The sequence below is a fragment of the Bradyrhizobium sp. Kon58 genome, assembly GCF_055807455.1.
Genome location: NZ_JBVVOT010000033.1, coordinates 1 through 85,786, shown reverse-complemented (window position 1 = coordinate 85,786; position 85,786 = coordinate 1). Strand labels below are relative to the sequence as shown.

At 59.6% G+C, this 85,786-nt stretch carries 61 protein-coding genes, 11 pseudogenes and 1 other annotated feature; of the genes and pseudogenes, 46 read left to right on the top strand and 26 right to left on the bottom strand.

Features of this window, described 5'->3' with window-relative positions; genetic code table 11:
• The 10 genes and pseudogenes from AC0L20_RS33955 to AC0L20_RS33910 form a co-directional block, all read left to right on the top strand.
• Window positions 1–248, top strand: a pseudogene (locus tag AC0L20_RS33955) (chitooligosaccharide synthase NodC); the annotation flags it as partial.
• Between the two features lie 22 nt (window positions 249–270).
• Window positions 271–900: a nodulation methyltransferase NodS gene (gene nodS / locus AC0L20_RS33950; RefSeq protein WP_473294831.1), complete on the top strand. Its 630-nt coding sequence runs from the start codon at window positions 271–273 to the stop codon at window positions 898–900.
• A gap of 11 nt (window positions 901–911) precedes the next feature.
• Window positions 912–2,624, top strand: a complete 1,713-nt coding sequence (gene nodU / locus AC0L20_RS33945) for a nodulation protein NodU (protein WP_473294830.1) — start codon at window positions 912–914, stop codon at window positions 2,622–2,624.
• Window positions 2,625–2,628: 4 nt separating this feature from the next.
• Window positions 2,629–3,543: a nodulation factor ABC transporter ATP-binding protein NodI gene (nodI, locus tag AC0L20_RS33940; RefSeq protein ID WP_231189077.1), complete on the top strand. Its 915-nt coding sequence runs from the start codon at window positions 2,629–2,631 to the stop codon at window positions 3,541–3,543.
• A 3-nt stretch (window positions 3,544–3,546) separates the two neighbouring features.
• Complete coding sequence (locus tag AC0L20_RS33935) at window positions 3,547–4,335, top strand: ABC transporter permease (RefSeq protein ID WP_231189075.1); 789 nt, start codon at window positions 3,547–3,549, stop codon at window positions 4,333–4,335.
• 197 nt (window positions 4,336–4,532) lie between these two features.
• Window positions 4,533–6,545, top strand: a complete 2,013-nt coding sequence (locus tag AC0L20_RS33930; protein ID WP_473294829.1) for a carbamoyltransferase family protein — start codon at window positions 4,533–4,535, stop codon at window positions 6,543–6,545.
• A gap of 120 nt (window positions 6,546–6,665) precedes the next feature.
• On the top strand, window positions 6,666–7,685 hold the full coding sequence (locus AC0L20_RS33925) for a nodulation protein NodZ (protein WP_473294834.1): 1,020 nt from the start codon (window positions 6,666–6,668) through the stop codon (window positions 7,683–7,685).
• An 819-nt stretch (window positions 7,686–8,504) separates the two neighbouring features.
• Window positions 8,505–9,340 (top strand): annotated as a pseudogene (locus tag AC0L20_RS33920) (SDR family NAD(P)-dependent oxidoreductase).
• Window positions 9,341–9,586: 246 nt separating this feature from the next.
• Entirely contained in the window at window positions 9,587–11,341 is a 1,755-nt protein-coding gene (gene nifA, locus AC0L20_RS33915) for a nif-specific transcriptional activator NifA (RefSeq protein ID WP_473294828.1), read from the top strand.
• A gap of 448 nt (window positions 11,342–11,789) precedes the next feature.
• Window positions 11,790–12,647, top strand: coding sequence for an electron transfer flavoprotein subunit beta/FixA family protein (locus tag AC0L20_RS33910; protein ID WP_007605808.1), 858 nt, complete (start codon window positions 11,790–11,792; stop codon window positions 12,645–12,647).
• A 620-nt stretch (window positions 12,648–13,267) separates the two neighbouring features.
• Here AC0L20_RS33910 and tcuC read toward each other — a convergent pair.
• From tcuC to AC0L20_RS33885, 5 genes are all read right to left on the bottom strand, one after another.
• Entirely contained in the window at window positions 13,268–14,584 is a 1,317-nt protein-coding gene (gene tcuC, locus AC0L20_RS33905) for an MFS transporter (protein ID WP_085348758.1), read from the bottom strand.
• 746 nt (window positions 14,585–15,330) lie between these two features.
• Window positions 15,331–17,157, bottom strand: a complete 1,827-nt coding sequence (gene glmS, locus AC0L20_RS33900) for a glutamine--fructose-6-phosphate transaminase (isomerizing) (protein ID WP_473294827.1) — start codon at window positions 17,155–17,157, stop codon at window positions 15,331–15,333.
• A 209-nt stretch (window positions 17,158–17,366) separates the two neighbouring features.
• The gene (gene fcl, locus AC0L20_RS33895) at window positions 17,367–18,350 is read right to left on the bottom strand and encodes a GDP-L-fucose synthase (RefSeq protein ID WP_473265646.1); all 984 of its coding nucleotides are present in this window, start codon (window positions 18,348–18,350) and stop codon (window positions 17,367–17,369) included.
• On the bottom strand, window positions 18,331–19,416 hold the full coding sequence (gmd, locus tag AC0L20_RS33890) for a GDP-mannose 4,6-dehydratase (protein ID WP_473294826.1): 1,086 nt from the start codon (window positions 19,414–19,416) through the stop codon (window positions 18,331–18,333). Before gmd ends, fcl begins: the two co-directional genes overlap by 20 nt.
• A 3,147-nt stretch (window positions 19,417–22,563) precedes the next feature.
• Complete coding sequence (locus tag AC0L20_RS33885) at window positions 22,564–24,450, bottom strand: hypothetical protein (protein WP_473294825.1); 1,887 nt, start codon at window positions 24,448–24,450, stop codon at window positions 22,564–22,566.
• A 1,562-nt stretch (window positions 24,451–26,012) separates the two neighbouring features.
• Between AC0L20_RS33885 and AC0L20_RS33880 the strand changes: the two genes are divergently transcribed.
• From AC0L20_RS33880 to AC0L20_RS33850, 7 genes and pseudogenes are all read left to right on the top strand, one after another.
• Window positions 26,013–26,432: a DUF7694 domain-containing protein gene (locus AC0L20_RS33880; RefSeq protein WP_094183635.1), complete on the top strand. Its 420-nt coding sequence runs from the start codon at window positions 26,013–26,015 to the stop codon at window positions 26,430–26,432.
• 490 nt (window positions 26,433–26,922) lie between these two features.
• Window positions 26,923–27,735, top strand: coding sequence for a biotin synthase BioB (gene bioB, locus AC0L20_RS33875; RefSeq protein ID WP_473294824.1), 813 nt, complete (start codon window positions 26,923–26,925; stop codon window positions 27,733–27,735).
• A 24-nt stretch (window positions 27,736–27,759) separates the two neighbouring features.
• Window positions 27,760–27,921, top strand: coding sequence for an aspartate 1-decarboxylase (locus tag AC0L20_RS33870; protein ID WP_473294823.1), 162 nt, complete (start codon window positions 27,760–27,762; stop codon window positions 27,919–27,921).
• Window positions 27,918–28,097 carry an aspartate 1-decarboxylase gene (locus tag AC0L20_RS33865; protein ID WP_473294822.1) on the top strand — a complete coding sequence of 60 codons (180 nt, stop codon included), beginning with the start codon at window positions 27,918–27,920 and terminating at the stop codon, window positions 28,095–28,097. Before AC0L20_RS33870 ends, AC0L20_RS33865 begins: the two co-directional genes overlap by 4 nt.
• A 170-nt stretch (window positions 28,098–28,267) precedes the next feature.
• On the top strand, window positions 28,268–28,849 hold the full coding sequence (locus AC0L20_RS33860) for an aminotransferase class I/II-fold pyridoxal phosphate-dependent enzyme (RefSeq protein ID WP_473265641.1): 582 nt from the start codon (window positions 28,268–28,270) through the stop codon (window positions 28,847–28,849).
• Window positions 28,848–29,363 (top strand): annotated as a pseudogene (bioD, locus tag AC0L20_RS33855) (ATP-dependent dethiobiotin synthetase BioD); the annotation flags it as partial. The gene AC0L20_RS33860 and the pseudogene bioD, both read left to right, overlap by 2 nt.
• Window positions 29,360–30,600: pseudogene (locus tag AC0L20_RS33850) on the top strand (aminotransferase class III-fold pyridoxal phosphate-dependent enzyme). The pseudogenes bioD and AC0L20_RS33850, both read left to right, overlap by 4 nt.
• Before the next feature lie 247 nt (window positions 30,601–30,847).
• Here AC0L20_RS33850 and nolL read toward each other — a convergent pair.
• The 6 genes from nolL to AC0L20_RS33820 all read right to left on the bottom strand — a co-directional run bounded on the left by nolL (window position 30,848) and on the right by AC0L20_RS33820 (window position 36,727).
• Window positions 30,848–31,969: a nodulation factor fucose acetyltransferase NolL gene (gene nolL / locus AC0L20_RS33845; RefSeq protein WP_473294821.1), complete on the bottom strand. Its 1,122-nt coding sequence runs from the start codon at window positions 31,967–31,969 to the stop codon at window positions 30,848–30,850.
• Window positions 31,970–33,279: 1,310 nt separating this feature from the next.
• The gene (ectB, locus tag AC0L20_RS33840; RefSeq protein ID WP_473294820.1) at window positions 33,280–34,542 is read right to left on the bottom strand and encodes a diaminobutyrate--2-oxoglutarate transaminase; all 1,263 of its coding nucleotides are present in this window, start codon (window positions 34,540–34,542) and stop codon (window positions 33,280–33,282) included.
• Window positions 34,543–34,908: 366 nt separating this feature from the next.
• On the bottom strand, window positions 34,909–35,049 hold the full coding sequence (locus AC0L20_RS33835) for a hypothetical protein (RefSeq protein ID WP_473294819.1): 141 nt from the start codon (window positions 35,047–35,049) through the stop codon (window positions 34,909–34,911).
• A 61-nt stretch (window positions 35,050–35,110) separates the two neighbouring features.
• Window positions 35,111–35,314 (bottom strand): hypothetical protein, encoded by a 204-nt coding sequence (locus tag AC0L20_RS33830; protein WP_231189051.1) that lies wholly within the window; start codon window positions 35,312–35,314, stop codon window positions 35,111–35,113.
• Between the two features lie 258 nt (window positions 35,315–35,572).
• Window positions 35,573–35,962, bottom strand: a complete 390-nt coding sequence (locus tag AC0L20_RS33825; RefSeq protein WP_473294818.1) for a response regulator transcription factor — start codon at window positions 35,960–35,962, stop codon at window positions 35,573–35,575.
• Between the two features lie 84 nt (window positions 35,963–36,046).
• A complete protein-coding gene (locus AC0L20_RS33820; protein WP_438744205.1) occupies window positions 36,047–36,727 on the bottom strand; it encodes a response regulator transcription factor in 681 nt (226 codons plus the stop codon).
• A 1,338-nt stretch (window positions 36,728–38,065) separates the two neighbouring features.
• On the opposite strand from AC0L20_RS33820, the gene AC0L20_RS33815 reads away from it, so the two are divergent.
• From AC0L20_RS33815 to AC0L20_RS33795, 5 genes are all read left to right on the top strand, one after another.
• Window positions 38,066–38,236 carry a hypothetical protein gene (locus AC0L20_RS33815; protein ID WP_473294817.1) on the top strand — a complete coding sequence of 57 codons (171 nt, stop codon included), beginning with the start codon at window positions 38,066–38,068 and terminating at the stop codon, window positions 38,234–38,236.
• Window positions 38,237–38,282: 46 nt separating this feature from the next.
• A complete protein-coding gene (locus AC0L20_RS33810; RefSeq protein ID WP_473294816.1) occupies window positions 38,283–38,672 on the top strand; it encodes a HipA N-terminal domain-containing protein in 390 nt (129 codons plus the stop codon).
• A gap of 126 nt (window positions 38,673–38,798) precedes the next feature.
• Window positions 38,799–39,098, top strand: a complete 300-nt coding sequence (locus AC0L20_RS33805) for a HipA domain-containing protein (RefSeq protein ID WP_246648954.1) — start codon at window positions 38,799–38,801, stop codon at window positions 39,096–39,098.
• Window positions 39,099–39,196: 98 nt separating this feature from the next.
• Window positions 39,197–39,418 carry a hypothetical protein gene (locus AC0L20_RS33800; protein WP_473294815.1) on the top strand — a complete coding sequence of 74 codons (222 nt, stop codon included), beginning with the start codon at window positions 39,197–39,199 and terminating at the stop codon, window positions 39,416–39,418.
• Window positions 39,419–39,568: 150 nt separating this feature from the next.
• Window positions 39,569–45,133 (top strand): trifunctional serine/threonine-protein kinase/ATP-binding protein/sensor histidine kinase, encoded by a 5,565-nt coding sequence (locus AC0L20_RS33795; protein ID WP_473294814.1) that lies wholly within the window; start codon window positions 39,569–39,571, stop codon window positions 45,131–45,133.
• Between the two features lie 419 nt (window positions 45,134–45,552).
• On the opposite strand, the gene AC0L20_RS33790 is transcribed toward AC0L20_RS33795, so the two are convergent.
• A complete protein-coding gene (locus tag AC0L20_RS33790) occupies window positions 45,553–46,179 on the bottom strand; it encodes an FMN-binding negative transcriptional regulator (protein WP_473294813.1) in 627 nt (208 codons plus the stop codon).
• Window positions 46,180–46,680: 501 nt separating this feature from the next.
• On the opposite strand from AC0L20_RS33790, the gene AC0L20_RS33785 reads away from it, so the two are divergent.
• Complete coding sequence (locus tag AC0L20_RS33785; protein WP_473294812.1) at window positions 46,681–46,845, top strand: hypothetical protein; 165 nt, start codon at window positions 46,681–46,683, stop codon at window positions 46,843–46,845.
• Between the two features lie 326 nt (window positions 46,846–47,171).
• Here the strand turns inward: AC0L20_RS33785 and AC0L20_RS33780 are convergent, their stop codons facing one another.
• Window positions 47,172–47,540: a hypothetical protein gene (locus tag AC0L20_RS33780; RefSeq protein ID WP_473294811.1), complete on the bottom strand. Its 369-nt coding sequence runs from the start codon at window positions 47,538–47,540 to the stop codon at window positions 47,172–47,174.
• Between the two features lie 816 nt (window positions 47,541–48,356).
• Here AC0L20_RS33780 and AC0L20_RS33775 point away from each other — a divergent pair.
• Window positions 48,357–49,286: a TauD/TfdA dioxygenase family protein gene (locus AC0L20_RS33775; protein WP_007600153.1), complete on the top strand. Its 930-nt coding sequence runs from the start codon at window positions 48,357–48,359 to the stop codon at window positions 49,284–49,286.
• A 732-nt stretch (window positions 49,287–50,018) separates the two neighbouring features.
• On the opposite strand, the gene AC0L20_RS33770 is transcribed toward AC0L20_RS33775, so the two are convergent.
• From AC0L20_RS33770 to AC0L20_RS33760, 3 genes are all read right to left on the bottom strand, one after another.
• Window positions 50,019–51,278 (bottom strand): carbohydrate porin, encoded by a 1,260-nt coding sequence (locus tag AC0L20_RS33770; protein ID WP_473294810.1) that lies wholly within the window; start codon window positions 51,276–51,278, stop codon window positions 50,019–50,021.
• A gap of 1,706 nt (window positions 51,279–52,984) precedes the next feature.
• Window positions 52,985–54,349, bottom strand: a complete 1,365-nt coding sequence (gene hemN, locus AC0L20_RS33765; protein ID WP_473294809.1) for an oxygen-independent coproporphyrinogen III oxidase — start codon at window positions 54,347–54,349, stop codon at window positions 52,985–52,987.
• Between the two features lie 979 nt (window positions 54,350–55,328).
• The gene (locus AC0L20_RS33760) at window positions 55,329–55,577 is read right to left on the bottom strand and encodes a GcrA family cell cycle regulator (RefSeq protein ID WP_473266386.1); all 249 of its coding nucleotides are present in this window, start codon (window positions 55,575–55,577) and stop codon (window positions 55,329–55,331) included.
• A gap of 408 nt (window positions 55,578–55,985) precedes the next feature.
• Between AC0L20_RS33760 and AC0L20_RS33755 the strand changes: the two genes are divergently transcribed.
• The 4 genes and pseudogenes from AC0L20_RS33755 (at window position 55,986) to AC0L20_RS33740 (ending at window position 59,117) form a co-directional block, all read left to right on the top strand.
• Window positions 55,986–57,224 carry a cytochrome P450 gene (locus tag AC0L20_RS33755; RefSeq protein WP_473254495.1) on the top strand — a complete coding sequence of 413 codons (1,239 nt, stop codon included), beginning with the start codon at window positions 55,986–55,988 and terminating at the stop codon, window positions 57,222–57,224.
• A 724-nt stretch (window positions 57,225–57,948) separates the two neighbouring features.
• Window positions 57,949–58,367 (top strand): annotated as a pseudogene (locus AC0L20_RS33750) (IS3 family transposase); the annotation flags it as partial.
• Window positions 58,246–58,358: a sequence feature (AL1L pseudoknot), on the top strand. (Overlaps the previous pseudogene by 113 nt.)
• A gap of 3 nt (window positions 58,368–58,370) precedes the next feature.
• Window positions 58,371–58,583 (top strand): annotated as a pseudogene (locus tag AC0L20_RS33745) (helix-turn-helix domain-containing protein); the annotation flags it as partial.
• A gap of 318 nt (window positions 58,584–58,901) precedes the next feature.
• Window positions 58,902–59,117 carry a hypothetical protein gene (locus AC0L20_RS33740; protein ID WP_473294808.1) on the top strand — a complete coding sequence of 72 codons (216 nt, stop codon included), beginning with the start codon at window positions 58,902–58,904 and terminating at the stop codon, window positions 59,115–59,117.
• A 523-nt stretch (window positions 59,118–59,640) separates the two neighbouring features.
• Here AC0L20_RS33740 and AC0L20_RS33735 read toward each other — a convergent pair.
• Both AC0L20_RS33735 and AC0L20_RS33730 read right to left on the bottom strand, forming a co-directional pair.
• A pseudogene (locus AC0L20_RS33735) lies at window positions 59,641–60,806 on the bottom strand (diaminopropionate ammonia-lyase).
• 689 nt (window positions 60,807–61,495) lie between these two features.
• Window positions 61,496–61,975, bottom strand: coding sequence for a LysE family translocator (locus AC0L20_RS33730; RefSeq protein ID WP_473294807.1), 480 nt, complete (start codon window positions 61,973–61,975; stop codon window positions 61,496–61,498).
• Window positions 61,976–62,467: 492 nt separating this feature from the next.
• On the opposite strand from AC0L20_RS33730, the gene AC0L20_RS33725 reads away from it, so the two are divergent.
• The gene (locus AC0L20_RS33725; protein WP_473294806.1) at window positions 62,468–62,686 is read left to right on the top strand and encodes a rubredoxin; all 219 of its coding nucleotides are present in this window, start codon (window positions 62,468–62,470) and stop codon (window positions 62,684–62,686) included.
• A 62-nt stretch (window positions 62,687–62,748) separates the two neighbouring features.
• Window positions 62,749–63,393, top strand: a complete 645-nt coding sequence (locus tag AC0L20_RS33720) for an FMN-binding negative transcriptional regulator (protein ID WP_473294805.1) — start codon at window positions 62,749–62,751, stop codon at window positions 63,391–63,393.
• A gap of 281 nt (window positions 63,394–63,674) precedes the next feature.
• On the opposite strand, the gene pdxR is transcribed toward AC0L20_RS33720, so the two are convergent.
• Entirely contained in the window at window positions 63,675–65,207 is a 1,533-nt protein-coding gene (pdxR, locus tag AC0L20_RS33715) for a MocR-like pyridoxine biosynthesis transcription factor PdxR (RefSeq protein WP_473294804.1), read from the bottom strand.
• Between the two features lie 808 nt (window positions 65,208–66,015).
• Window positions 66,016–66,912 carry a LysR substrate-binding domain-containing protein gene (locus AC0L20_RS33710; RefSeq protein ID WP_473294803.1) on the bottom strand — a complete coding sequence of 299 codons (897 nt, stop codon included), beginning with the start codon at window positions 66,910–66,912 and terminating at the stop codon, window positions 66,016–66,018.
• Between the two features lie 110 nt (window positions 66,913–67,022).
• Here AC0L20_RS33710 and AC0L20_RS33705 point away from each other — a divergent pair, with 110 nt between their 5' ends.
• The 4 genes and pseudogenes from AC0L20_RS33705 to AC0L20_RS33690 all read left to right on the top strand — a co-directional run.
• Window positions 67,023–67,772 carry an SDR family NAD(P)-dependent oxidoreductase gene (locus AC0L20_RS33705; protein WP_473251151.1) on the top strand — a complete coding sequence of 250 codons (750 nt, stop codon included), beginning with the start codon at window positions 67,023–67,025 and terminating at the stop codon, window positions 67,770–67,772.
• Window positions 67,773–67,796: 24 nt separating this feature from the next.
• A complete protein-coding gene (locus AC0L20_RS33700) occupies window positions 67,797–68,648 on the top strand; it encodes a transketolase (RefSeq protein WP_317245102.1) in 852 nt (283 codons plus the stop codon).
• Complete coding sequence (locus AC0L20_RS33695) at window positions 68,645–69,691, top strand: transketolase family protein (RefSeq protein ID WP_473294802.1); 1,047 nt, start codon at window positions 68,645–68,647, stop codon at window positions 69,689–69,691. The genes AC0L20_RS33700 and AC0L20_RS33695 overlap by 4 nt, the downstream gene beginning before the upstream one ends.
• A 151-nt stretch (window positions 69,692–69,842) precedes the next feature.
• A pseudogene (locus AC0L20_RS33690) lies at window positions 69,843–70,235 on the top strand (TRAP transporter substrate-binding protein); the annotation flags it as partial.
• Window positions 70,236–70,461: 226 nt separating this feature from the next.
• Here the strand turns inward: AC0L20_RS33690 and AC0L20_RS33685 are convergent.
• The 3 genes from AC0L20_RS33685 to AC0L20_RS33675 form a co-directional block, all read right to left on the bottom strand.
• On the bottom strand, window positions 70,462–70,890 hold the full coding sequence (locus tag AC0L20_RS33685) for a hypothetical protein (RefSeq protein ID WP_007600175.1): 429 nt from the start codon (window positions 70,888–70,890) through the stop codon (window positions 70,462–70,464).
• A 16-nt stretch (window positions 70,891–70,906) separates the two neighbouring features.
• Window positions 70,907–71,107 (bottom strand): hypothetical protein, encoded by a 201-nt coding sequence (locus AC0L20_RS33680; protein ID WP_317245100.1) that lies wholly within the window; start codon window positions 71,105–71,107, stop codon window positions 70,907–70,909.
• Window positions 71,108–71,246: 139 nt separating this feature from the next.
• Window positions 71,247–71,429 (bottom strand): hypothetical protein, encoded by a 183-nt coding sequence (locus AC0L20_RS33675; protein ID WP_473294833.1) that lies wholly within the window; start codon window positions 71,427–71,429, stop codon window positions 71,247–71,249.
• Between the two features lie 479 nt (window positions 71,430–71,908).
• Between AC0L20_RS33675 and AC0L20_RS33670 the strand changes: the two genes are divergently transcribed.
• Both AC0L20_RS33670 and AC0L20_RS33665 read left to right on the top strand, forming a co-directional pair.
• Entirely contained in the window at window positions 71,909–72,130 is a 222-nt protein-coding gene (locus AC0L20_RS33670; protein ID WP_473294832.1) for a GntR family transcriptional regulator, read from the top strand.
• A gap of 22 nt (window positions 72,131–72,152) precedes the next feature.
• Entirely contained in the window at window positions 72,153–72,509 is a 357-nt protein-coding gene (locus AC0L20_RS33665) for an aminotransferase class I/II-fold pyridoxal phosphate-dependent enzyme (RefSeq protein WP_245285983.1), read from the top strand.
• A gap of 810 nt (window positions 72,510–73,319) precedes the next feature.
• Here AC0L20_RS33665 and AC0L20_RS33660 read toward each other — a convergent pair.
• The gene (locus tag AC0L20_RS33660) at window positions 73,320–74,048 is read right to left on the bottom strand and encodes a TetR/AcrR family transcriptional regulator (RefSeq protein ID WP_007600176.1); all 729 of its coding nucleotides are present in this window, start codon (window positions 74,046–74,048) and stop codon (window positions 73,320–73,322) included.
• A 147-nt stretch (window positions 74,049–74,195) separates the two neighbouring features.
• Here AC0L20_RS33660 and AC0L20_RS33655 point away from each other — a divergent pair, with 147 nt between their 5' ends.
• Window positions 74,196–75,395, top strand: coding sequence for a cytochrome P450 (locus AC0L20_RS33655; RefSeq protein ID WP_473294801.1), 1,200 nt, complete (start codon window positions 74,196–74,198; stop codon window positions 75,393–75,395).
• A 249-nt stretch (window positions 75,396–75,644) separates the two neighbouring features.
• On the opposite strand, the gene AC0L20_RS33650 is transcribed toward AC0L20_RS33655, so the two are convergent.
• Window positions 75,645–75,785: a hypothetical protein gene (locus AC0L20_RS33650; protein WP_231189001.1), complete on the bottom strand. Its 141-nt coding sequence runs from the start codon at window positions 75,783–75,785 to the stop codon at window positions 75,645–75,647.
• Between the two features lie 288 nt (window positions 75,786–76,073).
• Here AC0L20_RS33650 and AC0L20_RS33645 point away from each other — a divergent pair, with 288 nt between their 5' ends.
• The 9 genes and pseudogenes from AC0L20_RS33645 to AC0L20_RS33605 form a co-directional block, all read left to right on the top strand.
• Window positions 76,074–77,276 (top strand): cytochrome P450, encoded by a 1,203-nt coding sequence (locus tag AC0L20_RS33645; protein WP_473294800.1) that lies wholly within the window; start codon window positions 76,074–76,076, stop codon window positions 77,274–77,276.
• Between the two features lie 94 nt (window positions 77,277–77,370).
• Complete coding sequence (locus tag AC0L20_RS33640) at window positions 77,371–78,660, top strand: cytochrome P450 (protein ID WP_473294799.1); 1,290 nt, start codon at window positions 77,371–77,373, stop codon at window positions 78,658–78,660.
• A gap of 1 nt (window position 78,661) precedes the next feature.
• Window positions 78,662–78,969 (top strand): annotated as a pseudogene (locus tag AC0L20_RS33635) (ferredoxin).
• On the top strand, window positions 78,956–79,801 hold the full coding sequence (locus AC0L20_RS33630) for an SDR family oxidoreductase (protein WP_035995472.1): 846 nt from the start codon (window positions 78,956–78,958) through the stop codon (window positions 79,799–79,801). The pseudogene AC0L20_RS33635 and the gene AC0L20_RS33630 overlap by 14 nt, the downstream one beginning before the upstream one ends.
• Entirely contained in the window at window positions 79,801–81,144 is a 1,344-nt protein-coding gene (locus AC0L20_RS33625) for a cytochrome P450 (RefSeq protein ID WP_473294798.1), read from the top strand. Before AC0L20_RS33630 ends, AC0L20_RS33625 begins: the two co-directional genes overlap by 1 nt.
• Before the next feature lie 99 nt (window positions 81,145–81,243).
• Complete coding sequence (locus AC0L20_RS33620) at window positions 81,244–82,242, top strand: polyprenyl synthetase family protein (RefSeq protein ID WP_317245092.1); 999 nt, start codon at window positions 81,244–81,246, stop codon at window positions 82,240–82,242.
• Window positions 82,243–82,541: 299 nt separating this feature from the next.
• The gene (locus AC0L20_RS33615; RefSeq protein ID WP_473294797.1) at window positions 82,542–84,092 is read left to right on the top strand and encodes a hypothetical protein; all 1,551 of its coding nucleotides are present in this window, start codon (window positions 82,542–82,544) and stop codon (window positions 84,090–84,092) included.
• A complete protein-coding gene (locus tag AC0L20_RS33610; RefSeq protein WP_473294796.1) occupies window positions 84,089–84,991 on the top strand; it encodes a terpene synthase family protein in 903 nt (300 codons plus the stop codon). Before AC0L20_RS33615 ends, AC0L20_RS33610 begins: the two co-directional genes overlap by 4 nt.
• Window positions 84,978–85,244, top strand: a pseudogene (locus tag AC0L20_RS33605) (type 2 isopentenyl-diphosphate Delta-isomerase); the annotation flags it as partial. The gene AC0L20_RS33610 and the pseudogene AC0L20_RS33605, both read left to right, overlap by 14 nt.
• Before the next feature lie 4 nt (window positions 85,245–85,248).
• Here the strand turns inward: AC0L20_RS33605 and AC0L20_RS33600 are convergent.
• Window positions 85,249–85,486: pseudogene (locus tag AC0L20_RS33600) on the bottom strand (MFS transporter); the annotation flags it as partial.
• Window positions 85,487–85,786: the final 300 nt, after the last annotated feature.

Below are 85,786 nucleotides of genomic sequence, written 5' to 3'. Positions count from 1 at the left end.
TCAACATCTTCCTCCTGCTCCCGATGAAAGCCTATGCGCTCTGTACCTTGAGCAACAGCGATTGGCTCTCGCGCAAAATAGCGAAATCACCAGACGTTGACGAATCGAAGGCCTCGACCGAAGACGCGACAACTGGACCAAGCCTTAACCCCGGATTGGAAATGCCTGGCGCAATTCGCAGGGCAGGTCTTTCGCGCGCTCCATCGCAGCTGATCGCGCCGGATGGCATTGCGGCCGAGACTGAGTGAGCAGCTTGTAGGAGATTAGGTCGTGAACGCGCATCAGACATATCAATCGTTGGAACGGGAGCTGTCTAATGAGGATCCGTGGCGGCTCGACGATAATCCGTTCGAACGTGAGCGTCACACCCAATTGCTGCGGCTGTCGCTGTCGAACAGCGCCGTCTCAAATGGCCTCGAAATCGGGTGCGCGGCCGGTGCGTTTACAGAGAAGCTTGCTCCTCACTGCAAACGGCTCACGGTCATCGATGTTATGCCGCGAGCGATCGGTCGAGCGGTCCAGCGGACCAAGAGGTGGTCGCATATCAGCTGGGCGGCGACTGACATTCTGCAGTTCTCGGCCGCAGAGCGGTTCGATCTGATCGTGGTCGCCGAAGTTCTCTATTATCTCGAAGACATGACACAAATGCGTACTGCAGTCGACAACATGGTCAAGATGCTTGCTCCGGGTGGGCATCTGGTCTTCGGATCTGCACGTGATGCGACCTGCAAGCGGTGGGGGCATGTCGCTGGCGCCGAGACGGTCATCACGATTTTGACTGAAGCGCTCATTGAGGTCGAACGCGTGCAGTGCCAGGGGCAGTCGGCTGACGAAGACTGCCTTTTGGTCCGCTTTCGGAATCCGGAGCCATCTTCGATCCCACCCAACGGCCGAGGCTGAGAGGAGCCACTATGCGTATCTGCGGTATCAAGTTGACGCATGACGGGGCCGTCGCTCTGATTGAAGATGGGCGAGTGGTGTTCTGCGTCGAGCAGGAGAAGCTGAACAATAATCCTCGTTATCAAACCATCGACAACCTGGATTCCGTTGTTAGCGCCCTGGCGGAGCACGGGCTTGATCCGAGCGATGTCGATCAGTTCGTCATTGATGGCTGGGATGGAGAGTTCGAATCCCAGTTTGAAGTCCTTAGTGGGACGACGACCGTCAAGCTCAAGGGCGCACCGTATATCGAACGCCAAGGCGATAGCCCCCTCGCGTCCCGCGATCGCATCGGCCTTATGCTTGATGGGAAACTATATCCCTATCAAAGTTATCCGCATGTCACCGGGCACGTAGCATCCGCATACTGCACCAGCTCGTTTGCCAAATCCGCACAATCTGCTTTCTGCTTGGTGTGGGACGGCTGCATGTTTCCGCGCATCTACTATGTCGAGCCGCACGGCATCCGGTTCATCGAGTGCCTGTTTCCGATGATAGGCCACGCCTATGCGACCGCAGGACATCACTTCGGACCTTACAGGCGGGCAGACCGGACCAGCTGGGATCTCGGCATCGCCGGCAAGCTGATGGCCTATATCGCAATGGGAGCTCCCGACGAGGAGATTATTGCGACGTTTCAGGAGCTTTACCAGGCGCACTTTGCCACGGATGCTGAGGGCGCTTGTCATGAGCTTGCACAGATCAATAGCTCACTATCACCACTTGAAGCTCTGCACGACTTCTTCGATGCGTGCGCACTGCGATTGAAGGCCAAGCAGGCCGAAGACATCCTTGCGTCATTTCACGTCTTTCTAGAGCGCCTGCTGGTTCGCACAATTGCTGATGTTGTGCAGCGACATTCGGATCTTGCGGGGGTGCGTAACCTCTGCATAGCCGGCGGCTGTGGCCTGAATATCAAGTGGAATAGTGCATTTCGTGCGACCGGTCTGTTCGACCACGTGTGGGTGCCGCCCTTTCCGAACGACAGCGGCTCAGCGATCGGTGCTGCTTGCTCTGCACTGGCGGCACAGCAAGGCTTTAGAGCTCTGGAATGGACGGTCTACAGTGGACCGGCCGTTCGTCCCAGCGAAGTCCCGCCCGGATGGGACGGCGCGCCCTGCACTATGGGCGAACTTGCGGCAATCCTCGCGAGTGACAAGCCCGTGATCTTCCTTGCCGGGCGTGCCGAGCTCGGACCACGTGCGTTGGGTGGCAGAAGCATTCTCGCGGCTGCGAGCTGGGAGGGAATGAAAGATCATCTCAACGACGTCAAGCTTCGTGAGCATTTCAGGCCGGTAGCGCCGATATGCCTGGAGGATCGTGCGGCGGAGATTTTTAGCCCCGGAATAGCCGATCCGTACATGCTGTTCGATCACCAGACGCGACTGGAATGGCGGGACAAAATTCCCGCCGTCGTGCATCTCGATGGATCTGCTCGCCTACAGACGGTTTCCAGAACATCTCAGCATAAAGTAGTCGAGCTTCTCATCGCGTACGAGAAGCTCACAGCCATTCCGCTGCTTTGCAATACCAGCGCCAATCTGCATGGACGCGGCTTTTTCCCGGATGCTGCCGCCGCGTGCCAGTGGGGACGCGTCGATCACGTGTGGTGTGACGGCCTGCTTTGGACGAAAAAGCACGCGACCAAGGACGCGGTGCGAACAACGTCCGTCGCGATCGCGTAAGCAAATGTCAAGCCCGGCAATCGACCTTTTCGAGGTGAGTAAGTCCTACAAGGACCGGACGGTCGTGGACGCTCTTTCGTTTACGGTCTCGCCAGGAGAGTGCTTCGGTCTGCTGGGACCAAACGGCGCGGGTAAAAGCACGCTTGCGCGTTTGATCCTCGGTGTTGCATCGCCCGACGCAGGTAAGATCTACGTGCTTGGCGAGCCGGTGCCGGCACGTGCGCCGTTGGCGCGTCGGGGCATCGGGGTTGTCCCACAGTTCGATAACCTCGATCTTCAGCTCACCGTGCGCGAAAACTTGCTCGTATTCGGTCGCTACTTCGGCATGAGCGCGACCGAGGTCAAAGCGGTGACGCCGTCACTGCTCGAATTCGCTCGCTTGGAGAACAAGGCGGACGCGCGCGTCGCCGAACTGTCCGGCGGCATGAAGCGGCGACTGACGCTGGCACGTGCCCTCATTAACGACCCGCAGCTCTTGGTGCTTGACGAGCCGACGACTGGCCTCGATCCGCACGGCCGGCACCTCATCTGGGAACGCTTGCGCTGGCTATTAGCGCGCGGCAAAACGATTCTTCTCACCACCCATTTCATGGAAGAGGCGGAGCGATTGTGCGACCGCCTGTGCGTGCTTGAGCACGGCGGCAAGATCGCCGAAGGGCAGCCTCATGCTCTGATCGAGCAGCAGATCGGGTGTCAGGTGATCGAGATTTACGGTGGTAACCCGCATGAGTTGCTGCCGCTGGTCAGAACCCAAGTGCAGCACGCTGAGGTGAGCGGGGAGACGCTGTTTTGCTATGCCGCGGATCCCGAGCAGGTGCGTCGCCGGCTTGCCAACCGTCCGGATCTCCGTCTTCTGCAGCGACCTCCAAATCTGGAGGATGTCTTCTTGCGGCTAACCGGGCGAGAGATGAAGGACTGAACGATGTGGCAACGTTTTGCGCCCGCGCTCCCTGCTAATCCATGGAACTGGATCGCGGTATGGCGCCGCAACTTTCTGGTCTGGCGGAAAGTCGCTCTGGCCTCGATTCTTGGGAATCTGGCCGAGCCGATGAGCTCTCTGTTCGGTCTTGGCTTTGGCCTCGGAATGATCGTAGGTGGCGTTGAGGGAACTTCATACATTGCGTTTCTGGCGGCTGGCATGGTCGCCACAAGCGCAATGGTCTCCTCAACCTTTGAAACCATCTATGGGGCTTACGCTCGCATGCAGACAGGTTGCACGTGGGAGGCGGTGCTCTGTACGCCTCTCACGCTCGGCGACATTGTTCTAGGTGAAGTGGCATGGGCAGCAAGCAAGGCCTTGCTCGCCGGGACCGCGATCACGATTGTTGCCGTCGCGCTGGGGTATGCAGAGTGGTCGTCCATTCCCTATGCGTTACCAGCCATCGCCCTAACTGGCGTTGCTTTCGCGAGCCTCGCAATGGTCGTTTCCGCTCTTGCACCGAGCCACGACTACTTCATCTTCTACCAATCCCTTATCCTCACGCCCATGATGTATTTGAGCGGGGCGATCTTCCCAATCAGCCAGCTGCCAGGTTCATTTCAACGCATCGCGGCCTTGTTGCCCCTGACACATTCGGTCGATCTCATTCGTCCAGCAATGCTCGGTCGGCCGGTCGACAGCGTCGGTTTGCATGTGGGCACACTGTGCATCTACGCAGCCATTCCCTTCATCGTCTCAGCTGCGCTGCTTCGGCAACGCCTGATGCGGTGAGAGGAACAAGACCTAAAGCGAAGCGTCGCGCGTGCGAGATCAGACACGGACGTAACGAACTTTCGGTTCGCGGCCGACGCTTATACGAGCCTCGTTTCGTTGGCGATGCCTGCGGCCCCGCGGCGACGTGCAGCCTACTCGCCAAGCAAGCGATATGAAATAGGCCAACAGGCCTCTCAAAATGAACGGAGAACAAGATGCTGTGTCTAGGATTGAGTGGCGGGCTTGACAGGGTCTATGAAAACCCGCTGCAACTACCGAACACGTTTCTGCACGACGGCGCCGCGGTGCTCGTCAAGGACGGTCGCGTGATCGCCGCCGTTGAAGAGGAGCGCCTCAACCGCATCAAACATTCGAACAAGCTCCCGAGCAGTGCGATTGAATACTGTCTAGCAGCCGCGGGTGTGGAGCTTCGCGACGTCGATCGTATTGCGTTCTACGCGACTGAAGCCTACTGCAATTCGATGCTCGAACGGTTGTTCATCTCACAACCTGAGATCTCAATTCCGCTGGATGCGAATCTCCTGTTGCGGCACCTTCTCGCGGCAGAGTTCGGTACCCAAGTTGACCCTTCGCGGGTGTCATTCGTAGGCCATCATCAGGCCCATGCCGTAAGCGCTTTGGCAATGTCCGGTTTTGAAGAAAGCCTGGTTCTCGCGATCGACGGCTGTGGCGACTTCCTCTCGGGTCTGTTGGCGGTGGGGTCGGGCACCGAAATGACCGAGCTCATGACGTTTCCAGAGACCAACTCTCTCGGACTGTTCTATCTGGAAACGATCCGATACCTCGGCTACGGCCTGTTCGACGAATATAAGGTCATGGGATTGGCTCCTTATGGAGATCCCGCTCGCTATCGCGAGCTTTTCTCCCAATTTTATGAGCTCTCCCCCAACGGTGCCTACCGCGTTCACATCGACCGCATTGGCCCGGCATTGCTGCGCAATATCGAGGTCCGGCGAAAGGGAATGCCGTTCACGCAACAGCACCGAGATGTGAGCGCTTCATTGCAGGAGGCGCTGGAGCGGATCGTGTTTCACATTCTTCGGCATTATCGTGAGCAGACCGGAATGAAACGGTTGTGCCTGGCTGGCGGGGTGGCCCACAACTGCACGCTAAACGGAAAACTGCTGTACTCAGGCCTGTTCGAAGAAATTTTTGTGCAGCCGGCCTCGCATGATGCCGGATGCGCATTGGGTGCGGCGCTGATGGTGTCGAACGAGGCCGGGCAGGCTCCGCCCCGCGAACGACTACAGGCGGTTTATTGGGGGCCCGATGTCGGCAGCGACGACAGCATTGAACAGCAACTGAAGGGATGGGCCGGACACCTCGAGATTGAACGGACCGCTGACGTCGCAGCCAGAGCAGCCGAGTGGATCGCTGATGGTGCTGTGATCGGGTGGGTACAGGGGCGGTCCGAGTTCGGCCCTCGTGCGCTCGGCAACCGCAGCATTCTTGCGGACCCGAGGCCCGCGGCAAACAAGGACCGGATCAATGCGATGGTCAAGAAGCGCGAGAGTTATCGACCGTTTGCGCCATCGGTTCTCGAGGAGGATGCGGGCGCGTTCTTTGAGTTGCCGGATGGTCGCGCAGAATATCCCTTCATGAATTTCGTCGTTCGCGTGCGCGAATCCATGCGTGCGTTGCTGGGCGCGATCACGCATATCGATGGTACGGCTCGGCTGCAAACGGTGTCCCGCACGAGCAATGCCGCCTATTGGGAACTTATCAATGCGTTCAAAGCTCGGACGGGCGTCCCGATTCTGCTTAATACGTCGTTCAACAACAATGCCGAACCGATCGTAGATTCCGTTGCCGATGCGATTACGGCGTTCTTGTCGACCGAGCTGGATGGCCTTGTGGTCGGGTCATTCCTCATCAAAAAGCGGGCAACAACGCTCGAAAATTGGACCGCGCTTGCTGTATCACTGCCGCCCCATGTATCTCTTTACCGGGTTCGCGCTCATGCGGGCCGAGACCGCCAGGAGACAATCTGCGAGATCCGCATGGGTCACTCCAGCCATGACAGCGTACGCGTCTCGCATGACCTATTCGACATGCTGATGCAAATCGAGAAGGAAGCTGTTCTGGCCGATCTTCTCGCCAGGGTCACCTCTGACAGGACCAGGCGCGAAGCTCTCCTGAACGAGCTGCGCGGGCTGTGGGATCAGCGTCGTATTCGGCTGCATCCGTCACAGACTGGGCCGTCGTAAAAGGTGCGCAATGTGACACCTCTAGCATGACCTGCCAATCGCAGTGCCGTGCAGGATGAGTTTGCGGGTTGGGTGACTTGCGTCCAGGTGACCAGCGCCCGGCGTGGATCGGCATCGCAGATGAGTTGGTGCGCCACACTCGCGCAACGAGAAGGGTTTCATAACGTGACGAAGGAACGCTTTGTTGTTTCTCGGAGGCGCACCGGCTTTGGTGATTGCCTCTGGTCCTTGGCATCAGCTTGGTCGTACGCGCAGCGGACCGGGCGAACGCTCGTTATTGACTGGCGCGGTTCCTGTTATGTCGACCAACCGTTCAGCAATGCCTTTCCGGTGTTCTTCGAGCCGGCTGAGGAGATCGCTGGCGTGCCGGTGATTTGCGATGACAGGGTCAACCAGCTCTCGTTTCCCGGCCCGTTCTTCCCGCCGTGGTGGAATAGGCCATCGATCGACTGTATCAATCGTCCGGACGAGCAGATCTTCCGAGAACGTGACGAACTGACTGAGCTGTTCCAAGCAGGAGACGATAACGAGGCCAACACCATTGTCTGTGACGCTTGCCTGATGTGGCGTTGTGGTGAGGAAGCCGAACGACTGATCTTCCGAAACATCAAACTCAGGTCTGAGATTCGAGCGCGGATTGAGGACTTGTATGAGCAACACTTTAGCGGCCATAGTGTCATCGGCGTTCATGTTCGGCACGGCAATGGCGAAGATATCATGGGGCATGCGCCGTACTGGGCCGATTCGGAGCTCGCTCTTCGTCAGGTCTGCATGGCAATCCGTAAAGCCATGGCTTTGCCATATCCAAAGCCTGTTAAGATCTTCCTGTGCACGGATAGCGCACGGGTGCTCGATCACATATCGGGTCTGTTTCCCGATATCTTCGCCGTACCAAAACGGTTCCAGGCCGATCTGGCAGGGCCGTTGCATAGTGCGGAAATGGGAATTGAAGGTGGAGCTTCCGCGCTCATCGACATGTATCTTCTTGCGCGATGCGCCACCGTGATCCGCTTTCCCCCCACCAGCGCCTTTACGCGCTATGCCCGTCTGCTCGTGCCACGCATTATTGAATTCGATCTGAGCAATCCCGAGCAGTTGACCCTGGTCGATAATCCATACGAGCATTTCGCGGCTTCATGAGGTGCCGCGAATCTGAACCTGAGCAATCGTCGCCTAGATCGTCGGCCTGATACTGCTGGCTTCCACAGCATCGGGTTTCGCAACGTCCGCAGCTGAGGGCTGACCGACGCACTGCCGGGATGCAGTGGTACAGCGAATGCCCGGCGAAGCGTAGGCCAATGCCGGCGAGCTTGGCGGCCTTGTCCCGGGATACGTCGGACCGCGACGTGTAAGTCGACTGGCCGGAGAAAAGGTTAGGGTCCCGGCATCGCCGGGCCGAAACCGCCATCGGTGGCCACGCGGTGAAGAGCACGGTAATGGTGGCCGGGCCGCCGAGGAATCTGACGTAGCAGACGGTCACGTCAGAATGTCCCAGCAGCAAGGACGCGCGTCAGGTAGACGTATCGCCCTTTCTGCGTTAATCCCTTCGCGGTCAGCTCGTCTTCTGGACGACGGCCTTGTTCATGCGCTGGTTGCGAAATACTTTCGACCGCAGCTGATCAACGGCACGAGCCCCAGCCCATCGATGTCGAACCAGAGCCGCATCTGCGGCGGCGCGTCCAACCGAGGAAATTGAACGAACTGGCCATCGATCCTGATCTCCGCACAAGGCAGCTAAACTATCTCCGCCAATTCGAATGAGCCACAGACCACCCCTGGAGTGCGACCCAGTCAACGCGCCCCGGGGGCTTGACGCGGCGTTGCTGTTGTCGAACAGCAAACAGGCCAGATGTTCAGAACCTGCCATTTGTCGCAAAAGTGCGCCCCTTATGCCCTGCGTCGCTTTGGCCCGGATCCTGCACCAGGTGCACAGCCGATGGGAGCGGAAGGGAGCCGCGTGTGAATCTAGATCTACCAGATGACAAAGCGGTCGTACCTCAATCGTCGGAAACGGACCCTAGCGGTCCAATTCACGCCGATCGAGCGGGCCGTCCGCTGCGTGAGCGAAAGACGCTGGTACTGACCGGGGCATCGCGCGGTATCGGTCGCGCCACCGGAAAATTGTTTTCGAAAGCCGGTTGGCGCATCATTTCTTGCGCGCGCCAACCATTGGACGCGGCGCGTCGCCCATCAGACTCAGAGGGCGACAGCTATATCGAAGTCGACCTGGGCGATCATCGGATGCTGCCGCGCGTGATTGCCGAGATCAAGGAGCGCCTTGCTGGCGCACCGTTGCACGGACTGGTAAACAATGCCGGCAACTCACCAAAAGCGGCAAACGGTACCAGGCTGACATCGCTGGCGACCTCAGTCGACACCTGGATGAGCGTGTTCCACCTCAATCTGGTGGCACCGATCCTACTCGCTCAAGGCCTGTTCGACGAATTGAAAAGGGCGTCAGGCTCGATCGTCAACGTGACGTCGATCGCCGGCTCGCGGGTGCATGCATTTGCTGGCTCGGCATATGCGACTTCGAAAATGCGCTCGCTTGTCTCACGCGCGAAATGGCCCACGATTACGCCGCGCATGGCATTCGCGTCAATGCGATCGCGCCCGGCGAAATCAAGACGGACATTTTGTCGCCTGACACGGAAGCGCATCTTGTGCCAAAGATCCCACTCCGCCGAGTGGGTACACCCGAAGAGGTAGCCAAGGTCATTTTCTTCCTATGTTCAGATGCGGCAAGTTATGTCACCGGCGCCGAAGTGCCGATCAATGGCGGGCAACACTTATAATTCAATCAGCCCCTAAAGAGCCCCGGCTGTTCTGAGCGTCATCGATGGAAGTCATGTTGGCCGGGGTGAATCCGCGCAGCGAGTTGGAAAACAAAGCGGCAAAGCGAGTTACTCTAAGTGCTGCCGACGTGCCATGAAGAGGGGTAATCTCTCGTCCCGCCCTGAGAACTGGATGTCAGATCGGGCATGCAACACGAATCCAACAAGTCCGATGGGGAGGATCGAGAAAGGAACGGAGAAGTCGTCATGCTAGACAGCATTTCCCTGCGCGAAAACCCAAACTCAACCTCCGACGCGGACGCTTCCGCTTGTATTGTGCGGTCCCAAGAGAAATCGCTAAGCACGATTGTTCAAATAGCGCACACGCTCACTGGCCTATGTCGGCTCGAGGCTAAGCTGACGAGCGTCATCGAGCGCCTGGGATCGCTCGTGCAGATGCGGCGCGGCATCGTATGTCTGTTCGAGCATGACGGCGGGCCGGAGATCATCGTAGAGGACGGCAGGAGCGAAGACCGCGACGCGCGCTGCCGGGTGCGCTTGCCGCAAGGAGCAATCGATCAAATCGTCGCGTCGGGGCAGCCGCTCATCGTGGAGAATCTAGCGCTGCATTCGGCCTTCAGTTCTTCGGAGGTCGATATGCTAAATGCCGGCGGTCATACGCGTGTTGCGTTCATCGGCGTTCCCATAGACGTTGACGGCAAAGTTGTGGGTACGCTGAGCATTGACCGCATCGCGGACAATGGGACGCGTGCGCAGCTCGAGGACGACCTCCGCCTTCTGACGATGGTCGCCAGCCTGCTAGGCCAGACGACGAAACTGCATTGCTCGTTTGTGCGCGATCGCGGGCGCCTTATGGACGAGGAGTTCCGGCTGCAGACGCAACTCTCCGAGCTCAAGCCTCATGGGCGGGACCGTAAGAAGGTCCAAGTCGAGGGAATGATCGGCGACAGCCCGGCGCTGCGCGCGCTACTTGACAAGATCGAGGTGATCTCAAAATCAAATAGCACGGTTTTGTTGCGTGGCGAATCGGGTACCGGCAAAGAGCTGGTCGCGAAGGCTATTCACGAGCGTTCAGCGCGCGCCAAACGCCCCTTTATCAAGCTGAATTGCGCAGCCCTCACCGAGACCGTGCTGGAATCCGAATTGTTCGGACACGAGAAGGGGGCGTTTACGGGCGCATTCAACGCGCGCAAGGGGCGCTTCGAGATCGCCGACAAGGGAACACTGTTTCTGGATGAGATTGGAGAGATCTCGGGCTCGTTCCAGGCGAAGCTTCTGCGCGTGCTTCAGGAGCAGGAATTCGAGCGGGTGGGCGGCAATCAGACGATCAAAGTCGACGTCCGCGTGATTGCGGCCACGAACAAAAATCTTGAAGAGGCGGTGGCAAGGAACGAGTTCCGTGCCGATCTCTATTACCGCATCAGCGTTGTTCCTCTGCTATTGCCGCCGCTGCGGGAAAGACGCACTGATATTCCGCTTCTCGCCGCTCGTTTTTTGAAGAACTTTAACAATGAGAACGGCCGCACTCTGGTATTCGATTCAAGTGCGATTGAGGTCCTCATGAATTGCGGATTTCCCGGCAATGTCCGTGAGCTCGAAAACTGCGTGCAGCGGACCGCGACGCTAGCGCGAGGATCGTCGATCGTAAGAGATGACTTTGCGTGCTGCCACGGGCAATGCCTGTCGGCGTTGCTATGGAAGTGTGGACCGGCGGAAATGGCCCGACAGCCGAGCCCGACAATCTCACTGCCCGCGAGGCTGAGCATGCCGCCAACACAAGCCGTCACACCCGTTCAGCCGGTGAGCAGCGAGCTGACACCGCTGGGGCCACCCGGGCGCCCCGTGGTGGGTGCCGCGAAAGTCACCGATCGCGAGCGCGTCATCGCAGCCATGGAAAGATCCGGGTGGGTACAGGCGAAGGCGGCGCGCCTGCTTGGACTGACCCCGCGCCAGATTGGCTACGCCTTGCGAAGACACGGCATCGAGATCAAACGCTTCTGAGCCAAGCGTCGAGCTCGCTCCTCTCTCTCTCTCTCTCTCTCTCTCTCTCTCTCTCTCTCTCTCTCTCGCTCGGCCGACTGGCATAGGAGAGCGTGGAAAAGAGGCGGTCGCCAGCTCGGATGCATGACGGGGATGCTAGCGTTGTGCCTTGGGTTGGGATTTACTCGCCGGCGACGCGTAGGGCGTCTTCGCTTCGGCCAGTCTTGTCATCGTCTGTTTGCAACGTACGCGACCTGAAAATGGCTTTGGCGTCGAAGCGGCGCGTGATCGCTGCGGCTCCGTTGCCGCCCCTGACTCCGATCAGCTTGAGATCACGCCGGTGCGTAAACCATCGCAGTTGCGACAACCGGCTCGTCGTCAGCCTGCATTCATTCCTCGTTGGCGAAATGCCTTGGATGGTATGACATTTGCTGCGTCGGGAGTCGGCTCGGCATCTTAGGAGAAGTACATGCACAGCATCGTCTGCATCAAACAAGTCCCCGACTCCGCGCAAATCCGCGTGCACCCTGTTACGAACACGATCATGCGCCAGGGCGTGCCGACAATCATCAACCCCTATGATCTCTTCGCATTGGAAGCTGCGCTCGAGCTAAGAGATCAATTCGGCGGCGAAGTCACCGTCCTGACAATGGGACCGCCGTCCGCCGAAGAATCTCTCCGAAAGGCACTGACATTTGGTGCCGATCGCGCTGTCCTGCTCACCGACCGTAGCTTCGCGGGCTCGGATACGCTGGCGACGAGTTACGCGTTGGCGAGCGCGATTCGCAACATCGGCAAGGAATATGGCCCACCGGACGTCATATTCACCGGCAAGCAGACGATCGACGGCGATACGGCGCAGGTGGGACCTGGCATTGCAAGGCGGCTCGGGGTCCAGCAGCTCACTTATGTTTCCACGATCAAAGCGTTGGACCTCAAGCTACGGACCATCGAGGCCGAACGGCGCTGCGAAGGGGGCGTCCAGGTGTTGGGTTCCAAGCTGCCGTGTCTCGTCAGCATGTTAGAGGCAACAAATCAAATTCGCCGCGGCGCAATGATAGATGCGTTGCGTGCCGCCCGCACCACAATCGTAAAATGGAGCGCCCAAAGTGCTGGCGTGGATGACATGGCCAATTGCGGTCTGAGGGGATCGCCGACCGTGGTCAAGCGTGTGTTCGCGCCCTCCGCGCGAGCGGAGAAGGCGACGTGGGTGGAGGCGGCCGAGCAGCCGGCCCAAGCATTGATCGACGCTATGTTCAAGCGCAACCCTATGCTCGAAACGGAGCTCGCACAGCTCGCCTCATCTGCGCAAGCTCGCGGTGCGTGAAGTCACGGCTGATCGAGCGCAGCGAGCAACAGCCTGGGTCTGGTTACGCATTGGCCCATCGCTCGTTGTACAGGCACGACCAAACTTCTCGACCACTCCCCGCCAGATGCGACAAGAAGGTGAGCCTTCAACCTGCCTACCCGAGCGCCGAGAGGTCGGTATCGGACCAGGATACAAGACGGCCCGCTACGCTAACGTTTGTCGCTACCTGCGAGACGACCAGTCCGCTGGGGAATTCACGCAGCCCGAGGATGTGCGCCTTCGAGTTTTGTGGCGGCCGCACAGAATATCAGAGCGTGGAGCTCGCGCGAGGGATCCCAGTCCTCGCGCGAAATCCGCCGTGTTTCACGCAACTGCAAGTGCGGGCAGCGCACCGTCCGACCACCGGACGGAATCGAGGTTGGCTGATAAGCTAAGCCTTTCCCGGTCAACATCTCCGCCAGCTCCTCCCTATACTGCCCCAGATCACATAGGAAGAACCGTGATCGGCAGAACGGCCGCGCAGCATCGTGAAAATCACCGCAGGGATAGTCGCGCACCAACTTCAGTTCAGCCTTCGGCCCCCAACGTCCCGCGGGCGCGCGTGCTAACGCGTGGTAAATTGCGCGCTTACCGCCAAGTTAGGCAGCTCGGGTCGCAACGGCTTTCGCAACTCTCTTGGTGTTTCCTGGATAAATCGTGAGCGCGGCGATAATGCCGAGCAAAGCCGCAAACATCAACCAGAAACCGGGCGACGCCTTGTCATCTGTCCGGTCGATCAGCCAAGTCGATGCAAGCGGCGTAAAGGTGCCAAAGAGAGCCGCGGCGAGTGCGAACGCCAAAGAAAAGCAAGTTGTGCGAATGTGCTTCGGCACGATTTCGACCAGAGCGCCCAACATGGCGCCGCTATAGGTGCCAAAGTAAAACGAGAACATCATCTCCACGATCAGCATCTTGCCAAAGCTTGGGTCCGTTACAAGCCAAGACAACGCTGGATATGCAGTCACCAAGGCTAGGCCGGCAATGGTCAGCAGGACCGGTTTCCGGCCGATTCTGTCGGAAATCGCGCCGCCAATTGGGTTCCACATGAAGTTCGTCACCGCGACCAAAAGCGTCACCAAGAGCGTGTTCTGCGTGGACAACTGCAATACGTGCCTGCCGAACGTAGGCGTGTACACCGTCACGAAATAGAATGTCGTGGTCGTCAGCATCGCGATCATCATGCCGAGAATGACGATGCGCCAGTTCGCAAGTGTGGAGGCAAAGACCTCGCGGGCCGTTGGGTGGTTCTTCATGACCAGAAACTCCGGAGTTTCCTCCAGCGTCCGGCGCAGGAAGAAGATAAGCGGTACGATCAAGCAGCCAAGGAAGAACGGGATCCGCCAGCCCCAAGCGGCAACCATTTCGGCCGGAAGTGCTTCGCTCAAAAAATATCCTATAAGAGCCGCGACAAAGATCGCAACCTGCTGGCTCGAGGACTGGAAAGATGTGTAAAAGCCGCGGTTGCCCGGAGTGGCAATCTCGGAGAGGTAAACGGAAACACCACCAACCTCAACGCCGGCAGAAAAGCCCTGCAACAGCCGTCCGAACAGCACGATCGCAGGTGCGGCAATGCCGATCGTCGCGTAGCCCGGACAAAAGGCGATGATGATGGTGCCAATGGCCATGATCGAAAGCGTGATGATCAGGCCTTGCCGACGGCCAATCTGGTCAATATAGGCTCCAAGCACGATCGCACCAACAGGTCGCATCAAGGCACCCAGCCAGAACACACCGAAGGTGTTAAGCAGTGAAGCGGTTTCGCTTCCTGATGGAAAGAACGCGTTTCCGATCGCACTGGCGTAGAACCCGAACAAGAAGAAATCGAACTGCTCGAGGAAGTTGCCGCTCGTGGCACGTAAGATGGCGCCAATGCGCGATTTGGCATTTGAGGCGTGCGCAATGGGCGCTGGTGACATGGCGAGTTTCCTCTCGATTTTGAAATGGCCGCTTCCGGAGAAAATCTCACCGCAGCCGCGTGCAGTTTCATGGCCGCGAATCGGCCATCAGGGCACTATCGACCAAGCCGTAAGCGCCTGACGTTTCCGGCATATTTTCGGCAATTGCCGCAACCCTCACAATTTTCGCTCGTCATTCCGCTCGTGCAGCAGGAGTGGCTCTCAAGCTACTGAACCCTGGGGCAATTCTCGGCGCCAAGGTTGGCGACAAGGCTGTTGTCTGTGGGGTGGCCGAAGTTCTCATCAAGCGTACCGATATGCAGTGAAAGGGGAAGGACGAGATCGGTGGCATACGAGCCGCAGCGAGGAGCTCCGTGAGATGTCGTGCTAGAACAGCTCGCGAGCCTGCGATTGGGGCCGAACCGCGCTATTATCTCACCCGATCTCCAGCGATGTCGATATGCTCAAAGTTAACCGGTGGTTCGCCGGAAAGGATTTTGTGAGCGCGCTGGCGATCAAGCGCGGCGCCGACGGCCATGCTTGGAAACAGCCACGTTGTCCTTCGAGCGAGGCGCGCCTCGTACTTCGAGGGGCGCTCCGGTTCCTATGTGGTCCAAACCCGGCGTCTCCGTAAACAGGGCCAAGAACAGGCACAAGCCTCGCGGTGGCATCGGGGCCTGGAGCTGGGCGGCACATCGTGATACGATCTGACCGCGGCTCGCGCATTCGGAATCTGACCACGACAACTGAGGTCGCATCACTTTGCCTTATTCGACGGTTACCGATTTCGCGAGATTTCGGGGTTGGTCGACGTCCGTGCCTATGAGGAGGGCCGTGTGGTAGGCCAGGAGCTGCACCGGAATCGCATAGACAATCGAGTTGAATGTCGCACCCATCTCCGGCAGCACAATGGTCGCGAGTGAATCCATGGACACGTCTGCGGCTCCCCTAGCGTCGGTTATCAAGATAATCTTGCCACCGCGTGCAGCGACCTCCTGCATGTTCGAGATGGTCTTTTCGAACACCCGGTCGGAAGGAGCGATGACGATTACGGGAACACTCTCGTCGACCAAGGCGATCGGGCCGTGCTTGAGCTCCCCGGCCGCATAGCCCTCGGCGTGAATATAGGATATCTCCTTCAGCTTCAGTGCCCCTTCCATGGCCAGTGGAAACGAGGTGCCGCGACCAAGATATAGCACGTCACGCGATTTGGTGATGTCGCGTGCGAGCTTCTCGATCTGCGGCTCGTTGGCCAGCGCCGCTGAAACGAGCCGAGGAATTTCGATCAGCTCGCGTACCAGATCGATGCTGTCGCCCTCCGACAATTCACCGCGCGCATTGCCCGCGGCGACCGCAAGCGCCGCCAGGACGACGAGCTGGCATGTGAACGCCTTGGTCGAGGCAACGCCGATTTCGGGCCCCGCGAATGTCGGCAACACTGTCCCGCTTTCGCGCGCAATGGTCGAACTCAGTACGTTCACGATCGAGAGGGTATGCAGACCTTGCGATTTGGCGTAGCGGAGCGCGGCCAGCGTATCGGCGGTCTCGCCGGACTGCGAGATGAAGATCGCAAGATCTCCTTGGCGCATCGGTGCCTCACGATACCGAAATTCGGAGGCGACATCGAGCTCGACCGGAATACGAGCCAGCCGCTCGAACCAGTATTTGGCGATGTGGCCGGCGTAGCCGGCCGTACCGCAAGCCGTGACCGAGATATGTCCGATCTCATTGAAGTCGAACGGAAGCTCCTGCGGCAGTGCCACGCTCTCGCTGGCAATATCGACGTAATGCGCAAGCGTATGCCCGATCACCTCCGGCTGTTCGTGGATTTCCTTCGCCATGAAGTGGCGGTAGTTCGCTTTCTCGACGAGAGCCGACGACGCGCCAGAGTTCACCAGATCCCGGCGGACGACTGTGCCTTGTGCGTCGTAGACCACGCTGAAGTTGCGGTTGAGCACAGCCCAATCGCCATCCTCAAGGTAGGTGATCAAGTCGGTAAGGGGCGCGAGCGCGATAGCATCCGATCCGAGATACATTTCGCCTTCGCCATGCCCGATCGCCAGTGGTGAGCCCTTGCGCGCACCGATCATGAGGTCGTGTTGGCCCTTGAACAGGATTGCAAGCGCAAACGCGCCCACTAGCCGCGGCAGCGACGCTTTTACTGCCTCCTGCGGCGAGCAGCCATTCTTCAGATAAGATTCGATGAGATGTGCCACCACCTCCGTGTCTGTTTCAGAGGCGAAACAGGCGCCATGCTGTTTCAGCTCCGCGCGCAGCTCCCGGAAATTCTCGATTATGCCGTTATGGACGACCGCAACATTGTCCGTTGCATGCGGATGAGCGTTGTGTTCGGTTGGCTTGCCATGAGTAGCCCAGCGCGTGTGCCCAATCCCGACATGGCCTGAAAGCGGATGGCAGCGAACACGTGTCTCAAGGTTTTTCAGCTTTCCCTCGGCGCGTCGAAGCTCGATGTGATTTCCTTTGAGCGTTCCGATGCCAGCTGAGTCGTAGCCGCGATATTCCAGTCGTTTAAGTGAATCGATGAGGCGATCCGCGACCGGACCGCGCCCCAAGATGCCTACAATTCCGCACATGGTAACCAGTTTACCTCAACTTCAAAACAGAGCGTCTCGCAAGACGCGCCTGACCAATTCGCTCGCTATTTATCAACCGGTGTAGTCGTGCCGGCCTTCCATCGCGCACGCGTCACTCGGCGTGCGCGAGCTCAAAGCAACACCGGAAACCCAATCGAAGTCGCCAGACGATCCGAAGCAACTTTCTGGGAATCGGACAATGAGCGCCGTCAGCAATTAACAGCTGCATGATTCTCTCCTTTGTCCGATTTGGCCGATACCGCTAAGAAGTCCTGATAGGTCTGCCGCATTCCATCTGTAAGCCATGTCCTCGCGCGCCAGCCGAGCTTTGCGAGGCGGCTGACGTCGAGCAGCTTGCGCGGCGTACCGTCGGGGCGCGAGGTGTCGAAGGCGATCTCGCCGCTGTAGCCGACGATCTCTGCGACGACGCGCGCGAACTCGGCGATGGTGACGTCCTCGCCCGTGCCGATGTTGATCAGCTCTGCTCCCGAATAGGTCTTCATCAGGTACACGCAGGCGTCTGCCATGTCGTCGACATAGAGGAATTCGCGCCGTGGCGTGCCGGTGCCCCACACGGCAACGCTCTTGGCACCCGCGACCTTCGCCTCGTGGAAGCGCCGGATCAGCGCCGCGACGACATGGCTCAGTTCGGGATGATAATTGTCGCCGGGGCCGTAGAGATTGGTCGGCATTACGCTGATGAAGTCGCTGCCATACTGGCTGCGATAGGCCTCCACCATCTTGATCCCGGCGATTTTTGCAATTGCATAGGGCTCGTTGGTTGGTTCCAGCGGGCCCGTCAGGACCGCATCTTCTCGCAACGGCTGCGGCGCCAGTTTCGGATAGATGCAGGACGAGCCCAGAAACATTAGCTTCTCGGCGCCGTTCTGGTGCGCGGCCTGGATCACGTTAGCCGCGATCGCAATGTTCTCGTAGATGAATTCTGCACGCAGTGTGTTGTTGGCGGCGATGCCGCCGACCTTTGCCGCGGCGAGGAAGATCACCTGCGGCCGCGTTCTTGCGAACCAGTCGAACACCGCCGCCTGGTTGCACAGATCAACCTCGCGCCGGTCCACGGTGACGAGCTTGACGTCCTCCCGCGCCAGCCGGCGCGCAAGCGCGCTGCCGACCATGCCGCGATGGCCGGCTACGTAGACACTCTTGCCTGTCAGCTCAAACGGAGCGTTTGCCACTCGTCGCGTCCCGTTTTGCTAGCGCCAGATCGCTCGCCATCATCTCCGCGACGAGCTCTGCAAAGCTCCGCTTCGGCCTCCAGCCGAGCACCTCGTGCGCCTTGCTGGCGTCGCCGACGAGGAGATCGACCTCGGTGGGCCGGAAATAGGTCGGATCGATCTTCACCACCGTCTTGCCGCTCATCTCGTCCACGCCGGTCTCCTCGACGCCTGTCCCGCGCCATGCGATGCGGCGACCGAGCTGGGCGAACGATAGCTCGACCATCTCGCGCACCGAGTGCATCTCGCCGGTGGCGAGCACGAAATCGTCGGGCTTGTCGGCTTGCAGGATCTTGTGCATGCCCTCGACGTAGTCGCGCGCATGGCCCCAGTCGCGCTTGGCTTCGAGATTGCCGAGATAGAGCGTCTCCTCCAGCCCGACCTCGATACGGGCAACAGCGCGCGTGATCTTGCGGGTCACAAACGTCTCGCCGCGGATCGGGCTCTCGTGATTGAACAGGATACCGTTGCTCGCGAACATGCCATAGGCTTCGCGGTAATTCACCGTGATCCAGTAGCCGTAGAGCTTTGCGACGCCGTAAGGCGAGCGCGGATAGAACGGCGTGGTCTCCTTCTGCGGGATCTCCTGGACGAGGCCGTAGAGCTCCGAAGTCGACGCCTGGTAGAACCGCGTCTCCTTCTCTATGCCGAGGATGCGGATCGCTTCCAGCAGGCGGAGTACGCCGATGCCGTCGGCATTGGCCGTGTATTCCGGGCTCTCGAAGCTGACGGCGACGTGGCTCTGGGCGGCGAGATTGTAGATCTCGGTCGGCCGGACCTGCTGCACCAGGCGGATCAGATTGCTCGAATCCGTCATATCGCCGTAGTGCATCAGGAACGGCACGTCGCCGACATGCGGATCCTGGTAGAGATGATCAACGCGCGCGGTGTTGAACGAGGACGAGCGCCGCTTGATGCCGTGCACGACATAGCCGAGCGACAGCAGATGTTCGGAAAGATAGGCGCCGTCCTGGCCGGTCACGCCGGTGATTAGAGCGACCCGCCGTTTGCTCTCTTGGCTTAACAAATGATTCCTCTGCGCAGGCTAATGTCGTCCCCGATCGACGACGTCAATCGCGGCTGGCTCTTCGAAATGCGGAAGCGTCACGCTCTCGAACTGCCGAAGTGTGGACCTCTACAGGTATTGCGTCGATTGCTCAACTGTACGGAGGTAAACCTCCCACCTCGAAAGAGTTTTGAAGGACTATACGAAAGTTTGTAGTCCGGCAGATTTCGTTCGGCCTTCGTCAGGCGCTTCTCTATTGCTTGAGTGCGCTCAATGAATTGCGGCGCAGTCAAAAGGTAAGCAGGCCGTTCGGCCGAGAAGCGTTCTGCAGTCTCTCCATGCTCAGCTCGCGCGTCGAGCCAAGGAGTGTCCCTCATTTCTTGTCCTTGCCTAGAAATTTCGAGTCTTGCTGTTCATCCAGTGCAACTGCGAGCAAGCCCGGCAAACAAAGCCTTGAAAGTTGTTCTCTGTCGCGCAGTCCGTATCATCGATCAATCTCGGGACGATCGTGTTGGTGGTCGGATAAGCATAGGTGAAGGCGCGCATATTGCAGTCCCACGGCAGAAACACGCGGGATGAGCTGATCGTGGAGGGAGCCGACTCGGGCTGTTTAAGCACGCGCCGCCTGCTCGAATGCGCCAAAAGGGGCGTGAGCTTAGAGGCGCGCCATCGAAATGGATCGCTGCCTTATCGGGTTTGAACGCCGCCGAGATCAATCTTCGATCGCTCGCGTGTCTAAACTTCCACATCATTTCCGTTCCAAGGCGATCACATGAGGCTTCCAATGCTCGTTCGTCGGGTGTTGAGGGGCTCGTTGCCTGCATCGGCGTTCGGCCCTGGGGCAATCGTTAGGCCTGCATCTCGAGCAGGCCCAGCTCGCGGAGCTAGCGGCAGCTCTCTTGCTGCCGCAATCAGCCGCTTACCATGCCGCGCGCTCGTCCCGGACTACTCGTTGTCATCTAGTCTGCTTTTCGTTTAAGGGCGGGCGCGTCCGTCCGACCATGGCATGACGTGCATTCGGACATGGTGATAAGCGCACCATGATGACGGCTTTTGGCGCAGTCCCGTCAGAATTGGTTCCCCGCACATATACGCTCTTCCAGGATCGCCATTCTTGAAGCCAACAATTGCCCGACATTGGCCCTCACAATGGTCGACGAGCAACACCGTGTTGGATCCATCGGGTCTTCTCACATCACCGCTCCAGGATAGCGCATCAGTCTCGCGGCGGCTCGTTGGCACTTGGCGCTCGCAACCGTATTTCGAAGTCTCCAATGCTGGATTGGTCCTTCTTACATCTGGGCAATCGTGACCTCATGCGACTTGGCGATTTGCGTAGACAGAAGAGGAACAGCGTCCTTCGCACTCAGCGCGATCCTCAGCCGCTTTGGCAGAACACCTCTCATGACACGCGATCGGCTTGCTCCGCTTTTGTCCACAGGAATTCTAGGGCGACTGAAGATTGGAGCCAACTAGCAGGGGCACTCTACAATCTGACGCTACGTACGATTCAATCCCCTGCGGGGGTTATCGCGGGAATATGTCACGCCAGGAGCCAGCCGCGACGGGAGGAGGGCGGGAGGCGCTGCGCCAAAGCGGCTGGCCTTCGCTATTCGTCCTCCGCGGAATTGCGCAGCCAGGGTCTGCTCAAGTGTGCCGGCATAGCCACGCCGCGGCAGTGAGGCTGCTGGTCGTGGCAATGAGCGATCACGCGTGTCAATGAAGTTCTTGTGAGGTCCATGGAATAGGAGCGCGCTCGCCGGCCGAATCAAGCGTCCATGGCGAGGATGCTCTGTGGCATCTGTGCGAATTGGCGCCTCGTCTATCCGGCCGAGCTCTCCCGCTACGCTGTCTGGATGGGGCTGCTTCCCGGGATTTCTAGAGGCTGGCGTCGCTAGGCAGAATGGGAAACGAGGTCCATCGGCAGCGGTTATTCCGGTCAATGAGTGCAATTCCCGTCAAGGCACTGAGCAGTGACTTTGCCGTTCCAGACAACTTGGACGATGGACCTCGAAAGGCGCCGTCAGGTGCAGGCCGCGTCAGGTCAGCGATGATTGCGGGTTCGATCCATGTGGGGGCCGTCATGCGTTGGAAGACGGCGCCCAAGCGGTGCTCAGCCCTGGTCCCGTTCAGGGCATCGCGGTTTAAGTCCGGATTGGTGCGTTTGCTACAATCGTGGCTGGTCTCCAACAGTTGCTATGGGCGCGTGCAACTCCAGAGCGGCCACGGAAAAGGCGGAAAGTCTGACGGCAATCAAACGGCTGTTGGAACGAGCGGCGCAGCCCATGCTCTCGGATCGCCAAGCAGGGCCTCGTACGCGCCGATCGGCGCTCCTCCCCATTCATCTTGAGGCGCGAGCGACTGTTAAGCCGGCATTCTCCAGTGCATCCAAGATCCTATCAGCAACCACCCGGGGATCGCGCTGGTCCTCTATGCTCACGCTACAGGCCAAGGTAGCTGCCATGATCGCGTGAGCCGTTTTGCGCTGGAGGCTGTCGTACTCGGCATACTCGCCGCAAATGTTGCAGGTGATCACTGGTCGGCCGGCCCAGGGGTCGTGCATTGCGATCTCGCACCAGTTATCTCCGTGACATTTCTGGCAGAGCATAATTAGAGAGTTCCTTGTGGTTTGAGCTCGCGCTACGTGGTCGTCTGTTGAACGACTGCTTGGCATCCAAAGCTGCAGAAGCCACTGCACTCTGGAGGCGCTGTTGCCGTCCTGAAAAACACGATGTACGCGGGCTCCGGAGCAATCCGCCCGAAAGGGCTGCGGCGTGAGCGAACACTTGATGCATCTCTGCCGAGAGCGGCGGCGATGACGCGCCTCCGTGCTCTTCTGGAAAATCCGTTGAACGCAGAGCGCCGAGCACCTGCAGAGATCTGCCGCGGCCGTTCAATGCACCATTCGACATAGTGCCGCCCGTCAAAACCTCGCTACTCACTACGCGTGGATCATTGCCTTTGATGGCTGAAAGTACGACCAGAAATCCGCTCCGCTGAACGAGCTTGCGAGCCCATCTCGTCGCCTATCTCGATCACCTCGCGCCTAAAAGTGTGGTGCCGTTGGTCGCGCCGCTTGCTCGCGTCATCCTGCATTGAGTTATCGTCCTTTGGAGCAGCGTTGCCCTTCGTGCCTTACGAGCGGTGTGCAGCCGTGTTCCGTTTGCTTCAAAACGCCGCATGACATGGTGTTCGTCGTCGGTCACCTAGCGCTGTCCAATTGCCGATAGCCGCAGCGGCTCGAAGACAGATCGCCACTTCGGGCCACTTGGCTAACCCATTCGCCAAGTATGCGAGCTCTTGCTCGGTGAAACGCGCAGTCCCGGTGAGGCGGCGCAGGACCTCCTGTGAGATTACGACGGCGACTTCGCGACAGGTGACCTCTTTCGGCCAGTGACTGAACGCACGCATGAGCTGAGCAAGCTCCTGCTCGCTAAAATCACAAACCTGGAAAGTGCGGCGAAGAATCTCCTGCGCGATGGCTACCGTCGCATGGCGAGAGATCTCCTCTTGTCGCCATTTGCTGAAGCCGTTGGCGAGGATCGCCAGTGCTCGACGCGTAAAATGAGAAAGCCGGTCGGAACGGCAGGCCCGAGAAAGGACCTCGTGCGCGATCGCAGTCTTAGCTTCGCGCAGCGGAACTTCCGTTGGCCATTTGCTGAAGCCGTTCAACAGAATAGCCAGTCCTTGCTGCGTAAAATCACAGAGCTGACCGGCCCGTCGGGCGCGGTAAACGACCTCCCGGGCGAGCGCAGCCGTCGCGGCGCGAAGAGACAGCTGTTGTGGCCACTTGCTGAACCCATTTACGAGGTTCGCCAGTGCCTGTTCAGTAATGCAGGAGACGCCGTCGGCGCGGTCACAGCGGGCGAGCACTTCACCGGCAATTTCAATTGTGGCTTGGCGGCAGCTCGGGTCCTGCCGCCATTTGCTGAAACCGTTTACCAGCACCCCGAGTTCCTGGTAACGAAAATAAGAGAGGCGCTCGGCACCGCGAGCGTGACGGATGACTTGATCCGCGATCGCGACGCTCGCCGCGAGACAGGCAACCTCCGCCGTCCATTTGCTGAAGCCGTTTACCAGACTCGCCAACTCATGGTGATCGACGGAAAGCCCGCGACGAACGAGTTCTCCTGCAATCTTGGCGGTGGCTTGCCGAGGCGCGAGCTCGCCCGGCCACCTGCTGAATCCGTTTACGAGCTTAGCCAGGCGCTGCTGACTGACATCGGAGAGCTGATCGGAGCGGCGGAGAAGTTCGTTGCTGATCGCGATCGCTGCCTTGCGACAACTCGAATCTTCCGGCCGCTTGCTAAAGACGCTGATCAGATTGGCCAGCTGTTCCTGGGTAAAATCGGAGAGTCGATCGCTTCGGCGCACAAGCTCATCTGCGACGATCACAACTGCCGTGTGAAAGCGTTCCTCTCCTAGCCATTTTCCGGCGCCGTTCACGAGCAATGATAGATGCCGCGGGGTGAGCGCTGCGAGGCGATCATCCGAACGCGTACGGCAAGAAATCTCAGTCGCGATCCTGAGAGCGGCTTCACGAACCGCCGGTTGATCCGGCCACTTGCTAAAGCCGCTTATCAGCAATGATAGGTGCTGGCCGGTTAGGTCCTGGAGCGGCTCGCTCTTGTCGCGGCAAACTTCAGCAATTCTGATCATGCCATCGCGGCAGTCGGAAGACGCAGGATGGCGGCCAAATGAACACGCAAAGAGCGAAAGTGATGTGAAGTCGACTTGTTCCATCAGTGCATCACTAAGGCGGGAGAGCTGAGCCGCCAGAGCTTTGGAAAGATCGGTACCTGCCTGACCGCCAGACTGCCGGCTGAGCGCATCACATACTGTGGCGTATTTCGATGCTAGCTTGAGGCGGATGTCTTCCTCAAATCGTGGAACAAATGCGATCCTGAACGCAGTCGCGGCCTTTCGCAGGAAGCGTGCGCGATTTGATCTCGTGAGTTGCTTGGAATCGTCGAATAGTGAACCTGAGAATGCGCGCACGTCCTGACAACGGCAAGCGTGCCTGATTGTTGCGAGAAGCTCATCGAGTGTGGCCATCGTTCGATTTGGTGGCTCTGAGTGCTCCGCGCGAACGTGCTGCTCGAAGCGGAGCCGGTCGAGTGAGACTGCTTGTCCAGGGCGCGTCATCTGTCGACCCTTCCCTGGCCAGGATCTCGAACTGAAATCGGATCGCGACATTGCTCACGCAAGCTGACTCGAGTTCGGACAGGTAGCGCTGGCGCCCTCACCCCGTAATGTCTGCTGCACAGGCCAAGTGCGTTCCGTCTGCAAGCCGTCGCTCCCAAGCCATCGGCAGGCGATCGTGGACGCTCGCCCGCAAGAAGACCCTACAATCTGACGCTGCGTCCGATTCAAGCCATTTATGTCGAGAGCCGCGCATTTCGCGCAGAATTCTGCGTGAACGGCCGGTGAAGCCAAATCTCGTCCATCATGCCGCGTGGCCCTTCCAATCGGCCTTCTCAACCGAGGGATTGCAGTGAAGCTTACTCGCCGCGCTTACGTTTCGCCCAGCGGCTTGTCGCATGTCGGACATTAACAAGCGAGTGACAGCGCTAACGGCAAATGAGGTGCTTTAGTGAAAGCCAGCCTACGGGATCTTACGTAGGGCCCGTGTCGCATTTTCTTGATCTAAACATTGCATCCTCTTTTGCATGAAGCAGAAAAATCTATTCTCAGACGCCAAACATTGGCGAGGCCGTGCGGAAGCGACCCGACTAAAAGCGGAGTCGATCGAGGACGACACATCTAGATGCAGGCTCCTCAAGGTCGCTGAGGAATATGACAAGCTGGCTCGCCTCGCGGAGGGGCGGCAAAGAAGCGAGCTTGACGGGCAGTTCTGATCGCTACCGGAGCGAACTGTGACTGCGGCCACCGAAGTCTCGCCGTGTTGGAGCTCGAGGCCCTCTAGGGCTGAACTGCGAAACTTCGTCACGCGTTCCCTGGCCGTGGATCCATTGTGACCGGCCACATAGATGACGCATTGGCGGTGTCTCAGGCGGTAACCGGCTAACCGCTCGACATGAAAAGGACTGAGATGAAAGCCCACCGTCAGATCGTCGCAAGAGCAAAGCCTCTCGTTGACGAGCTGGCGATACATTGGCGTCGCTTTGCATCATGTGCTGAAGCCGATGACGTCTGTTTGGTGCCAAACTAGCCGGTTCGCCGGATCATGCCGCGCCAAATGGCCTCCGCCGCCATTGTTGATCTAAGGCATTTCAGTCGGTTCTGGCATCAAGCACCAACGCCATACCTTGCGGACTTGTTTAGGCGAAGGGGCGGCAGCAGCTCCTGCAGGCCCGGCTTGCCGCGACAACCATCGTAGATGTCTGTGCCGATTGTCTGCATGAGGCAAGTTCGCAACGAAGGCACGAATGACGCGAAAATCCAAGGAAAGATTCAGATGTCGAAAGATAAACTGCAGGAGAAACTCTCCGCTGGACGATCCGGACAAAGCCGATGTTCGTCTTCCAACTAAGTTTGGTGCAGATGGTCCGCAGTAGTTGGGATCGCCCATGCCGGCGCGGCGGCCGGTCAATGTATGAGTCGGACAACACGAGTGGTGCCGGATTCGACCCTATCGGTCAAAAGAGGGAGGAGGTGTGAGGAAGCAAATTGTAGAAAGGCTCGAAGCGGGACGCGTGCGCGATGGCCGGTTCGCCACCGCACCCGGATCTGGTCCTTCCGGTCTCTTCTTCGTGCAGGGGCCTTGTGGCTGCCAGCTCAAGATCATCGGCTTCGTTCGTCCGGGATGGGAGCATGTCTCTGTGTCGACGCCTCGGCGATCTCCAAATTGGGAGGAGATGTGTCTCGCCAAAGATCTGTTTTGGCATCAGGAGGAATGCGTGATGCAGCTGCATCCTCCTCAGTCACAGTATGTGAACAACAGTCGCTATTGCCTGCATCTCTGGAGGCCGACCCGTCAGGTCATTCCGATGCCTCCGTCAGCCTTCGTGGGCATCGTCGGGCTGGGGCCGTCTGAAGCGGCAATTCTGTTTGCGCAGATGAGTGCCATGTCTTAACGGACCCGGCCGCATCGATGCCAAGTCGAGCGGCGGCACGTAATCGAGAGCGCAGTGGCGCTGGAGCCTAGGCGGCCACAGGCCCGCCAAGGGCCCGCGGGCACCACTCTGCGCACCAAAGGCCGCTGCGCTTCTCAAAGCGGCAAGGCACGCCGCAGAATCGGCTCGTCTATTGTGCGCAATATGACGCGCATAACAACGCCAGCGAGGAATCGGCCAGGTGACGAATTAGAGCGGATCGGTCGATCCGGTACACATTGCGGGCGGCCAAATCCTCGCATCGGTAAAAGACCTACGGGGCGCAACTACGTACGCATCGGCTAGTGACCTGGGTGAGGCGCGTCGGGCAGCGTTGTTGCGCGTGCCTCGATGCTGCGATCAAATACTGGAAGGCGGGCCGGCTATTAGCCTGATATGCGCGCGATGGCCCGCGCAACTCGGCGATATTTCTCCTTCATTACCGGGCAAGAGTGCGTTTCCGGAGCTGCGCATGTGGGTGTTGCTTGTATCCAGTGGACTGAAGGCGGCTCGCTTGATGGATCGGTCTGACGTGGTCTCCGCCGCGCAACGGGCCAAGGCCGCCGGGGCGACCCGCTTCTGCGTGGCCGCGGCCTGGCGCAATCCAAAGGACCGCGACCTCGATCAGGTCTGCGATATGATTGCCGCCGTTAAAGATTTTGGCATGGAGACGTGCGTAATGCTCGGCATGCTCACGCCAAAGCACGCCGCACGGCTCGCCGACGCCGGCCTCGATTTCTACAATCACAACGTGGACACCTCGCCTGAGTTCTACCGCAGCATCATCACGACCCGGACCTTGCAAGAGCCAATCGACACTCTTACGCCCGCGCGCCAGGCGGGCATCAAAATCTGCTGCGGCGGAATTTTTGGCATCGGTGACGACGCCGAGGACCGTCTCGGCATGCTGCTACTGCTCGCCAATCTTCCGAACCATCCGGAAAGCATCCGGATCAAGCTCTGGAACAAGGTGAATGGCGTGCCGGTGAGGTTCACGGCGGAGCGTCCCGATCCGATTGCACTGGTGCGCCTGGTGGCGACCGCGCGGATCATGATGCCCAACAGCGTCATACGGTTGGCCGCCGGGCGTGAGTACATGACTGATGAACTCCAGGCCCTATGCTTCTTGGCTGGTGCGAATTCCATCTTTGTCGGCGATGTGTTGCTGACGACCAAAAATCCGCAAGTTGACCGGGATGCAAGTGTGCTAGCCCGGCTCGGTATTATGTCTGACCGCTTAAGTCATCCAGAACAATGGGCGTGGCGCGCGCAAGCCTCAGCGTAGGTAAAGAAATGCAGATTGTCCTGATTGAAGGAAACGATTCATTGCACCTGGGTCACTGAATCCGACCTGCACTATGAAGGCTCGATCTCGATTGATCGTGCGCTGCTGGACGCGGCCGGTATCCGATTAACGTTCGCGTCGAACTGTACAACCTCGAGACGGGAACACTCTTTGCAACGTTTGTGACAGAAGCGCCACAAGGGTCCGGCACCGTAGACGTAAACGGTGCGGCGGCGCGACTGGCGATGCCCGCAGATAAGATAAGTATTGTTGCATACGCGTCACTTGACGAGGAGGATGCGAGCATCTTCAGGCCGCGCATTGTGCCGGCTGATCGAGAAAATCCCATCCTGCAAGTTTGAACCCACAAGCCAACGCGGGAAGACCCTGTCCGGCCAGTTGGGAGTTTTGCGGCGTCCATCGTTGCTCAGCGAGTGATGAATGAATTCCGTCATTGCGGGTATGTTGCTGTGCTGACAAGGCTGTCGCAACAAGACGACCTGCTCGAATTCGCCGGTTCACTCCAGTATTCATGAAGGAGCGCGAACGGGCCGAGCAACGTTTCGAATCAGTGCCCATAACAATCCGCAGGCTATCGAAAGCGGCAATTTGCGACTGGCGCCCGGCCGCAGGAGCCGGGCGGGTCTGGATCGTAGTCGAGAGCCTCTACAGCATGGATGGCGAAGTCGCACCGCTTGGAGACCTGCTCGGGATCGCGCACCTGCACGACGCGTTCATGGTTGTCGACGAAGCTCATGCAACGGGCGTTTACGGCGAGCAAGGGCGAGGGCTCACGGCGGCCTATGAAGGACGCGAGAATCTCCTCGTTGTTCATACCTGCGGTAAGGCGCTGGGAGCTTCCGGCGCGCTTGTCACTGCCACAGGCGTGCTGCGCACGATCAATCGCTGTCGCCCGCTCATCTTCGCGACCGCTCGGTCGCTGTTGATGGCGGTGGCCGTGCGGGAGTCTCTCTTGATCCTGCAGGAGGAGCCGGAGCGAAGAATGGTTGACGAAGCTGGTCGCGTTCTTGCATCGGGAGATGGCTGTGCGAAGCGAGAGAAGTCCTTCGAATTCGCAGATCCTGCCCTATATCGTTGGCGAGAATCGTTTTGAAGGGGAGACCGATAGCCAGCTGGTTGCACGGCTGAGGGGTCTTCCGGCCGATCGGATCGTTCCGGAGCGTTACCGCCTTAAAATACCCGCTTCCCCGCATCATTCGGCCGAGATAGACGGAATTCGCATCGACCCCGGATTCGCTCATCGGGCCGCAGGCCGGGGAGCGACCGCTCGTCATCGAAGGCGCCGGCGGGCTGATGGTGCCGCTGAACCGTAGCCCACTCTACATCGACATCTTCGAGCGGTGGCGGCTTCCCGTCGTGCTCCGCGCCCGCACGCTACTCGGGACCATCAATCACTCCCTGCTGCGGATTGAGGCCTTGCGAAAGCGCCAGATCGACATTCTTGGGATCGCATTATCGGGGGAAAGAAATGCTGAAACTGAAAGCGCAATTTGTGACATCGCGCGGGTGCGTTGGTTAGGCCGGCTGCCCTGGATTTCTCCTCTGACGGCAGACAGCCTACGGTCGTCTTCAAAGACTCGTTCATTTCCAGCGACTTCCAGCCATGAAGCCAAACAACAGGTGGCCCATCTGGCATCCATTCGCGCAGCATGCGCTTCACAAGAGATGACCAAGGTTGTGCGTAGCGACGGTGCTTATCTCCACACTGCGGATGATCATCGAATCATAGATGCAGTCGCATCCTGGTGGGGTCGTCACTCACGGCCATTGCCATCCGCAGATCGTGAGCGCGATTCACGAATAGGCCGGCAAATTGAAGCGAGTCATTTTCGCCGGCTACGCGCATGATCCGGCCGAGGAGGTCGCTCGGCTCCTTTTGAAACTCATAACCCAAGGCTTGGACCATGTGTTCTACTCGGACAGTGGCTCAGCCGCTTGAAGTCGCCCTTGAACATGGCACTCGGCTATTGGCACAATAGAGGCAAACAGGGAACACGCATCGTTGTCAAGCACTCCTATCGCGGCGACACGTTCGGCGCGATGTCGATTGGTGCCCGCGGTGTCTTCAACGCGGCGTACGGACCGCTCCTGTTCGACCTGACCTCAATGCCATTCCCTGCGAGCGGTCGTGAGCAGGCAACGCTTGATGCGCTTGAATCAGCATGTCGGCACGAAAATCGCGCAGCCCTTATTGTCGAGCCTGGTGTTGAGGCAGGCGGAATGCTGAGGTACCCAACTTGGGTGCTAAGTGAGATGAAGCGGATCTGCGAGGCGTCGGACGTCCTGTTCATTGCCGATGAGGTCATGACGGGCTGGAGCCGCACCGGAACAATCTCGCCTGTGAGCAGGCCAATGTTGTGCCAGATCGAGCGTGCTATTCAAGGGCCTCACGGGAGGGGCGCTGCCGCTCGCTGTGACACTGTGCTGGCCAGGGATTTTCGATGCTCATTACTCGAAAGACCGTACGCACAATCCTTCACTCGAGTTCGTCCACGGCAAATCCGCTGGCCTGTGCCGCCGCCAAGGCTAACCTGGAACTGTGGAAAGACAGGTCAGACGCATTGCTGCGCTCGCAACCATGCAAGAGCAGGCAATTGAACCATTCCGCGGCGATCGGCGCTTTGCAAACGTTCGCCGTAGCGGCGCCGTCACAGTGCACTCGATCTGAAGACGAAGGATACCGGCCATTGGCAGGCGTCGGCCCGAAGCTTCACGCCTTCTTTAAAGTGCGCAATCTCTTGCTGCAGTAATACGATCTATGTGATGCCGCCATATTGTGTAACACCAGGAGACCTGCACGAAATATATGCGGGCGTCTATGACGCTGCCGATGCGCTGGCCTGAAGACGCGCGCGGCTCCGCAAGACTAGGGAGTCTGAGTTGTCGTCGGCTTCCGGAACGAGTTGAGAGTGCCTTGCCATAAGGTGCCGAAATGGACGATGGTTACTCGCATCTTACGTTACTCTATGCCGACCGGCTCGGCCGGTGGACGCCGACGCCGCCCGATCGGGCTTCGAACGCTATTCCGGCGGCAGCACAAGGCGATGCCATCGCAACATCCTGCCGTACTCGGACGATCAAATGCATACAGCTAGTTCATTGCGGGTTTGGCTCGCGGGAGACCTGACCGCGGTGGCATTCCAAGGACGAGCTGAGACAGATATGGAACGCCGCGAACAGTCGAGCGGACCACTAGCGCGATCGCAACAATTGCCGCCCCGAGCAGACCCGCCATGATCAACTGGGTCGTGAGATCCCAACGTTCTCCGAGCTGTATGAAATCCATTAGACGGAACACGGTACCCTGGACAAGGTAGAGCAGCAGCGTGGTCTGGCCCAACTCCATAGCTATAAAGCGGGCGATTCGGGTTGAGTGGCTAAAGCGCCAGCATTGCAGCAAGAGTCCGATGGCGATTGCTGAGGCAGCTGCAGCGCCAACAAACATCAGAAGCACGTCTTTGGCCGACCGAAAATCGTGAATTAGTCCAAGATTATTGTAGACATAAGTGTCCTTGCCCCAGGCTACAAAACATACGCAAGTCAAGACCGAGAGAAATAAAATCAAGAGCGGCTTGTGAGATCGCGATGTAGTCGTCCATCGTTCGTTCGATTGAGCAAACAAGAATCCCAAGCAGAAGAACGGGTAAGTGAACCTGATCAAGGGTGATATGGAGAACGTCAGAGGAACGAGTGCAATCAGTATCGCTGAGCCAGATATGACCAACGATCGGTGGCTCAGCCTGGTGAGTATCTTGATGAGAAGGTAAGAAACAAACGTGGCCCAGATGAACCAGTATGTGCCGGCAAGATCGTCTACAAATTCCAAAAGTCCGGTAGTTAGGCTGGTCGCGCGCCACAATGCCGCTGACTTAGCTGTCTCCATGAGCCCCCACCAAAACAGCATGGGCAGTAAGAGCTGCGTCGCACGGGCGATGGCGGCCTGAGTGAACGACTTCTGCAGCAACGATCGAGAAGAAAGATAGCCGCTTATCGCCATAAAGAGTGGCATGTGAAACATATAGATTGCTTTGTAGTACGGCGAATACCAAAAGCCGCCGTCTCGATAGATGACATACTGGATCAGGTGCCCAACGATTACCAAGACAATGAGCGCACCTTTCGCGAAATCTAAACTCAGATCTCGATCGCTTGCCCCGGTCGTGCGCGAGCTCGGGGCCATTATTCCAGTCACGCGTTGCAATCTATCAAACATCTAGATATCTGTTGTTGATGAGCCGGCGGCCCGTTGTCCGCTTCTTCTGCCTCATTTTTGGTTGAGACGAAAGGTGATGGTGGGAGTTTTTGGAAGGGCAACAAGCTCAACTGGTTAGGCCTTGAGGAACTAGCCGTGGGCCGAGCATCTCTGTACGCCTCAGCAAACTGTGCGGTAGAGAGCCGATATTTGGTTTGAGACGCTGGGCTAGCAGTGCGGGCACGGCATGCTAGTTGCAGACGCGGCTCTGGGAGGAAGACTGTCGCACTCAGTCTCCCGCTCAGCCCGACGCATCTCGGACCCGGCAGATGCGTCGGGCTTCTTCGGTTCGCGCAGCATAGTCGACATTTGGTCCCGTCGACGCCGGGGTGATCAAGCTAACGGGGCGTCTGATAGCTGAACTCGATCACGCCAACTTGGGGCTATGGCATCGGGCTGGGGGGCACACGGATATCGGTGCTCCGAGTTGTGGAGCAAAAGCCGAGGACCAACGCTTTTGAATTGAGCTGCTCGTTCGGCTTCGTGCAACTCACGCCTGAACCGCGCTTGCCGTGACGACTTTTGTCGTAAAGCCGCCGCCGCAGTGATTGCTGCCGCATTTATGGTGTAAACGGCTCGGCTGGATCGCAGCTGCGGAATGTCTACGGTCCTGACAAAGTCCGCACCCGTGTGATGGACCCGTGCTCATGAAGGCCAGGCGTGAAACGGGCTGCGCGTGTGGAGTACCATCTCTAGCTGAAGCTCGTCGCTTATGTGCATCCGGGGGAGGCCTGGTTGATCGTACTTGGGCGGATGACCAACTGCGTTCGAGCAACATGACCTAATGCTCCAAGGAGCCCAGATCTAACGCAGGAGTGCGTGAAAGAGCACGGTCAGATGCGCGTGCGCGACGTCGCCGAGGCAGGCTTCTCGATCAACATCAGCTGAGCTTGGCGTGGGGATGAGGCGGTAGATCGCAGCGGCGGGCGGACTCTCCTCACTTGTGGACTGGCTTAGATGCGATCGTCATTCAATAACTCGTCGCGCAGCACTTTGAAGGCCTACTACACCATTCGACTCCGCTCCGCCAACGAGGTCGCCTTCGGCGGACCTAGGGGGCTCCACACTCACGTGTTGCGGACCAAGCAGGGAGCAAGGCGTTCTTCGCGCACCAGCGACTCAGCGGATCACAAACAGCGCTGGCGTTCAGGCGTTAGCTCCACATTATTGCCTCACAACCCCTGACCGTTTCGGCGCGAAGCAAGGGCCGACGCCAGTGTCGTTGGCGGCGATGCTGTCGCTAGGACCAGTGTCTCTCGTGTGCCGGCAGGTTAGCTTGGTCGGGTCAACTTCAAGGTTTCAGTCAATGACTCCTCGAATATATCGAGCCCCTGTTCCAACGTTTCTTCGGCGATCGTAAGTGCAGGCAGGAACTTGACAACCTGATCCGTCGGTCCGCATCGCTCGATAATCAATCCCTTCACAAATGCTCTCCGTGACGTCGCCTCTGCGATCTCGCTCGTTTTGCAATCGAAGCCGCATACCATGCCGCGTCCACGAACGGCAAACTCGTTTCCGTGCTGATGCGCGATAGCATCGAGTCGACGCCGCATAAATGCACCCAAGCGTTGGATCTGTTGCGAGAACGTCTGGTTGCGCCAATACACATCCAATGCCGCCTTGCCAGAAACGAGTGCAAGGTTGTTTCCGCGAAATGTTCCCGTATGCTCGCCTGGTTCCCATGCGTCGATCGCTTCCTTGATCAAGAGCATCGACAATGGCAAGCCGTAACCACTCAGCGATTTCGACATCACGACAATGTCTGGCGACAACGCAGCGAACTCGAAGCTGAAGAACTCACCTGTGCGACCACAGCCCATTTGGATATCGTCAACTATGAAAATAGCTCCGACTTCTTTTGCCAAAGCCTGCATTGACTGCAGCCATTCCTTGCCGGCGACGTTAATGCCTCCCTCTCCTTGCACGGTTTCGACGAGAATGGCGGCTGGAAGATCAGTACCACTGCTCTCGTCCATTAACACCTTTCGAACGTAATCCGCCGGACTGTACGAGGAGCCAAGATACCCATCATAGGGCATGAAAGTTGTGCCGGATAAGGGAATCCCGCTGGCTTTACGGTAAAAGCGGTTACCGCTCGCGGCTGTGGCTCCCAAGCTTTGGCCGTGATATCCGTTCGTGAAAGAAATGACGTTGTGACGCCCTGTGATTTTACGCGAGAGCTTTAGAGCTGCTTCAACGGCGTTAGCTCCTGTAGGCCCGGTGAATTGAAAGCGGTAGGAAAGATTCCGTTCCCGAAGAATAACAGAGCTAAAGGTCTCCATGAATTCGACTTTTGCTGGAGTGGCCATGTCCAAGCCGTGGACGACCCCGTCCGACTCCAGATAGTCGCTGATTGCTGCTTTGATCTGCTGATTGTTGTGGCCATAGTTTAGCGTTCCAGCGCCAGACAGAAAGTCTATGACCTTTCGGCCGCCCTCTGTGAACATAATTGAACCGCGCGCCCCATTGAAGACAGCAGGAAAGGAACGTGAGTACGCACGCACATTGGACTCTAGCGTTTCAATTGTCTTCATTCGGCTCCCCTGTGTACTCCAACCATGCGGTCGTCGCGTCGACCAGACAATCTGCCCGATGAAACAACGCGGGCCAACATCGTGCAGGACTGGCAGGCCGTGACCGCGGGTTCCGCGCCTCTCGGCATCGTTTGGGTTGCGCGTAGCGCATCTAAAAATCAGCTCCAACGGGTTACCTGAGAACCAGGCGGAACAAAGCTACCATCTCTAGTAGCTTCGTCCCCATCCAGCGACGGCCCCCGTGTTAAGTCATCTTTCGCGAACAGGTTTACCTAGCCGCGCGGGAAGACGTTGCGCATGCGTGCGGTACCTTGCGTCAGGATACCGCGAGCCGGAAGCGACATGCTCAGGCCACGGTCTCAGGGACTAGAAGGACGCGCCCGCCGCCCGACCGGTTTTGGCCTTGCGCTTGGTCGACACAATCGCCGGGCAGTCGTCGGCATGGATGGATTCGGCAGCAAAGGCATGGCTTGAGATCGAATCTGCCAGCGGCACTTGTGTTGCCATTCCAACGGATGCGTAGGCTTCCGGTGCTTCAGTCCGAAGAGTTGCTGGGATCGAACCGAATTTAGCGGATCTGGCGGTGCAAACCGTTCGATCCGCCAACATTCGATCTGCCAACATACGTCTTTGCGGCTTCTCGGAATTCCGCAGCGAACGTCTTGACAAACTCCGTGATGTTGGCCGCGATCGCCGCCTCCTCTTCCCCCAAACTCGGCGGCCGGATCCGTGGCACTTTCGCGCCGAACTCAGCAATGGTTGTCGCACTCAAGATCGCGCGCTCCTGCGTTAACGCGACGAGCGCTTCGGCCTCGTCGGATTACGCGATCATACGGGAGGCATGTTGTCAGGGGCCCGGACTAGCAAGTGCTTCAACCAGACGTCGAAAGTGCGACAACAGCGACAGGAGTGCGGCTACATCAAAAGGTGATGGTCGCCACTGGCGCGGGGTAAGCACGAGCAATCGCGCGTTGATCGACATCGTGAGCGCCGCGCGGGCGCGGCTTGGTCCAGATTGCTTGCCCCGCTTTCAGGCGTTTGTTCCGGGACGGTGCTCGCGGAGTACTTCATCGACGCAGGCCATCAACTCCAGAGCGGGAAACGGTTTAGCGAAAAAGCCGGTCACGCCGGCGCTCAAAGCGCGGGCTCGCGTGCGATCATCCGCGAAGGCAGTAATCAAAATGAATGGCGCAGCGTGGCCTTGGGCCCGCATCTGTTCTAAAAGTTCAAAGCCGCTCATCGTGGGCATCTGCACGTCTGCAATTACACAGGACGTGCTGTTCAATTGAGACGACTCCAGGAATTCCTCGGCCGAAGCAAACTTATGAACGATGTGGCCCTGTGATTTCAAGAGGTTGTTCAGCGCGACACGAATTGAAGGATCATCGTCGACAACGGAAATAGTGTTAGACAAGACCACCCGTCCTGGTTGGGCGAAGGCACTGGCCGAAGCATGGCGGCCAGCCGAAGGGTGCGCGTGTACGAAGAAATTGTAAAATCATACTTAGGTTTGTACTCTGAAACGGTCGGTCCCAATTCCCAGCCTCTCCGCCATTCTAATCAAATCGGCTAGTGATCGAGCACCCATCTTCTTCATCACGTGCCCCCGGTAGATTTTGACTGTAATCTCGGCAAGCCCGAGTTCCGCGGCTACCTGTTTGTTCAAGAGGCCCGTGGCGACCAGTCTCAAGACATCCTGCTCTCGTGGACTTAGAGCCTCGAACAAGGACTGCAGCTTCGTGACAACCTTGTCTATAGCTCGTCTCTTGCGATCCTGTTCGATCGCTGCGACCACTCCATCGAGCAGTTCCTGATCGCGAAACGGCTTGCCGAGAAAATCGATTGCTCCATTCTTCATCGCTTTGACGGTCATCGGAATATCGCCATGAGCGGTGATGAAAATAATGGGAATGTGAACCTTCAGTTTGGCTAATTCAATCTGGAGCTCCAGCCCGCTCAAGCCCGGCAGTCTGATATCAAGCACAAGGCAGCTGGGAACATCAGGAAGCTCGCTCTGGAGCAGTTCTTGGGCCGATCCGAAAGCAACAACGTCTAGACCGATCGAACGAAACAGGTTGACGAGCGATTCGCGCATTGAGAGGTCGTCGTCGACGACCAACACGCTCGGTCTCTCCGGCCCTTCGACAGTTGCGGCTTGCTTCCGCGGTTCAGAGCGCTTGGTCACGATAAAAGCCTCACTTTTGCAATCGTGGTAGAAGTTCCGTGGAGCCACGACCAAAGGTTGCTCGTGGCGGCCTTCTCAGGAGCTTTCGCGCAGTGCAAATCTCTGAGATCTTCCAGGTATGCGAACGGCCAGCCGTTTGCGTGCGTAAGACATTATCACGAAAGTCTAGCAAAAAGGGCCCGAGTGGTCGAGAACTGGCTTCCGTCTGTCCGCCGTCCCGTTGGAACGGCCCGGCGGCATTGATCAAATCAATCAGCAGCCAAGTTGAGGCGCTCGCTCTAGCTGGCGGCGGATGCCGCTTGGCATCCCCGTTCAGGCGCATGAGGCGTCGGCGGACTCTCGTTAAGCGGCCGGATCAAAATGCCCGCCGCCTGGGTAGCTGCACGCGGGGGCGCGAGCTGAGCGAATTGGGGCCAATGTGCCTGTGCATGCGCCGATCCCGCCGGCGTTGTTGAGATCGGCATGAGGCGTAGACTATCGCACCCGCAGTAAAGAAAATGGACATCAGAACGAGTAGCAGCGGCATCAGCACATAAATTCTTTTTTTGCGTCGTCAGAGCGCCTGTGAGTTGCGTCTTTAGCGAGCTTGGGAAAGCACCTTGCATCGGTTTCGTACAACCTGACGCATGGTGCGATTCAAGTCCTTTCGGTCGTGCTTTGTAGAAAATGTAATCATCTCGAGCTGCGGGGGCGCCCACGTTCGTGCGTCCTGCCGATTGCTTCGCTGCTCGTATCCGAGGATGATGTGTGTAATTCAAATGGAGAGGGCGCATTCGCGGGATTGGCGGGCACCATAGGTGCGTATCGAGCACGCTGATTCGAAGCTTAGCTCCTCAATGCCGCAGTATAGGGCTGAAACTGGCTCGAGCGGTCCGCTTGGAGCAGCCGCCAACCGCCCACTAGCTCATCAATCTTCCGACGCAACTCATTAAGGCGGCCCGGCGCACTCCTTTGAGAAGAAGTGTGCCGGGTTCGCCCCACATCGCCAGTACATCCGTGGTGATGGTGTCCCAGATGATGTGACCCGCGTGGCAAAACTGAGACTCGTTTAGCAGCCAAAGTAGATGGTGACTCCCTGCTACTTCACACAGACGGGAAAGGCTTGAATCGTACGTAGGGTCACGTTGTACATGTCTTGTAGATTGATCGAGTTAGCATCTCTCGAGCCGACTAGGTGGAGTTCGTAGTTGGCAAGTTAGATCTGTCGCAGCGCGACTGGGACGAGAAGGCGTTCCGCTGTTCTCCAGTGGCTGGGATCTCCAGTCGGAGGGCTTCGGAAGCTTCATGCGGTGTTTGGAGTCGTCCGTTGGCCTGCGTCCTGGCCCCGGGTGGTCGAGCGTGAACGAGATCGTCTTAACGGCCCACTGTCATGCTGACATTGCGGGGTTGTTCGCCAATTCAAGGCTGGTGGCCGGCCTTGGTCAGGGCAAGGAACACGTCGTTCAGGATCGCAGCCGTCTCCGTTCGAAAGGGCTATCGAAGAAGGGCTCGCTGGAACCCAGCTTGTAAGGAGCGTCGCTGGGTTTTAGGCAGCGCACCCATCTTCGTCGGGGAGATGACGGATCAAAGTATGTGCCGATCCGAGATTGCCCACAAAGCGAACCTTGTGCTCTCCTCATCCGAAGCCGGTGAACGCGCATTGCAGAACACCATTCGTCGGCGCAATCGACTTTCAGTACGATCCGTCCTGGCTTGCCTGGGAGCATGCGCTGCCCGTGTCGCTATTCTGCTCTGCGTGAGGGACCGCTATATCGGTGCCGCTGTCGTCGCCGTTTCCGACAATCTCCTGCCCGACAGCATGCCCATCCGCCATCGTATGGCGGAGCGAGTCCACGCTCAGGGCATCGACGCTTACGACCTACTCACTGGTGTCGGACGGGACTGCGTCGGCCCATTGCAATTCCTGCCGGACGGCATCGAACCCGGGCGCTGCCGCGGCTGTTGACGGCAGACCCGTTGACGACGAGAATCGCCCGGCTTCTCGGCGACCTTTGCATCGGCTCTCCTTGAGCTTGGTGAGGACGAGGACTTTCGGATCTCGATCGCCGGCGCCCAGGAAAAGACCGCGCTCTTGTTCTGGAAAGGGCGTTGGTACAAGCCGCTGGCGACTACAGCCACGACGCACATTCTCAAACCGCGGATTGACCGACTACCGAACGGCCTCAATCTTTCCTACAGCGTCGAGAATGAGTTCTTCTGCCAGCTGACAGCAGCTCTCGGACTTCCGAGCGCCGCCATCGCGATCGAGGAGTTTGAAGGCAACCGTGTGCTCGTGGTTGAGAGGTTCGATCGCCGCTGGACCGGCGACAACCGTCCCCTACATTTGCCTCAAGAGGATTGCTGCCAGGCTTTGTCCGTGCCGCCGCCTTGAAATACGAATGAGAGGGCGGCCCCGTATTCCAGCTATCTTTAACCTTTTCGTGGCAACCCAGCGGCACCACGCAGTTTCGGGCGCTCCAGCCGGGCGAGTTGTTCCTCTTCAAAGTAGACGTGCCAAACAACTTCATTGTTAGTGGCGGCATTTTCGGCCACACGTCAATCGAGCCGCTGTTCTTGGCGTGGGAAGCCTTCGGATTGAGTCGCTCTATCGCGAAGGACTCCTTCCGCGCCGGCGCGCTGCGTAGTCCGGAGCCGCCGCCCGGGCTCGAGCTGCGCGCAGGGCTGCGCTCGATCGACACGATCGGGCTCTAACATACAGCTTGCGACCGTTATATTGTGCTTGCTGCGGGCTCTCTTTGGCGGCCATGATCCGGACCCTGCAGCGAATTTTGTGAAGTTCCTTCACAATGGCGCCTCTTATGTGTCAGATTTGGCGCGCGTCTTCTTAGTCTGGTCAGGCAAATGCCGCGCGCCCCTCCCAGCCGAAATGTGTTCGGCTCAAATCTCGACAACGACATCCAGCCCCTGTGGAGGGACGGAGGTCGTGTGTTCTGCCGTGCGTGGCGGCAAATCAACGGCAGCAAGGCTGTCGTGCTTCTCGTGCGGCCCACCGGGGAACACCCCGCCACGATCGAGTGCCTCGCCCACGAGTATGAGCTGAGAGAGGAGCTAGATGAGGCATGGGCGGTGCGGCCTCTGGAACTCATCCGGGAAGCTGGTCGTACCATGCTGGTCCTGGAGGATCCATGCGGCGAGCCGCTGCTAAACTTAGTTGGAGTCGGCATGGAGCCTCAGCGCTTCCTGCGCCTTGCTATTGGTGTCACGAGGTCCGTGGGCAAGCTCCACCGCCGCGGCTTAATCCACAAGGACCTGAAACCCGGTCACATTCTGGTCAATTGTCCTGACGAACAAGTGCGACTCACCGGATTCGGGCTGGCGTCCCGGCTTTCCCGCGAGCGGGTGCCGCTTGAGCCTGCCGAGTTCATCGCCGGCTCGCTGCCCTACATGGCGCCCGAGCAAACCGGACGAATGAATCGCTCGGTCGACTCTCGCAGTGATCTCTATTCACTTGGGGTGATATTCTACCAGATGCTGACCGGCGCGCTGCCGTTCACGGGCTCAGACCCGTTGGAGTGGATTCATTGTCATATTGCAAGAAAAGCAACACCGCCCCTCGAGAAATCGCAAAATGTCCCGGAGCCAATCTCTCAAATTGCGATGAAACTCCTCGCGAAAACCGCCGAGGAACGCTACCAGACTGCCGCTGGCCTTGAACACGATCTGCAACACTGTCTGGCAGCATGGGCCAACCATGGTCGCATCGAGCCTTTTGAACTTGGCGCAGACGACACACCTGATCGGTTGATCGTCCCCGAGAAGCTCTATGGGAGAGCCCGCGAGATCGAGACCTTGCTTGGCTCTTTCGATCGAGCGGTGAAGAGCGGCGCGCCGAGGTTGGTGCTGGTTGCCGGTTATTCCGGCATCGGTAAGTCTTCGCTCGTCCAGGAGCTACACAAAGTACTCGTGCCCTATCGCGGGCTCTTGGCATCAGGCAAATTCGACCAAGTGAAGCGCGATGTGCCATATGCGACACTAGTGCAGACCTTTCAGAGCCTTGTGCGTCCTCTTCTCAGCAAAAGTGAGGGCGAACTCGCGACTTGGCGGCAGGCGTTCCGGGAGGCGCTCGGTGGGAATGGACGGCTGATGGTCGAATTGATCCCCGATTTGAGCCTTGTTATCGGCGAGCAGCCCGCGGTTGCTGAGCTTCCAGCCCGCCAAGCGCAAATCCGTTTCCAGCTCGTGTTTCGTCGCTTTATTGGCGTGTTCGCCCGGCGAACCCATCCATTGGTGCTCTTCCTCGATGATTTGCAGTGGTATGACGCCGCAACACTCGACCTGATCGAGGATCTGCTGACCCAGCCGGATCTGCACCTGCTGCTTATTGGAGCTTACCGCAGCAACGAAGTTGATGCAGATCATCCGCTCAAACGCAAGCTCGAGTCCATCGGGAGAGCCGGCCTAAATCTACAGGAGATCACGCTATCGCCGCTCAGCGCAGACGACGTCGGGCAGTTGGTCGCGCATACCCTTCGCTGCGGACCAAAACGCGCTGCCCCGCTTGCGAAGTTGGTGCATCAGAAGACGATGGGCAATCCGTTCTTCGCCGTTCAATTCTTGTCTGAACTAGCCGGAGAGCAGCTGTTGACGTTCGATCACGTGTCGGCGCGCTGGCGTTGGGATCTGCAGCGAATTCACGCAAAAGCGTACACCGAGAACGTCGTCGATCTGATGCTCGGCAAGCTCATCCGGCTGCCCAAGGAAACGCAGGAAGCGCTGCAACAGCTGGCCTGTTTCGGCAACATCGCCGGGACGGCGGAGCTTGCGATTGTGCTCGAAATTCCAGAGGAGCAAGTGCACGCGACCGTGTGGCCGGCAATCCGGCAGGAACTGATCGTGCGGCATGGGACAGCCTACCGCTTTGTCCACGATCGCGTTCAAGAGGCGGCCTACTTGCTGATGCCGGAATCCTCGCGCGCTCCTTCCCATCTGCGGATCGGTCGGATGCTCGCGGCACACATCCCTGCGCACAAACGCGAAGAGGCCATCTTCGACATTGTCAGTCAGCTCAATCGAGGCGTCGCGCTCATCGCTTCCGGTCAGGAGCGAGAGCAGCTCGCCGAGTTGAACTTGATCGCAGGGCAGCGTGCCAAGGCCTCGGCGGCCTACGCCTCGGCTCTAGCATATTTCACCGTCGGTGCTGCGCTGCTCGCGCCCAATTTTTGGCAAAGGCGCCGCGAGCTCGCGTTCGCACTCGAGACCAGCCGGGCCGAATGCGAATTCTTGGTAGGCCAGCTGGAGATTGCAGAGCGTCTCTTGTCCGCACTGTCGAAGCGAGCTTTGAACGGGCCACAACGAGCAACGGTCGCATGTTTGCGGGTCGATATTTACTTGACGCTGGGTCAGCACGGCCGGGCAGTGCTCATAGGTCTCGAATATCTTCGCGACGTCGGGATCGAGTGGTCGCAGCGTCCGACGGACCATGAAATGCTGGCCGAATATCAGCGGATGTGGTCACAGCTGCCCGACGCAATCGAGGATCTTGCTGGTTTGCCTCGAATGACAGACCAGGCCAAGCTTGCCACGCTCGCCGTGTTGACGCGGATTCTTCCGGCTGCAGGTTTCACAGACGCCAATTTATCCGCTTTAGTGATCTGCCGAGCGGTCAGCATCAGCCTCGAATACGGCAACACTGATGCTTCCTGCGCCCATTACGCATGGTTAGGCCGAATCTCGGCCGGACGCTTCGGTGACTACCAAGCGGCCGATAAATTTGGTCGTCTTGCTTGCGATCTGGCTGATCGCGGCGAGTTCTCTCGTTTTCGGGCTCACGTCTATTTGGCCGTCGGAGCCACCGTGATCCCGTGGACGAAGCCGCTTAGAGACGGCCGAGTTTTGATCCGGCGAGCCCTCGAAGCCGCGGTCAGTAGCGGTGATGTCATCTATGAGGCGTACAGTTCGGTCCATCTAACCGGAAGTATGATGATGGCCGGAGATCACCTGAAAGAGGTACAGAACGAGTTAGAGAAAAGCGCTGCTACGATCCGGAACAGAAAGGTACAATTTGCTGCTGAGGCGGTAGCCGCTCAGCTCGCAATCGTCAGAACCATGCGCGGCCTCACGCGCTCGCTCGGTTGCTTCGACGACCAACAATTTGACGAGCTAGACGTTGAACGATCGTTGGCAGGAAGTCCGGAGTCACCTAGCGAAACCGTTTACTGGATCCGCAAACTTCAGGCGCGCTTCCTATCCGGCGATTATGCTGCGGCTGTTGAGGCTCGCGCGAAGGCCGAGCCCAAACTATGGACCATACCAACAGAGCCCTTGACCGCGGAGTTTCACTTTTATGGTGCGCTGTCTCACTCGTGTTATTGCGACAGGCTGGGCGAAGGCGAACAACAGCCACACCGAGATGTCATTGATGCTCATTACAGGCAACTGCAGACATGGGCGACGAATTGCCCCGACAACTTCGAGAATCGGGCTGCCTTGGTCGGCGCTGAAATTGCGAGGTTAGAATGCCGGGATGCAGACGCAATGCGACTGTACGAACACTCAATCCAAACCGCAGGACGTAACGGTTTCCCCCACCACGAGGGGATCGCTTGTGAACTTGCAGCGCGCTTTTATGCTGCACGCGGTTTTGCCAGGATCTCCCGGGTTTACCTGCAGGACGCGCGGCGCGGCTACCTTCGTTGGGGAGCGGATGGTAAGGTGCGTCAACTCGAGGAGCTGCATCCGCATCTCATGCATCAGGAGCCCCCGCTTGCCGTGAATGGCATGACGATCGGAGCTCCGGTTGAGCAACTTGATCTGGCGACGGTGATCAAAGTGTCGCAGGCGATTTCCGGCGAGATTGTGCTTCAGAAGCTAATTGACAAGCTTATGCGGACTACCATTGAGCAGGCCGGCGCCGAAAGAGGTGTGTTGATTCTGCTGCATGGCGACGAGCCACGGATCGAAGCGGAAGGCAAAACGGTAGCAGATGCGCTCGTTATAAAGGTGGATGAACAGCCCGTAACTCCGATGGCTCTTCCCGAATCCGTGCTGCATTTCGTGCTACGTGTCCGCGAAAACGTGGTTCTCGAAGACGCTGTCGTCCAGCCTTCATTTGCCGAAGATCCTTATATCCGTGAGCGCAAAGCGCGTTCTATTCTATGCCTGCCACTCATCACGCAGGGCAAGCTGATCGGCGTACTTTATCTGGAGAATAATCTCGCCCCGCGCATATTCTCGGCTGCCCGAACATCAATGCAGAAAATGCTTGCCTCTCAAGCTGCAACAGCGCTCGAAAACAGCCGGTTGTACAGCGAAGTTCAGCAACGGGAGGCGAAAATCCGGCGCTTGCTCGACGCTAACATCATCGGAATCTTTATCATTCGCGAAGGGGGCGAGATCATCGAAGCAAATCAAGCCTTCCTCACGATGGTTGGATACGAGCAAGAAGATCTCCTCGCAGGCCGAGTGAACGGTCTCGATCTGACGCCTCCGGAATGGCACGAGCGCACAATGGATGCTCACACAGAAGCAAAAAGGACCGGAGCTGTTCAGCAGTTCGAGAAAGAGTATGTTCGGAAGGATGGCAGTCGCGTGCCAGTGCTGATTGGCCTCGCCGTGTTCGATGCGCGAGAGGACCAAGGTGTTGGCTTCGTCCTGGACCTGACAGAACGAAAGAGAGCGGAAGCGGAGGCCCGCGAAAGCGAACGGCGCTATCGCGAGACTCTGATGGGCCTTGCACATGCCAATCGGATCACGACAATGGGACATCTGGCCGCCTCGATCGCGCATGAGGTGAACCAGCCGATTGCCGCGATCAGCAGTAATGCGGGCGCGGGGCTAAATTGGCTCGGTGCTCAACCGCCAAATCTGGAAGAGGTTCGGCAGACCTTCGGTTTGATTGTTCGTGACAGTATGCGCGCAGGAAACGTGATCCGTCGGATCCGCGCTCTTATGAACAAAGCGCCCATGCAAACCGAGCTTCTTGCAATTGACGAATTGATCTTAGAGGTGTTGGCCCTAGTCCGCGCGGAACTTGCACAAAATGACGTGTGGGTGCAAACCCGAAGGCCTGAGGCTTTGCCGCTCGTTCGGGCAGATCGCGTTCAGGTACGGCAGGTGATTCTCAATCTGATCACGAATGCCATCGAGGCTATGAGCGAGATCAACGAAGGCGAACGCGAATTACTGATCACGACGCGCACAGATGGCTCGAATAATGTATTGGTCAGCTTTCGGGATACAGGTCCAGGACTCCATCCAAACAGCGCAGACCGTATGTTCGAGGCGTTCTACACCACCAAGTCAGAAGGCATGGGCATGGGGCTGGCCATTTGCCATTCCATTATTGAGGCGCATGGGGGCCGGATCTGGGCGGGCGCCAATGATCCTCACGGGGCCTTCTTTCAGTTCAGCATACCCGTTGCGCCGGAGGGCGTCGAGCAGGCGAAACAGGTCTCTTGGACGTCTTAGGCCGAATTCGAGGTCGAGCAGGTGGTCCGGGAGCCCCGATCATTGTGACAGAAGTGAGCTGCGCGACCTTGCAAATGTGAGACATTCGCGTTTCTTGCTGCCCGTCGGGAGTGTGCGCGACCGCAGATTGTCGTGAAGTGTCAGAGAGTCTGCAATCTGACCGCAATGTCAGATTCCAGACGCTTGGAGGGCTCCTTGCAAATCTCTTGAGACTTGCACGCCATAAAAGCTGGAGTTGGCCTAGCGGCTTGGGCGTTCGCGGTGCCGCTCGCGGACGCCGCGCGTTCCTGTGCTGTGTAAAGCACCTGCCGCGAGCAGAAACCCGCCGCCCGCGCGTGGTTGTGCAGAAGGACAGCAGTCGAGGAAGTGGAGGAAGTCCACGTGACACCGGTTCGTTTACCATACCTCGCTCGGGTTCGTCATCCTTTCGGAATGAGGTGAGCCGCACGACGGTCTTCCTCACGGTTGCTCTTGGATAAGCCCTCGATGACGCCGGCGCGATCCGCGGCATTGCGGTTCTGGCTCATCTTCCGTGAGCCATCTAGCCGTGTAATTTGCAATCGCAGGCGGATAATCCCCTCGAGCTCCGCTTTGATGAAATCGGCAGGTGCGTCCGAGACCGCCCAGCGGTCTTTGCTTGAGCGCTCATGTACATCGGTCAGCCGCGTGACTACCTCGCGGAGCCGATCGGAATCCTCGAAGAACTCAACTTGTCCGTAGGCATGCACAGCGACATAGTTCCACGTTGGTACGGCCTCGCCTCTCTCGTGCTTGGTCACGTACCATGAAGGGCTGATATAGGCCTCCGCCCCCGCGAAAATTGCCATCGCCTCTCCGGTTGGTGTCAGCTTCCACTGCGGATTAGCACGCGACACGTGCGCGTAAATCGTGCCCATCGAGCCTGCGCTCTCGTCGAGTACTACGGGCAGCAACGTTCCAACAAGCCCCTCGTGAGTGGCGGTGACCAGTGTCGCTGTCCGTGCCTCGCGCATTGTTTGTTGAAGGCCGGCGATATCGAGAACTTGGAAGCAGGACGGCGTGTACATCAGTGAAGCTCCCAGACAGCCCGACGGAAGCCGGGCGTCTCATGATTTGAACTGCGGTACGCCTCATTCGGGATCACAGGAACAGCCAGGTTTGATAGTTGCATTCCAGGGCCTTAGGGCAGCTAGCCCATCAAGCGTCGAAGGCGCAAATCAAAGAGCGCGGTTGCAAGCTGGTCCCGCCGTTGCCTTCGAGCCGTGCGCGTTACGGTGAAACGTGGGATAAGATGTTGCTTTCATTCTGACCGCGTTCTCGAAGCATCGACCGCTGTTTTCATCAGTCGTGAGCCGCTCAATGGCTACCCAGGTCGATTCCATCTGGCACGGTGCCTGCGGCTGCACACCTCGACCGTTGTTTAGCATGCTTCCGATGTTACCAGCCTGCCTTATTGACGACGATCTAATGGCGTTAACGCCGCATGTTGATGGCCCCGTCTAGTTCAGCATTTCGGCTCGAAAATTCAGGTTGTCGTGCGGAATTGCGGAGGTAAGAGAGAGCATCATATGCCTATGAAACACACGATGGAGCACATCAAGCGTTCGTTGCGCGTGCTCTGCGGACTTGCTGCCGTCCTCGGCGTCTCGTCCCTCCTCGGACCGAACGATGTGCGATCGGAGGCCATCATGGGCTTTGGCTCTGCAGCGACGGGCGGCTGGGAGGCGAGATAGTTCAAGTCAGATCAACCAGGCTCTGAATTATGAGTTATGTCGGTGGTACAGCTTCGGCCAGTGCAATGACGATAGTTCGCGCGAGATCCAGGTAATCGGAACCATAGACTTTACCGGTACGGAGGGGCGAGGCGAAGGGCAGGGGTCCCAATACGGCCGTGCCTGTTCGGCACCTTACAAGCGTGAGTCCCTTCTTCTTATCGATGGAAACGACGCGCATTGCGATGGCAAGGAGAAGACGTCGGTCGCATTCGACAGGGCCGGCAAGCGCCCGCTGGAAATTGGCTCAAACAAAACGGTGATCGGCATTGGCTCGGCCGCTACAATCAAAGTGAAGGGGTGGGGTCAGCAACGTCGTTATTCGCAACCTGACCATCAGTGATATCAATGAAGGCGTGATATTTGCCGGTGATGCTATTGCAATTGCACGAGCCGACCTGGTGTGGATCGATCACAACCGATTTCACAATATCGGGCGTCAGATGATTGTCGGCGGCTTTTTCCCCACGACGAATATTACGCTTTCCTGGAACGACTTCGATGGCAGCGATGTCTATTCCTCCTATTCTAACGGGAAACACTATTGGAACCTCCTGTTTCTTGGTGTCCCGGAGACGATCACTATCGCAAATAACTATTTTCATGAGATCTCGGGGCGGGCGCCGCACATTGACGGTGCGCAGGCCATTATCCATTTCGTTAACAATTACTTCCCACAACACGAATGCGCAACACAGCTGCGGAGTTTTCCATGCAGTGGTTGCTGGATCATCTGTGCAAGCACTCGTCGAGGGTAATTACTTCGACAACATTGAAACACCTATAACGACCGGTAGTGGACATATCTTTGCCGTCTTAGGCAAAGCCACCGGGACAATGCCGAGCATCTGCCTCACCGCCCTCGGACGTCGGTGCATCGAGAACATCGCGATCCCAGTGCCGCGGGTCAATGGCTTTCGCCTGGATGAAACCGTAGTTCAATCGTTTGGGTCTCTTCCAAGGTCATCTATTCCTCTTCCATTTCCAGCGGATGAAGCCGGTAGTGATCGCGGCGAGGGCAGGTCCCGGACACCTTCAGAGCCGGTGATGGCTCGTTCGCAGACGCGGCCCGTATTTGGCCGATTGCTGCAAACAGTTGGGCAGGTGCCATACTGGACGAGAACGGCACGCACGGCTCGCTGCTCAAAGTTGCACGAAGGCCGTATGGCGCGTTTCTGTTCGGGTACCGAGCGGTACAATTCCTCTCGGTGTTGCGTGCCTTTCGCCCGAACCGGGGCGCTAGCCTCAGAGTTTTCACCTCTGGTGTATTTGCGGGTTCGGATTGCAAGAGGATTGGAGGTGCCATCGAGCTCCTCGCAAGCTGTTCGGATCATCAACCTGACGTTCACAGCTCGTGTCCGACTGGCATGGTGCTTGCTCAAGAGTACCCGCAGCGCGAGGTTCGTCATCGAAAGCGAGTGAGATGCACCCTCGTCTGCTTGAACAATCCGCAAAACTTGGAAAAAATTGCAATGAAAGAAACGGCTTCGACCGAGCGTGTCATTCCAGCGACCGACATCGTCAAGCGCGCCGCGCGCATCGGTGTTGAAATCAGAGATATCAAACTTTCGGGTGATTTGCCGAGCCAAACCGTCGCTGCAATCAATAGCCTGCTGCTCGAACATAAAGTGATCTTCTTCCGCGATCAGCGGCATCTTGATGACGCGGAGCAGGAGCGCTTTGCCGCTTGTTTGGGAAAGCTGGTGCCGCATCCCACACTCGGTACGATCAATGGAACGACCTCGATCCTCGAGCTTGATTCCGCGCGTGGAGGTAGCCGAGCCGATGTATGGCACACCGATGGAACCTTTCTAGCGGCTTATCCCAAAGCTGCGGTGCTGCGAGCTATTGTGATCCCATCGTCCGGCGGCGATACGATTTGGTCGAATGCTGTGGCGGCCTACCTCGATCTGCCGCGGCCGCTCCAACGGCTTGCCGACGAACTCTGGACCGTTCACAGCAACGCCTTCGACTACGCCGGGACCTGCCGTGTTCGCGACATCGATCAGAAGCATTTTGATGAGGTCTTTACCAAAACAATCTATGAGACGGAGCATCCGGTGGTCCGTGTACATCCCGAGACCGGCGAGCGCGCGCTGGTGCTCGGCGATCTGGTGCAAAGGTTTATTGATATCCCAAAACGCGACAGCCAGAAGCTGTTTCAACTATTCCAGTCCTATATCACGGCGCCCGAAAATACCGTGCGCTGGACCTGGAAAGAAGGCGATGTCGCGATTTGGGACAATCGCGCAACACAGCATTATGCCCTTAACGATTACGGTGACCAGCATCGCGTCGTTCATCGTGCCACACTCGATGGTGACGCGCCCGTCAGTGTCGATGGTCGATGCAGTGTGACGCGCCTCAAGATGACGAAGCACCCGTCCACGAAAGTTGCCTAGCAGTGCGCGGCAAATTCACATAATTGCACTGGCCTTGTCGCATGTTCGCGCGAATAGATGTTTGCGAAGAGAAGTTAAGCCGAGCAGAACGCCACGCGCAATTGGATGGGAGGAGCTAACGCGCGCGCAGACCCGGGAGGCGACCTACTTGCTGAAGTAAGATGCTCAAGCTCATCTCGTCCGGCCGAAAATGATTCAGCGCCGAGTGGCGCGAGTCATCCGGCCGCGTCCGGTTGACTTTCCCACGGAAGGGGGTGCGTTTCCGCCGACCTTGCGCATCGCCTTTCGGACGACGGCACGACCGTCGGACAGACAGAGCGCGATTGCCGGAGCTGGCTGAATTTTGGCATCTGTGTCGCGGTTCCACTTACCAAGTCTCGTCGCGGGAATCTCCGAGGGCACGATTTCGGCGTTGTCATGGCAGAGTAAGAGCTCGGACGCGAGTCTGACGAGCTGCAGGAGCAGCTAACGTGAAACAATGTCGCTCCGCAAGAGGATACGACTTTTGCGCGATACGGCGCCGTCTATCGCTCGTAGACCGAATCAGCAAAGGCTCCAAGCTACCATTCCCAACAGCAGGCTACCTTAGACATGCCTAAATTCACGCGGTACCCGGCCTCGCGCCAGGAGCACAGAGATAGCAAAACGCCGCGATGACCGGCCCAAGCCGTTGAAAGGGAACGATTGTGATTTCGACTACATGCCGGTGAATTCACGCCCAGTCCTGAGCCCTTAGAAGAATACCGACGTAGATACTAACATATTCAGGGCGTGTCCGGTTTGCGGTGTGTAGGTAATGCTTGTCGGGTGATTGATGTAGGTCAGTCCTACGGTTGTATATATCCCCGGCGCCAGATGCGCCGTGTACAGTCCTGAAATAGCAGTACTGTCACGGTGCGCCAGCTGTTCTTTTGCCAGTGCAGCGTCCACCGCGACATGGCTCCAGATGGTATTGCTGACAACAAGACTCATCTGATCTGTGGGCCGGCTGTCCAATAGGCCCTTCGCATAAAGGCGAATCTCGTAGTATTGACTAGCTCTATTTAGGTCAGGCGGAGCATACATTGCAGAGAGCCCGGCATAGACTCCGCGAGATGCCGACCCGTGGACGGCAGACTGCCAGAATTGCCTGTCCGCACCTACATAGTAGACGCTGTTGGCCTTGGTCGTCGCTTCTGTCGGATGCTGCAGGTCCGTGTAGCGGCTGTTGTTGAAGCCCGCGCCAGCCCGCAGCCAAGTCTCCATTACACCCGGAGTAGGCTTGTTCCTGTAGGAAAGCTCATCAAGCAAAAGAATGCCTGTGTCGCGCGTGCTCCAGTTCAAGCCAGTGGGATTCTCGCTTACATGCGCATATTGTCCTGCTGGACTGACCGAGCGCTGGATTGAGAGCTTGTTATATAGGCGATCATCAAAATTGTACTTCAGATTAAGAGCCGGCGTTGGCGCCCAATTGTTGCTCATGCCAGCTTGGAACAGCATTTTCGATGAGGGTCCGAACACTTTGTCTCCAGCGCCCGCAAACTCATGTTGGTTCCTGAGGTAGCCCACTTTGAGTTCGATCCTTCTGTCGAATAACGTTTGATAGTAAGAAACTGCATTGAGGCCCAGCCGATCTGGCCCAGCGCTCTGCCATGTCCAGTGTTGATGCTCGGCTCCGACCACGATCTGACCATCGGGAATTCCAAGCCGAGCGAGGTCATAAGTAACGATCATAGAGTTGACCGTACTAAATGTCGGATTCTGGCCGACATATTGCTGATTGGCGATGGTGCTTCTGGCGGCATTGCCGAGTTCATTGTCGACAAACGTGTTTAGCGTCCAGCCAGCAAATCCAATCCCGAGATCCGAAAATTGGGATCTGAGAGAAGCTGTATCCTGATCTATCGTGTCCGCAGGACCAGGAGCAGTGAAAGCGCCACCTCTTTCGCGAAGCTTCTCGAATTTTGCGAATGGGTCGATCGGCTTTTCAATTCTGCTCTTGGCCGTCTCCATGGCAACGTCGCGCTTAATTGTGGTCGAAGCTGTTTTTGGCAAGGAGCTCCTAGAAAGGCGCGCTGCTCCCTTGGGCCGCCCGCTTCGGAATGTGATGGCCGGATCCGAAATTGTTCTGCTTGTTGCCTCATCGAGCTCATCGGGGCTGGGGCTTCTTGGGCCAGAGATCTCGCGACTCGGCGCCGCCGAACTGCTGGCGAGACTAGCTATGAGACAAAGGACAATACGACCTCGTGGCTTCGCAGTTGGTCCAGACATGAAAGCAACGACGCCAGCCAGGTATGCTTGCGTGGATAGCGGCGTTATAACGCAACGATGCATGGTGAGTTTCGCGCTCATCGATTTGAATAAAGTGCACTTCCACCTGACGGCCTTAGAGCGGATGTCAAATCTTGTCCCTCAATGTGGTGGGAGACGCTTGACACCAGGCGGCCTCTCTATGTCAGCGAGACCCACCTTGCGCGCTATCACCACAGCGGCGCCGCTTGGCCTACGTGTGGGTACACAGCGCAAAACAACCCAGTCGCTCGATCGCTAATCAAGGCGAGCTTCTGCTGGAGGGTGTCGAGACACTAACGGGCTGCTCGGCGTGCGCGTTCGCTAGCAAGAGATTGGTGGCCGATACACGGAGCCCAGGCACCTTGCGACAAACCCGCTGCCAAAACGAAGGAGAATAGTTTTCAACAGAGAGCAGCGGCAATAGCGGGGCTCGCAGAACAACACGCCCGATCCAAGAAACGCCGCTCGCTGCTCGGTCGATGGGATGAAGCACGGGCAGGCAGAAGGGGCTGACATCCTTGGCGGCCCGTAAGCTCGCCGCCACAAACCCTCGAGTGGCTCTTCGAGCAAGATGGAGGGCACGATTGGAGACAGTTTGATACCTGGGGACGACGAGGCAAGACATTCATCAGCTCCATTGATCGATGAAATCGCGCGGCGACTTCTTATGTGGCCCGAGCGAATTTCACCGCCACTGACTGGCATGTCTCCGTCGTCTCCATCAATTGCTAGGTTTGGTAGTTGACTGAGCGGGAGGTCGGCTGTCGCTGCGTGAATCGTAGCTAATGTGTCGCTCGACTCCACAGCCCCGGCGTTCCCGGCCGATCGGTATCGCAGCGTCGGCGGGTGAATTCTAGGCGTTTGCTTCGATCCACGTCGCGCGAAGCTCTTACAGGGAACGATCTTTTCGAAGACCGTGATCCCGCCGGATCTGGTTGTAGTTGTGGCGCTCGAATATCCTTTGCGCCGTATCACGCATGATTTCGGCTGCCACCGCCGGAGCCAAGGGTCAGATGTCCTTGTCCATCCGGACGAGCTCGATCAGGGTTTTCGATCCAGAAGTCCCTAAACGTCGAGATGTCATCATCTCGACGACATAAGATGATCAGTTCTCGATCTCCAGTTGGTTGGCGGCGTCGCGCAATCAGTCGTCGTCCCCATCGAGATCCTTGGCTACACGGCTAATGGCGGTGATGGGATGAAACTTGTCGAGATGTAGGGTCACGCTGCTTGAGCGAGGAGCGTTGTTGTCGGGGCGTCCAATTCCCGGCAGCAGTGCGTCCAGCTTGTCTTCGCGGCGCGGGTCAGGGCGACTCTCCGCCGCACAGCTTCGCACGGCGTCGTTGATCGATTTGGAGCTGGTTGTGAGTGTGCCAGATGAGCGAACGCATTCCTCAGGCTTCCTGGCGCGTGCAGCAAAACGTGATTCATTTCATCCAATCATTGCGTTGGCTGGTCTGAACAGAGGGGGCGCGAAAGTAACAATCGAATGCGGCTGCCACAGCCCGGGTGAGAAAACGATGCTCCGGCCTCACGCGGAGGAATCCCTTTTCCATTTCGACGATCCCATCCTCAGCGAGCATTGCCAAGCGTTCGCCTGAACCGAGCAAGCCGATCGGGTCAAATCCATGAGCAGCGCAAATTGCCGGCACGTCCACCTCGAAATCGCACATTAGCCGCTCAATGATCGCGGCCCGGACGCGGTCTTCAAGGCTGAGACAGTAGCCCTTTGACGTCGCCAGACGGCCGGCGTTGATTTGGCCGCTGTAGGAACCCGCTGTAACTTCGTTCTGGACGTAACCCTCGCCAAGCCGGCCGATCGCCGACGGTCCGAAGCCGATCACTTTATTGCAGGTGTCGGCGGAGTAACCGAGTGAATTCCGCCGCAGGCGACCGGCTTTCTGCGCCAGCGCGAGCTCATCGTGCGGCAAGGCGAAATGGTCGAGTCCGATCTGGCGGTAGCCCGCTGCAGTCAGTGTATTGGCCATCGCGGCTGCTTGTTCTGCACGGGCATGGCTGTCTGGCAGCGCTGCCTCGTCGATCAGGCGCTGATTCTTCTTGAAGGAAGGAACGTGCGCGTAGCCGAACACCGCAAGCCGGTCTGGTCGCATTGCCAGCGCCGTTGTCGCGGTCTGAACGCAGGACTGCACCGTCTGATTTGGCAGCCCGTAGATGAGGTCGAAGTTGACGCGCATGATTCCATGCTGCCGCAGCGCCTGGACAACGCGCTCTGTTTGTGCCTCACTCTGGACCCGGTTGATGGCTTTTTGGACAATTGGATCGAAGCTCTGGACGCCGAGGCTCGCGCGGTTCACGCCGGCAGCCGCCAATCCTTCGCATGTGGCGAGCGTGAACGTGCGCGGGTCGATCTCAACAGCAATTGCGGCCGTGTTCGAAATCTCAAAGCGTCGGCGCAGAAGCCCCATCAACCGGCGGAATTCCGTTGGTTCGATGAGGGTCGGCGTTCCACCGCCGAAGTGGACGTCGCTCACAGGCAGCGGTTGCGCAACCTGCGCCGCGACCAAATCGATCTCCTTACGAAGAACCCCCAAAAAGTCGAGGATAGGAGAATGCCGGCGAGTGATGCTTCGAGCGAAGCCACAATACCAGCAAATCGATCGACAGAACGGAATGTGGAAATAGAGCGACACCGATTGGTCAAGCGGCAGCTGCTGCAGCCATCTCTCACAGGCGTCGCCGCCGACTGCTTTGGAGAACTGGGCTACAGTTGGATAGATGGTGTACCAAGGAAGGCGAGCATCGTAATACGTGCTTAAGATCGAGGTCTGCAAGGATTGTTATCCCATGTTTACGAAGTTTTACGTCGCAAGCGAATTGTCCTGCATCCCTTTGCTTGCCAAGGGCGATCGGGACTGTCGCTAGGCAATTGGGAGCTTGCGTGACGGCCGATCTGCGGAAGAAACGCGCTGTCGGATGACGATCCGCTCCCCTCGGACACAGAGAACAAGTTCTGCAAGCGAGATACTCGAATCAACACAGCCACGGCGGGGTCCCCAATTCGTCCGCCTTGATAATCTTTGATCTTCGGCAACGAGACACCCACCAGGGCCGTTTAAGCTGCTAGACCTCGAACTGCTCCACGATTTGACTCGTGCGAGGTTCAATGACCAACATTGATACGGTCCCGTATTCTCCGTCAACTGACAAGGTTGGTAGTTGATTCTGCGTGGCGTATTCCCCAATCGAAGCCGGCGAGGAAACTCGCGCCTTCGTCTAAACCCAGAAGGTCCGATCACAGTCGGAGGGCCACCGGGCTCACCCCCGGAAACGTCGTACCTCGATGATTTGCCGAGTGTTCAGTCCCAGTCCAGCTCTCCACACGCCTGTCGTAGATATCGAAAGTGGTTGAGGATCAAGCGGCTTCACCCGGTCTCGTGTAGTTCGTTGGGCGCGGTGTGCCGAAAGTTCCGAACACCGCGCAAACCAGGACGGCGGGCGCTTCCCCAAAACGCATACCCGGAAAACTCAATAAGCAGAACGCTCTCTTCTCTCCAATTCAGCGCATCCGGCCTCTTGAGATTGGATGACTTGATGTACGATCGAGCCCTCCTGCCGCGAACGTTCTACTGGACGCCACTGTTCGTCGGATAGGCACAAATCGCGAAACCAAATAGCCCGAATGAACCGACTACGGCGGCCTAGACCCGGGAGATCGCGGCGCCGATAGCTCTAGACGGTATTCCTGACCGCCTCAGCTAGGATTGCGTAAAGCTGCCGCTTGCTCATTTCCTGAGGCCGCGTTTTTAGCGCCTATTGCAGCAGCTTCTTTCGGACGCGATCGCGGCGGGCAGCCATCAACGTCGCCCCTCCGCTTGGGCACCGATCTAATCTTGGGTTTTGTGCTGTTGGTGGCTTGTGACCTCGAGTGAGACCCAACCGAGTCGGCCTGCCGCAAACGGCGTTGCGACTGCACTCGAGATGACCCGCGATCTGCGCGGCACTCTGTCCCTCGGACCAGAGCTGTTTCAGCTGTGCCAATTCTCTTCTATTCCAGCGCATGGAAGATACTTTGTTGCCAGTTCGGACGTCCGTCGCCTCGGCAATGTAAGTGGTCGAGTGGCAAAGGGGCTGCCTGCCCGAGAAAATGACGATAACCGGCTGGGTGCCACAGCTGCGAGTGCTTGCGGCTTGATGTTGAGTACCACAAAGGGCGCGTTCGCGCGCCTCCCAATCCTGATAGGGGAGCTTCGCTCGCCTTTCCATTATTCTTCGTTGACGGGGACCAAACCGAAGTCCGTAACATGATTTCAGATTTCGGACCTCGCGCGAAGTCCAGCCATGATCATGCGTGACACATCGTTAGTGCACCGCCCAAGCTCGTCGTGTTTCGAGCGCGCTTCCCCCGAACTCTAGACAGCGCACTCAGCTGATCCAGCAAAAGTGCAAGCCAATGTCAGCGAGACAATCATGACAGCGTTATCGACAGAAAGCGCCTGCGAGAGCACTGATATCCCGCTGAGCCGCCTTGATGTAAGCGAACCCAAGCGCTTCGAGGATGATACCGTTTGGCCTTATTTCGAGCGGCTGCGGAGGGAAGATCCCGTTCATTATTGCGAAAACAGCCCATACGGACCATATTGGTCGATAACAAAATACCGCGACATCATAGCCGTGGACTCAAATCACACAACATTCTCATCAGAACGAAGCGTCACAATAGTCGACCCGCCGGAGGAGTATTGGACCCCCAGTTTTATCAAAATGAATCCTCCTCTCCATGCTCAGCAACGTAAGACTATCAGTCCGATAGCGGCATCGGAGAACTTGGCAAATCTTGAAGGCTTGATCCGCTCGCGGGTTCAGAAAATTTTGGACGGTTTGCCGCGCAACGATACCTTCAACTGGGTCGACAGGGTCTCGATCGAGTTGACGACCCAAATGCTGGCCACGCTGTTCGATTTTCCATTTCAGGATCGGTGGTTGCTGACCTACTGGTCGGACGTAGCTGCCTTGACTCCACAAATGGGCGACCAGATCGACAGCTGGGAAAAGCGAAAGGTGGTGCTGTCGGAGTGCCTGGACTATTTTACGCGGCTTTGGAGCGAACGGGTCAATTGTGAGCCGCGCGGTGACCTGATCTCGATGATGGCGCATTCACCGGCGACCCGAAACATGGAGCCCCGCGAGTTCCTGGGCAACCTCATTCTGCTGATTGTTGGAGGTAACGATACTACGCGCAACTCAATTACCGGGGGCGTCTTGTTCATGAGTCAAAATCCATCCGAAATGCGAAAACTCCGGGATGATGCTTCGCTGGTGTCCGGCGCGGTATCCGAGATTATACGATACCAAACCCCCATTGCACACATGCGCCGGACCGCTGTGGACGATTTCATGATAGGCCACAAGCGAATCAGGCGAGGCGACAAAGTTGTGATGTGGTACATCTCTGGCAACCGAGATGACGAGGTCATTGCGAGAGCCAACAGCTTCATCATCGATCGGGAAAATGTACGGCAACATCTCTCTTTCGGATTTGGGATTCATCGCTGCGTGGGTAGGCGCCTTGCCGAGCTGCAGCTGAAAATCCTGTGGGAGGAGATGCTGAATCGATGTTTGGAGGTAAATGTGGTCGGCGAACCGGAGCGAGTTCAATCGAATTTTGTGCACGGTTATTCCGCACTGCCGGTGCAGATCCCAGGTTAGTCTCGGCTGCGGCCGACCTTCAACACTGTCATGCCGTTCAGAGCCGGCGGTTAGGACAATGACTTTCTGGAGACCAGTTTTCTGGGTAAGTTCACCGGCGTTGCGTGACGGGCTTACGGTTGTTTCGAAGGTTGCGGGCAGGGGCCGCTATCGCGTCGAGGATTTTGGCCGGGCGGCTACGATACTCCTCACGGCCTGCTGGAGCCGTGCCAGCGTTCAAAGTCTAGGGAAGCAGTCCGTCCAGTCGATGAACTGAATGACCAGAGACTGGCCATACGAGGGGGCTTACTTCATGTGAAGACGAGGACAAGCAGGTTCGAGCAGAGTAGCGCAAATCCGGCTGCGGTCAGCCCGAGGAAACTGCTGAAGACAAGATCATGACTGCCCATGAACGACCTCTGCGGCGAGGAATAGAGATCGGCAATCGCCGCTCCGCTTCCCTTTCTGGCCAATCTCGGCATTGTTATTCAAATGAGCCGCATAATTCCTGCCGGTCTCGTGGCAGAGCGCACATTTCCAGCAAGATCGAGCGACAGTTCGCCGCGTTCCGGGGGCATCCTCGTTAGTGCTCTCGTGGTTGCAAACGGATCGCTCCGCCAGAAGCTGAGTAGACCAGAGCATCTTGACAGCAAAACTCACTCAATCGTGCCGTCCGCGTTTGAGCGCTTGCAGAATTGAGCGCCCATCTGAACCGCCGCCGCGGATTTGGCGGAGGCTCCAAGTCTTGAGAAGGTGGAGCCATGACAAGCAAGACGACGAGAAATGTTCACCCGAGGCCCGAGCCCAAGGGGGTCGTATAGCTCTGTATCAGGCCAACGAGCACAGGTCGCGCTGGACGACGGTGACTTCCATTGCGGCCAAGATTGGCTGCACGCGCAGACCTTGCATGACTGAGTCAAGTAGGTCGAGATCGACAGTGGGCAGCGGGCCGGCGTTCCGACCGAGCTGGCCGAGAAGCCCAAGGCTCTGGAACGGAAGAACCGCGAGCTTCGCCAGCCAACGAGATCCTGCGCAAGGCAAGCGCTTATTTTGCGACGGCGGAGCTCGACCGCCGGCCCAAGCCATGATTGCATCGACGATGATCGTGCGGCGCGTGGGGTTGAGCCGATCTGCAAGATGTTGCCGATCGCCCCCTCGACCTACCGCGGAAGCAGATTATTCCCAAAGGCGGGCGACATGCCACCAGCGATGTTCAGATCTTCGGCAAAGGCGATCTCGGGTCAATAGCTCTCATTGGTAGAGCACGAAGAGATCGCGCCTCTCAAGGTGCAGGGCCAATCGATCCAACAGATTGGACGTCGCCTGGGGCGGGCTGATTCGACAGTCTCGCGTGAACTGCGGCGCAACGGCCTCCCGCGCCGAACCAGAGGGCCATGGCCGCCCATGTGAGGACCATAGCGCCCGCATGAGGCCGGCCCGGCGCTCAGGGAAATGCGAGAGCCCGGAAATCCGAGCCGTACGGGACGATTCCGTCCTCCTCGCAACGAGACGTTTCGAACGCGGCGCGATCGTTTCAAACGCAAGCGCCGCGCGAATTGCGAGGATACCAAGCCGCGTCAAACCATGAATTCACTTCTGCACGCGAGAGGCTTTTAACCGCTCGGCAAATGTGCGCTATACCGAGTGCAAAGAGGGCACTAGCCTTATCGCATTATCCCTCGAAAGGAGAGATGGAGCGTGAGCGAATTTACGGGAGAGGTTCAAGCGAACATGGGCCTGGTCTTGGATCAGGTCTGTGCGGGGCTGCCGAATGACGGTGACCACGAGAGCCGCCGGTATGTCGCTGAGCAACTGATCCAAGCGGTACGGGCGGGAAAAACGACTCTGGGGGAGCTGACCTCTGCGGGAGGTCGCGCTGTCGTCTATCTGAAGAATGCGCCGAAATCAGCCTAGCAGTCCCTTGTTGCCGGCCCGATCTGCCCTGCGTTCGCTCGCAGGCAACCGCGTACCCGACAGACCTCGTGGTGTTAGGGCACATTGACGGGTGGCATGGGCGCCGTCGGGCGCGGCATGAACGCGCTTTGGTGGTGGCCGCGTGCCGCCAATATGATCGCGAAAGCCGTGAGAACGATCAGGAGTCCACGCATATCGACAGATTACTCGGAGAGCTGTATCGCAATTATGAAACGGCTCATAGCCGGTGTGCCGAATCAACAAGGAAACGAAGCTGTTGTATCATTCGATGAGGCGAACGCGGTTGGACTGCAAAGCGCCAAAGTCATAACGCTTGGTCTTGCGGCAAGACGGCAAAGTCATGCCTTTTGTGCCGAAAACGTGCGTACGGGCCTCGTTGGAAGCAGGAATCTGCGGCGGATTTCAATCGTAGGATCAATCGCTGGATGCCTTCGTTCTTGGCCTTCTCTTGGGCTTGCGTCCCCGTCACGAGTTCACCGAACGGGCCGCGGATCATGAGCGTCTAGGCCTCCAAGCTTCTCCTGACCACTTGCGACAGAGACTGACCCACGAGCTGTTCGTAAGCGCCAGGATCCGTCGCGCCCTCGGTATTGATGAGGAAGACCCGTGCGTCAGGTTCAAGACCAGTCAAGCGCGCGAGGTTGAATCGGCCGCAACTTTCAGCAACCCTGCCAGACCAACCCCGCCACTTTCGCCTGCAACGATAGCCGGATCACCGTCCCGGGGATTGGCCAAACGGTTCATAATCCCGACGGCCTCCTCGTCATCGACAATCATAAAAGCGTCGGCTGCGCGCGAAAGGATGCGCCAAGCGACGAGCGAAGGTTCGTAGCACTCTAGCATCGCCATCACTGTCGACTGCCCATGAGCTACCTTGACGCAATGCCCGGTTCGAGCGATGGATCGACAACCGTGAAGGACGGGCGACTATCACCTAACGACACCGAAAAATGTCCAAGACCGCTGCGGCAAGTCCACCGACTCCTGACTGGACGAGGACGTGGGTCGGAGGTTCGGGCAACTGTCGTAGTGCTTCAGTCAGGAGCGCGGAGATCCCTGCATTACCAGACCAGGGATAGCCCGGCCAGGACCTGTCAGACACCGTGATTCAGCCGTTCTCTGCGGCAACTCGGGATGCTTCGGCAACGGAGTCATCGTAGTTGCCGCTGACGCGGATCATCTGCGCGCCATGTGGGACGATTGCTGCGCTACGCTGATCGCTGACGCCCGAGTGAATGAATATAGCGCAGTTCGCCCCCACGAGCTGAGCGCCGTGCGCTACGGACCTGCCATGATTGCCGTCCGTTGGCGCAGGATACCTCATCCCCCGTGCTACGGCCTTCACCTCAGGTGCGTGAAGCTCCGAGATGTCAACAGCCCTGCCGAGGCGCGGAGTTGCTGCTTCTAAGACGAGCCGGATGACGGCATAGGAGCCGCCCAAAGCCTTGAAACTGCCAAGCCCGAGCCGGTGACCCTCGTCGTTGACTTGGACCGAGCCCACGCCAATCTCGTGGGCGAGGCCCGGCAAGGAAATTAGCGCTGTTTCCTTGTGGCCATTGCGATATCAAGAAACCCTTCCACCTCGCACGCAGCTTCGCGACTCAGCATGTTGGCATCCGCACTATCCAAAGGCGCCCGGTGGTCAGTGCGATGGTTAGGAAGCAACATGGTTCGAGTTGGCGCCGATCTAAGCATCGCGGCGATGCGCTTGCCGAAACACTAGCGGCAATCCCAGCGATGTCACGCCTTCTCGCTAATCCGCAAGAAATGGGAGGCCGCTCTCGATGACGACCCCGACGGTGCTCAGGCTCGGGCGGGTGATGCTGATGTTTGAAGATCCGGCAGGAGGGCGTTGCGGCCATCGCTCACCCGTTCCCGGCTGCACTCCTCGTTTTGAGCACGAGGAAGGATGACGATTTCTAGGCCGTGGACACGAACTCGGTCCTCATCACGTACCCAGATCCAGCAGCACGAGAGCAAAAGGCAGCAGAGGCAAGCGCGTTGGATTGCAGTGGCGGGCCTTGCTCCCAGCCGGTTGATGCGTGCCTTCATGTTCTGCCGGCCCGGACGGCCAAAGCGCGGCCGAAGTCGAACCAGCATCGACGCTGGTCGTGATCCCGTTGCACGGTGAAGCAAGGACCTCCGATGGCAAGGCGTCCTTCGTAGCCGAATGGAGACTCTGCGCGCTATTCGAGCGCGGAAATTCGGCAGCGTGAACTCGTGCGCCGTGCGAAGAGTAGCGTTGGCCCCAGCCCGCAGATGATGGCGCCTGATGCCTGTCGCGCCTGAACGAAGAATGAGGGCGTTTTTTGCAAAGCCATCCCTCGTCTTCTGTCCCCAATAGGTCACAATCAGGTCTACGCTCGTGTTGAGTGCGAGCGAAATGAGCCCAGGACGATGAACTGCATGCTGACACTCCCAGATGGGTCGACGAGTTGCGGGATGAACACGAGAAAGCATGCGGCTGTCTTGGGGTTGAGCGCCTCTATGACGATGCCCTGGCGAAAAGCAGAATGCGCATCTGTCGTCTGCAATTCTATCGGATCGACGCTTGTCTCGCGCCACGCCTTAATCCCGAGCCAGATGAGATATAGGCCTCTGGCGATCTTTAGGAAGGTGAACGCTTCTGCGCTTGCGACAACACGGGCAGACAGACCGACGGTGCCGCCGAAAACGTGGACAAGCCCTCCGGTACCCAGGCCAACGCTCGATGCGAGCCCTTCACTTCTGCCGCCAGCAAGCGTGCGGGCCACAATATAGAAGAGACCCTGGCCCGGCGTGACCACCACAAACAATGCCACCACCAGGAACAAAAAGAACGTATGCGAGTTGAACATCGCTCAACCCGATTATCGTTTCAACTGGCGTTAGCGGCGCCAATCTTCTTGCATGATGGCTAGACCCGTTTCACGCCCGAGTGCAATTGCGGAAAGTTCAGGACTGCAGCGGCCGTTTGGCTCGCTACAAAGCCATTTGTGACGCCGCCGGCCGGCCGCTGGACGGTTCTGGCTCATTTGCCTCTTGTCGGAAGACGGAATGCACAGCCGACGCCTCGCAGGCCTTTGCGCCGACGAAAGCGGCGGCGCGTGACTGAGCGACCCAAGGCTTCGCGGTCATGGTTGTCCAACAGTCGGATGACCAGTTTCGGCTGCTCGAAGAAGGAATGCACGTCTTCTCTGAGAGATATTCCTACTGCCGGGTTGACGGCCTTGACCAGAACCAGAGGACGTCAATCTGGTACAGCAAGAATGCCGCAGACTGGCTCTATGGAAGGAACCAGTTCTAGCCTACATCGGTGTCATGAATGCTCCACAGCATAGGCCACCGAGATGAGCAATGAAAGCGCTCACCTGCACTCTGACGCAGCGATCGGCGCACCGGTTTACAAGACCTGGATGTGCGCGCTCTGCGGGGTTGTTTACAGCGAGCGGGAGGGATGGCCGGACGAGGGCATTCCGCCGGGCACTCGCTGGGAAGACGTCCCCGACGAGTGGATCTGCCCCGATTGCGGCGCAGACAAGAGTGAATTCCAGATGACTGAGGTCTGAACGAAATCCCGTTGATGCTGCGAGCAGCGTGCGCGGCATTCATCAATTGCCAGGGAGCTAGCATGTACGTCCCCCCACCTTTCGCCGAGTCGCGCCCTGAGGCGCTTCACGATCTCATCAACAAAAATCCTCTCGGCATCCTCTTTACTAACGGGAAGAGCGGGCTCGACGCAAATCACCTGCCTTTCGAGTTGCATGCGAAGGAAGGGCAGCAGGGCGTGCTTCATTCACATGTGGCTCGCGCAAATCCCATTTGGCAGGATATCGCGACGGGAAACGAGGTGCTGATCGTATTCCGCGCCGGGGATGCCTACATCGCGCCGAACTGGTATCCGAGCAAGGTCGAGTTCAAGAAGCAGGTCCCGTCCTGGAACTATATGGTGGCTCATGTGTACGGACGCGTGACAATCCGCGACGATGAGCGTTACGTTCGTGGCATGGTCGCGCGGCTGACGCGCATCCATGAGGCAAAGCAGGCCGATCCTTGGAAGATGACTGACAGCCCCAAGGACTACATCGATATGATGCTCAAGATGATCGTCGGAATCGAGATCGAGATCACACGACTCGTTGGCAAGTCGAAGCTTAGTCAGAATAAAGAGGTCCGGGACATTCTCGGTGCAGGGAACGCGCTCAAGGCCCAGGGCAAGGATGTGATCGGCGATGCAATGCTGGCCGCCGCTGTGGCCAAAGCGGAGCAGGCCTGACTCATATCCGACGGAGCGACATGCTCGGAGAAATCGTGGCGCAACGACCTACTTGTGATCCTCGGGTATGACGGGGCCAAACCCATCGGCGGCCCTGCGCAAGCATGGATAATCTCATTCGCCCTACGATCGTCTGCCGCTGGCGAAAGCTGTAGTTGGACTCAAACACTGGAGATCAGTGCGCGTTCTTCCCGGCGCGCTGCGGAGCACCCAACCCAATGTTCAAGTTCGCGGCGAGCGCCGATTGCCGCGAAAGAGACCTGAGCGCGGCCATCCAGATATTATCTGGCAGTTTCCATCCGTGGGCGCTTGGACAGTTTGGCCTTTCTGTTCGCGCGGACCGATGCCTCAAGGACACCTTTCAGGCGGACTGCGGCCGCCTGCAATTCCGCGACGGAAAAGCCGCCGAAGCCGAGCATTAGACCGAACCGAGCAGGCGCATTTTGGTACATGGGCGAGATCGGTCGCACAACCAGCCCGGCCTTGTGTGCTTGCTCGGCAAGCTTGACGTCGTCGAGGCCGGCAGGAAGCCAAAGCACCAGGTGCATACCTTGGTCGCTGGGTTGGAGCGCTGTCCAGGACGGCAGCTCCGTCTCAATGGCGGAGATCAGGGTCACGCGCCGTTCTGCGTAAGCGCCCCGGATGCGCCGTATGTGAGCTTCGAAATAGCCCTCGCGCATATATTGCGCGAGCACATATTGATCGGCTGTCGGAGAATGGCGGTCAATAAGAGCACGGGCGCCCGCGAACGCATCCACCAGCGGAAGGGGAACGATGGCGTATCCGATCCGCATGGATGAAAACAGCACTTTGCTCATCGTCCCGAGATAGACGACACGTGTAGGATCGAGTCCCTGCAGGGACGGAAATGGATGTCCCGCGTAGCGAAGTTCGCTGTCGTAATCGTCCTCGACAATCCAGGCATTGTTTTGACGGGCCCAGGACAGCAGAGCCGTGCGTCTCCCCATGCTCATCGGCATGCCGAGCGGATATTGATGCGATGGCGTAACGAACGCGACCCGAGCCTTCGGGCATCGGACGAGACCTTCGTGGACGTCGATGCCCTGCGCGTCGACGGGAATGCGAGAGGTCTGGACGTTGAAGTTTTCGAGAACCGCGACAATACCGGGATAGGCGGGGTCTTCCGCCCATACTGCGTCTCCGTCCGCAAGAAGAACGGTTGCAGCCAGAAAAAGACCCTGCTGCGTACCCGCCGTGATCACGACTTGGCCGGCCTCGCATTTCACTCCACGGGCTTTACGAACGTAGTCAGTAATCGCGAGCCGCAAATCAGGCAATCCTTTCGGGTCGATGTATCCCGACGGGGCAGCCACGCGCAGCGCTCGGACGCGATTACCGAGACGGCGCCACTTGTCATCCGGGGCGACCGCGCCTGCCGGATGAGCGATTGCAAATGGCGCCGTCCCTTGCGGCCGAAGAGCTTGCGCGACCTCTGCAAGACGGGCGACGTTCTCCCGCAACACAGGGCCGATCCGCGGCGGCGCAATGAATGCCTGCGGTGGGCTGACGAGTTCGCGACCGCCGTTGACGTTGGCGACGATCGTGCCGCCTCTGGCGCGCGCCTCGAGGTAGCCTTCCGCATGTAGCTGACCGAACGCCTCGATGACCGTACCCCTCGCGAGTTGGAGCGATGCCGCGAGGGCGCGGGTGGACGGCAGCCGTTCGCCCGGCTTCAACATCCCGTTTGATATCGCCTCGCGAAGTGCCTGTGTAAGTTGTTGTCCGACCCGGCCTGCGGCCTTGTCGAGAGAGCCCAGCGAGGGAATTGCGATGATGTTTCGGCGCCTTGCCATTGCCGTTCTGGTCTACCTGTCCGCTCGTACTTTGAAGTCCAGAATAGACCAACTCTGTGAGTCATTGAAAGAAATCGTCACATACCGCTCTACCGCTCGGTTTCGACATCCAACCCGCCGAGCAGCGATGGCCTTGCGGGTCAACGACCATTTCCCCACGACGTAGGTAGCTCGGCCCGAGGCCGTGGAAGATCGCCTCGTTGAATCGACGGGCTGAGCATCTTCGTTGTTGAGAGGCTATCCAGTTTCGAAGCCCGTCGAGAGTGTGAAATCCATCGGCCGCGTAGCAGCGGACGTCCGGAAGGAAAGCCTGCATCAATTCGGCGAGCGCATGTCCCGGATCGAGGTCCAAGCACCCTGCTGGCCCTCAGCTCTGCCAGGGCCTCCGGGGTCCCGACCGCTCGATGAGGCGCGCGAGCTGCAAAGTGAGCTTCACTGTTGCATCGCTTGCGGAGAAGATGCGCTCGCCGTCGCCTCCTGCGATCAGAATCCGCTGGCTTTCGATCGGCCTCGCTCCTGCTGGCGGCGAGCGCCTCTTGCAAGGGTTTGCGGGCGCGCGCGAGCCGTGACGTGCGGGAAGTGATCTCAATGCGTGTCTATATGTTGAAGGCGGCTGCGGCGCTCAGGCGCTACATCGATGATCGCCTTGTACAGATGGATCGGCGAGCATCAGCGATAGCTCCCTACCAGACCAATGAAGAGTGCATGACTCAGGTTCTCCGCACGCGCGGACGCCCCCGCGGCGAGGGTTGCTGTTCGGCGCCAAGCAGAGGTTTGCCCTGAACCAAGCTCCAGCCAGACCTGCAGTTCATTGCGAGGAGCGGGCGTCTTCACCGTCGAGCTGAGCCAGCAGCCAGTCTGCAAACGCTCGTACGGCCGATCTTTGTCGGCTGGCGCGCGGATAGATGAGACGGTGACCGACGTAACTGATATCGGTCGCACGTCCCGCCAATGGGGCAACCAATCGCCCATTGGCCAGTTCAAGCTGGGCCAGGAGGGTTGATTCCAACGCCACTCCCAATCCCTCCGCAGCGGTCGCAATTGCAAGAAAGCTCCGATCGAACCTCATGCCGTGGAGCGCGGGGGCTTCCAATCCGTTGGCAGCGAACCATTGATGCCACTGCACCTGCTTCACGTCTGAGCGGATGAGCGTCTGATCGAGGAGATCAGCGGCCTTCCTTATCGAGTTTGCGAGCGAGGGAGAGCAGAGCGGCGTGACCGTCTCCTCTGGTAGTGGAACAATCTCGACGCCTTCCGCGCGCGGCGGACCGTAGACGATGTCGATATCGAAATCATCGTTGCTGAAGCGCGCATAATCCGTGCTTGCGGCCAGTCGAACCTCGAGCTTCGGGTAAGCAGCGAGAAACTGCGCAAGCCGTGGCGCCAGCCATTGCGCAGCAAAACTTGGGGCGGAATGGACGCGCACCAGTTGTGGGCCGCGGGCGGCGACTTCTTCAAGCCCGCGGCGGAGCTGATCGAACGCCGCCCCGGTGTGACGCATCAGATTTTCGCCGGCTGGCGTGAGCCGCACAGATCGCGCGCTGCGCTCGAACAGAACGGTCCGAAGCGTGGCCTCCAGCTTGCGAATCGCGTGACTGACGGCGCTCGGCGTCAGGTGAAGCTCATTCGCCGCATCGCGAAACGATCCGGTCCGGGCTGCGGCTTCAAAGGCACGAATTGAGGATATCGGGATCTTCGAGAGCATTCGATAAGTGAACCAGATTCATCGATCCGTGACAACTGCGCGTTTGTAGGGCCGGCCTCCGCAGGTCATTCCTAAATCCAGCAAGGAAGAACAATTTGCGGGAGGAATTGATGCTGCTCAGCGGTAAGACGGCAATCATTTCGGGCGCGGCCTCGCCGCGGGGCATCGGGCTCGCAACCGCCCGGCGGTTCGCCGCCGAGGGCGCTCGGGTGGCCATTCTGGATATCGACGCGGGCGCCGCGGCGGAAGCTGCGGCATCGCTTGGAAAGTCCCACATTGGACTGGCGTGCAACGTCGCCGACAAATCGCTCTGCGAACAGGCAGTCACCCGTGTGATCGAAACCTTCGCAGGCATCGATATCCTGATCAACAATGCCGGGATCACCCAGCCCGTCAAGTTCCTGGACATTTCGCCGGCCGATTGGGATCGAATTCAGGACGTCAATCTCAAGGGTATCCTGTTTCTGTCCCAGGCGGTGATCCCGCATATGCGCGCACGGAAGTCCGGGTCGATCGCGTGCATGTCGTCCGTCTCGGCCCAGCGCGGTGGTGGAATTTTTGGCGGGCCACACTACTCGGCTGCGAAAGCAGGGGTCCTTGGCCTCGCCAAGGCGATGGCGCGGGAGTTCGGCCCTGACGGGATTCGCGTCAACTGCGTTACGCCCGGCCTGATCGGCACGGATATTACGGCAGGCAAGCTGAATGATGAAATGAGAGCGAAAATTCTGGAAGGCATTCCGCTCAATCGCCTCGGCACGGCAGAAGATGTCGCCGGTATCTACACCTTCCTGGCCTCGGACCTATCTGCCTACGTCACGGGTGCCGTGATCGACGTCAACGGCGGCATGCTTATCCACTGAGCCAGCGAGATAAGGTCCAGATCGATGGAAACGCCCACCAATGCGCTTATCAACGCGCCCAAGCTAGCGGACCGCGCCTACAACATCCGCCGCAATGCGCTGCGCATGGGCGAAGTCCAGGGGCAGGGTTATATCGCGCAGGCGCTCGACATCTCCGATGTTCTCGCCGTGGCCTATTTCCACGCCATGCGTTACCGGCCTGAAGACCCGTCATGGGAGGGCCGGGACCGCTTTCTGCTCTCCAACGGACATTATGCCATCGCACTCTACGCAGCTTTGATCGAGGCGGGAATTGTCCCGGAGGAAGAACTCGAAACCTATGGCAGCGACGAGAGCCGCCTGCCGATGTCGGGCATGGCCTCCTACACGCCCGGAATGGAAATGTCGGGCGGATCGCTCGGACTTGGGCTGAGCATTGCCGTCGGCATGAGCCTAGGACTCAAGCGCAAGAGATCCGAGGCACAGGTATACACGTTGTTTTCCGATGGCGAACTCGACGAAGGCTCCGTCTGGGAAGCGATCCAGTCGGCAGGCCACTACAAGCTCGACAATCTGATCGGCATCGTCGACGTCAACAATCAGCAGGCGGATGGTCCTTCCACGCAGGTTATGGCCTTCGAGCCGCTGGTCGACAAGCTTCAGGCCTTCGGCTGGTTCGTGCAGCGGATCGACGGCAACGATCTCGATGCCGTACTTACCGCGTTCGACGCCGCCAAGTCCCATCCCGAGCCCAAGCCGAGGATGATCGTCGCCGACACTCTGATGGGGAAGGGCGTTCCTTTCCTGGAGCAGCGCGAGAAGAATCATTTCATCCGCGTCGAGCAGCACGAATGGCAGCTCGCGCTTGCCGCGCTGGAAGCTGGGAGGCAGGCATGAGGACCATCAGATCAGCACCGCAGCCGCGCAAGCCGCGCCTGACCACCTCCGCCATGATCGCATCGATCGCTTCTGAAAGACAGAGGACGAAACCGGCGCCCTTTGGACATGCGCTCGTCGAGCTCGCCCGCAGCCGCCCTGAGGTTGTCGGCATGACGGCCGATCTGGGCAAATACACCGATCTGCACATCTTCGCGAAGGAATTTCCGGACCGTTATTATCAGATGGGCATGGCCGAGCAGCTTCTGTTCGGCGCTGCGTCGGGCCTTGCCTCCGAAGGCTTCATGCCGTTCGCGACCACTTACGCCGTGTTCGCATCGCGACGGGCTTACGACTTCATACACCAGACGATCGCGGAGGAAGATCGCAACGTGAAGATCGTCTGCGCGCTGCCGGGGCTGACCTCGGGCTATGGCCCGAGCCATCAGGCCGCAGAAGATGTCGCCCTGTTTCGCGCGATGCCGAATATGACGGTCATCGATCCCTGCGATGCTCACGAAATCGAGCAGCTGGTGCCCGCCATCGCGGCCCATCATGGGCCTGTCTACACCCGCCTGCTGCGCGGCCAGGTGCCGCTCGTGCTGGACGAATATGATTACAAATTCGAGCTCGGCAGGGCCAAGCTGATTCGTGACGGGAAGGACGCCCTGGTCATCTCATCCGGCATCATGACCATGCGTGCGCTCGAGGCGGCGCAAACCTTGAAGGGCGACAGCATCGACACTGCGGTGCTGCATGTTCCAACCATCAAGCCGCTCGACACTGAGACGATCTTGCGTGAAGCCGGCAAATCGGGCCGTCTTGTCGTCGTTGCCGAGAACCACACGTCGATTGGCGGCCTTGGCGAGGCAATTGCCGCGGTTCTAATGCGTTCAGGCGTTCATCCGCGTTTCCGCCAGATCGCATTGCCGGACGAATTTCTTGACGCTGGCGCACTTCCGACACTGCACGACCGCTACGGGATTTCTACCGCAGAGGTCGCAAGGCAGATCAAGCAGTGGCTTGCACCGGCGCTAAGCGCCAATCCAGCCAAGTCCTTGTGAGGAGCTACACCCGTCGCATGTTGCGGCGGCGAGCGATGACTCTTGCCTACATGCCGGCGGTCGAGAGCGGGGAACCAAGAGACGCGAAAGCTGCACGCCAGCGCAGGCTGATGCTGTCGGCACCAACGTCAATGCAGGATCAGGAGGAAACATGATTGTCTCGAAGCCCGGAAGGATGAGCCGCCGTACGCTATTGATGGCAGCCACGGCCGTACCTCTCTGCGGGATTCTTACTCGTCCGGCTTCCGCAGCCGAGTTCGTTTACAAGTTTGCGACCGGGCAGGATCCGACCCACCCCGTGAATATCCGGGCCCAAGAGGCGATCGACCGATCCGCGAAGCGACGAGCGCGGGCTGGAGATCAGGCTGTTTCCGGCCAATCAGCTCGGCTCCGACACCGAACTCCTGACCAGGTACGCAGCGGCGTGAGTTCTTCAACCAACCGTCCTCGATCCTTGCCACCCTGGTGCCGAGCGCGGGCATGCACCGTCTTCGCATTCGCCGATTACGACAGCGTGTGGAAGGCGATGGACGGCAAACTCGGCACCTAAGGAATTCCGGTCATTGCCCGTCACGACGACATGCTTCCTTTTGCGAGCTTTATTGTCCCGAGGATGCGCTTTGGGTCTCCCCTTTCTCGGATGAGAACCAGCCCGTCGTCGTCAAGACACTCAAGCGGACCGCGGCGATCGGCAGCTATCGCCGAGCTGTCAGCTGGGCCCATGAGACGCGGGGTCGGCGCGGCATCGACAGGAGCTATCTACTTTTTGGTCAATGAGTTGGGCTGCCGCCGCGCCCTGCCCACTTAAGATGCATGCGTTCGCGGGCTTCGCGGCGACGCTGGCGCCGTTCGCGTCGGCGCTTCGCTCGCTCTGCCGGCAGCGGCAAGGATGGCACTGGTGGCCCGGCCGTTTCGACTGGCACCTTCTCGACCGGCTCGTGTTCGGTCCGGCGCGCCTCCATGGATTCGAGCACGGCTCGTCCCTTCACAGTAATCCTCCAGCCGCCGTTTTGACGCTCGACGAGGCCGTCCGAAAAAATGTCGAGCTCGGGTACGCGCGTTGCCATCCGCTTGGTGCGCTCGGCCCATTCCGGGCCGCTGGTCGCCAGGATGGCCATGTCGCGCTTGAGGTCCGCCATCACGGCGAATCCATCCGGATAACTCACCAGGATCTTCAAGACCGTGACCTGGAAATTCACTGCGCACCTCGCCTGATCAACGCCACATCCTCGGCGCTTGTGTCAGGGCTTTCCGGCCAATCTGCCGCAGCTCGTCCGGTGTCGTTTCGCCGGTCTTTGCGGTTTCGAGGATCTTGCAGGCCACATGGGTGCGAGCGCCCGTCTCGTCGCGGGCTAGCTTTTCGCAGACCTCGTCAAGTACCGCTCGCAATAGAGCGGTTGTAGCTTGTTCAAACATGGGTGCGCCCCTTGGAAAGCCCGATCCTACCTCAAGTCTTTCCATTTTGGGATTCACGAATGTGAACTAATGAACTCTGCCGCACTGCACACGACCTGCGCCTGCGCCCCTCCTGAAATCCTGCTCGAAACTGCGCCTCTCAAATCGGCCAGGCCGAGTTGCGGCTCACCTGCCCCTCACCGTGGGGCGAGGACAACGATACTCCGAGAAGCCGAACCGGCTTTGGAGCAGGCATCTCGTTTTGAAGCAGCGCGATCGAGAAGTGTTCGAGCTCGCTGTGGTTCGACTTCGCGATCGGCATGGACCTGCTGCGCGTGATGATGTCAAAATCGTTGACTTGAGCCTTCAGCGTGACTTTCCGGGCCCGCGCGGTCCTTGTCCTCCCAGTGCCGGCAGACCTTCTCGATCAGCGGGCCCAACTCGGTGGCCATTGCGTCGAAAGCGCTAAAGATCGGTTGAGGACGTATTCTCCGCACCAACCGACTTCCGGATCCGGTTCGCGCGGACCTCGCGGTGATCGATGCCCCTCGATATCCGGTAGTATTACGCGCCGGCCTTGCCGAAATTGGCTTGCAGAGTCGAGCGACTGATTGCGGACGTCGAGGCAGTGTACCGCCCGATAGCATTCATCTTGGCGCAAGTCGCCGGACCGATGCCGTGGGATTTGCTGACAGGGAGTGCCTCCACGAAGCCGGGGCTCATCTCCGGCGTGATGACGTACTGGCCGTTTGCCGCGCCAGGCTTTCTGCAGATACGCGCCGGCCGCGGAAACTCGCGTCCGAGGGGGCGCGCTAGCTCGCCCTGGTCAGTGCTCTGGAGCGGGACATCGCTGACGGTCGGCTGTCCGATGGCGACTGCCTTCCGCCGCACCTTGAACTGGCACGAGAGCTCGGCCTGTCCGTCGGCACCGTCAGCAAAGCCTATCAGAAGGCCGAACAACGCGGTATCAGCGGAATGTCGGGCAGGGCACCTTCGTCCGGCGTCATTCGCCGCGCAGGCCGAGGTGGCCACGGCATGACATGAACCGGTCAATTTAGCGCTGAGCGTGCCCGGCCACGGAAGCGAAACGCAGGTCCTGTCCGCGTTGTTTGGCGAGGTGGTGCGCGAACCTGATCTTGCACTGTTGTTGGGCTACCATCCTCACGCTGGCCTTTCCCAGGAACGTGAAATCATCGCAGCCTCGCTCTCTGACAACGCCTTTACGGTCGCGCCGGCACAGCTGATTCTGTGCAACGACGCCCAGCACGCGATCGATGTCGCCCTGCGCTTCGTGGCAAAACCCGGCGACAGTGTCTTGGTGGGTGCTTTCACTTATCCCTGCTTCAAAGCCATCGCCGCGCCAGCCACCTTAATTTGGTGCCCGTGGACATGGATGAGGACCGAATCGACCCTGAGGCGCTGAAAAAGCCTGCCGGGCGTCCCGAGCGCGAGTGCTCTATTGCCTGCCGACGTTGCAGAGCCCCACGGCTCGCACGCTGAGTCTTGACCGCGGGGGCGCATCGGTGAATTCGCCGAGGAGCTCGATCTCGCCATCATAGAGGATGACGTTTACCGCTTTTTCTTCCCCGAGCGTCCTGTGCCGATCGCCTCATTGGTGCCGGCCCTCTCCTTCTAAATCACGTCCTACTCCAAATACCTTGCGCCAGCCTTCAGGCTCGGGACAGTGACAGTCCCGCCGGCCTACATCGCTCAAACTCAGCTCCTCCTGCACGCCTGTGCCTGGTTTGTTGCTCAGGTGTTAGGCGAGACTGTGGTGCGGTTGATTGAGAGCGGAAAGCTGGAAGAACTTCTGCGTGAGCGGCGGCGTCAGGCGCACGAACGTTACGGGGTGCTCCTAGACTTTTTCCCAATGCCGCAAACTTCAGTTCTCAGCCTTCTACGGATAGTTGCAGTTGCCGCAAGAGTGGTCGCAGATCGGTTTACGGCCGCTGCGCCAGGACGAGGCATACTTGTCCCCCCCGCATCGCCTCAGCGGTGGGAAAGGGGGATCCTGGCGCCATTCGCATCTGTTTTGGCGCCCCCAGCGATCCTAAAGAACTGTCCGATATATTTCAGATACTTCGGGACATTATGGCTCGCCGGCCAGTAAACGTCGCTTCTCACGCGTAGGTGTCCGTCTTCGTTTCGGTACGCGTGGCGAATCCCTTCGCACGACATCCCCTTTTCTTGGCTGCGACGATAGATCGGCTGCCATCAAGCCGGTGCTGCCGAACTAAAGAAGATCACCGATGGAAATTCTCGGCCAGGTCTCGGTCTGCCGAGCGGCTTTAATCTTCGCCGACCAAGCGTCGATGAGACTGTCGAGGACCAATCGTCCGTTGCCACGAGTATCCGGCCATTTCATCGTTGGTGTTCCCAGTGGCAGCGAGATCACCCCATGCGCCGCCGATAGCAGGGCGGTCGCGAGGCGCTCCGTCAGCCTTGGCGTCGCCTCCACCCCTAATTCGGAAAGATACTCCGCCATCGAGGTCACAAATAGCCCGTAGCCCTTTCGTGCGATCTCAGTTTCACCGAAATAAACCCCGTCGGGAAAACGCCTGTCCTCGACTGTGCCGGCCATCGAATAGAGCGATCGAAAATGATCGGGGTTATTCACCCAATACTCGATATAGGCCTCCATGACACGCCGCAGCCGGACCTCACCGCTGGAATGAAGCGCGCGGACTTGGTCGAGCCGATCCGCCATTTCCTCGAGATTCCTCTCCTTCACTGCCAGCAGCAGCAGGATCTTGGTCGGAAAGTATTTGAGAACCGTACCCTTCGAGTAACCGAGCGCATCGGCGATCTTCTGGATCGAAACGGTTTCGAGTGTGCCGCTCGCGAACTCCTTTCGCGCTGTTTCCAGGATTCGAGCCTGCAACGCGCGCTTGTCAGCTTCTTGGCGTGCGCGCTTCTGAAAGCGTCGCATCCCCTTGGAGTTTCCTGATCTCTCGGCCGACATCCAATCTCCGCCCGGTCTGTCCTGGTCTGTCCTGCAGCTACATGGCTGTTATCACGAGCAAAAAACGCCACTCCATTCCCAGCTTGCCATCTTCTGCAATAAATGACTATAGTCAATTAAGTAGAAGCGACCAAACGGAGGCAAACAGTGGCAACTTCGGCACGCGAGTATGCCTGCAGCGATTTCGATCCGTTCGACTGGGACACTCGCATCGACCCCTATCCGGCCTATGCCGAGCTTCGTGCGAAGGCACCCGTCGTCAGGCTCGAGAAATACGGCATCTTCGCCGTGCCGCGTTTTGCCGAGATCAAGGCGGTCTTTGCTGACCATGTGAACTTCAGCAATGGCGGTGGTGCTGGCATCGTCAATTATTTCAAGGAGAAGCCGTGGCGTCCGCCGAGCATCGTCCTCGAAGCTGACCCACCGCTACATACACGCACCCGAAAGGTGCTAGCTCGGATCATGTCGCCGGGTGCCATGCGGGGCCTCGAGAACGGTTTCAAGGCCAAGGCCGCCGCGCTGGTCGACGAACTCATTGAAAAGAGATCATTCGACGCCGTCCGCGATCTTGCCGAAATATTTCCGGTGACTGTATTTCCGGATGCCCTGGGCATCGACAATGAGGGCCGCGAAAATTTTCTGACCTACGGCGCAATGGTGTTTGCCGGCATGGGGCCGGAGAACGATTATTTCCGATCTCTGATGGCCAAGGCACCTGAGGTTTTGCCTTGGGTTGCCGCGAAATGCCAACGGGACGCCTTGGCTCCCGGCAGTTTTGGCGCACAGGTCTACGAGGCCGCCGATAGCGGCGAAATTACCCATGACGAAGCGCCTCTGCTCGTCCGGTCCTTTCTTTCGGCGGGACTGGATACGACTATCTGTGCAACAGGCATGGCCCTCTTTAGTTTGGTCCGTCATCCGGAGCAGTGGGCCATTCTGGCCGCCAATCCTTCGCTGGCGCGCGGCGCGTTCGATGAGAGCCTGCGCTATGATTCCGCCGCACCTTACGTCTTTCGGACCACACCGCATGAAACCGAGATCGCAGGGGTGCCGATCGGTAAGCACGAGAAAGTATTGCTGCTGATTGGTTCTGCAAATCGCGACGAAACGCGGTGGGAGCAGCCCGACCAGTTCGACATCACCCGGCGCGTCTCGGGCCATATCGGCTTCGGCACCGGGATCCATGGCTGCGTGGGGCAAATGGTCGCGCGGCTCGAAGGCGAAGCCGTTCTGGCCGCCTTGGCGGCGAGCGTCGCATCAATCGAGATAACGGGCGAGCCGGTATACCGCGACAGCAGTGGATTGCGGGCCCTCAGCTCACTGCCGGTACGCGTTACGACGAAATAGCGCCAGCCCGGGCTCTTTGCGGCGGCTGTCATTGCCCGCCAGGACGGCTGGCGGACCTGCTTCCTTTGCGAGCTTATTGCCCGAAAGGTGTTGTCGTGCAAGCGCCGCTGCTTCTTCGACGTAGTTGCTATAGTTCAGCACGCCTTTCGCATGGAAGTTCGTTGAGCCGAGAAGGGATCTTGTTCTTGAAAAGGAGCTCCCAAGGGCCCGAAGGATCAACGATCGCCTTGATAACGTTTGCATCGAGAATCAACGCGGGCCCTCTATCAGCCTTGCGAAATACGCCATCGTCATCGTGGCGAACCCCAGGCAGGTCACCAGATCAATGCCGGCGGCGAGCAGCGCATCGCGCTGCAAGTCCGTGCTCTCGCCGTCGGAGTCCGACGACACGCATGTAGCCAACCAACATAGGCGGATACGCATCGGAAATAGGTTTCCGTATTGCAGCGCGTGGCGGCAGAGTTTTCCGCATATTTTTTGCGCCACCAAGCGTTTAGTTTAGGACGCTACTACAAGATTCGGTAGTTGGCTAAAGCCACTTTGAGGCCCTAGGTTCCGGCCGCCGTCCCCGCCGATCATCATCATCGACGAACAGAAGCGAACGCAAGCGCACGTGAAGCCCGCACCGTCTGCCGGTCACCTTCCGCCCTTCCATCGCGTAGAGACTGAAGTGTCACCATGTCCGAACAACCCTTGCCGACGCTGCCGATGTGGCGCGTCGATCACATCGAGCCCTCGCCCAAGATGTTGGCGCTACGCGCCAACGGTCCGATCCACCGCGTGCGCTTCCCGTCCGGGCACGAAGGCTGGTGGGTGACAGGCTACGACGAGGCCAAGGCGGTGCTGTCCGACGCGGCGTTCCGGCCCGCGGGAATGCCGCCGGCGGCATTCACCCCGGATTCGGTAATTCTCGGTTCGCCGGGGTGGCTGGTCTCGCACGAGGGGGGCGAGCATGCCCGGTTGCGCACGATCGTGGCGCCAGCCTTCAACGACCGCAGGGTGAAGCTGCTCGCGCAGCAGGTCGAGGCGATCGCCGCGCAGTTGTTCGAGACGCTGGCGGCCCAGCCCCACCCCGCCGACCTGCGGCGCCACCTCTCCTTTCCGCTTCCGGCCATGGTCATCAGCGCGCTGATGGGCGTGCTCTACGAGGATCACGCGTTTTTCGCCGGCCTGTCCGACGAGGTAATGACGCACCAGCATGAAAGCGGCCCGCGCAGCGCGTCGCGCCTGGCTTGGGAAGAACTGCGCGCCTACATTCGCAGCAAGATGCGGGACAAGCGCCAGGATCCGGGCGACAACCTGCTGACGGACCTGCTCGCGGCGGTCGACCAGGGCAAGGCGACCGAGGAAGAGGCGATCGGTCTGGCCGCGGGCATGCTGGTGGCGGGGCACGAGAGCACCGTCGCGCAGATCGAATTCGGCCTGCTGGCCATGTTCCGCCATCCGCAACAGCGCGAACGCCTGGTCGGCGATCCATCCCTGATGGACACGGCGGTGGAGGAAATCCTACGCATGTACCCGGCGGGCGTGGGCTGGGACGGCATCATGCGCTATCCGAGGACCGACGTGACCATCGCGGGCGTGCATATTCCCGCGGAGAGCAAGGTGCTGGTCGGACTGCCTGCGACGTCGTTCGATCCGCGCCATTTCGACGACCCGCAAATCTTCGATATCGGGCGCGCCGAAAATCCGCACCTAGCGTTCTCCTACGGTCCGCACTACTGCCTCGGCATGGCGCTGGCCAGGCTGGAACTCAAAGTGGTGTTCGGTTCGATCTTCCAGCGCTTTCCCGCGCTGCGCCTGGCCGTGGCGCCGGAAGAACTGAAGTTGCGCAAGGAGATCATCACTGGCGGGTTCGAAGAGTTGCCGGTGCTCTGGTGATGCGCGGACGCCCCCGGGAATCGCGATCTTCTCCGCAATTTGCCGGCGCGCCTGGCGCGCGCCGTTCAGATCAGCCAGCCAACAGTTAAGCAAGATGGACGTGCAAGAAACCACAGCAGCATGCCGGGACGCCTTCGCCGAACTGGCTTCGCCAGCGTGCATCGATGACCCGTATCCGTTCCTGCGATGGTTGCGCGAGCACGATCCGGTGCATCGCGCGGCGTCGGGCCTCTTTCTGTTGAGCCGCCACGCCGACATCTACTGGGCGCTCAAGGCCACGGGGGATGCGTTTCGGGGACCGGCGCCCGGCGAACTGGCGCGCTATTCCCCGCGCGCGGCGACCAGCCTGTCGCTCAATCTGCTGGCGTCCACGCTGGCGATGAAGGACCCACCGACGCATACGCGTCTGCGCCGGCTGATCTCGCGCGATTTCACCATGCGCCAGATCGACGACCTGCGTCCGAGCATCGCGCGCATCGTCGCAGCGCGCCTGGACGGCATGGCGCCCGCGCTGGAGCGCGGGGAGGCGGTGGACCTGCATCGGGAATTCGCGCTGGCCTTGCCCATGCTAATCTTCGCCGAACTGTTCGGCATGCCCCAAGACGACATGTTCGGGCTCGCCGCCGGCATCGGCGCCATTCTGGAAGGCCTAAGCCCGCACGCCAGCGATCCCCAGCTCGCCACGGCGGACGCGGCCAGCGCCAGCGTGCAGGCGTACTTCGGCGACCTTATAGAGCGCAAGCGCACCGATCCCCGCCACGACATCGTGTCGATGCTGGTCGGCGCACACGAGCACGATGCCGACACGCTGTCGGATGCGGAGTTGATCAGCATGCTGTGGGGCATGCTGCTGGGCGGCTTCGCCACCACTGCCGCGACCATCGACCATGCGGTCCTGGCGATGCTGGCGTATCCCGAACAGCGGCACTGGCTGCAGGGAGACGCCGCGGGGGTGAAGGCATTCGTCGAAGAAGTCCTGCGCTGCGACGCGCCCGCCATGTTCAGCTCCATTCCGCGTATCGCCCAGCGCGACATCGAACTAGGCGGCGTGGTGATCCCGAAGAACGCGGACGTGCGGGTGCTGATCGCGGCCGGCAATCGCGACCCGGACGCCTTCGCCGACCCCGACCGCTTCGATCCCGCGCGGTTCTACGGCACCAGTCCTGGCATGTCGACCGACGGGAAGATCATGCTGAGCTTCGGCCACGGCATCCACTTCTGCCTCGGTGCGCAACTGGCCCGGGTGCAGTTGGCCGAGAGCCTGCCGCGGATCCAGGCGCGCTTCCCCACGCTGGCATTGGCCGAGCAGCCCACCCGGGAGCCCTCCGCGTTCCTTAGGACATTCCGCGCGCTGCCGGTGCGGCTGCATGAGCACGGTGGCTGAGATGCGCGTCGTGGTCGACCAGGATCTGTGCGGAACCACCGGGCAGTGCGTGCTGACGCTGCCGGGCACCTTTCGCCAGCGCGAACCGGACGGCGTGGCCGAAGTGTGCGTGGCGACGGTCCCGCAGGTGCTGCACGCCGCCGTGCGGCTCGCGGCGAGCCAGTGCCCGGTCGCCGCCATTCGGGTCATCGAAAGCGACGCTGGCGATGACGAGCGCGCCAGCGCCGACCCCGCGCCTTCTCCGGCGAGGCCGAGCGGCATGCCGCGAAAGACCAACGCAATCGACGAGGACACGATCGGACGGTTTGAAGGCAAGGTGGCCGTGGTGACCGGCGCCGGCGCCGGCATCGGCAAGGCATGCGCCCTAGCCATCGCGCGCGAGGGCGGCAGAGTGGTGGTGGCCGACATTGATGGCTCGGCGGCCATCGCCTGCACCGCGCAGATCGCGGCCGAAGCGGGCCACGCGCTGGCGCTGGCGATGGACATCGCCGATGCGCGGGCGGTGGCAGCGCTGTTCGAGACGGCGGAGCGGCACTTCGGTGGGGTCGACCTGCTGGTGAACAACGCGAGCGCCATGCATCTGACCCCGCGCGACCGAGCGATCCTCGACCTGGACCTGGCGGTCTGGGATCAGACCATGGCGACCAATCTGCGCGGTAGCCTGCTCTGCTGCCGGCAGGCCATCCCACGGATGATCGCCCGCGGCGGCGGCGCCATTGTCAACATGTCGTCATGCCAGGGGCTCAGCGGTGACACCGCGCAGACGTCCTACGCCGCGTCGAAGGCGGCGATGAACATGCTGTCGGCCTCGCTCGCCACCCAGTACGGTCATGCGCAGATCCGCTGCAACGCGGTTGCGCCGGGTCTCATCATGACCGAGCGTCTCCTCGCCAAGCTGGACGAGGGCATGCAACGGCATCTGCGCCGGCACCAGCTCCTGCCGCGCGTCGGCCGTCCCGAGGACGTGGCCGCGCTGGTGGCGTTCCTGCTTTCCGAGGATGCTGCGTTCATCACCGGCCAGGTCGTGTGCATTGACGGCGGCATGCTGGCGCATGTGCCGACGTACGCCGACGGTGGCAACAGCCGCGCCGCGCGGCCTGCCGGCAACACCGCCGAAGCGGCTGCGGCGCCGCGCTGCTGATGGACATGCTGCTCAACCCGCTGGCGCGTCGGCACCGGCTGCGGTACGACATCCCGATCGTGCCCGGCGCTTTCCCCCTGGTCGGGCATCTTCCCGCCATCGTCTGCGACCTGCCGCGCCTGCTGCGGCGCGCGGAACGGATGCTGGGCAGCCACTTCTGGCTGGATTTCGGCCCTGCCGGACACCTGATGACCTGCGTGGATCCGGACGCGTTCGCGCTGCTCCGGCACAAGGACGTGTCCTCGGTGCTGATCGAAGAGATCGCGCCCGAATTACTTGGCGGAACGTTGGTCGCCCAGGACGGCGGCGCGCACCGGCAGGCGCGCGATGCGATCAAGGCGGCGTTCCTGCCCAAAGGGCTGACTCAGGCCGGCATCGGCAACCTGTTCGCGCCCGTCATCTGGGCGCGGGTGCAGGCGTGGCGTGACCGCGGCGACGTAACCATCCTGCGCGAAACCGGCGACCTGATGCTCAAGCTCATCTTCAGCCTCATGGGTATCCCCGCGCAGGACTTGCCAGGCTGGCATCGCAAGTACCGGCAACTGCTGCAGTTGATCGTCGCGCCCCCGGTCGACCTGCCCGGGCTGCCCTTGCGGCGCGGCCGCGCCGCCCGCGACTGGATCGACGCGCAGTTGCGCCAGTTCGTCCGCGACGCGCGCGCACATGCCGCGCGCACCGGGTTGATCAACGACATGGTGAGCGCCTTCGATCGCAGCGACGATGCGCTCTCCGATGACGTCCTGGTCGCAAATATCCGCTTGCTGCTGCTTGCCGGTCACGACACCACCGCCTCGACGATGGCCTGGATGGTGATCGAGCTGGCGCGGCAGCCTGTGCTGTGGGACGTCCTGGTCGAGGAGGCGCAACGCGTGGGCGCGGTGCCGACCCGGCACGCGGACCTGGCGCAGTGTCCGGTCGCTGAGGCCCTGTTCCGCGAGACGCTGCGCGTGCATCCGACGACCACGCTCCTGCCGCGGCGGGCGCTGCAGGAATTGCAACTCGGCCAACGGCGCATTCCCGCGGGCACCCATCTGTGCATACCGCTGCTGCATTTCTCGACCTCGGCGCTGCTGCACGAGGCGCCTGATCAGTTCCGCCTGGCGCGGTGGCTGCAACGCACGGAGCCGATCCGGCCGGTGGACATGCTGCAGTTCGGTACCGGCCCACACGTCTGCATCGGCTACCACTTGGTGTGGCTCGAACTGGTGCAGTTCTGCATCGCTTTGGCGCTGACCATGCACAAGGCCGGGGTGCGGCCGCGGTTGCTGAGCGGCGTCGAAAAAGGCCGGCGTTATTACCCGACCGCACATCCGTCCATGAAAATCCGCATCGGATTCTCATGAGCTGGCATCGCTTGCGCCTGTGTGGCGAGGCAGCGACGCCGGCAACACCGCGGCGGCCCGCTCTGGCCGTCTCCTGTCAGGTACAAGGACATGAACAGCATGCAGACCGGTTCCACGCTACACGACGACCGAACTGGCGTTTCCGCGCTCGGCGGATTGGGCGCGCAGGCGCGCGGCGCTTCCGGCAGGCTGATGCCTGAGATCTGGATGCAGGACGGCGCAAAGCGGGTCGAACAAGCGCTCGCGCGTCGTCTCTGCGTCGAAGACAAGGGTGAGACCGAGCTGATCGCGGCAATGCGCTACGCCACCTTGCATGGCGGGAAGCGCACCCGCGCCTTGCTCTGTCTGGCTGCCGGCACACTGGCCGACACGCCGGCGCACATGCTCGACGACGTCGGCGCCGCGATCGAGATGATGCACGCCTGTACCCTGGTCCACGACGACCTGCCCGCGATGGACAACGACGTGCTTCGCCGCGGCCTTCCGACCGTGCATGTCAAGTTCGGCGAAGCCACCGCGATCCTGGTCGGCGACGCGCTGCAGGCGCACGCCTTCCTGACCCTGGCGAGCCTGGATGCGCCGGGCGACAATCCTATCGCGCTCGTGCGCGAACTGGCGCAGGCGGTGTCCGCCGAGGGTGCCGCAGGCGGGCAGGCCATCGATCTGTCGCTGGTCGGAAAGCACGTCGAGCTGGACAGGATCGTCGCGATGCACCGGATGAAGAGCGGAGCGCTAGTGCGCGCGTCCGTTCGCATGGGCGCGCTATTCGCCATCGCGGAGGATGCCGCGCACGCTGCGCTGTACTGTGCGCTCGATCGCTACAGCGCCTGTTTCGGCCTGGCGTTGCAGGTGGTCGATGACATTCTCGATGCGACGGCGGATACCGCGGCGCTGGGAAAGACCCCCGGCAAGGACGCGGCGGCGCAGAAGCCGACCTGCGCGTCGATCATGGGGCTGCAGGCTGCGCGCCAGTTCGCGCTCGATCTGTTGCGCGACGCCGGAGAGGCCATCGTCCCGCTGGGGCCGCGTGCGGAACGGTTGGGGCAGATGCTGCAGCGGGCCAACGCGCACCTGTTCAAGCACGCGCCATGCGCATGAGCGCGCCCGTGCGCATGGAGTCGCCCTTGTGCCGCTGCGATCAGCCGGCGGTAGCGGTGCATGCTGCACCGTGTCCGAGTCCGCGGCGCCCATCGCAGCGGTTGCCCTGCACGGCCGCGGCGCGCTGCGGCCAAGCCTATGCGGCGGACCGGCGCCAGCGTCGTTGGCGCGTCGCCGCGCCAGAGCAGTGCGGCCGTCCGGCGCTGCCCATCGGCCGGGCCGCGACGGACCTGCGGCGACGTGTGCGGCGTCTGCCCGATCCTGGTTCTCGTCAACCGTCTGCAGAAGGAACATCCCGCGTGAACGCGCAGTCCGAACAGATCCTTTCCGAATTGCGCCACCTGCTGAGCGAGATGAGCGACGGCGGCAGCGTCGGTCCGTCCGTCTACGACACGGCGCGAGCTCTGCAATTCCACGGCAACCTCACCGGTCGGCAGGACGCCTACGCGTGGCTCATCTCGCAGCAACAGGCCGATGGCGGATGGGGAAGCGCGGACTTCCCGCTGTTCCGTCATGCGCCCACGTGGGCGGCGTTGCTGGCATTGCAACGTGCCGATCCTCTTCCCGGCGCTGCCGACGCGGTCCAGGCTGCAACCCGGTTCCTCGAACGCCAGCCCGATCCCTACGCGCATGCGGTGCCGGAAGACGCGCCGATCGGCGCGGAGCTGATCTTGCCGCAATTTTGCGGCGAGGCCGCATCCTTGCTGGGCGGCGTGGCGTTTCCGCGCCACCCGGCGCTGTTGCCGTTGCGGCAAGCGTGCCTGGTCAAGCTGGCGGCGGTGGCGACGTTGCCGAGCGGCCATCCGTTGCTGCACTCCTGGGAAGCCTGGGGGACCTCGCCGACCACCGCATGCCCGGACGACGACGGCAGCATCGGCATCAGTCCGGCGGCCACCGCCGCGTGGCGTGCGCACGTCCTGACACAGGGGAGCACGCCGCAGGTCGGGCGCGCGGACGCGTATCTGAAGGCGGCATCGAAGGCGACGCGCAGCGGCATCGAAGGTGTCGTTCCCAACGTCTGGCCGATCAATGTGTTCGAACCATGCTGGTCGCTGTACACCCTGCATCTGGCCGGGTTGTTCGCGCATCCCGCGCTCACTGAGGTGATGCGCGTGATCGTCGCGCAGCTCGATGCCCGCCTTAGCGTGCGCGGTCTCGGCCCGGCCTTGCACTTCGCGGCCGATGCGGATGACACCGCCATTGCGTTGTGTGTCCTGCGCCTTGCAGGCCGCGACCCGGCGGTCGATGCGTTGCGCCAATTCGAAAGCGGCGAGCTGTTTGTCACCTTCCCCGGCGAGCGCAATGCCTCGATGTCGACCAACATCCATGCCCTGCATGCGTTGCGACTGTTTGGAAAGCCTACCGCCGCCGCCAGCGCCTATGTCGAAGCCAATCGCAACCCGGACGGTGTATGGGACAACGAAAAATGGCACGTTTCATGGCTGTATCCCACCGCGCATGCCATCGCTGCGCTGGCGCAAGGCAACCCCCAGTGGCGCGACGAGCGCGCGCTGGCGGCGCTGCTGCGCGCGCAGCGCGACGACGGCGGCTGGGGCGCCGGTCGCGCGTCCACATTCGAGGAAACCGCCTATGCGCTGTTCGCGTTGCACGTGATGGACGGGAACGAAGAGCCGACAGGGCGCCGGCGCATCGCGCAGGCGGTGGCGCGTGCGCTGGAGTGGATGCTCGCCCGCCATGCGGCGCATCCATTGCCGCAGATGCCGCTGTGGATCGGCAAAGAACTATATTGCCCCACGCGGGTCGTGCGCGTGGCTGAACTCGCCGGGTTGTGGCTGGCACTTCATTGGGGGCGGCGCGCGCTGGCCAAGGGAGCAGGAGCGGCGCCATGATCCAGACCCAACGCGCGCTGCAGCAGGTGCTGGAGTGGGGGCATTCCCTGACCGGGTTCGCCGATGAGCATGCCGTGGAAGCAGTCAGGGGCGGCCAGTACATCCTGCAGCGCATCCATCCGAGCCTGCGCGACGCCAGCGCCCGCACCGGCCGCGATCCGCAGGACGAAACGCTGATCGTGGCGTTCTATCGCGAACTGGCGCTGCTGTTCTGGCTCGACGATTGCAACGACGTTGGCCTGATCGCGCCGGAGCAGCTCGCCGCGGTGGAGCAGGCGCTGGGGCAGGGCCTGCCGTGCGCGCTCCCCGGATTCGAGGGCTGCGCGGTGCTGCGCGCCTCGCTGGCCGCACTCGCCTACGATCGTCGCGACTATGCTCAGCTTCTCGACGATACCCGGCGCTACTGCGCAGCGCTGCGCGACGGACCCGCGCAGGCGGCAGGGGCGGAACGCTGGTCCTACGCCGAGTACCTGCACAATGGCGTCGATTCGATCGCCTACGCGAATGTGTTCTGTTGCCTGTCATTGCTGTGGGGGTTGGACATGGCGACCTTGCGCGAGCGTCCGGCATTTCGCCAGGTCCTGCGGCTCATCTCCGCGATAGGGCGTCTGCAGAACGATCTGCATGGACGCGACAAGGACAAGACGGCGGGCGAGGCCGACAACGCGGCGATCCTGCTGCTGCAGCGCTATCCGGCTATGCCTGTGATGGAGTTCCTCAAGGACGAGCTGGCCGGCCATACGCGCATGCTGCACCGCCTGATGGCGGAAGAATGCTTTCCCGCGCCGTGGGGAGCGTTGATCGAGGCCATGGCCGACATCTGCGCGCAGTACTATCAGACCTCGACCAGCCGCTATCGCAGCGACGCCGCGGGGGCAGGCCAGCGTGCGCCGGGCTGAACGCGCGGGAGGCGGAGGCGAGCGCCCGCTCCCCTCGGTCAGATCGGACGCAACGCCGTCGCCCGATGGAGCGAGCATGAGCGACACCGCCATGAGCCCGTGCAAGGACGACTATCTGGACGTCGTGCTGGATCGGCGAACGGCACCGGCCCCGATCGCCGACGGCTGGAAGTATATAGGTTTCGAACACTGCGCATGCGACTTGGACCTGACGCAGATCGAGCGCTGCGCCTGGCTGGTGGGCAAGATCATGGCGCGAAGCGGCGTCCATAGCGATCACCGAGAAACCCGGTACGCAACGATCCCAGATCATGCCGACGAAGGTCGCGGAGATGAACACCGCATTCTGGGCGAGGGTCCAAACCTGGTCTTCGGCATCACGGTCAGCACGGTACCGGCAATGTAGATGAAAAACATTCCGATGCCGATCAGCAGCATGAGGCGGCCATGGAATGGCCCGACCAGCAGTCGATCAAGACGAGTGCCTGCGTTCACGGATTCGAGTTTGACGCTCTCCCTTGATGCGGACCGCCTTCTTCGAACGTCTGCCGCTTGTCTTCTGTTAGGGTCTGTACCTAATTAACTGCTTCTGATTCGCTCTTGCCAAGTTGATTCGGCATGGGGGCTTCGATGCGCAAAGGACTGTTCTGGCTCAACGACAAGCAGTGGGCTCAGATAGACCGCAGCTGCCAATGAACCAGACCGCGCCGGCGCGCGAGGGGATGTCCCGGGTTCTGTTGAATTTCTGAAGAGGTCGGCGTTGCCCCCCTTGAGCCGGTAGGCTCGGGGTGCTGA

Bases quoted from the DNA above. Each gene is read 5' to 3' on its own strand.
- AC0L20_RS33710 (WP_473294803.1), bottom strand. From the start codon at position 66,912: ATGCTCTCGAAGATCCCGATATCCTCAATTCGTGCCTTTGAAGCCGCA.
- AC0L20_RS33645 (WP_473294800.1), top strand. From the start codon at position 76,074: ATGTCCGAACAACCCTTGCCGACGCTGCCGATGTGGCGCGTCGATCAC.
- AC0L20_RS33930 (WP_473294829.1), top strand. From the start codon at position 4,533: ATGCTGTGTCTAGGATTGAGTGGCGGGCTTGACAGGGTCTATGAAAAC.
- AC0L20_RS33835 (WP_473294819.1), bottom strand. From the start codon at position 35,049: ATGGCAACACAAGTGCCGCTGGCAGATTCGATCTCAAGCCATGCCTTT.
- AC0L20_RS33925 (WP_473294834.1), top strand. From the start codon at position 6,666: ATGAGTTGGTGCGCCACACTCGCGCAACGAGAAGGGTTTCATAACGTG.
- AC0L20_RS33660 (WP_007600176.1), bottom strand. From the start codon at position 74,048: ATGTCGGCCGAGAGATCAGGAAACTCCAAGGGGATGCGACGCTTTCAG.
- AC0L20_RS33795 (WP_473294814.1), top strand. From the start codon at position 39,569: ATGCCGCGCGCCCCTCCCAGCCGAAATGTGTTCGGCTCAAATCTCGAC.
- AC0L20_RS33720 (WP_473294805.1), top strand. From the start codon at position 62,749: ATGTACGTCCCCCCACCTTTCGCCGAGTCGCGCCCTGAGGCGCTTCAC.
- AC0L20_RS33935 (WP_231189075.1), top strand. From the start codon at position 3,547: ATGTGGCAACGTTTTGCGCCCGCGCTCCCTGCTAATCCATGGAACTGG.
- AC0L20_RS33725 (WP_473294806.1), top strand. From the start codon at position 62,468: ATGAGCAATGAAAGCGCTCACCTGCACTCTGACGCAGCGATCGGCGCA.
- ectB (WP_473294820.1), bottom strand. From the start codon at position 34,542: ATGAAGACAATTGAAACGCTAGAGTCCAATGTGCGTGCGTACTCACGT.
- AC0L20_RS33770 (WP_473294810.1), bottom strand. From the start codon at position 51,278: ATGGAGACGGCCAAGAGCAGAATTGAAAAGCCGATCGACCCATTCGCA.
- AC0L20_RS33790 (WP_473294813.1), bottom strand. From the start codon at position 46,179: ATGTACACGCCGTCCTGCTTCCAAGTTCTCGATATCGCCGGCCTTCAA.
- AC0L20_RS33620 (WP_317245092.1), top strand. From the start codon at position 81,244: ATGCAGACCGGTTCCACGCTACACGACGACCGAACTGGCGTTTCCGCG.
- AC0L20_RS33760 (WP_473266386.1), bottom strand. From the start codon at position 55,577: ATGCGCTGGAATAGAAGAGAATTGGCACAGCTGAAACAGCTCTGGTCC.
- nifA (WP_473294828.1), top strand. From the start codon at position 9,587: ATGCTAGACAGCATTTCCCTGCGCGAAAACCCAAACTCAACCTCCGAC.
- AC0L20_RS33610 (WP_473294796.1), top strand. From the start codon at position 84,089: ATGATCCAGACCCAACGCGCGCTGCAGCAGGTGCTGGAGTGGGGGCAT.
- AC0L20_RS33775 (WP_007600153.1), top strand. From the start codon at position 48,357: ATGAAAGAAACGGCTTCGACCGAGCGTGTCATTCCAGCGACCGACATC.
- nolL (WP_473294821.1), bottom strand. From the start codon at position 31,969: ATGTTTGATAGATTGCAACGCGTGACTGGAATAATGGCCCCGAGCTCG.
- AC0L20_RS33700 (WP_317245102.1), top strand. From the start codon at position 67,797: ATGGAAACGCCCACCAATGCGCTTATCAACGCGCCCAAGCTAGCGGAC.
- AC0L20_RS33755 (WP_473254495.1), top strand. From the start codon at position 55,986: ATGACAGCGTTATCGACAGAAAGCGCCTGCGAGAGCACTGATATCCCG.
- AC0L20_RS33780 (WP_473294811.1), bottom strand. From the start codon at position 47,540: ATGGATAATGGCCTGCGCACCGTCAATGTGCGGCGCCCGCCCCGAGAT.
- AC0L20_RS33860 (WP_473265641.1), top strand. From the start codon at position 28,268: ATGAAGGAGCGCGAACGGGCCGAGCAACGTTTCGAATCAGTGCCCATA.
- AC0L20_RS33680 (WP_317245100.1), bottom strand. From the start codon at position 71,107: ATGTTTGAACAAGCTACAACCGCTCTATTGCGAGCGGTACTTGACGAG.
- AC0L20_RS33625 (WP_473294798.1), top strand. From the start codon at position 79,801: ATGGACATGCTGCTCAACCCGCTGGCGCGTCGGCACCGGCTGCGGTAC.
- tcuC (WP_085348758.1), bottom strand. From the start codon at position 14,584: ATGTCACCAGCGCCCATTGCGCACGCCTCAAATGCCAAATCGCGCATT.
- pdxR (WP_473294804.1), bottom strand. From the start codon at position 65,207: ATGGCAAGGCGCCGAAACATCATCGCAATTCCCTCGCTGGGCTCTCTC.
- glmS (WP_473294827.1), bottom strand. From the start codon at position 17,157: ATGTGCGGAATTGTAGGCATCTTGGGGCGCGGTCCGGTCGCGGATCGC.
- AC0L20_RS33910 (WP_007605808.1), top strand. From the start codon at position 11,790: ATGCACAGCATCGTCTGCATCAAACAAGTCCCCGACTCCGCGCAAATC.
- nodI (WP_231189077.1), top strand. From the start codon at position 2,629: ATGTCAAGCCCGGCAATCGACCTTTTCGAGGTGAGTAAGTCCTACAAG.
- AC0L20_RS33640 (WP_473294799.1), top strand. From the start codon at position 77,371: ATGGACGTGCAAGAAACCACAGCAGCATGCCGGGACGCCTTCGCCGAA.
- AC0L20_RS33705 (WP_473251151.1), top strand. From the start codon at position 67,023: ATGCTGCTCAGCGGTAAGACGGCAATCATTTCGGGCGCGGCCTCGCCG.
- AC0L20_RS33730 (WP_473294807.1), bottom strand. From the start codon at position 61,975: ATGTTCAACTCGCATACGTTCTTTTTGTTCCTGGTGGTGGCATTGTTT.
- AC0L20_RS33785 (WP_473294812.1), top strand. From the start codon at position 46,681: ATGCCTATGAAACACACGATGGAGCACATCAAGCGTTCGTTGCGCGTG.
- bioB (WP_473294824.1), top strand. From the start codon at position 26,923: ATGTGGGTGTTGCTTGTATCCAGTGGACTGAAGGCGGCTCGCTTGATG.
- AC0L20_RS33810 (WP_473294816.1), top strand. From the start codon at position 38,283: ATGACGGATCAAAGTATGTGCCGATCCGAGATTGCCCACAAAGCGAAC.
- nodU (WP_473294830.1), top strand. From the start codon at position 912: ATGCGTATCTGCGGTATCAAGTTGACGCATGACGGGGCCGTCGCTCTG.
- AC0L20_RS33695 (WP_473294802.1), top strand. From the start codon at position 68,645: ATGAGGACCATCAGATCAGCACCGCAGCCGCGCAAGCCGCGCCTGACC.
- AC0L20_RS33885 (WP_473294825.1), bottom strand. From the start codon at position 24,450: ATGGCCACACTCGATGAGCTTCTCGCAACAATCAGGCACGCTTGCCGT.